The following is a 115,343-nucleotide window of genomic DNA, read 5'->3' as shown; positions in this document are numbered from 1 at the left end:
CCTGCTGAACGGTTCATTCCTTTCAGTATCGCTAATAGGGGTGATGCACAACAGCAGACCATTATTGAGACATTTACCGATTTACTTGGGTTGCCCCAATCCCGGTTTGATGCTGAGACCATTATGCGGCTTTTGGAATGTACGGCCATCCAGCATGAGTTCAGACTGGACCATACAGATCTGGATACCATTCGTGGCTGGTTACGCCAAACCCAGATCCGCTGGGGACTGGATGGCAAGGACAAGCAGGCATTGGGTTTACCTGCGTTGGATGCCAATACCTGGCGAGCTGGATTGGACAGATTATTGCTGGGATATGCCTTACCACCGGCGGAACGCGATCAATGGCAGTTATTTAATGCGCAGTTACCAGTCGGTGGTATATCCGGTGATCGTGCCCAATTAATGGCGCAGCTCAATGCGTTTATTGATCAACTCAGCCAATTACGTAATGAATTAAAGCGGCCGAGAACACCGGCTGACTGGCAAATATTACTTATGGACTGGCTGCGTAAATTGTTTTTGATTAGGGAAGAAAACGAGCAACTGCAACTGGATGCAATTTTGAAAGCCATTGATTCGCTGACTGAAGCGGCAGTGCAAGTTGGTTTTGAACAAAAAATATCGATTGAGCTGTTGCGTGACTGGCTGGACCTGCATATTGAACTGCCCAGTGCCGAGCATCAGTTTATGGGCCGCGGCCTGACTTTCTGCGATATGGTGCCGATGCGTAGCATTCCCTTTGATGTGGTCTGCCTGATAGGCATGAATGACAACAGCTATCCGCGACGCCAGCCCAAACCCGGATTTGATTTGCTTTCCAGCGATTATCGGCGGGGTGACCGCTCACGTCGGGATGATGATCGTTATCTATTTCTGGAAGCAATTCTCTCAGCGAATCGGCATCTTTATATCAGCTATGTGGGGGCCAGTATTCATGATAATTCGCCGATCCCACCGTCGGTGCTGGTCAGTGATTTTGCCGATGTGCTTAACAGGCGCTTTCAGACCGTTGACGGCACTGAGATCTGGGAGCAGTTACTTACGCGACATCCCTTACAGGCATTCAGTCCACGCTATTTTTCGGGGCAGGGTGAAACATTATTCAGCTTTAATGCTGAGGCCTGTCCTCCAGTACAAAAACTGTCTGAAGTGACAAACTGGTTTGCCAGACCACTGCCTGAAGCTGATGAAAGCTGGCGCTTTGTCAGTCTGCATCAACTGATCAGCTTTTTTAGTCATCCAGCACGATTTCTGGCCCAGCAGCGACTGGGTATCAACTTTGAAAATGATGATGCGACGCTGGAAATTCGTGAACCATTTGTATTGAATGGTCTGGAGGCCTGGTCTGTTCGGCAGCAAATGCTGGAGGGCAGATTAAACGCACTGGATAAAGCGCAGATCCAACCAGTGATACAGGCGACAGGGGTATTACCACAAGGACATTTTGCCGATTTGTTATTTGATCAGCAGCTGGAAACGGTCGATGCCTTTACTGATAAATTACAACCGTTAACCAGCTCTCAGCCAATGCAACCATTGGCCTTTGAATTTGATCTTGGTGACTTCACCTTGACCGGCCAGCTTGAGGGACTTTCAACATCCGGGCTGTTGCATTACCGGCTGGCGAAAATGAAAGCCAAGGATCTGCTGGGTTTATGGTGTTCACATCTGCTGCTGAATTGTTTAAAACCACAAGGCGTCGCATTACAGAGCCAGCTGCAATGTGAAGACAACTATCTGCAACTGAATCCGGTGAACGAACCGGAACAATTGCTGGCCGATTTATTAGTGATTTACTGGCAAGGTTTACATCAACCGATTCCACTATTGCCACAAACCAGCATGGCTTATGCATTAGCAGAGCTTAATGCCGGAAAAGCTGATCCGGAGAAAGAAGCGTATAAAGCCTGGCAATCCTCAAGATTTCATCAGGGGGAAGAGTCTGATCCCTATCATCAATTACTGTTCAACGAATTACCGTTGAATGATCAATTCCGGGACCTGGCGCTGCGAGTATATGAGCCTTTATGGGATGCGCTGCAGGGAGACAAACTATGAAACAGTTTGATCTGCTGCAAACACCGCTTCACGATGTCAATCTGATTGAGGCCAGTGCCGGCACCGGCAAAACCTTCACTCTGGCCGGCTTGTATCTGCGTTTGATTCTGGAACATCAGCTCAATGTCGATCAGATTCTGGTGGTCACCTATACCCGAGCTGCAACACAGGAGTTGCGGGATCGTCTGCGTAAAAAACTCAGTGACGAACGCAAACTGATTCTGAATGAACAGCCACACCGCAACGAAGATTTGAAACGACTGGATCTGGCGATTCAGAGTTTTGACGAAGCAGCGATTTACACCATTCACAGTTTCTGTCAGCAGGTGCTCAAGGACTTTGCCTTTGAGTCTGGCAGTCCGTTTGAAATGGATTTGATTGGTGATGACCGTGAGTTATTACTCTCCGTCACCGATGACTTCTGGCGACAAAATGTGGTGCAGGCGGATAGCGATTTCAGTGCCTATTTACTGGCCAGAAAACAAACTCCGGAAAGCCTGCTGCAATCGATCCGTAATCTGGTGGCGAAACCTTATCTGCAGATTCAGTCGTTACCGGAAGTTGACGCAGAGGCTATCACCGAAGCACTTAATAATGCCTTCTCGCATGCCAGCCAATGCTGGCAAAAAGAGTCTGAACAGATTCACGCCTTTCTGCACAGTGGCGGTCTGAGCAAAACCAGTTACAAACCTGAAAAAGTCGAAAGACTGCTGGCTCTACTGCAACTTATTTTTAATGAACAATCCTGTCCGTTAGCCTGGGATGAACTGCTGGAGTTGGCCACGCTGGAAAAAGCCGAGTCCAGTTTGAAAAAAGGTACGACGTTACCAGAGCTGAGATTCTGGTCAGCCATGGATACGTTAAAACAACATTATCAGGATTTGGATACCGTTCGGGCATTGCAATTACAGCATTTACGCCTGCACTTAATGAGTTATATCCGGGAACAACTGCCACAACAGAAAATCCAGCAGCAGGTGCAGTCCTATGATGATCTGTTGATCAACCTTTCTCTGGCACTGCAAGGCCCACAAGGTGAGTGGTTAATTACACGATTGCGTGAACAGTTCAAAGCAGCTTTGATTGATGAGTTTCAGGATACCGATCCGGTTCAGTACGATAACTTCCAGCGGGTTTTTGCTGACAGTGGTCTGCCGGTGTTTTTTGTTGGTGATCCCAAACAGGCGATCTACAGCTTCCGTGGCGCCGATATTTTCACCTACCTCAAAGCGAAACAGGATGCTGATGAAACCTATACCTTAGGAAAAAACTGGCGTTCTCATATTTCATTGGTTGGGGCGGTTAATCGTCTGTTTATGCAAACCGCTACGCCGTTTATTTATGAGCAAATCCCATTTGTCGAAGTGGATGCTTCGCGTGATCAAAAGCCGGCTTTGCAAGTCGATGAAGGCGAGCAGGCGGCCTTACAATTCTGTTATGTGGAGAGCGACAAACCGTTAAACATTGATCCTATGAAAAGCACGGCAGTCGAAGTGACTACTAACGAAATTGCCCGCTTACTGAATCTCGCTGCCGACAATAAAGCTCGATTGCTGGATGAAGACAGTCAACAGACAAGACCGCTAACCGGCGGTGATATTGCCGTATTAGTGCCCAGCCATGCACAGGCCGAATTGATTCAGCAGGCATTACGGCGTAGAGGCATCAACAGCGTGCAGCAGGGTAGGGAAAATGTGTTTGCTTCCCGGCAGGCTGCCGATCTGTCCTGCTTAATGCTGGCATTGGCACAGCCCGATCATCATCAACGACTCAGCACAGTATTGGCAGGTCCATTATTTCAGTACTCTGCGGAAGAGCTGTATGCGATTCAGCAGGATGAATTACGTTGGAATGCATTAATGGATCAGCTGCAACTGTTACAGCAACGCTGGCAGCAATCGGGTTTTATGGCGATGTTCCGGTCATTGCTGCAGCTGGATAATGGTCTGCAAAGATTACTGGAACAGGCGGATGGCGAACGGCAGTTAACCAACTTTCTGCATCTTGCCGAATTAATCCAGGCTGAATCCGCCCGGCAGAATAATCATATTGAAGCAGTGAATCAGTGGTTTGCCAGACAGCAGGAAGCCAGTGCGACAGAAGACGAAACAGCACAGTTGCGACTGGAAAGTGATGCGGCGCTAGTCAAAATCATGACCATTCATTCGAGTAAAGGGCTGGAATATCCGATTGTATTCTGTCCATTTAACTGGACGGCAAAATCCAATAGAACCAAGACGGATATCGTTGAATTTCATGATCCACAAAATCACCATCAGCCCAGTGTTGCATTGGCCGAACCGCTTTTATCCGAAGCGCAGTTAGTGGCAGAACAGGAGCAACAGGCTGAATCATTACGTCTGTTGTATGTAGCGCTAACCCGCGCCAGAGAACGCTGTGTAATTATCTGGGGCAATGTCAGAGATGTGCAGAAATCCGCTCTCTACCAACTTTTGCATGGTGAAAGTTCAGAAGGCATGCGTGAAGATTTACAACGTCTGGCATCCAGCAGTGCTGGCAGTATTGCTGTGATCCAGTATCAGCCTCAGCCAGCCGTGATATATCAGTCTGCTCAATCAGACACGGCCATTTATCAGGCTCGTCGCTTTAAAGGCGAAATCCATAAACCGTGGCGGATTGGCAGTTTTTCGTTGTTAAGTCGCGGCCATGTCTCAGAACAACCCGATTACGACGCTGAACCGGTGACGGTAGAAACCGAGATGGTTTTACAACGGAGCAGCAAAGATCGATTTGGCTTTGAACGGGGGCGTCAGGCCGGTAATTTCCTGCACAAATGTCTGGAAAATATTGAATTTGATTCAGCTGATAACAGCCAAATCAGCCAAACGGTATCGCGTTTACTGCCACAGTTTGGTCTGGATTTAAACTGGACTGAAGTGGTTACTGACTGGTTGCAGGCGGTGTTGCAGACACCATTGAATGCCGACAATGGTGTGCGATTATCTGATTTACCGGCAAGTCAGCGGATTAATGAAATGGCGTTTTATTTTCCGGTGGCCGGTTTGAATGTGGCCGGCTTAAAAAATGCGTTGCAGCAGACGGCCAAAGATTCTATCTGGCAGAAACTAGCAGCCGATCTGCACTTTCACGAACTCACCGGCTTTATGAAAGGCTTTATCGATCTGGTATTTGAATATGAGGGCCGTTTTTATGTGGCTGACTATAAATCCAATCACTTGGGGTCAGAACAGTCACAGTATCAAGGTGAAGCCTTGCAGAATGCGATGCTCAGTCATGGGTATCCGTTGCAATATCTGATTTACAGTCTGGCGTTACATCGACATCTGCAACAACGTTTACCGGATTATGATCCGGAACAGCATTTTGGTGGCGTTTATTACCTGTTTTTACGTGGCATGCAGCCGGAGTGGTCACAAACCGGTGTGTTTTTTGACCGGCTGGACAGGACATTACTGGAAGCAGTGGATCAGCTTATGGCAGGTGTTCAATGAATGCCTTGAAACTGCTGCGAGAAGCGAGGGTTTCCGAGCTGGCTTATCAGTTTGCAGCCTATATTAGTCGTCAACAACAGAATGAAGAGTCAATCGTTACCCTGACGGCTGGACTGCTAAGCGAAACCATTAGTGAAGGGCATGTGTGCCTGAATCTGAATGACTTCCAATCACTTAATCCGGTTATTCAGAGCGCGATTCCTGAAGCGTCACTGTGGTTGGAGCTTCTGCAAAACAGTGAGGTTATCGGTGCTCCTGGCGAATTTAAACCTTTAGTACTGACATCCGATGGCTTGTTATATCTATATCGCTACTGGCAGTCAGAACAACAGGTAGCAATTGCCATACAAAGGCGATTGAAGGACGGGGACACCCTGCCAGCAGCAGAAAATCTGTCGACATTTATGGTGGAGTGGCAAAATAATCTGCCCGATACCGACTGGCAGAAAGTTGCGGTATTAAGTGCGTTACGCCGACAGTTGTGTGTGATTTCAGGTGGTCCAGGCACCGGGAAAACCACGGTGGTGTTAAAAATTCTGCAATGTCTGCAATTAAACGACGATAAACCACGGGTAGCTTTGGCGGCCCCGACAGGAAAAGCTGCGGCTAGACTGCAACAAGCAATCAGTCAGCATACTGGTGAGCAATATGTTGCTAAAACGCTGCATCGCTTACTGGGCATCAGTGCACGTTTTGATCAGGGGCGCTATTCAGCAGAGCGTCCATTGCCGGTTGATGTGCTGATTGTTGATGAAGCGTCGATGATTGATATCAATCTGATGGCAATTACACTGAAAGCCTTACCATTGCACGCAAGGTTGATTTTATTGGGCGACAGTGATCAATTAGCCTCAGTGGAATCCGGCGCAGTACTCGCTAACTTATGTGCCGACACACCGGATTTTTCGGCTGATTTCCGATCCTGGGTGAAACAGATCAGCGAAATAGAGCTACCGGTTTCGAGAGATGACAATCCCTTGCAGGATTCGCTGGTCAAATTAAAGCACAGCTATCGTTTTGCAGCGGGAGGGCAGGTCGGTCAACTGGCTCAGGCAGTCAATAGAGGAGATGCTGAACAGGTAACGGATTTATTGGTAAATCAATCCTTATCCGCCTTAACTGTGCCCTCAACAGAGAATATCCAGGCCCAGTTACTCAACGGATATCAGCATTTTATTGAGACTATCGAAAAACGGGCAGATGCGGTGAGTTGTATTCAGGCATTTGAAGCGTATCGGATGCTTTGTGCGGTGAAAAATGGAGCGCAATCGGTGTATTCGGTGAATCAACTGATGAGCCAGCTTCTGGCAAAACGTGGCTGGAGAACAGCGCAGCCATATTATCCGGGGCGGCCAGTGATGATTACGCAGAATCATTATCGGCAGAATCTGTTTAATGGTGATATTGGTTTGGTTTTGCCGACTGCCGAAGGGGAACTGCAGGCCTGTTTTCTATTCGGTGAGGAGTTACGCTGGTTGCCATTAAGCCGTTTACCGGCCCATGAAACAGTGTTTGCGATGACGGTACATAAAAGCCAGGGATCAGAGTTTGACCACGTCTCACTGTTATTACCCCAGGAAGATTCGGTCGTGTTAAGTCGGGAGCTGGTTTATACCGCGCTTACCAGAGCAAGGCAAAACGTGAATATCCTGTCGACACAGCCTGTTTTGCAGCAGGCAGTATTACGTCGACATCAAAGGGAAAGCGGATTGGCGCGGTTACTCGCCAATATCCGCTAGACGATTTGTTAATAATCCTTTTGTACAGCCGTCGGGTTTACCTTGCTGTAATCGGGGTTAGGTTTTAAATCTTCTGTCAGCTCGGGTGGGATATGTTTATTGGCATCCGGACCATCCAGTAATGCACCGGCACGATCGGGTAATACTTTGCGTTCGGTGAAATTACCAAGCTTGTCATAACCTTCAGTCAGATGATCAAACATTTCTTTGTAAGGTGCTGCAATTGATACAAACAGATTGGCTGTTTTTTCGTGATAGGCATGCACTTCTTCTCGATAGGCATCCAATTCGGCTTGCGTCTGCGCTAATTGACGTTCATGCGCCTGGGTCAGTTGTTTCATCTGTTCCGGGCTGCCAACGGGTTGCCGCCGACCCAACAGAAACCCCAAAATACCTGTAATTACTGCTGCAACAATGCCGATGGCCCATATTTCGATTGATGTCATGACAAATCCCTAATGAAATCTTTACTAAAAAGCTTATTATTTAACGTTACGATGTGGCAGATAGTCTGCTGTGACTGACTACAGCATAGCTTGCATCAGAATAGTCCGCAAACCGATAAGCTGATATACGAGACATTTAAAGTGTTTAATATCCCATCAGGATTTCGCGACCGAATTGGCACAGATAAGGAGAGCATATGGCACAACCCATGTTTGTAGGACAGGCTGAGCTGCCGGTTTTTTTGTTACCCCAAATGGCCAATCGGCACGGTCTGGTGGCTGGGGCTACTGGCACCGGGAAAACCGTGACCCTTCAGGGACTTGCTGAAGCTTTCAGTAATATTGGTGTACCCGTGTTTGCTGCGGATATTAAAGGCGATTTATCTGGTATTAGTCAGCCTGGTAAACCGCATCCTAAAATCAGTGAACGTGTCACCTTAATGCAGCTGGAGGACTTTCAGTTTTCGGGATTTCCAACCACCTTTTGGGATGTGTTCGGTGAACAGGGGCATCCTGTTCGTACCACCATTTCCGATATGGGCCCATTACTGTTATCCCGGTTGATGAATCTCAACGATACGCAGCAAGGTGTGTTAACACTGATATTCCGGGTAGCAGATGATAATGGCTGGCTGGTGCTGGATCTGAAGGATTTACGTGCCATGCTGCAGTTCGTCGCTGAAAATGCAGGCGAATTCAGGACGTTATATGGCAATATTTCTGCGGCCAGTGTGGGGGCAATTCAACGCCGGTTACTGGTATTGGAAGAGCAGGGGGCGGACAAGCTGTTTGCGGAACCGGTATTAAATCTCGATGATTTGCTGCAAACCGATGTGCATGGCAAAGGCGTTATTAATTTGCTGACAGCCGATAAATTGATGCAGTCACCGCAGTTATACAGCACCTTTTTATTATGGCTGCTGGCCGAATTGTTTGATCAGTTGCCGGAAATCGGTGATCCGGAAAAACCCAAATTGGTGTTATTTTTTGATGAAGCGCATCTGATATTTGATGATGCACCCAAAGCACTGCTGGACAAGATTGAACAGGTGGTGCGATTAATTCGATCCAAAGGTGTTGGCGTCTATTTTGTGACGCAGAATCCGACTGATATTCCCGATAGTGTATTAGGACAGCTGGGGAATCGTATTCAACATGCCCTGCGTGCCTATACCGCAAAAGATCAAAAAGCAGTTAAAGCCGCGGCAGAAACCTTTCGTGATAATCCGGCGTTTTCCACCACGGATGTGATAACTGATTTGGGCGTTGGCGAGGCCCTAGTATCAATGCTGGATGAAAAGGGGCGTCCGCAGATTGTGCAACGCACCATGATCAAGCCTCCTCAAAGTCAGATTGGACCCATTACGCCTCAACAACGTCAGCAATTATTGCGAAGCTCTCTGCTAGCCGGAGTGTATGACAAGATTTTGGATCGTGAGTCTGCCCATGAAGTGCTAGCTGAACGCGCTGAAAAAATGCAGCAGGCAGCTTTGGCAGAAAAGAATGAAGCAATGAAGGAAACGGTGAAACCATCGCGTGCGAGTAATCGTCAATCAATATTTGAAGCCTTTGCCAAAAGCGCGATGCGCTCGATTGGAAGTCAGATTGGTCGACGCTTAGTGCGTGGAATATTAGGTTCTCTGTTGAGAGGAAAATGATTTTTTAGTTATGTCGCTGACAATTCAGTAAAAATCATTTTACTTTTTGTGGCATTTTTCATTTGTAACTTTCGCCATAATTTTTTGGAACGGTTTGAAAGTTTTGCTTCCTGCTGATAAGCGCGGAAAAAAACAGACGATCTTTTTCGGACCAGTTACCACCAGAGTGGCGATAAAGCGTAATCAAATCGCGATGAATGGCATTTCTTTTAAAAAGTTGCCATTTGAGCTTTTCCAGATCAATAAACCGGACTCGCCATGCACCATTCACATATTTAACAAAGATATGTTTTGGATACAGACAATTGTGCTGGTAGTGATGCTGATGCATTAATCTCAGGTTTTTGGCAACTTCAGTGAGTAATGCACGTTTTTGCTGGCGATCCAGTTTCAGTGAAGCGATATCCAGCGGTTGATAATCAGTAAGTGCCTTGGTCACCAGGATGGCTTTCATGCCACGCTGCCCAAAGAACAGCGCATTCAGGGTGGGGATATTTTTTTTGGTTAAACGCCTGATATTGCGGTATTCCTTGTAGAAGGTAGCTTGACCTTTAAAAGGATGTAATAGCGTTTTACTGGAGTGATTTTCCTGGCGTTTGATAAAAACCTCGACGGCTCCCGACTCAACCTGAATAGGTTGTTTTATAACGCCACTCCAGCCACCTCGACGTACGTTGGGTTCTTCAAACCAGTTGGTATAAAGGTGCCACAGTGAGTCAAAGTTAAGACTGCTTTTTTGGGAAGCTGAGTCGTCTGTAAGAAGCAATTTAGATACCGTCCTAGCGCCACTAATATAAACCAGTATCTGAGGATATTGCATAACCAAGTGAATATTCAAGTCATTTGTAATAGTTCTGTAATAAATAGTGTTATTTTTATTTAGGATTACCGTTATAAACTCAGATTTTTTTAGCGCTTTACGCTTTCAAGAGCAGATTTTTATTAGTCAAAGCTGTCACCAAAATGTCAGTCTATTCTGCTTTACAGTAGAATAAGCTTGAGTAACCAAACTTAAAGGAAGCCTCATGATAGATCCGAAAAAATTCGATGAAATCGCCGACACTATTACCCGTGCCTTGCCACCAGGCTTACTGCAGATGCGTGAAGACGCTGAAAAGAATATTCGTGCTGCAATGAGCTCTACGTTTAACAAGCTGGATTTAGTGACCAGAGAAGAGTTTGAAGTGCAGTCGCAGGTGTTGCTACGTACTCGTGAAAAGCTGGAAGCACTGGAAAAACGTGTAGAAGAACTGGAACAGCTCAATACAAAATAAACGTTTTACCATCACTAAAAAGGACGTTAGTAGAGAAATGAAAAAATCAGTGACTTTGATCCCATCAGCGCTGCTGGTGTTGATCATGCCAATGCTGGCAGGCGTTCAGGCAGATACGTCTTCACAATCTGCCGCTACGATCAGTCAAAACCATAAGCAAAGCCTTGAAGGACATTGGGTGGATACCTCAGGACGTGGGGTTTTAACCTTTGATAATGGCATCGCATTTTTATCACCAACCGGTGAAGCTGATCCACAGAATACCTATCAGGTTGAATTATCAGCTGATGATCAGTTGACGATGATACCTGCAGAGGGCAGCAAAAAAACCAATAAAACCATTACCACCGAAGTGGACTGGCAGAAACAAAGCTTCAGTTTCAAAAATGGACTTTATAACTTTGTGCGTCCACCGCAGATAAGTGCACAGGAATTGGATGGCTATTGGCATGAAGAAGCTGATATGCAGGCCCAAAGCATATCCGAGCCATGGAATATAAAGATAATGCCACACGCTACGATTACTATTGGTGGCGGGTTACCCAGGCATTGGGCACCTTTCAGAAAGGAGTTGATAGGGACGTACCGTTAAAAATGCAGCATGGTTTTGTGTTTACCGACCCTAAATCAAGCAGTCCCTATGTACATTATGCAATCAAAAAAGAGGGTGACACCATTCATTACGTAGATCGTAATGGTGCTACCTGGTCAGAAACCAAAACCGATACGCTTTACGTCTATGAAGTGCCAAAAGGCTTTAAAGAGATGAAAGACTGGATGACACCTTGATAACTCCGGCGTATATTTCTCCACATTTTTATCATTAGAGAATCCTATGTCTACATTTGAAAATGTCACGGTAACCCGTGAAGCCAATATCTATTTCGATGGCAAAGTCACCAGCCGCAAAGTCACCTTTGAGGATGGCAGCTATAAAACGCTTGGCATTATGATGCCGGGTGAATATAAATTTGGCACCGAGAAAGCCGAGTTAATGGAAATTCTCGCCGGCCAGCTGCGCTACCGTCTCGATGGCGACACCGAGTGGACACCGATTACCTACGGTCAGTCATTCAATGTACCGGCTAATTCATCATTTGATATCGAAATCACCGAATTAGTCGATTATTGCTGCAGTTATCTTGATTAAATTGTATTGAAAATGATTTTGCTAAACCGCCGTATGTTGCAGTACGGCGGTTTTTTTATGTCTTTTACCACACCTTCTGTCATTAAATCGTCATTTAACCTTCATTTATCGGTCATATACAAACCTTAGCATTCGATTGTGAACCGCAATACTGCGGTGCTAAATATTGCGAAAGGTGATGATATGACTACAACCAAGACATCTCAATCGATTCTCTCAATTGATAATCTTGGTATTACCTATCCAGGTGGTATTGAAGCATTACGAACAACTTCAATCGACTTTCAAGCTGGCAAATTCAATGTACTGCTTGGATTATCAGGAGCCGGAAAATCGTCGTTATTAAGGGCACTGAATCATCTAGTCAAACCGACTTCAGGTAAAGTGATTTCAGCCGAATTCGGGGTATTGAACAATCAACGTACCCTGCGCCGACATCGCCGTAAAACCGCTATGGTTTTTCAGCACCATCAATTGATCCTGCGTCACACCGCTTTACAAAATGTGCTGATGGGTCGGCTGGGTTATCACTCATTCTGGCGTAGCCTTATGCCGATGCCTAAAAGCGATTTGGAGCTGGCATTACATTGTCTGGATAGGGTCGGGTTGGCGGATAAAGCCATGACGCGTGTTGATCAGTTATCTGGGGGCAGCAGCAACGAGTCGGTATTGCTAGAGCCTTGGCTCAGCAGCCCACCATCATTCTGGCGGATGAACCCGTTGCCAGTCTGGATCCTGCTACTTCCGAAAAAGTCCTGTCTCAGCTGAAAAAAATCTGTGCTGAAGACGGTATCACCAGCATTGTGTCTTTGCATCAGCTTGAATACGCCAAACGTTTTGCCGATCGCATTATTGGTCTGGCCAATGCACAAGTGGTGTTTGATGCTGCCCCTGAACAGCTTGATGACAAACAACTGGCGTTGATTTACCAGCAACCTGCTGAAAAAAATAAATCCACCCAAGATAGCCAACCCAAATCCTCCCCTGAACGTTTACCTACTAAAACTGCAACACAACTGGAGATTGCCTGATGAAACTGTTTAAACAATTACTGTTAGCGACATCCTTATTGGTCACTGCCGTTGCCCCAAGCATGGCGGCTGATGCTGACCCAGATCCGGATACGTTAAAAGTTGCCTTACTTCCCGATGAAAATGCGTCAGAGCTCATCAAGCGGAATCAACCGTTAAAAGACTATCTCGAATCCACGCTGAATAAAAAAGTAGAGTTGATTGTCACCACCGATTATTCCTCGATGATTGAGGCGATGCGATTTGGCCGTATTGATTTAGCCTATTTTGGACCACTTTCTTATGTGATGGCGAAATCGAAAAGTGAGATTGAACCGTTTGCTGCCATGGTGATAGATGGGGTGCCGACTTATCGTTCTATTCTGATTGCCAACGTCGATTCCGGTGTGGATTCATATGCGGATATCAAAGGTAAAAAAATGGCCTACGGTGACCGGGCTTCTACCTCCAGCCATCTCATCCCTAAAACGGTGCTGTTGGAAGAAGGTGGGATCGAAGCAGAAACTGATTATGAACAGCATTTTGTGGGAAGCCATGATGCCGTTGCAGTGAATGTGGCCAATGGAAATGCCGATGCCGGTGGCTTGTCTGAAGTGATTTTCAAGTATGTCGTAGAACGCGAACTGATTGATCCGGCGAAGGTAAAAGTGCTGGGTTACAGTAAGCCGTTTCCTCAATACCCTTGGGCCATGCGTTCAAACCTGAATGATGAACTGAAAGTACAAATCAAAGACGCCTTTATCAGTCTGGATGATGAAGAAGTGTTGAAGAACTTTAAAGCCGAGGGTTTTGCACCGATTACCGATGCAGACTATGACGTGATTCGTGATATGGGCAAATTACTGAATCTTGATTTTTCCAAGATGTAAGGTTGATTTATGACTACCCATGTCCTTGAACAATCAGAGGCACTGAAACGTTACAGCCAGCGCTGGAAAAAACAAACTCTGCAAGTGATGGCCTTATTGGCCATCATTCTGCTGGCAGCCTGGTATGTTGATGTCCTTAATTTTGAATTACTGGCGAATGGTTTGCCTGCTATTGGCACATTGGCCAGTGAATCATTTCCACCCGACTTTACCCATCTTCGTGACTGGTTTTCACCCTTATTGGATACCCTGGCGATGAGTATTGCCGGAACCGCGATTGCTGTGATGTTTTCGGTACCAATGGCGTTTTTAGCAGCTCGCAACACATCTCCCCATGGTGTGGTTTTTCAACTGTCACGCATCGTTTTGAATGCTTTGCGATCAGTGCCAGAACTGATTATGGGGATTATTTTTGTTGCTGCTGTCGGTTTTGGGGCATTACCCGGTGTATTGGCTTTGGCACTGCATTCGATTGGTATGGTGGGCAAGTTCTTTGCTGAAGCGATAGAACATGTGGATGAAGCGCCCGTTGAAGCAGCCCGAGCAGCCGGCGCTTCGCCAATGCAGGTGTTATATCACGCCATTCTGCCCCAGGTAATGCCTCAGTTTGCCGATGTGGCCATTTATCGCTGGGAATATAACTTCCGTGCTTCCACGGTCATGGGCATGGTCGGAGCCGGCGGCATCGGTTTTGAGCTGATGGGGTCGCTACGCATTATGCAGTATCAGGAAGTATTTGCGATTCTTCTGGTGATTTTGTTGATGGTTACGCTGGTTGACGCATTAAGCGGCGTGTTACGCAAAAAATTCAAGTAAAGGATGACAATGAAACCAAAACTGGTGATTACCCATAAAGTACATGATGAAGTGCTGGAAATGCTCGCACCGCATTGTGATGTGATAACCAATCAGACGACTTGCAGTCTTTCACGGCATGACACCATGCAGCTGGCAGCGGATGCTGATGCGTTAATGGTGTTTATGCCGGATCGGGTTGATGCAGATTTCCTAAAGGCCTGCCCTAAATTGAAAGTAATCGGTGCTGCATTAAAAGGCTATGACAATTTTGATGTGGAAGCCTGCACGGCGAACAATGTCTGGCTGACCTTTGTGCCGGATTTACTGACCGTTCCCACGGCTGAATTGACCATTGGTCTGATGGTCGGGCTGATCCGCCATATTCGGGCATCCGATGAACATGTGCGAAGCGGCTATTTTAAAGGCTGGCGACCACAATTTTATGGGCTTGGCGTTGAAGGCTCTACCATTGCCATTATCGGCATGGGAGCGATTGGTCAGGCGATTGCTCAAAGACTGTCTGGCTGGGATGCAAAATTAATTTATACCGATCAGCAGCCTTTATCTGCTGAAAAACAGGTGGCATTAAACCTGGAGTTTGTGTCACTGGATGAAGCGCTTGCACAGGCTGATATTGTGATTATGGCCTTGCCTTTAAACGCGCAAACGCAGCATTTAGTGAATGAACCGCGTTTAAAGCAGATGCAGTCCGGTGCGTTTTTGGTCAATCCTTGTCGTGGGTCAGTTGTCGATGAAGCAGCCGTTTTACGCATGCTGAGTAAGGGCCATCTGGCTGGGTATGCCAGTGACGTATTTGAAATGGAGGATTGGGCAAGAGCGGATCGACCAGGTGAAATCGATCAGGAGCTGTTGACGCATCCCAAGACGCTATTCACCTCACATATCGGTTCAGCTGTAAGCAAGGTTCGACTGGCCATTGAACAACGTGCCGCTGAAAACATTCTCAGCGTATTACGAGGTGAACGGCCACTTGATCCAGCAAATCAGTTATCTGACAAAAAGGAAATGTCATGCTCAACCTGATCTGGCTGAAAAGCCTGATAACCGTGATCGAGCAGCACAGTTTTCAGGCGGCGGCCAGTCAATTGGGTTTAGCTCAACCTACCATCACACAGCATATTCAAAAGCTGGAAGAAATGCTGAAGGTGTCACTGATTCAGCGAGGACGTAGTGGCTGCCAGCCGACAGAACATGCGTTAAGGTTGTTGCCTTATGCTGAGAGCATGTTACGTCTACAGGACAGAGCGTTACTGGCAATTAAGTCACCCAAGCTTAAAGTGGGTGCCAGTTCCAATATCGGTATTTATCTATTGCAGCCTTATTTACATGATTTTCTTCGCCATCAATCACAGGAGGAAGACAAGCTGGACTTACTGATTGATAACAATCCTACAGTTGCTGACAAACTGGAAAACGCTGAAATCGATATTGCCCTGATGGAATGGTGGTCATCTAAAGCCGGGTTTGAATCGCAAACCTGGAAAATAGAACCTTTGGTGTTGATTACACCCACGGATCATCCGCTGGCAAAGCTGCCATCAATAAGTAAATCAATTTTAGCCGGACTGGATTTGATAGGCGGTGAATCGGGGAGTGGAACAGGTCGATTGCTAAAAACGTATTTACAGGATTTTCAGCAGATGCCCAAAGTCACAATGCAACTAGGAAGCACAGAGGCTGTGAAACAGGCAGTTCGGGCGGGGCTGGGTATCTCACTGGTATTTGCCTCTGCCGTTGCCGATGAGGTAAGGCATGGAAGTTTATGCGCCATTCCGATTGAAGATAATGCTTTAAGAAAGTCCATCCAACTTGTCTGGCGACAACACCCGGCCGCTCAACAGAAACGGCCGGAGTTTGTCGATTATCTGCTACAGGATAATCCCTAGGGTCTGTTGATCTTTCATAGCCGCCTCTGTTGTGACTGAAAATGCACCAATCAAGGCGCGAGGAGAGCAGTTTAGTTATTCTAAATAAACGACGAGTAACGCGGAAAGGTGCATTTTCAGGCACAACCCGCAGGGCTGGGACTATTTTTCCGCCTCACGGCGTTGGAAATAACTTATGTAGAGCAACTACATCGCATCATTTCCGCCTTGTGAGACAAAAAAATAGCCTCCAGCAGTGGTGGCTCTGAAAGATCAACAGACCCTAAGGCGTTTATTCCCAATCGTAAACCAGATTCAGCCGATAATTGGTATCAGTCGTTTCAGCATCGCCGGCTGGTTGACTGTTGTACTGACTTCTCAGGCTGGCGCGTAGCTTCCAGGCTTCATCGTTGGTAATTGGCAATTCAGCGCCAAAATTAGTGACCAGCAGATAATTTTGTCCGGGGCTGCTAAACGAAGGGTAGTAAGTTAAATCGTGAAACAGATTCATTCGGCTATTGAGGTTGTAATTGGTTTCATAACCTAACACGCCCGTTGGATCTTTTTCAGTGGTGCCATCAGAGTAACTTTCAAATCGATAACCGACACCGGCAAAGCCTTTAAAGACTAAATCCGGTTCCTGAATAAAAAATCGACCCAGACTGGCGGTGGCTATTGCCCGTAAATCCAGTTCTTCAAAATCATCAATCTCAAAATCGGCGCTGCCACGGGCAAAATAGTTTTCACTGATATCACGTTCTAATTTGATACCCGCCAGTTTCTCGTTCTCGGTTTGTTCGTCATCTTCCTTGGCATAATTGACTTCCAGGTACATGCCTAAACGTTCATTCACAGTTTCTCGGAAAAGCTCACCCCGACCGGTGACGGACATTCGATCAGTATTACCACTGGCTCCCTGAATACCAAATGCCAGATTACCGCTCCATGGATCCAGTAGTGCTTCGCGTTCCGCTCGGAGCTGTTGCACTTCGGCTGTATACGTTTCTTCCAATGCGGCTTTTTCCTTTGCCTGAGCTGTTTTGATTTGCTCAATTTCCTGCTGATATTGCTGTTCCAGTTGAGCATTCTGGGGTTGCACAGCATCTTTTTCCCACAGCGTATTAATCCGTTTTGGATCGATATCCACTGTACCAAATGCTGTACCAGTTAACTGGTGTTGCCCCTTATCATTAACCGTCAGCTGGCCCAGAACCCGATCACTACTATCAAGTTCAATAAGATGCTTCTGATCTGTACTGATTTGTGTCACTCGATTGAAATCAACGGTAACTTCATCGGCAAAAGCAGTATCCATAACCACTTTGCCTTCAGAAATCTGTTTAATAGAACCTTTAAGAATACTGCCATCATCGAGCAATATCTGATCCGCTGCGAGGCTGGTGGAAGTGAAAAGAAGAACGGTGGATATAGCGGTGCTCAATCGACGTTGAAGCATGATTTCTCCGTGTTTGATTAAGGTCTTCCGTGAATCTACGACGATTATTTGATGGATTACCTTTGGTTCAAAAATGCTTTGCCAAGGATGCGAAACCGAAGCTTTATAAATTGACTGAAACGTTATTTTTAAAACAATTTATTCGCGGTCTGGAAAAACGACTCCCACAGACCCTAAAAAATAAAACGTGAAAATACTGTGAAAAAGAATATTCATTTTCTTCAAATGACGTTTGGCTGTTGTCACTTTTGAGAATTTTCACTTGGGAAAATTTCCTAGGTTTGCTGAAGCTGTGCCGTTATAATCTTTTGTTATATGGCATAACGCTTTAAGCCATCACCGATCCCCTTATCAGGATAAACAATGAAGTTCATAAATAACCTGCCGATTGGCAAGAAAATTTTCACCGTGGTCATTGTTCTTGGGTTGACCCAACTATTGATAGCGGCTTTTGCAATTTTAAAAATGCAAGAAATCTCAGAAGAATTTTCGGTGATGAATGAGATGGTTATTCCACTTGAAAGACGCGTCGCCAAGACCAGCGAACTTCAGTACAAAAAAGCCGCTACCTTGCAGTCACTTTTGCTGAATGCCCGCTCTGGTGCGCCCAGAAGTATCATCAAGACCCATTTCGCAGAAATAGAAAATATAACCACAGAGAGTCAGCTTACCTTGGCTGAAACCGTCGGTATTCTTGAACAAGCCAAAAGCACAAACCTGCAAGCTGAAATGCTGGTGGATGTGACAAGCATGTCGGAAAATATTGAAACAATCGTTCAACAGCAACAGAACTATCAGGCTTATGTAGATGCAGCGATCAATGTCATCAAACGGGGTGGCAGCATGTCCGGCGGTGGTTATTTGTCTGAAGAGGAACAGCGAGAACTAAAAACGATTGAAGCTGAATTATTCGTCACTCTGGCTGCGTTGAAGGCGAGTATTGATAACATTTCACAACGGGCGGTCAGTAACGTTGAACAGAAACAAAAAACCAGCATCCTTAGCCTGATAGCCATCGCTGCAGCATCATTATTACTTGGTGTCTTCATTTCAAAAATTATTATTAATAATATTGTCCGGCCCATCAAAGAGGTTATGAGTACCCTCAGCGCGATGGCACAGGATAACGATCTCACCAGAAGAATGACCTTCACCAGCAAAGATGAAGTCGGAGCGATGGGCAGTGTGTTTAACTCGTTCGTTGAAAAGCTTCAGGAGCTGGTAGTGGGGATTACTTCTGCATCCGAGCAGTTATCGACCGCCGCTGAAGAAACCTCGGCAGTCAGCGAAACAACCAATACCAATATTGCCAAACAGAAAAATGAAACGGCGCAGGTTGCTACTGCTATCAATCAAATGACGGCAACGGTAGAAGAAGTGGCGGCCAATGCTGAGAAAGCATCAAATGCCGCCCGCAAAGGTGAAGCTGACTCTGAAGCAGGCAGAAATGTCGTTGAGCAAATCTTGACATCAATTAATGCATTAGCCTCTGAAATCAATGATTCCTCCGGCGTGATTACCAAAGTGAAGACGGATAGCGAAAACATCGGTCTTATTCTGGATGTCATCAAAAACATCGCCGAACAAACAAACCTGTTGGCACTGAATGCTGCTATTGAAGCCGCCAGGGCAGGGGATCAGGGACGAGGTTTTGCAGTCGTGGCAGATGAAGTTCGTACACTCGCTCAACGCACTCAACAATCTACACAGGAAATCGAATCGCTTATTTCAACATTACAGGCCGGTTCAGATAATGCGGTTCAATCCATGGAGCAAAATCAGTCGAGTATTACACAACTAGTCGCCAAGGGCACTGAAGCCACAAGTTCGTTGCTGGCAATTACACAGTCAGTCCGTGCCATCACCGAGATGAATCTATCGATTACCACAGCAGCAGAAGAACAAAGCCATGTGGTAAACGATATCAACCGAAATATTCATACCATTCAACACGTGTCTGAAAGCACCGCAGAAGGCTCAGAACAAGTCTCCAAAGCCAGCCAGGAAATTGCCAAGTTAAGTGAAAAACTCACGGCGATGGTCAGGCAGTTTAACGTTTCATAAAACAATCGCGTAAACGTTTTCTTTAAATATAACCAGGGATTTGTTGATCTTCATAGTCACATTTGAATGATCAACAGACCCTTGAGGTCACAAACTTTATTTATTTGTAGATAATAATGAATATTATTTAGATTATTATTGACAGTAATTTTTGACTAGCTGATAATTTATCAATTCATCGTTGCTATACATGCGGCGATTCCTCTCCTCGTTAGTAAGTTGAAGATAAATGTCTCGCATTGATAATAAAAAAATCCCGTTAAAAGCTTTAAACACTAAGTCCCAACGTCATACTGCTGCTCTTCTCCTATGTACTCCATTAGTTGCTGTGTCTCTTAACGTGAATGCACAGGAAGAAAGCGATAAAGAAGTCTATCGGTTTGCCCCAATCATCGTTAATACTCAAGCCATGGCTGACGATGATGCAAATTCAATCGTCGCTCAGGAAATTTCGGTGGGTGGAAAAGTAGCGACCAGTATTCTGGATACACCTGCTTCTGTCTCAGTGATTACCGAAAAAGAAATTGAGCAACGCCATGCGAGCACTACAGAAGAAGTGTTGCAATACACGCCTGGCATTATCACGGATTATTACGGTACGGATGATCGTAATGATTATTTCCAGATCCGCGGCTTTTCAGCGACAACATATCGCGATGGTCTGACCTTAGGATCAATGCGAGGTGTGCGTGAAGATGCCTATGCCTTTGAGCGTGTTGAAGTGTTGCGTGGTGCTAACTCAACTTTGTTTGGGGCTGCTGATCCGGGTGGATCGGTCAATTTTGTCAGCAAAACGCCAAAATTTGAGCAGTTTGGCAGCGGTTATGCCCGTTATGGTTCATTTGACCACAAAGAGGTCGGTCTTGATGTCGGTGACACCTTAAACGAAGACAAAACGCTCGCTTACCGCTTTACCGGTAAATTTCAGGACAGTGAACGCGAATACGATTATTCCAAAGACGATAATGAGTTCTTTATGGGCGGCATTACCTGGGAGCCAACTGATTTCACCTCTGCGACATTATTATTGGATTACCTGAATCGCGATAGTACGCCTAACAGTGGTGGTTATCCTAAAGACAGGGAGTATGACCGCGATGAGTTTTATGGAGAACCCGATTTCAATTCTCAGGAAGTAGAACGCACCAGCATAACCGGCATGTTCAGCCATGACTTTGATAACGGTTTTATTGTTCGCGCTAATTTACGCTATAGCGATTTAACTGATGATTTTGGTTATGCTTATTTGACAGGCACTTCAAGCGCCGCAGGTGCAAACAGAGCTTATTTTGGGACAGACAGCCAAGCTCAGGAGCTAATAGGTAACGCAATTGTGCAATATGATGCTCGCTTTGAGCACTTTGATACAAGTACGCTTATTGGTGTTGAGTATCGTGATGCATCTACCGAAGATAGTAGTATTTATGACCCGAATGTAGTCGCACCTATTAATATTGCCAATCCAGTTTATAGCGGTATATCGAGTCTTCCAGCACCATATAGTGCAAATGATCAGGATTACACAACGGAGTCTATTTTCCTACAACAAAACCTGTCATTTGCTGAGCGTTTTATTGTTACGGCTGGAGTTCGTACTGATCACATGGATCTTTCAAGTACGGATATTACCGGATTCGAAAAGTCGGATAATTTAACTGAAACATCATTGCGTGGCGCGCTAACCTATAAAGTTACAGACGAGGTTTCCACTTATATCAGTATGGTTGAATCGGTTGCTCCTCCATCAATTGGTGTAAAACCAGAGCGTGGTAAGCAATATGAAGTGGGTCTGAAATTTGCTCCTGCTGGTTCTAACGCGCTTTACTCAATGGCTATCTATGATCTTACTAAAGACGATGTCACTATCGCTGTTGTTCAAGAAAATGGATCGATTGAACGGGAGACTATTGGTGAATCAAGAGTAAAAGGGCTGGATTTAGAGGCCAAAGTAGAATTAAGCGATAGTTTCAGCTTAACCGGTGCTTATTCTTACATGGAGACAGAAGTAGTAAGCGGCACCTTACGTGATGGCTCTTCTATTAAAGGCAATGAGTTTACATCTGCACCAAAACAAATGGCATCGGTTTGGGGGCATTACACATTTCCTGCTCGGGATATGAGTTTGGGCCTTGGCGTTCGTTATACTGGCTCGTACTACTTCGATGCAGTGAATTCAGCAAAGAGCGATTCAGCTACATTGGTTGATTCTTCATTCAGTTACGAGTTTTACCAAAATACCGATTTAACGGTTTATGTACGTAACTTGTTTGATGAGCAACACGTAGTGGGATCCGGTACGGCCAATTATTACAATCCGGGCCGCGAAGTCCTGGCTACAGTTAACTATAACTGGTAAATCCATCAGCTAATCAAGAGGTCAGACATTTAACAATGTCTGGCCTCTTTTTATTGTTGATATAGGAAACTGATAACCAGGTTTGATTAAGCCGGGATTGGTCTTCATTACATAGCGCTAATCGTCTAGAATCGATTTACACTAATTTTCCAGGGAAGGAATATGAGTATTGCCACGGTTTACAGTCGTGCTTTGACCGGTATTTATGCTCAGGCAGTGACGGTTGAAGTACATCTTTCCAATGGTCTGCCCAGTTTGTCGATTGTGGGTATGGCGGAAACGGCGGTGAAGGAAAGCAAGGATCGCGTTCGATCGGCGTTGATTAACTCTCAGTTCACTTTTCCTCAGCAACGTATAACCATCAATCTGGCTCCAGCTGATTTGCCTAAAGAGGGTGGGCGATTTGATTTGCCGATTGCTTTGGGAATTCTGGCGGCTTCCAATCAAATTCCGGTGCAATCATTAAGTAATATGGAGTTTATCGGTGAACTCGGTCTTACCGGTGAACTGCGTGGTGTTCGCGGTGTATTACCAACTGCATTAGCCACATCTGAGGCTAACCGACAATTAATGGTGCCGTTTGAGAATGCTGAAGAGGCGGCGCTGACTGAACAGGGTGAGAGTTTTGCTGCTAAGAGCTTGTTGGAAGTCTGTGCACATTTGCATGACCAATTGCGTTTATCGACCAATATAAATCAACAGAAACATAGTCAAAATAATTATGCCGATTTAGCAGATGTGCGTGGCCAGGCATCTGCCAGACGGGCATTGGAAATCGCAGCTGCTGGATCACATAGTCTACTTTTTGCTGGTCCGCCCGGAACCGGAAAAACTATGCTGGCTAGTCGGCTTCCAGGAATCCTGCCGCCGATGACTGAGCAGGAAGCGATTGAAACGGCGACTATTCATTCAATATCGTCTGCCGGATTTGAGGTAGAAAACTGGATGCAGCGTCCTTTTCGGGCGCCACATCACACCGCTTCTGCTGTGGCCTTAGTCGGTGGAGGCAGCCAGCCTAAACCGGGCGAGATTTCGCTGGCTCATCAAGGTGTGCTGTTCCTTGACGAGTTACCGGAGTTTGATCGTAAAGTATTAGAAGTTTTACGTGAGCCAATTGAATCTGGGAAAATAACTATTTCCCGCGCCGCTAATCAAGCGGAATTTCCCTCTAAATTTCAATTGGTTGCCGCAATGAACCCCTGTCCTTGTGGTTATCTGGGGCAGGCAAGATGTCATTGCACAGAAGAGCAAGTCAGACGCTACCGTGGTAAGATCTCCGGCCCGTTATTGGATCGCATTGATATGTTGATGGAGGTGCCGGCAGTGGATAAAAAACTGTTGCGACCTCAGCCTGATGATGTCCCGCCGGAATCCAGTGAAGTGGTTCGTCAGCGAGTGATTCAGGCACGACAGATTCAACTGGAGCGTGCCAATAAAGCCAATGCGTCCCTGCAACATAAAGAACTAGAGGTTTTTTGCACCTTGTCAGATCAGGATTTTCAATTAGTAGAAAAAGCCATCAGCCGTTTTGGTCTGTCGGCCCGTGCCTATCATCGTATTTTAAAAGTGGCCCGCACCATTGCTGATTTGGCCGGTTCACCTGACATTCAAACAGTTCATTTAACAGAAGCCATCGGCTATCGACGCCTCGACACAGCGAATTAATATTTAGTGAAAGATCTCAATCCGGAACAGCGGGAAGCTGTGCGTTACATCGATGGACCGTTGTTAGTGTTAGCTGGTGCCGGCAGTGGCAAGACGCGGGTTATTACCCGTAAGATTGCCTATCTGATCGAGCAATGCGGCATCAAAGCCAGCAATATCGCCGCCGTTACCTTTACCAACAAAGCAGCCCGTGAGATGAAGGAGCGGGTTGCGGAGTTGATGTCTACCCGACAAGCCTCAGCGCGGGGTTTGATGGTCTCCACTTTCCATACGCTGGGATTGAACATCCTGCGTCGTGATGGCAAATCATTAGGCTATCGTCCCGGTTTTTCCATTTTTGATGCGCAAGATTCACTGGCAGTTTTTCGCGATCTGATGGGACGCGATTTCGCGGCTGACAGCGATCATGCCCAGGAAGTACAAAATCTGATTTCAAACTGGAAAAACCAGCTGATTCTGCCCGAACAAGCCGCCCAGATTGCTGATGGGGCTCAAGAGGAATTTGCTGCCAGGGTTTACCCACGTTACGTGCAGGCATTGCAGGCCTATAACGCTGTGGATTTTGATGACCTGATTTTAAAGCCAGTGATTCTATTTCGCGAACATCGTGATGTGTTGCAGAAATGGCAGGCGAAAATTCATTATCTGCTGGTGGATGAATATCAGGATACCAACGGCTGCCAATACGAGCTGGTCAAACAATTGGTGGGGATTCGTGAAAAGCTCACCGTGGTAGGGGACGATGATCAATCAGTTTATTCCTGGCGTGGCGCACGCCCTGAAAATCTGGTGCAGTTGCAAACGGACTTTCCCCGATTAAATCTGATTAAACTGGAACAGAATTATCGTTCCATGGGCCGTATCCTGCGAGTTGCCAATAAACTTATCAGCCATAACCCTCACGTGTTTGAAAAGCGATTATGGAGCGCGATGGGTGAGGGCGATGCCATTCGGATCATTGGCTGTCGTGATGACGAGCATGAATCGGAAAAAGTCATTTCCGAGCTGCTATATCACAAGCTCAAACACCAGGCGAGTTTCAAGGATTATGCGATTTTGTATCGCAGTAATCATCAATCCCGCTCGCTGGAAAAAGTGTTACGTGAACATAATGTGCCGTATTTTTTGACTGGTGGCACCTCGTTTTTCTCGCGGGTCGAAGTCAAAGACATCATGGCCTATCTGCGTCTGCTGGCCAATCAGGATGACGATAATGCGTTTTTACGGGTGATTAACACACCACGTCGCGGTATCGGTTCATCCACCTTGCAGGCGCTTGGTGAATACGCCGCCAAACGTAACACCAGTATGTTCGGAGCCTGTTTTGAAATGGGCTTGGCGGAAAGCCTGCCAGCTAAATCAGTGCAGAATCTGGAAGTCTTTACCCGCTGGCTGATTGATATTGCTGATCGCGCTGCTCGTGGCAATCTGCTGGACGCGATCAAAGATATGATCGAGGAAATCAATTACCGCGGCTGGCTGGAAGAAGTCAGCGGCGATCCAAATAAAGCCAATCGTCGTATGGAAAATGTCGATGAACTGGTCAGTTGGATCGAACGGATGATTGATCAGGACACCGAAGAAAAATCAATAGGTGATATTGCTGCACGTTTAACATTGATGGATATCATGGACCGTCAGGCGGATGAAAATCAGTCCGATGCAGTGCATCTGATGACGTTACATGCTGCTAAAGGGCTGGAATTTCCACATGTATTCATTGTCGGTATGGAAGAAGAAATCCTGCCACATCGAACCAGTATTGAAGAGGATTCCATCGAAGAAGAACGGCGTCTGGCGTATGTTGGCATCACCCGGGCACAACGCAGCCTGGTAATGACGCTGGCAAACACCCGCAAACGTTATGGCGAAAAGGTGGATTGTGAAGAGAGTCGTTTTCTTCGCGAATTACCACCAGAAGACTTGATTTGGATGACCGAAAAAACACAGGTCGATCCAGAAGAGCGAAAAGAGCGTGGCAAAGCCCATTTATCCAATATTCGCGATATGCTTAAGTAACACATAGGTTGTATAACCTATTAGCGGATACGACTAAGGCGGTAAATATGAAAACAAAACTTCTGTACCTGGCGATGATGATTCCTGGCCTGGCAAATGCTCAAGTGTTTCTGGAACAGACTCAGGCCGAAAGTGGCAGCTATTACAAAGGTATACTCACCGTAACAGCAGGCTGTGATGGTTCGTCCACTAGCTCCATTACCGTCGATATTCCCGAAGGTCTGCAATTTGTACAACCCATGCCCAAAGCAGGCTGGCAGCTTGAAATTGTTAAAAAACCTGTTGAACGACCCTTCTTTAAGGATGGGATTGAGATAACCGAAGCAGTAAGACAGATCACCTGGTCGGGTAATTCATTACACGATATTCATTTTGATGAGTTTATTTTCCGGGGCCGGGTCGGCGTTGGAGCTACCAGCGTGCTGTATTTCCCAGTTATTCAGAAATGTGAAGCAGGTGAACTGTATTGGGATCAAATTGCTGACGTGGAACCGGTCAAAAAAACCATGCCCGAAACTGGTCCCCAATCCGTGATTGATCTGATGGAAGAAATGGAAGGGCTTGATAAAGAGCATCAAAATGATCAAGCGAAAAAATCAGAAATTTCAAGCGACGATGAGCAGGCAAAAGCCGATCAACATCACCATGGTCATCAGATGGATATGACGGACTCAACCGATAAAATGGATCATTCAGCCCATTCAGGACATGGACAATCCACGTTGCAACACCCCGCACCGTTTGTCAAAGTGGTTGATGGCACTGGTGACCATCATCACCATTAATTCTCTCTGACTGAATAAAAAGGGCCCAGTTTTTAATTTAAAGTGGGCCCTTTTTTTATGCATTATGGAGGAGTAGGCGGCTGCGGCATAGGCGGTGCATCTTCAGCCTCTTTTTGTTTATCCTCATCCGGATCATCAGCCGGCTGATAGGTTCCTTTCGAAGGGTTTGGAACCTGAGGTGATTTTTCATCTTCTTTGTCCTCATATTCAGACTTTTTAGAAGCGGCGATAATAGTGGAGATACTCACTGAGCTTTCTCCATGGTTTTGTTGTAGTGTCATTAGGTTATTTCCTTAAGGTAGTTAAAGAAGATATCTTGCAGCAATTGCAAGACTGGAATGACTAACGCGATAATTTGCAGGGGGTAACCATTCAATGTGGCTAACAGTATCTCAAGGTGAAAAATGAATTCGCCTTACGCATAACCTGCTTAGAGATTTACAGAATTGAAATGCTTTAGTGTTTTCTACAGTAACGTATATAAACAAAAATACAAGAACATGAGTTAAGACGATCCTGAATTATGTTCATTCAAATCTGCCCATGACTATTGCCAACCTTACTTTCAATTAATTCTGACTTTTTGATTTTAAATAAACAGGGCATTTTTGTCCGGTATTTAATAACGCATTAACTTTTAGAAATTAACTACAGAGACTCAAAGGGCGCAGAGAAAATAAGCTTCACTATCGATACATCCCTACTACATTAAAGAGATCTCAATATTCCAGTCTTTACCGAACCTTTTAATTTAGATGGTCAATGTAGGTGGTCTTCCAACTTAAAGGCAGTCCTCTGATAAGTTGCGTCTCTGGTAAGATTGGGAAAGCAGAAGTCACCAAAGATTTGACCCATATCAACTGTTTGAATGTTTAACCCCAGTAAACTTGTTCTCTAGCTAAAACAGCATTTGCCAGACAAGGATCACACGCATATGAAACTTCGCTTTCTCGGTGGTACCAGTACAGTAACCGGCTCCCGCTATCTACTTTCTGATGATAACCACCGTTTACTGGTGGATTGTGGTTTGTATCAAGGAGTGAAAACACTGCGACGGCGTAACTGGGCACCGTTTCCTATAGATCCTTCAACTATCAATGCCGTGGTACTCACACATGCTCATATCGATCATTCCGGCTATCTGCCGGCACTGGTGAAGAACGGCTTCAAAGGTAAAATCTACTGCACTAAGGCCACCCACGAACTGTGCAATGTGTTGTTACCAGATGCTGGTTATCTCCAAGAAGAAGATGCCAAATATGCTGCTCGAAAGAAGTTCTCAAAACACCAGAGCCCTGAACCGTTATTTACTGAAAAAGATGCCAGAGAAGCATTAAAACACTTCGAATCCCTGCATTACCATGAGACATTTGAGCCGGTAAAAGGCTTTGAAGTCAGCTTTACCCCCGCGGGGCATATTCTGGGCTCATCCTGTGTGCATGTTCATCACAAAGCTTCAGACCGAACAGTGGTATTTTCGGGTGATGTAGGGCGACAAAATGACATTATCATGCGTCCACCGGAACCGCTGCAGCACGCAGATGTACTGGTATGCGAATCCACCTACGGTGATCGCCTCCATGGTGAATCAGATCCCGAAGCGGTACTTGCAGAAATCATTACCAAAACCGCAGCCCGTGGTGGTATCACGCTGATGCCTGCTTTTGCTGTTGGTCGAGCACAAATGCTGTTGTATGTGGTGCATAAACTGATGGGAAAAGGCAAAATCCCCGAAATGCCGGTCTACCTGAACAGCCCGATGGCTATCAAGGCCACGGAGACTTTCATCAAGCACCACAAAGAACATAAGCTGGACCAAAGCCAGTGCGCGCTGATTGATGCTCAAACTCAGTACATCCGCACGGTTGAGGAAGCCATCGAACTGGATACCATGCGCTACCCGTGTGTGATTGTTTCCGCAAGCGGTATGGCCTCTGGCGGTCGTGTTTTGCATCACCTTAAAACCTTATTACCTAATCCACGTAACAGTATTGTCTTCGCGGGCTTCCAGGCTCCAGGCACCCGTGGTGATGCGTTGGTGAATGGGGCTCAATCCGTCAAAATCCACGGTGCTTACTGGCCGGTAAAAGCTGAAATCCATAACCTGGATTCCATGTCTGCTCATGGTGACTATAAAGAAATCCTGACATGGTTAGAGCAGGGCAACCTCAAGCCCGATAAAGTTTACGTCACCCACGGTGAAGTCGTCGCCAGCGATACCATGCGTAAACACATCACCGAAAAATTCGGCTGGGATGCTGAAGTGCCAGAACTGTTTGAGGAAGTTGATATTTGATAACTCATCAGCTTTCAAAAATTAATCACAGAGACACAACAAAGGGCACGGAGAAAAATTTTGAATTACCGGTGCACTTTATGGCAGCTAATGAATTCGTCTGAATCAAATTCAAATCTTCGAGTCATCGTTATATTTCAAATAAATCAAAGGTTTGTTTTAATTCACAAAACCATATAAATTGTGAGCTATCTCTCATTTTGAGGCCGATATGGATATCCAGTTCAAACCAACCTCGCTCAAAGCCTATTCGGGCAAAAAATTAATTGTTAATCATTCACGATTGATGAGTTCAGTAAAACTCTACCTGAAAAAAATAAAATATTTCAATATGTTATATGGCATGAATTTGAGTCTTCATATTTATAAGCCATTCACGTTAATAATTATTATGAGGTCGCAGACCTCATTAGCAGACTGTTATGTTTCGAGGGGGAATTTTGGCTAAGAAGATTGACAAGGATTTAATCGATCCGGCCGTAGAGCCAGATGGTGAAAAGGCGCATCGAGCGACAAGAGCTCTTCTTGGTGGCGTGCCGATCATGGGGACAGCGCTGGTTGAAGCCTTTTCTGAAATTATTGAGCCTCCTATGGCTCGAAGAAAGACCAAATGGATGCGGCAAGTTACAGATGCAATAAACGACCTTTATGAAAAAGGTGCGATAACTGAAGGGGCTCTTCAAGAAAATGAAAAATTTTTCACCACACTCGTGCATGCCAGCAATGTCGCCTTAAAGAATCATCAGTCTGAAAAGATTGAGGCCCTTAGAAACGCCGTAATAAACTCTGCTCTGCCTGGAGCACCAGATGATTCTTTACAGCAGATATTTCTGAACTTGGTAGATGTCTGTACTGTTTGGCATCTTGCCTTTCTGAGTCTTTTTCAGGACCCGAATCGGTGGGCGGCTGAGCACCAGCTTCCTTTCCCGGATGGCTGGAATATGGGGGGGCTAACCCAAGTTATCGAGCACGCATTTCCTGAGCTTAGAGGGCGTTCAGGCTTTTATGGTGTTATCTGGAAAGATCTATATCAAAGAGGACTTATTTCTACAGATGGGCTTGGGACAACAATGACTTTACAGGAGATGTTGTCTAAAAGAACAACGGGGCTGGGCGATGCATTTGTTCAGTTCATTAGCGCTCCAAATTTTTAGAAAATAAACATAACAAAGCCAAGCACGTTACAAGCGCGTGTTGGCGGCGTTATGTTTCCACTTAAGGAGAGTCATATGCCATTTTCATATAAGTCTGAATCAAAAGAGTTTGGAAAATCTTTACTTGAGGTGGCTGTAAGAGCTCATAGAGAGAAAATTTCTCAATATGTTTCTAAAGATAATATGCATAGCTTTCAACATGGCAGAAGCTGGCTGACGGTTAGAGAAGATGGGACAGAAGAGTCATCATTCAAAGAGGCTGGTGTCGAACTAAGCATTGGATACGAAGATCTTATTAGAAACGACATTAACCAGTTTTTTCAATTCCTTAATACCTTTATTGAAGGCTTCACCTCTCAAACTATGCAGGGAATGTTTCGTACGATAAGCGAAAGTTGCGACAAAGTTGGGAATACCGTAAATCAAAAAGAACATGCATCCCAGGCCGAGGCGTTTTTAGAAATGCTGAAAAAAGTTGAGTTTAGCGTTAACAAAAATGGTCAAGTAGAACTTCCTCAAATTCACGTTGGTCCTGGTGCTGCGGAACCTCTAATGCAGTCTTTGGAAGCCCAGGATGAAGAGTTTCATGCAGAAGTTGAAAGAATAAAGCAAGAGAAATCCGAGGCTGCGCTTAAAAAAGAGAAAGTTAGACTAAATAGGTACAAAGGTATAGATATATGAAGGCTTATTTAGTCGCTATTGGTTGTGATAAATACCAAAGTAATACATTTGATGATTTGGCCGGTGCTGAAAATGATGCCTCAGCTGTTTATGATGCCTTAGTCAACTCAGAGTACTCGATATACGAAAAAGAAAATTCCTATTTGCTTAAGTCTCCAGTTATAAGCGATGTTAAGAGAACGCTCGAGGAGGTTTTATTCGATAAAGAATGTCCGGATATTTTTACATTATTCTTCGCTGGGCACGGTGGGGTGATTGGTGGCACGTATTACCTGTGCTTAAACGAGACTAGAACCGATCGAATGAGTTTTACTGGACTGTCTCTAACCGATATTTTTAGAATAATTTCCTCTTCAAAAGTTAAACACGTAAATCTAATAATTGACGCTTGCAACACCGCTGGGTTAGTTAATGATTTATTGTCGTTGATAAAACCCGATCTCATGGGGGCTAAAGGCTCTTTTGGTATTTCAATTTTAGCAGCAGCTGCCTCAGATGAGTATGCCGGTGAGATCGCAGGTCAAGGTGTACTAACAGGTAGTCTAATCAATCTAATTACTGGAAGAGAAAAAGTTAATTCAGATGTGGAATTTCTAGATCTCGTAAATTTATGCCGTGTAATCTCGACGAAATTTATAGAAGAAGGAAGAGATCAGACCCCTTCTTCATGGGGTATGAATCTTTACGGACCAAGCATATTTTCTAAGAATCCATATCATAGTCAAGATGACACAATTTCAACCCATGACTTTTCGTTTATTCCTCCAGCGTCAAGGGTCGGAATGGTGCTTCTGAATTTTAAAGATCATCTTTGGAATTTATATGATGGACTAGATGACACTGAAGGTGTTCGTGAATTTTTAGACGTAATTAGATCCGCTGGAGAATCCGTGGATAATATTGACGATCTAATAACCTTGTTAAAAGGTGTTGGTTATCGATTTATAGAAAAATTTAGTCCTGAATGCAATTTCAAGCAGCTTGAGTTGATCAATGCTATTTCCACAGCCCTTATCCCTTACTTATCAGACGAGAAAGCCCAATTAGCCTTTTCTGAATTCATGGATTTATTCAGGATCTATAGCGTTAGATTGCTAGATGATACTTTGTCAAACCTTCAAGAAGATAAATACTACTTAATATATAAGGATGGTGCAGGCTTTGACGTGCTATCAAATTATTACTATTTACCAATCAGACTATCAAAACTAGTTGGGTATTTCTCGCAGTTACTATTGGTTGATGAGGGATCAATCGGAAAAATTACAGAATTCCTTGATGTTGTTCGTAAGGACTATGGTAGCCATCTTATGGTGATATCTGAGGAGCAGGCTCCGTACTTACATTCGTTCTTTGGGATTTATCATGGTTTAGGAAAAGGAGATCAGGTTAAAGACTTTCTTGTCTCCTATGTGTGCGACTACATTGGTTGCTCAGGACAAGTAGCGTCACTTAATTTACCCCCTGAAAATACGTCAAAATTTCTAATTCAAAGATATTCACAGAGTAATGTGCACATAGAGTACAGGTCTAATCCGGATAGTCTGGGCGCTTCATTATTGCTGCAGGCCAATGCCTATGGCATAGGTGAAGATGTGGATTCAGTTTTGCATGTTCTCGATAGACATAATTTCCACCTCTTTATTCCAAATGATATTAGCCAGTTTGGAGAGAAAGTCATAGAAAATGGATTCAATATTGTTCTTCGATGTGGGTCTAATTTTTGGACCTGCAAAGAATTCAACGATATCGTTAAGGAGCATTTTGATAAATACACAGAAGGTGATCTTTCTTCCTTAACCCCTATTGAAAGATTTTCCTGTGTTGCTAGCTCCTTTGTCCAGCCTGACCGTATTCCTCTAATGCTTTAATGCGTAATGAATAAAGGGGTCAGCAAACTTGAAATGAGACCAACGTTATTTTGGGCTGAAAATGGTTAAACATCCTATCTTCACAATTCCATTTGCAAAGCTTTATCCGCTGTATATTCAAAAGGCTGAACGTAAAAACGAACAAAACAGGAAGTTGATCAAATCATTTGCTGGCTGACTGGTTAGGAACAAGCGGAATTAAAACAGCAAATCGAATTGGGAAACTTTTTTCCACAAGCTGCAGCCATTCATCCGAATAGCTCACTAATTAAAGGCGTGGTATGTGGCGTTCGGGTTGAAGAAGTCGACGACCCATTTATGCAGAAAATTCGTTATCTGGACAAGCTGATTGATGAGCTGGCTAAAGGCAAGTCGATGGAGATGATTCTCCGGACATAAAACCAGCTATCAACAGACTAGATACTTGATTAATTATGCGCGTGCTCCGGATGAGGGCGATGATCTTCTACCCATTGATCGTCCATGCGTGGATCCATTTCAGCAAGAACGCTGCCGGATGCTGCCGGAACGGCAACATAGACATTCATATGGTCTTCTGAGACTCGCTCGCTTTGTAATGAGTAATAGCCTAATACCAAGGCAAACAACGCCAGCACGATAAAAAAGGCGATTGCTGAAAATCCCAGTACAAAACCCAAAACTAACGGTGCAATAAATGACCCAAAGCCGTACGAAAACAATAAGGTTCGGCTAATCTCAACCAGGTCGGTGTTTTCATCAAATACATCATTGGCCCGGGCAACACTCAAGGGATAAATGCTGAACAAACTGACACCCAATAAAAATCCTACTGTATAAAGCAACGCCACACTATCACGCCAAATCAAAGGCAAAATCAGCATCAGCAGCAAAACACCAACACTGAAAAATCCAGACCAGGCCAGCATTTTCCGACGGCCTAAACGATCCGATAACATGCCAACAGGCAATTGCGCTATCAGCCCGCCCAGAATGGTAATCGTCATAAACAATGAGACCACCTTAGGCTGATCAAACAGATTTAAGACGTACAGCGGCAGCATGGTGTAAAACGCGCCAACAAACACTCCACCAATAAAGCTCCCCACCAATGCCAATGGGGCTATCGATAATAATTTTGGCATGCTGTAACGTTCAAAGGGCTTTAATACAGGTTGCGTGACACGCGTCACCGCGACCAATACCAGCGACCAGAGCACCAGAATGGAACCCAGAATGAAAATCGTATTGGATGACATCTCCAGTATTAATAGCAATTGACCTAATGCCAATGCCAGGAAGAATACGATGGTGTATATCGCGAGGATTTTGCCGCGGTCTTCAGAGGAGCTTTTTTCATTGAGCCAGCTTTCTAATACGATCAGCATGGCGTAAAAGGCAAAACCGGATACCAAACGCAATGTGGCCCAAAACCAGGGATCAAACCATAAGGCGTGCCCTAAAAAAGCCATGACCATAATCGCAGAAAAAGCCGAAAAACTGCGTGCATGACCTACGGTGACGATGAGTTTTTGACTGAAAATTGCGGCTAACATCGCGCCCAGGAAAAAAGCGGAATTGATTAAGCCGATGGCGCCCTCATTGAGGCCTTCCTGTTTCAGGAATATGCCGATGAAGGTCATCAATAAACCGTAACCCGTTGCTAACAGTGCAATAGAGAAGAACAACGATGAAATCGGTAATAAGGCTCTTTTGAAAAACATGGGGGTTCCTGAACGAAAACAGCTTGCTGCGTTTAAACACAGCAAGCCACTATTTTGATTATTTTCTACACAAATTCAAGGAAGGGTACAGCAAACTTGGTTTATGTGGACTATGTTTATAACTGATCCTTGTGTGTTCATTGGAGTGGATATAAATATCTTCTAAATTGAAGGTACGATATATTCTCCCAATTCCTGAATTACCTCTTTCGCGGGACGTTTTCCATACTTGAGGTTGATCGTTACGTGATTAACACCTGCACCCTTAAGATGTAATAAATAATTCAACAGCGCTTTAATCCCAGTGCGAATGCCTAAATGGATGGGAGTTGGCAGCGTTTTAGGATCTGCAACTAAATCTATGTAGAGAGACTGTGCGAACGGTTTGAAAGGTTGATTATTCTCGTCCAATATTCGATACCACTCTTTGACAATTCGATCATGAATTGCGAGTGGTCTGGGGTAGGTAATCCATCCATCTGCATTTTGTGCAACCCAGTCTAAGCTTTGTTGGCTATGTCCAGTGACAAATAATGGAATCACTTCTTTTGCCTTAGGCAGAGTGTCCGCTCGACCGTCCAAGACGCCATAAGAATTGTTGTACCGTGGTAACGTGTCGTACAGCAATGTTTTCAGTGTCTCGAAATGCTCTCTAAACAATTGCCCCCTTGATTCTAGGTCAACCCCAAATGCTGGAAATTCAATTGGTCGGTCACCTGATGCAACACCTGCTACGATACGACCACTGCTAAGTATATTGAGTGATGCTAATGATTTAGCCAGATGAACAGGGTGTCTTAGTGGCAGTATGAGCGATCCTGTCGCCAGCTTTATTCTCTTAGTATGTGCTGCAATCCAACTCATATAGACTAAGGGATCATAAATTTGTCCTACATCGCCAAACAGGGGATCTCGCAAAGGAACATCTCTAAACCAAAGCGCAGAAAATCCTGCCTCTTCTGCCAAGCAAGCCAATGACTCCTGATTGGCCATAGTTGGAACATCCCCCTGATAGGATTCAAGGGGAAACATAAGGCCTAAACTTAATTTTCCTTCAGTAAATATGCTGTTGGCATTAGTCGGTTCATTTTTCATGTAACCATGCTCCACTAGATTTTTGTCGAAATAATTTTTCGACCTCGTACTTTTCCATACAAGAAGCCGATTGCTTTCCCTTTGACCTAATCTAACGAAATATCCTCAACCATCGCTTCGATTTTTTCGAAATTGAGATAACCTAAGCCAATCTTTTGCTCTTTGTTCTCTGGGCCATTATGCTCTTAATGGCTGCTGTTACACCTCTTAATATCACTGGCGCAACGCTTGCTGGACCTGCGGTCACGCCACAAGCGGTAACAAATCCACCATATTGTGTTGAGATGCAGGCATTTGCCGATACATCTCTGTGATTTGACTCTCAATAATCTAAGTTAGCGTGTGTCCCTGCTTATATAGTATGCAGAAATCCCGGCAGCGAGAACTACCGGGGTTTTTAAATATCAAAAGTCCAGTTGGGCTCCCAGTTTGATGGTTCGTGGTGCGCCCTGGGCAATGCTAGAGCTGCCTGCAGAGGTTAACCAATAGGCTTTATCTGTCAGGTTCTCAACGTTCAGCCGCAGTGTCAGTAGTTGTTTGTTGAGATCAATTTCATAGCGAGCGCCCAAATCAAACAACGTCACTGACCCGACATGCCATTGGTTTGCCGTATCCAGTGGTCGTTGGCTGGTATATTGCGCGCCGCCGGTCAAGGTCAGCTGGGTATTCGGCACCTGATATTCACTGTATAAACGGAACTGTTTGTCGGCGACACCTTGTATTGGTTCTCCTTCGAGGCTTTCATCAGTGGTTTTTCGGTTGGTGGCATCCAGCCACATTGCACTGGCTCCCACTAACCATTGTTCATTGATTTTGGCCCGGGTGGAGAGCTCAAGACCTTCATAACGTGCTTCACCATCCTGGCTGAAGACATCATTCTCATCCTCGTAGGTGAGGCCTTTTTGCAACTGGAAAACTGCCATATTGGCCGACCAGTTATCATGCTCAACTTTGATGCCGATCTCGTACTGTTTGCTGATTAACGGTTCAAAAACCTCGCCAGCATTGGCAGCGGTGTTCGGTGCTGTGGCACCTTGTTCAAAGGCCTCTACATAACTGGCATAAATGGACATCCATTCGAGTGGACGATAAATGGCTGCGAAGGAAGGGGTGATTTCACTCTCTTTATAATCGCCATAGTCATCCTCAAGACTACCGTAGCGTGCCCCAATAATGAAATCCCAGCTGTCGCCGACATTCAGCGTATCGGAAAGAAATACTTCTTTACGGGTGACTCTGGAATACTCATTAAAGCTGGCATCACTTTTATCAAGATGGCCAACTGGACGCTCGAAATCAACAGGGGAAGATACATTACCCGATCCCAGTGGAATAGCCAGTGTACCAATACCGCTGCTATTTGATGAAATAGTGCGGGTATGTGATAAACCAGCCACCACATTATGCGTAACAGGGCCGGTTTCAATGATGCCACTGAGCACATTCTGTGTCTGATAGCTTTTGAACAGATTGTTGTAATTGTAAAGTGTAGCCGAATAGTTACCATCGCCATCCACGTACAAAATGGGCATCAACGGGTTGCGGTAGCTGGTGGAATAACGATAGGAAAGTTTATTGTTCCAGTTATTATTAATCTGCCAAATTAAATCACTGCCCGTGGTAATGTGCTCCGATTCGTAGCGGGTCCACTCTGGAGCCAGGCGTTTATCACCGTCAATTGGACTGACAATATTGCTGACTGTGCGATCAGTGAAAGAACCGTCGGAGTTGGGGGAAATCGAAAAATAACCACCATAGCTTTTACGCTCAGATATCAGTGCATCTGCCTGCCAGGTCAGATCCGGCGTAATACGTAAATCGACGGCAACAGAAGCTGATTTACGGTAGGCCTCACTGTCATCGACATAAGTGTCACCAGCCTCACTGACCACATTAACACGGTAACCAAATATATCATCTGGACCGACACGACCGCCGACATCGCCGTGTGCCATTAGCAATCCGCTATCCATCACTTGTGTGGAAACACTGGCTTTGAATTCTTCTGTTGGCCGTTTAAGCACATAATTGATGATGCCGCCGGGAGCAGCAAAACCATACAGAAAACCGCCCGCACCTTTCAGAATCTCTACGCGTTCAAGGTGTTCCAGAGGGAGGTCTTTGGCACGGCTGCGGAAATTCATTCCATCGAGTTTCTGTCCGGTATCGAAATCCGGATTGATGCCGCGAATCGAAAATGCGTTATTTTCCGTGATCAAATTATTCGATGAGAGGCTGATAGCGGCATCAAATTTGGTTAACTCACCCAGCGAACGTGCCTGCAGATTAGCAATGTAATCTTCAGAGTAAGTTTCAATGGTAAACGGCGTATTTTGCTTTGACAGGTTTCCCAGTGCGCCAGCGAAAACATCACCCACCCGATAGGCATTGGCGGCCGAGCCATTCATACCCAGACCTTGTACCTGCAACGTCGATAAAGTGACGCTTTGATCATCCTGATTGGCTTGATGCAAAGCGTAACTTTTGTCACCTTGAGCCACTGCGACCAGACCACTGCCGTTGAGAATATGGCTTAATGCATTTTCAACGGTATAGTTGCCTTGCAATCCATCACTGCTCTTGCCGCTGGCTAATTCCGAAGCACCCACAAGATAGATTCCGGCCTGAGCAGATAAGCGGGCCAGTACCTGGCTTAGTGATCCGGCGGGGATATTAAATTGTTGCGTGGCTTGAGCCACTGACTGAGTTGTTTCTGCCTGTGCAGCAGGTAGTGTCAGCAACGTCCCCATGCTGGCAGCAGCAATAAGATGGATCGAAAGTGCCAGTGGCTTAAATCGGTTTTTACCCGGTTGTGTGTGGCGTTGTGGTTTCACCATTGTTTTACCTCATCGAGTTTAGTGTTGATACAGATATAAACGGATGAGGCGTGTAGACCCGGAACCATAATTTGAAATAAAACGAAAACAATCTGTAGGTGTTTGATTAAATTGAAATTTAACTCTGTATTGGTTCCAGAATGATCCACCCTGGAAACACCTGACGTGCCTGTATGGGCAAAACGCTGGTGAGCATTGCCAAAACACGGTCAGTATCCGCTAGCGGGAAACTGCCATACACTTTCAGCTGAGCAACCTCATCAGAGATATTGATATAGCCATATTGATAACGGTTAAGCTCGGCAATCAGCTCCTGCAGTGTCATATCTTCTACGACTAACAATCCCTGCCTCCAGGCCTGTCGGGCAGTTACAGCATTTTGTTTTGGCATTATCTGGCTTTCATTAAAACGGCTGGTTTCACCTGCTTGAAGTTCAACATAGTGGTCGTTATTGGTATGAACAGACACTGAACCGTCATAGACGGTAAGCTCGATATCCTGTTGCTGATTCATCACGTTAAACTGTGTTCCGAGCGCCGTTAATCTTCCATGCACCGTATCTACAACGAATGATCTTCTGACATCTTTTGCTGTCTCGATAAAGATCTCACCATGGAGTAACTCAATGCGTCTTTGTTGGGTCGTGTAATCAACATTGATGGCACTCGCTGTGTTTAACCATACCTGCGTGCCATCTGGCAGCGTGATATCAGTTTGTTGTCCGACACCGGTGTGGTAGTCAGCAGCCAATGCCATCACACTGTCAGGCAGCCATTTTCTATTCCAGCTAAAATGACCTGCTAAACCAATCACAGCAATACTGGCCATGCCACTGAGAAGTCGGCGGCGTTGACGTAATCTTTGATTGGCATTGTATAGATTGTCAGCTGTGCTATGCGGGTCGGGTGTTTGCTGTAAGGGCTGGAAACCCTGGCTGATTCTTTCCACGTAAAGCCAGGCGGTTTTATTCTCAGGTTTGGCATCAAGCCATTTACGCCAGCCTGATTTGTGGTCATTGCTGGCTTGACCATCACGAAGGATGGCAAACCATTCGGCGGCTTCTTCCAACGTCTGATGAGAAGGTTCAGCCATTTTATGATTGTGGTTCAGAAATGAGTTCGCGAGTTGTTTGCGAGGCTTGCAATTTCAAGCAGGCCAACATGGCCTGAGCCACATATTTACGCACCATGCGATCCGATACACCCAATTGAACGGCTGTTTCGGCATCGGTCATCTGGCAGACCACAGCTAAGAGAAATGCTTTGGCGGCTTTGGCCGGAAGCTCACTCAACATCAGATTAATTTCTTCCAGGGCTTCCAATACTGCTACCTGTCTTTCTGCTGAAGGCGCGGTTTCTTCCGGATAGCTGGAAAGTGTATCGTGCCAGGCTTTTTCAATTTCCTTTCGACGCCAGAGGTCGATACAGAGGTTTTTGGCGGTAGCTCGTAAATAACTGCGCGCCTGATCGCTGCTGGAAAAGTGGCGCGATGAGGGCAAACCAAGGAGACGGAGAAACGTATCCTGAGTCAGATCAGCGGCTTCAGTACTATTGCCCAATCGCTGGGATAACCAGCCTTTCAGCCAGTTATGATGTTCGCTATACAGCACCTGTACATGATGGTGGATGACAGATTGGGCACTGCTCACGAAAAGCTCCTGAATGCTATTTGGTAATGAGAATCAATATCATTCTATTGATTAAAATAAAACATCGCAAGTGAGCTGTAAGTCAGGAAGCACAATGAATGGTATTGCTACTCAGCATGCTGAGTAAATGATTGATGTAAGGCTAGTGAAAAAGTGTGGAGTGGAGAAAAAATGTTCGATCAGTGCTTACTTATCATGATCGTTGCGTGTCACTAAAAATTCCAGACCGGCACCTACATCTTCTTCGCCACAGGCAGCCATATCATCAGGGCTGGCGGCCTGCGCATCTTCATGATTGAGTATTAAATCGCGTTCGTTTCTCGGTTTATCTTTTTTAGTTTTTGCTTTGTCACTGACTTCAACTGAGCTTTTAGGCGAGGTGGTGCTGTTGTCCACAGCATTTTCCGGGCCGTTAGGACTTTTCGCCTGAGTAGATTTAGATTTATTGCTCATGTTGTTTACCTCTAGTGACATCAAAAGTAAGACTATTTGATAGCAGGGAGAATTCCGACTTAACGCTTTGCCTTTTGTAACCACTTATCCAGTTGATTACCAAACGCTTGTCGATCACGTTGATTAAAAGCCGGTGGGCCGCCCATCTGTTCGCCGCTGCTACGCATGGTTTCCATAAAATTACGCATGGTCAGTCGGGCGCTGATAGTGTCTGTAGTATACAGTTCACCTCTTGGGTTTAAAGCCAATGCGCCTTTTTCAATCGCTTCGGCGGCAAGCGGGATATCGGCGGTGATGACTAAATCACCTTTCATCAGACGTTCGACAATTTCATTGTCCGCGACATCAAAACCGGATTGCACCTGCTGGAATTTGAGAAAAGGTGAGGGCGGTAATCTTAAGCTATGATTGGCAATAAAAGTGGTTTGGGTTTCTGTTCGGGTAGCAGCACGATAGAGGATTTCTTTTATTACCACCGGGCAGGCATCGGCATCAACCCAGATTTGGGGCTTACGTGGTTCAACTTCGGTCAATTTATTTTTCCAACTGGCGGGTACGTTCCACCTGTTTAACTTTGATATGAATGGCGGCTTTTGCCATCAGATGTGCGCTTACCGGTGCAGTAATAAAGAGGAAAAGCGTCACCAGGATTTCATGCAAGCTGACACCATCTGTTTTAAAACTGAAATGAATTGCCGAGGCAATCAGAATAGCTCCCACGCCAAGTGTGCTGGCCTTGGTCGGGCCATGCAAGCGCATATAAAAATCGGATAGTTTGTACAGGCCGATTGAACCCACCAGCGTGAAAAACGCACCTATTAAAATCAAGATAGCTAAGACCCATTCAAGCATAATTGCCTCTATTCCATGATATCGCCGCGCAGCAGATATTTGCTTAGCGCGAGCGTACCCATAAAACCCATTACCGCGATTAATAAAGCCGCTTCAAAATACAGAGCACTTTGCAGGTTTATACCCAGCAGAATCAGCAATGCAATGGAGTTGATGTATAAGGTATCCAAAGCCAGGATTCGGTCTGGTGTATTCGGACCAATAATCAGCCGGATAAAGCTTAGCAAAATCGCTAAACCGACCATGATGAATGCGAGTGATAAGGCCAGATTTAGCATGTGACAAATATCTCCAGCAATGGCTTCTCGAATTTGCGATGAATATCAGCTTTGATCGCTTCAACGTCATCAATATGTAGCGCATGAATCAGTAAATAGCGACGATCTTTTGAGAGATCACAACTGACCGTTCCTGGTGTTAAAGAAATGGTATTGGCTAACAGCCCGATGCCGACAGAACTGGTTAATTTCAGTTCATAATGCAGGAAGCCCGGTTTTAAATTCTTTTGAGGCCCCAGGATCAATTTGGCTACGACGGCGTTGGCTACCAGAATTTCATACAATACTCTAAGCACATAGAGCAATAACATCCATGGGTGCCGAATACTGATTTTTTCAGGCCAGTAACTGGAGGTCAGCCACGGAATTAAAATTGCCAACACTGCGCCCAGCACGATATGACCAGGGCTGATGGTGTTATTCAATAATAACCAGATACCCCACAAAATCAGCGTGAGGAATGGATGGGGAAATAGTCGCTGAAGAATCATTTGCTGTTATCTCCTCCATATGGAACTGTACTTAATACAGCATCAATATATGCCTGACCGTTGAATAACTGTCCAGCAATCTGAGTGGTCATATCAGTTAAAGGTTTAGCAAACATTACCATTAATGGACTGACCAGCATCAGCAGGAAAACAGCCACGAAAGCCGACTTATTTAAAGGACTGGTTTTTTGACCTTCTTCCTTTTGCACACTGTAAAACAATAATGAACCCGAACGGACTACCGCGATGATCATCACTAAACCGGCAGTTAATATCACGCTCAAAATGGCTGCAAACCAAGGATGGTTAAGAGCAGAATGTAAAATCATCACCTTACCGAAAAAACCCGATAACGGTGGCATACCGGTTAAGGCGATACCTAACAGCATAAACACTGAACCGACGATTATTGGCCGATCAATCGGAATGGCTTTGGTAAACGAATCGGAATAAATGCCACGGCCTTTCATAATCACATCGGCTATCAGGAACATTGCTGCACCAAGCATGGTGGAATGGATTAAGTAATACAAAGCGGCAGCAAGGGCGGCTTCATTATTGATACCGATGGCAACCATTAAGGTAGCGACTGACGCTAGTATCAAATAGGCGACCTGACGACGTAATGCACGGGCGGCCAGCACACCCAAAGCGGCCAGAGCCAATGTTATTAAACCGAGTAGCAATACCCATTCAATATGCACAAACGCTAAATCACCGGCTTCTTCGCCGAAGATCGTGCCATGGACCCGGATAATGGCGTAAAGACCAACCTTGGTCATAATCGCAAATAATGCTGCGACTGGAGCAGAGGTATAGGCATAAGCGCCGGGTAACCACAGATATAGCGGAAACATGGCAGCTTTAATACCAAAGACCACCAGTAACAAGACGGCCGCGGTGGCAACGATGCCTTGATCCGCCTCTGATACGTTTCGCACGGCGATGGCCATATCAGCAATATTCAAAGTCCCCAGAATGCCGTAAAGCGTGCCAACAGCGAACAGGAATAAAGTTGAACCTACCAGATTGATCACCACGTAATGCAGACCTGCACGGGTTCTTAAACGCCCCCCGCCATGGAGTAATAAGCCATAAGAGGCGATCAGTAGCACTTCAAAAAATACAAACAGGTTAAATACGTCGCCCGTCATAAATGCACCGTTCAGGCCGAACAGTTGCAACTGGAATAACACATGAAAATGCTGACCCTGTTTATCGGTATCGTTACGAATCGCATACCATAACGCGCCCAACGCCAGAAGGGAGGTCAGCAACAACATCAGTGCCGATAGGCGATCCAGCACAATGACAATGCCAAAAGGCGCTTGCCAGTTGCCAAGCAGCACGACTTGATAAATCTCGCTGTTGGCCAGTTGGAAGCTGACAAGGCTCACACCCACCAACAGAGTAGTTAAAATCAGACTTAAAATACGTTGTGTATCAATGCCTATGGGACGAGCCATCAGCATCAGGATGCCGCCAATTAACGGCAATAAAACCGGCAAAATAGTAAACGGACTCATGATTGGCTCCGTTCAGTTTCTGTCTTTGTAGTGTTATGTTTAGTGGCTTTCAGTTCATCATCTGAGCGATGCAAGCCATCAACATGATCATTACCCAGCTCGCTACGGGCTTTTAGAGCCAGTACGATGAGGAAAGCCGTCATACCAAATGCAATTACGATAGCCGTTAATACCAAAGCTTGAGGCAGGGGATCTGTGTAAGCTGCAGCAGCAGGATCAATAACGGCCGGGATGCCGATTTGCAAACGGCCCATGCTAAACAGAAAGACGTTTACTGCATAGGCAAGCAGAGTCAATCCCAGTACTACCGGAAAGGTTCTTGCTCTAAGTGTGAGATACACTCCGCAACCTGTCATCACGGAAATGACACTGGCAATTAGCCACTCCATTACTTGATATCCTCAACATTGATGAAATGTGCAGCATGACTCAGTTTGCCAAGCTCAACCAGAATCATAACTGTGGCGCCAACCACCACCAGAAATACCCCTAAGTCAAAGGCTATGGCACTGGCCACTTCAAATTTACCCACTACGGGCCAGTTCAGATAGGTAAACGCAGATGTCAGGAATGGATAGCTCAGTAACATGGAAACGATACCTGTACCGGTAGCGATCAATAGACCCAGCCACATTACCTGATGCATATCGGTCCGCAACCGCTCATTGGTCCAGTCGATACCGTTAGCAAGATATTGTGAAATCAATGCAACCGAAGCAATCAGGCCGGCGATAAAGCCACCACCTGGCAGGTTGTGGCCACGAAGGAATATATACACTGCAACCATCAACATTAATGGGAACAGCAGCCGGGTCAGAGTCTGCATGATCGGTGGGTGTGGATCATGACTCCATTCCAGACCTTCAACATCTTTTGCTGGTGCAGCAAGCTTGAGTCCTTCCAGCATGGCAAAGACCCCGAGACCGGCCAATGCAAGCACGACTATTTCACCTAAGGTATCAAAACCACGGAAATCAACCAGAATCACATTGACCACATTGGTACCACCACCACCCGGTTTGGCATTCTCGATAAAGAAGTTGGCAATGGAAGTATATTCACGACTCAATACAGCCATGGTCAACAGGAATACCGCAACAGCAGCAGAGATGGAAATAATTCCATCACGGCTTAAACGGATATAGCTACGTTCCTGAGGGGTGTGCTGTGGCAAAAAGAATAACGCTAACAGCAGCAACACGATGGTCACCACCTCAACAGAAAGTTGGGTCAGAGCCAAATCCGGGGCTGAGAATTTCACAAATCCCAACGCTACCACCAGACCGACCACGCCGATACTGATCAGAGAAGTCAGGCGCTGATGATGCAAAACGACTGTTAACAGGCTGGCCACAATCAACGTCAATGCCATCAGAATGGTGATGACATCGGCTTCCATTAAAGCTCTGTCACCGAATAATGGTGAGTTAAACTGGAAGAACGTCAGGATGCTGAGCACCAATGCACCGCCAATCACCCAGCTCACGGAAGGTTGTAAGGTAGTTTGATCAAAATAATCGGTTACTTTTTTGGCAAACCGGATGGTTTTCCACTGCAGCCAGTCAAACACGGCTTTACCTTCAATCCCGTGTAAACATCTGTCATGCCAGGCAAACAGACGATGTCGTACGGTATAAACCGCCACCCCTAACACCAGGGCAATAAAGCTCATCATCAATGGCAAGTTAAAGCCATGCCAGATGGCCAGACTGAATTCCGGAGCCGGGGCCTGCAGACTAGCGGCAACCGCTACAGACAGAATCGGCCCAATCAGTAACATTGGGGCTACCCCAACAATGAGACATAACACCACCAGAATATCGACGGGTATTTTCATAAAACGCGGTGGTTCATGAGGTGTTTTAGGCAAATCAATTGGTTCACCATTAAAGAACACATCGTGGATAAAGCGCAGTGAATAAGCGACCGAGAAGATAGCGGCCAGGGTGACTAATGCCGGGATGGTCCAGGCTGCCAGTGTGGTATCTGACGCGCTGATCGCCTGTTCAAAAAACATCTCTTTACTCAAAAAACCATTCAGTAATGGGACACCGGCCATTGCGGCGGCGGCGATCATGGCCAGCATTGCCGTATGCGGCATCATTTTGAATAAGCCGTTCAGTTTACGCATATCACGGCTACCGGATTCGTGGTCAATAATACCGGCGACCATAAACAGTGAACCTTTAAAGGTTGCATGATTAATGATATGAAAAATCGCTGCCACCAGTGCCATTTGGCTGCCAAAGCCGAATAACAGGGTAATAAGCCCCAGATGACTTAAGGTTGAATAGGCCAAAAGCCCTTTCAGGTCATGCTTGAATAAAGCGACATAGGCACCGATCAACAAGGTCAGCATACCGGCCGTACCGACCAGCCAGCTCCATTCCGGGGTACCCGATAAAGCCGGGAAAAAACGCGCCAGTAAAAAGATACCGGCTTTCACCATAGTGGCAGAATGCAGATAAGCTGAGACCGGGGTAGGGGCAGCCATCGCATGCGGCAGCCAGAAATGGAATGGAAACTGCGCTGATTTGGTGAATACCCCCAGCAAAATCAGTAGCAATGTCGGCAGATATAAATCATGACCTCTGATTAAATCGCCCGACGCCAGCACTTGAGTCAGTTCATAACTGCCAACAATATGGCCCAGTAATAACACGCCACCCAATAAGGCCAAACCACCTGCGCCGGTGATCGCTAAGGCCATTCTCGCACCTTGACGGGCATCCTGACGATGCTGCCAATAACTGATCAGCAGGAATGACGTTATTGAGGTGAGTTCCCAGAATACGACCAGTTGCAACAGGTTTTCAGATAATACGATGCCCAGCATAGAGCCCATAAACATCAGCATATAGGCGTAAAACCGTCCCATAGAATCTTTGGCTGAAAGATAGTAGCGAGCATAAAAAATAACAAGCAGACCGATCAGCAGAATCAGCAAGGCAAATAACAGCGCTAAGCCATCAAGCCTGAAGGCAATGTTAAAACCAATAGCTGGTAGCCATGACCATTGTTGAATGAGGGTTTCGCCAGCAAATACAGCTTGCATGGACGGGAATAGAATCGCCAACGTTAACAATGTTGTCAGTCCAGCTACCCAGGCAGAAGCCAATCGATTGTATCGGGTAGACCATGCAGCAAGTGGAGCGGCTGCAAATGGGAGGAGTGCGGCTAAGGGAAGATTAAAACTGAGTAAGCTCATGGCGGCTAATGTGATCCCTGTCGATGCTAGACGATAATCGTTTCAGCATGTGGCTTAGAATGATTAAATTTTACTCGCTGAGTTTTCAGTTATCCGTGAGAACCGAATATGTTCGGTGCTCACGGACTAATATTTTTATCGGTTATTCAGCCGAAGAGGTCATGTAGTCGACGGCAGCCTTAACTTCATCATCACTCAGTTTTGGATTGCCACCACGTGCCGGCATCATATTAAAACCGTTGATAGCATGAGTATAGAGAGTATCCATGCCTTTTTCGATACGGGGAGCCCAATCATTTGCATTACCAATTTTGGGCGAATTCATCATACCGGTTGAATGGCAGACCGCACAAACCTGAGTCACAACTTGTTTACCGACGCTAGCATCGGCAGCATCATCTGCAGCCTCAGTTTCCTCAGCTGTGGGAGCCTCTGCAACCTGTTCTTCACCAATGTTTACTTTGGCTACTGGTTTTAATCGCTCTGCAATTGCTTCAGCATCCATGGGCTCAGGTTCGACTACATTGTCGGCAATAGACAGCATATTCGACAAAATTAAATTAGCGATTAAAAACAATACCCCGACAACAATTAAACTGCCGATCAGGTACTTTGGTGTATTAGAAGATTGCATGGTTTACCTCTGACTCCATAATAGTGGCATTAATTATACGGGCATATGTTCAGCCGCGCTATGTATCAGATAGCGCTCCAAGCGTGATTTTTCCGATTGTTTGAACCAGGCTTAATAAATGATGAGCCTGATCAAGTGTTTGTGGCGTTAACTGATCAAAATGCTGCTGCGAAACAGGTTGTAACTGGTTTAAATCAGCCATCTCTGCAATACGTTGCAGAATATAGCCCTGTTGCTGAATATCAGCTGTTTTCATATTAGGACGGGTAAACATAAACTCCCATACCAGACCGGCGCTTTTGTTTTTTAACAGGTTCAAATCCACTGGTTGCTGGAAGCTGACCACGAGGGCGATTAACCCTTGAGGTGCAATCAGTTCAACCATTTGCGGGTAGTAATAATCACTGTCATTCAGACACAGAATATAATCTGCAGCTGGCAAATTTGCTGCCTGATAATTATCTTTCAACTCACCTTTGTGACTAATCACCACATCCGCACCTAATTTTTTACACCATTTTTGTGTTTCTGGCCGTGATGCCGTGGCAACCACCTTGAGGCTGGTGAGTTGTTTTGCCAGCTGAATCGCCATCGATCCGACACCACCGGCAGCGCCAATAATTAATAAGGTTTTATCGCTATCTTTTTCTGCATCAATTTTCAGTCGATCAAACAGCGACTCCCAAGCTGTCAAAGCTGTGAGTGGTAACGCAGCTGCCTGATGGGGCTGCAATGATTTTGGCGCTTTGGCAATAATCCGTGAATCCACCAGTTGATGAGTTGCGTAACAGCCATCACGGCCAATATCACCGGCATAGAAGACTTTATCCCCCACCTGAAAGTTCTGACATTGTTCGCCAACGTCAGTGATGATTCCAGCAGCATCCCAACCGATGGTTTTGCCATTGGAGGCATCCTGAATAGTTGATTTCACTTTCAGATCCACCGGATTAACCGCGACAGCTTCTACTGAGACCACAACATCGTAACCCGTGGCTTTGGGCATTTCTTTTTGAACACGTTGGGCGGGGCCGGTTGCATGGTGAAATTGTAATGCTTGCATAACTATTTCTCCGTTAAGCGTTGAAGTGCATTGAGATAAGCGGTTTCGGATGGCGGTTGTTGGTTTTGCTGGGCCAACCACAACTGTTCTGCCAGACAGTCAACCATCATATGCTGTGCTTTATGCTCATCAGCCGTTTGGGCGATTAGCCGCTGATAGGCCTGTACGATTCCGGCTGGACGATCAGTGGAAAGCTGTTCAAGCACCGCAATATGCAGGCCCATATGCAGATAGGGGTTGGTCTGCCCATTTTCCACAAAATACTCCTGACCGGGTTGAATCGGGGAGGAGAGCAGGTTGTGATATTCCGGATGTAACACAATCACATCGGCAATCATTTGTTCGAGCGCGGTAAGTATTTGTCCGGATTGCATTTTTTGCCATACATCATGGTATTGCTGGCGTAACGCATCACGATCCTGACTGAAAATGGCCATCAGGCTGTTTTCCGCTGGCGTTGAGTACGCCGGTATTCATCACATAAATCGGTAACGATGCATTGATCACAATGCGGTTTTCTGGCGGTACAAACATAGCGGCCATGCAGGATCAGCCAGTGATGGGCATCAAGTTTGAATTCGTCCGGGATCACCTTCATCAATCGATCTTCAACTTCACGGACATTTTTGCCTTTCGCCAGACCGGTTCGGTTCGACAGTCGAAAGATATGCGTATCCACGGCCATGACCGGATGTTTAAAAACGGTGTTGAGAATAACATTGGCGGTTTTACGGCCGACGCCGGGTAGTGCTTCCAGCGCTTCGCGATCATCTGGTACTTCACCACCATGTTTGTCGATTAACTGCTGGCAGGTTTTGATGACGTTTTCCGCTTTGCTGTTAAACAGTCCGATGGTTTTGATATAGCTTTTCAAACCATCCAGACCCAAGTCCAGAATGGCCTGGGGTGTGTTGGCCACCGGGTAGAGTTTATCGGTAGCTTTATTGACGCCGACATCGGTTGCCTGCGCGGACAGGATCACGGCGATCAATAATTCAAACGGCGTCTTGTAGTTCAGCTCGGTAGTGGGCGATGGGTTGTGATCGCGCAGTCTGCTGAAAAATTGTTGCCGCTGCGTTTGATTCATCGTTAGCCTGTGGTGGTTTGCGGAGTCAGTACTTCAGCTTTCACTTTCTCGGTCCGATTCGCCACACGGGCATCAATTGCATTTTTCAATGCCACGATAAGTCCCAGACCAATAAAGGCGCCAGGTGGCAAAATCGCAATAAGAAATCCACGATAATCATCGATGACGGTAATGGTTAAACCACGTGCAGCCTCACCAAACATTAAATGTGCCTGACTGAATAAGGTGCCCTGGCCAAGCAGTTCTCGCATACCACCCAGCAGTACCAGCACGGCGGTAAAACCGATACCCATCATCAAACCGTCAAGTAATGACGGGGTAACAGGATTACGTGCAGCAAAGGCTTCTGCCCGGGCAATAATCGAACAATTGGTGACAATTAACGGAATGAAAATACCCAGGATCAGGTAAAGCTCATGGAACCAGGCGTTCATTGATAATTCAATGGCCGTTACAATTGACGCAATGATTAAGACAAACACCGGTAATCGTGCTTCATCGGGAATCTGGTGGCGCAGCATGGAAATAATACCGTTAGAAGCCACTAATGTCAGGATGGTGGCAAGTCCCAGCCCCAGGCCATTGATGACGGTGTTGGTCACTGCAAGCAATGGACATAAACCCAATAATTGCACTAAAGCCGGATTATTTTTCCACAGACCTTCTTTAATAATCTGATTGTAGATTGTCATGTGTTTTCCTCTGCCGGGATAAACAACTTACCCTTATTTGCTTCAAAAAATTCCAGTGTACGCTTAATGGCATTGACTACGGCACGTGCAGTAATCGTCGCACCGGTAAATTGATCAAACTCACCGCCATCTTTTTTAACTTTCCAACGTGATTCATCCGGTGATTCCAGTGATAGTCCGGCAAATTGCAGGATCCAGTCATCACGTTGCACATCAATTTTATCGCCGAGACCAGGTGTTTCCTTATGGCTGATAACCCGAACTCCCGCCAGCGTGCCATCCGTGTATATGGCAATCAGAATTTTGATACTGCCACTGTAACCATCAGGAGCCACAGCGGTTAATACTGCTGCCACGGGATGACCGTTTTTTCTGGCTCGGTAAACAACGGTTGGCTCCTCGGTACCTAATTGCGGCGTCGGCGGTAACACGAGAGTGTCACTCAGGATATTATTGTCATATTCTTGTTTAGGCACCAGCACATTTATCGCTTCGAGTAGGGCCTGACGTTCATTTTCTCTGATCTGTTCGCGAGTACTTTCTTCAGTAAAAGCAACCAGAGTGGTGGCCACAATAGCAAACACAGCCAGCATCAGCCCAACTCGAAATGCCGGTTGATTCCATAATGCTTTCATCGTGTTGCTCCACCATATACACGTGGTTGAGTGTAATAGTCGATTAACGGTACCAGCATATTCATCAAAATAACGGCAAAGGCAACGCCATCCGGATAGCCGCCCCAGATACGAATCACATAGGTCAGAATGCCAACGCCGGCACCAAATACAATACGACCTTTCAAGGTGGTAGAACCCGAGACCGGATCGGTCGCAATAAAGAATGCCCCCAGCATGGTGCCACCACTGAGTAAATGAAATAATGGTGACCCTGACACAGTGGGGTCAATTAACGTGGTAATACTACTGATGATAAGCAAAGCCAGAATCATGGCGACAGGAACATGCCAGCTAATGACTTTGCGGTAAATTAACCAGATACCACCCAAAGCAAACCAGATATTGATCCATTCCCAGCCCAGCCCACCGGCCATGCCGAACAATTCCTGACTACTGATAAATTCAGGATGTCGATCCAATACAATCTGGGTTTTCATTGCATCAAGTGGTGTTGCACCTGAATAAGCATCAATGCCCAAACCATTAAACTGACCGGTAAAAATTAATTGCAGGGCACTTAACCATCCCATTGGTTGCTCAGCCATCGACTGCACGGGTAACCAGGTGGTCATTTCCAGCGGAAAAGAAATCAAAAGCAAAACATAACCAACCATCGCCGGATTAAACGGGTTATAACCCAGACCACCATAAAGGTGCTTGGCGAAGATAATGGCAAAGGTCACACCAATTACCGTCATCCACCATGGCGAAAGTGGCGGGATAGCTAATGCCAGTAAAATAGCAGTTACCGCAGCGCTGCCGTCACTCAGGAAAGGCTTTAATGGCCGATGACGAAGTTTAAGCATCACCGCTTCGCTGATCAGGGCAACCACCACAGCAAGGGTGACATTAATCAGCACACCGGGACCGAAATAATATGTCATAGCGATTACTGCTGGTACCAGTGCGACAAGCACTTGCAGCATTTGTAAGGTGACGCGGTTAGCTCCAGCTAAAAACGGTGGGCTCAGCCGAAAAATGGGCATCAGGCTTTTTCCTCATTAACCGAATCTGCTGATTCTGCGTTTGTGGTGGATTCTTCTTCTTTGGCTTTGGCTGCTTTGGAAGCCGCCAACGCAGCTTTACGCTGCCGCTGCCGCTCTTCTTTTTCCTGCTTTTCGCGTTCCAGTCTGGCCAAACGGCTTTCATGACGCTCACGAGCCAGATCAGCTTTTTGCTGTTCACGTTGCTGATTCATGATTTCGGTTTTGGAAAACCGGAAGTAGGAGACCAGCGGAATTTTGCTGGGACATACATAATCACAGCAACCGCATTCAATACAATCAAATAAATTGTAATTACGGGTTTGTTCAAAATCTTTGGCGCGTGAATACCAGTAAAGCTGTTGTGGTAACAAACTGGCAGGGCAGACGTCTGCACAATCACCACAACGAATACACGGTAACGGCTGAGCAGGTGGGGCAACATCATCCACCCCGACCAGAATACAGTTGGCGGTTTTGGTGATAGGTAAATCATCACCAGCCAAGCTGTAACCCATCATCGGCCCACCCTGAATAAAGGGCTCATCGGGTTGACGTTTGGTTTCACAAAAATCCAGTAAATCTTTGATCGGAGTACCAAATAATGTTTCAAAATTACCGGCGTGAGGGACATCAGTACCGGTAACCGTCACGACTCTTGAAATCAGCGGTTCACCATGCAGAATCGCACGACCCACAGCATAGGCCGTCCCCGGGTTATGACAGACGATCCCAATATCAATCGGTAATTTATTGGTAGGAACCTGTTTGCCGGTGACCACCTGAATCAACTGCTTTTCGCCACCGGTTGGATAACGGGTCGGCACAATGACAATTTCGGTTTGCGATAAATGCGGTCTGCCGGTCAGGGCATAGCGTATTGCCGCAATCGCCTCAGGTTTATTATCTTCAATCGCCAGAATACAGCGGGAAGCTCGCAGCGCAAATAACATGATCTCGACACCATCAAGAATGCCATCGGCACGTTCACGCATCAGCATGTCATCACAGGTGATGTAGGGTTCGCACTCAGCACCATTTATCAATAAGGTTTCGACAGTATGGTGTACACCCGGATTGAGTTTTATAAAGCTGGGGAAACCGGCTCCACCTAAACCGACAATGCCTGCATCACGAATAATCTGCCGTAACTCATGTGCGGAGTGTTGACGGAAATCGGCTATTTGCTGGCGTTCAATCCACCGATCTTCACCATCGGTTTCGATGGTAATACAAGGTGCTGAAAGCCCGGAAGGATGCGGAATAGCATGTTCTCCAATGGCGCTGACCACACCAGAGGTGGGAGCATGCAGACATACTGAAACATGTCCTTCCGCTCTGGCGATACGCTGGCCTTTTAATACGTTATCGCCAACTTCGACAATGGGCACGGCCGCTGCACCGATATGCTGTTGCAGGGGCAATACCAATTGTTTGCTCAATGGTGTTTTGCGAATCGGTTGCTGCGTAGAACGTTTTTTATGTCCTGGCAGTTTCAGTCCACCGGGGAAATTGCTTAACGGTGCACTCATGAGCCGGTCCTCCGTTGCAAATCAACATGGGAAGGATCCGGCCAGCGCCAGGTATGTGGATTTGGTTGGGTTTCGACCATATCAATACAATCTACCGGACAAGGTTCAACACATAATTCACAGCCGGTGCATTCATCAGCGATAACGGTATGCATATGTTTGGCTGCACCCAGAATGGCATCTACCGGGCAGGCCTGGATACACAGCGTACAACCAATGCAACGATCTTCATCTATTACGGCCAGTGTCTTGGGTTTTTCCACACCACATTCTTCATCCAGTGGTTTGGGTTCTACATCCAGCAGATCGGCCAGCGCCTGAATAGTGGTTTCACCGCCCGGGGGACAACGATTGATATCAACTTCACCGGCAGCAATCGCTTCAGCATACGGGCGACACCCGGCAAAACTGCATTGTCCGCATTGTGTCTGTGGCAGGATTTTATCGATTTGATCAACAATTGGATCACCCTCGACTTTGAAGCGGATTGAAGCAAATCCGAGTACAAGTCCAAGGACCAACGCGAGCAGCGTGATGGCAATGATGGCTGTCAGCATACGTTAGACCTTCACCAATCCGGCAAAGCCCATAAAGGCCATCGACATCAGTCCGGCTGTGATCAGCCCGATTGCGGCACCCTGAAAAGGGACAGGCACATCAGCGGCGGCCAAACGTTCACGCATTGCTGCGAAAATGATTAAGACCATTGAAAAGCCGACAGCAGCTCCGAAGCCATACAAAGCAGACTCAAGGAAGCCATGTTTTTCCTGAACATTAAGCAGTGCAACACCTAATACGGCACAGTTAGTGGTAATCAACGGGAGAAAAATACCCAGCACCTGATACAGCAGAGGGCTGGTTTTATGCACCACCATTTCAGTGAACTGTACGACGACTGCAATGACAAAAATAAAGCTGATGGTGCGCAGGAATTCAAGGCCCAGCGGAGACAAAAGATATTCATTTATCAAATAGCTGCTGATAGAAGATAAGGTCAACACAAAGGTGGTTGCCAGTGCCATGCCCATTGCTGTTTCCAGCTTACGGGAAACACCCATGAACGGACACAGGCCAAGGAATTTCACCAGCACAATGTTGTTCACCAGAATGGTGCTTATCAAAATTAGGGCATAGTCAGCCATTTAATAACCTACTGATTTTCTCAGGAATTCACTTGGATTCACGCTTAATCCTGATTCAAATATAAATTACGAACCGAATAGTATAGCTTAATAACGCTTTTTATGTAGCGTTGCGATAGAGGTTAAGGCTTGATGTTGAAGGACTTAGGACCGTTGCAACGAGTTTGCAATCTGACCATGAAACGCAGCAAAGATTCCATTGTTTGATCTTTCATCTCCGCCTTGCCGGTCACAAAAATAGCCGCCAGCAGTGGTGGATATGAAAGATCAACAAGCCCTAAGCAGCAGCGGAATTCTTGCGACGCTGTCTGACTGCAGCTGCTAATTCACGTAACAGTGGCTCACTGTTCTCCCAAGCCATACAAGCATCCGTAATACTTTGGCCGTAAACCAGTTCTTTATCCGCTTCGACATTCTGTCTACCTGCCACCAGATTGCTTTCCAGCATCAAACCGATAATACGATTATCACCAGAGGCAATTTGTTCAGCCAGCAATCGACCAACAACTTCCTGCTGCAGGTGATCCTTACCACTATTGGCATGACTGCAATCAACCATCATGCGAACCGGCTGACCGCTACGGCCAATGACTTCGGCTGCCTCATCAATACTGGTTTGATCATAATTAGGTTTTTTCCCGCCGCGGAGAATGACATGGCAGTCGGGGTTTCCCGTGGTAGAGAATATAGCGGAATGTCCGTCTTTGGTCAGAGACATAAAGTGATGGGGTTTTGATGCTGATAGACAGGCATCTACTGCGATTTGCAATCCACCGTCAGTAGCATTTTTAAATCCGACCGGGCAGGATAAACCCGATGCAAGTTCTCGATGAGCCTGACTTTCAGTAGTGCGTGCGCCGATAGCACCCCATGAAACCAAATCTGCAATGTATTGTGGACTGATCAGATCCAGATATTCGGTTGCCGCCGGCACTCCCATTTCTGCCAAATCCAGTAATAGTTTTCGCGCGATGTGCAGACCATCATTGATTTGGAAACTGCCATCAAGGTAGGGATCGTTAATCAGACCCTTCCAACCGACAACGGAACGTGGCTTTTCAAAATAAACGCGCATGATGATATGCAGATCATCAGCCAGTTCATGAATCAACGGCTGTAAACGGCTGGCATAGTCACGTGCCGCATTGGGATCGTGAATAGAGCAGGGACCAATAATAACTATCAGACGATCATCACGGTGATGCAGAATGTTCTGACAGGCTGTGCGTGCGTTAAACACAGTTTCAGATGCCGCATCCGAGATCGGTAATTGTTCATGCAATTGCGCTGGCGGTAATACTTCCTGTATTCCAACGATGCGTAAGTCATCTGTGTTGTAACGCATTTTCAACCTGATTTGTGTTCAAAAAAATAATCGGCAATTGTAATACTTCGGGGCCTTTTTCGCTATTTCAAGTTGTTACGGTCGCTTGATTTTTCTCAATAGCGGACCTTATGGCAATACCACCGTAAATAAATCTGCATTCAACCAAAGATGAACCCAGATGCTGGCGATGTAGCCCAGTGCGATTGCCCAAATCCATTTCAGGTGAGACATAAAAGTATAAATACCGCGGGCTTGACCCATCACAGCAACCCCTGCTGCAGAACCAATGGATAGCAATGAACCACCGACACCAGCGGTTAACGTTGCCAATAACCACTGACCTTGACTCATCTCCGGCATCATCGATAACACAGCAAACATCACTGGAATATTGTCGACAACTGCGGAAATCAGACCCACCATAATGTTGGCGGTGGTGGCGCCTAGCTGACCATATAAAAACTCAGAGCCCACGCTCAGGTAGCCGATTGTTCCCAAACCTCCGACGCATAAAATAATGCCATAGAAAAACATCAGCGTGTCCCATTCGGCGCGTTGCAATTGTTCGAAAATATTAAAAGGTGCTTTTTGCTGTGTTTCATCCTGAATATTAAATGCAGCTTGCCCGTCAATCTCTTTCTTATTTAAAAGACGTTTATCATTCATTTTAAGGACATAACCATGCAACTTGAGAAACCCGAGTCCTGTCATCATGCCCAGTACGGGGGGCAGGTGAAGAAAGTGATGACTGCTGGCGGCCATGGCAATGGTGAGAATAAATAATCCAACCACGATCATCGCACCAGATTTAAGCGGTGCATATTCATGTACAGCGATAGCGGCAACATTTTTAATCGCCAGAGACAATAAGGCTGCCGGGATTAACCAATTGACTAATGATGGGACAAATAAAGCAAAGAATTCATGGAAAGCCAAAACACCTTTCTGCCACACCATCAGGGTGGTAATGTCACCAAAAGGACTGAAGGCACCACCGGCATTGGCTGCCACAACGATATTGATACAAGCGACCGCAATAAATTTGTGATTATTGCCAGCAACCGCCATCACCACCGTTGCCATCAATAGAGCCGTGGTTAAGTTATCAGCGACTGGCGAGATGAAAAACGCCATTAAACCCGTCAACCAGAAAATAGTTCTTAATGAAAATCCCTTATTCACCAGCCAGGCACGAATAGCATCAAATACACCACGTTCGCCCATGGTGTTGATATAGGTCATTGCTGCCAGCAGGAATAAAAATAACTCAGCATATTCAAGCAGATTATGCCGAATCATAATGCCAGCTGTTTCATGAAAAACCGGATCAGTCTGCTGTGAATAAATCAGGGCAATCAATCCCCAAATCAGACCGGCCGCCACAATGACCGGTTTGGATTTACGCATATGGATATGCTCTTCAGCGATTACCAACGCATAAGCAATGAAAAATATCGCTAAGGCGGCAAATCCGACCCAGTGTCCGGTTAAATCAAGTAATGCGACATTTTCTACTGCCCATGTTGAGGGGGAGAAAAGCATGGCCAATAAAAATAATGACCAACCGGTAAAAGACTTGAAAAGGCCTGAGACGGGCATAATGACTTCCTGAAAATGGGGGAGCAAAAGCGCTAAATGATACCCCTCATCACTGGAATGACAACTGTTATTTTAGAACTGTGCGATAGAAACCTTCTGCCGCATCTGTGACCAAATCAAATACATGGTTGAACCCATTCTGACCACCATAATACGGGTCGGGAACATCGGTCTCATCACGTCCTTCAGCGAAATCGAGAAACAGCTTGACCTTATGCTGGTGTTCGCTCGGACAGGCTTGCTGAAGAATCTCCAGATTGTCCTTATCTATTGCCAGAATATAATCAAAATGCTCAAAGTCCTCATAGCGAAACTTGCGGGCTCTGATAAAAGACAAATCAATACCACGCTGTTTGGCCGTTTGTTGGGCCCGGGCATCAGGTGGTTCGCCCACATGGTAGGCATGGGTACCGGCCGAGTCGATTAGAAATTTGTCACTGGTACCTTTAGCTTTCAGCAAACTGATAAAAACGCCTTCGGCGGTGGGAGAACGACAGATATTGCCCATGCAGACAAATAACACTTTGATTTGACTCATTCGTAACTAACTCCGTAGCTCGGCCAGTAATTGTGAAATCATGGCGTCGGCCTGACCGAGGTAGCCGCCACCAAACAGGTTGAGATGATTAATAATATGATAAAGGTTGTAAAGCGTTTTGCGTGTGCGATAGCCTGAGTCGACAGCACGAACATTGCGATAAGCCGCATGAAAATCGCCGCCAAACCCCCCAAATAATTCGGTCATCGCCAAATCGGTTTCGGCATCACCGTAGTAACAGGCCGGATCAAATATCACCGGATTACCCTGTTCATCACCGGCAGCATTTCCCCCACAGATCACCGTGCAACAGGGAGGCTTGTGGCTGATAATCGGTAAAAAAGGCGGGCAACTCATCAATAAGCCGTTCGCCATTTTTTTGCAGACTGCCTCTGAAACCATTGCTTGCAGCAAATTCCAGTTGTTTGCCCAAACGCTGCTGTTGCCAGAACTCCACCCAATTATTTGAGCGATCATTTAATTGTGGCGTGCTGCCAATGGTATTATCCATGTGCCAACCAAAATAGGGTTGGGGCTGTTGGTGGAGCAGGGCCAGTTGTTCACCGAGTTTGGCATTCGCGCCACCGCGCATGCCGCCTAAAGCAATATATTCCAGCACCAGATAACTATGTCCATCAGCGGTGCCGAAACAGATTACTTCCGGGACTCGCACAGCATTCAATGCGGCCATCTCCTGCAGGCCCTGCGCTTCTGCGACAAACATATCCGCCAGGTTTGGGCTATTTACCTTGATAAAGAATTGCTTGTCGGGCGTTTTCAATTGATACGCTGTATTAATGCAACCTCCTCCGATGGAAGACAGTTGATGCGGATGGCAACTTAGTCCGGTGACGCTTTCAATTTGCTGAATAATTTCATTGAGTTGAGCCATAAATTTCTCCATCAAAGATGAGCAGGCGGTTTAACCATGCTAAGCTGAAACGGTAATTTTGCCAAAACATTCAAGGAGTTTGTCAATGTCTACTGATACCGAGGCCACGCCACAAAGCCCCAAACAGCAAGTGGCAATCAAAGCCGCTGAAATTGTCGACAATGGCATGATTGTGGGGCTGGGAACAGGATCAACAGCGAATCTTTTTATTGATGAATTGGCTCGCCGTCAACGAGAAAATCAACTGGATATTCAAGTGGTCGCCAGCTCTGTGATCAGTCGGGTTAAGGCCGAACAGGCCGGGCTTAGAGTTATTGCCATAGAGCATCTGTCGCATCTGGATATGTATGTCGATGGAGCAGATGAAGTCACCAACGATATGACTTTACTGAAGGGCAGAGGGCAGGATCTGGTTTGTGAAAAGTTGCTTGCCAGTCATGCCACAGCCTTTTATGTGATGGTCGATGAAAGCAAAATGGTGAACAAAATAGGTGAAAAAAATGCCATTCCAATTGAGGTAATCCCGCAGGCAGCACAGCTGGTATTGAATCGCTTGTCCAAATTACAGGCCAAAGGCAGTTTGAGATTAAATGCCGCGGGAGACAATGTTGCTTACAGTGCGGCAGGGAATTTGATTCTGGATATGCAGTTTACGACGTTTGAAACCGCACAGATCAATGCTTTACTGACAGTGATGCCGGGAGTAGTTGAGCATGGGATTTTTGCTGATGTTGCCAAAGCCGTGTTTGTTGGCTCATCTGACGGCGTCAAGTTATTGCAGGCCTGAATAAAAAAAGGGCAGTGATCAACACTGCCCTTTCAGCAAACAGATAACGTAATTGGTTTATTTTTTTAATTCTTCAAGAATGGTTTCGGCTTTGGATTTACCAAACTCACCCGAACCTTCAACACCAATGTATTTCACTTCGCCATCGGTAATGATCATCGCTGCACGGAATGAACGTACACCCATTCCACCACCGGTTAAATCACGATCCAGACCTAATGCTTTAATATATTCCGCACTACCGTCTGCCATCATGCGTACTTTGCCATTGGCCTTTTGTTCACGACCCCATGCCGCCATAACAAATGCATCGTTCACCGCTAAACACCAGATTTCATCAGCGCCAGCGGCTTTTAATTCTTCAGCATGTTCAATAAAACCGGGCAGATGTTGAGAAGAGCATAAAGGGGTAAAAGCGCCGGGAACCGTGAATAAAACAATGGTTTTGCCTTTTGCCATTTCACGTACATCCATCGGAGATGGATTCATCGGGCAGCCATTCTGAGGATCAAACTCCACACACTCTGTGAGTTTGCCATCGGGTATTTGTTGTCCAACTTCGATTGTCATAATCTCTCCTTATGGATAAATAAGCTGACTGGTTAGCATAAGCCATATGTCAGGAGATATAAACACTGATTATTGCAGGGACTTTCAAGTTTGGTGCAATCAACTTAAATCGTTATGATGGATAGCACAAATGATTGATGGAGAAAAAAATGACGGCAGATAAAAACATTCTGAACTGGGGCATTCTCGGTGCAGCGCGTGTCACTGAAAAACTCATACCAGCCATTACGCAAGCCAGCAATGCGCGGTTAATCGCTGTGGCTAGCCGTCGTAAAGGGGCTGCAGCGGAAGTAATTGAAAAACTGGCCCCGGCAGATAACGATATTCAGGCCTGGGATGACCCTGAAGCTTTATTAACGCATCCTGATATTGATGTGATCCATTTACCAATGGCCAATGAAGAACATGCTGAATGGGCATTAAAAGCGATTGCTCATGGCAAGCATGTGTTGATTGAAAAACCGATGGCTCTCACGGTTAAAGATATTGATGCCATTACCCAGGCTGCTAAAGAAAAGAGCGTGACGGTGATGGAAGGGTTTATGTATCGTTTTCATCCTCAGCATGATGCAGTTCGGGAGATTATCGAATCTGGTGTTATTGGCGAAGTCAGAACCGTCAGTAGCCGTTTTGCCTTTCCAATGAAACCGGCCCGTTTATACCGGGTTAATCGACCCATTGCCAATGGTGGTGGAGCAATGTGGGATATTGGCCCCTATGCCATTCATACTGCTCGATTATGGTTTGAAGAGGAGCCCAAAGCCGTTACTGCGGTGGCTAATCTTAATGAGCACGGTGCTGACTTAAGTCTGACCGGTATTTTTGATTATGGTGAAGGAAAATTCGCCCAGTTTGAGATGAGTTTTCAACATGCCCGCCGCAGTGTCTACGAAATTATTGGCACTTTAGGCGGAGTCACCTGTCATGCCACCTGGCAACCGGCTGACGAACCCGCCAAGATTTCGTGGTGGACCGAGGCGGGCCAACATGAAACGGTTGAAGTGCCCGCTGCCGATCAGTTTGTTAACGAAATCGAACATTTTTCCAATTGCGTGTTGAATAATAGTGCTCCATTACTCAGCCTGGAGGATGCACGGGCTAACTGCAAAGCGATTGTGGCTACATTGCAGTCGGTTAAAGAGGGCAAAACGATAAAACTGGATTAACAAAAAAGGCTGCACATTGATGCAGCCTTTCTATTTAATCAAACCTGGAATTTATCGACAGTAGTTTTGAGCCGTCCGGAGAGCAAGGCAAGTTGCTCAGCAGTTTGTGATATTTGCTCACTGATTTCGGCTCGGTCTTTTGCCATTTGTGAGATTTTGTCTATCTGGCTGTTAATTTGCTGACTGTCCTCACTTCCCTGAGCTGCTGCCGAGGCAATATTTTCAATGACATTATTTGTCTGCTGAGCACCGGCGTTAATTTGCAGCAGGGATTGACCGGCTTTTTCGACAAGTTCCACGCCGTGTTTTACCAGTACTTCACCTTGATCTGCATGTTTAACAGCATTCTGCGTTTCCGATTGGACTGCGGCGATAACTTCTCCAATCTCTAATGTGGCCTGGGAGGTACGCTCGGCTAATTTGCGTACTTCGTCAGCTACAACGGCAAAACCTCGTCCCTGTTCACCAGCCCTTGCGGCTTCAATCGCGGCATTTAATGCCAATAAATTGGTTTGAGCTGCAATATCCTGAATCACTTGAAGAATGCCACTTATTTCGTCAGAACGTTCGCCGAGATTGGTAACCGTAGACGCCATATGTCGAACGGCTTCAGCAATTTGATTAATACTGTTAGCAGCTTCAGCCACAACCGCCCGACCGTTTTCTGCAGAATGTTGTGCGGTTTTGGAAATTTCCTGAGCTTCAGAAGCATTATTGGCAACTGACTGGATAGTGGAATTGATATGGCTAATTTTCTGAACGATATCATCTACCACTTGTTTCTGTTTGACTGAACCGGTGGCGACGCGATCGGATATATCCGTTAGCTGATTGGCAGATTCTGAAGTTTTTTGGGTATGTTCCAGTAAATCACGAATAATATTCTGTAAGTTATTCATAAACTTATTAAAGGCACTGGCCACCACGCCTATTTCATCATCGGCATTCACTATTGGTAACCGTTTGGTTAAATCGGCCTCACCCATAGCCAGATTGCTCATCGACGTTTCCAGTCCGTTAAGCGGCAGCAGTAAACGGCGGGTTAACAGACGAATGGCAATGGCAGAAATAATTACCAGGATAATGGCAAATATCATGCTTTTAGTCACCAGCTCGCCAATAATATCGAAAAACCGTGCTTTTTCGACACCGACATACAAAATGCCGATTACTTCACCCTCATTATTCAGAATAGGCTCATAGGCAGTAAAGTATCGTACTCCCAGAATATCTGCTTCACCATGAAATGGCTGCGCCTGTTTTAAAACCGTGTCGTAAACTTCTCCTGGTGCGAGCTTTGTACCAATGGCGCGTGTGCCATCGTCTTTAATCACATTGGTCGATATGCGCGTGTCATATTGAAAGATAGTGGCCGTACCGCCCACTAACTGTTTGATTTTATCGACGACAGCATAATCCTGATCAATGGGTTGGCCATCTATCAGTAATTGGTTGTTTTCCAGACTGAATTGCTGGCCTTGTTGCTCTAACACTGACCAGGCCACCCGCATATTGCTCTCCTGGTTTTCCTGAGCTTGCATGTATAAACCCTGACTCAGGATATAGGTAGTGGCGCTGACAATAATTAAGGTTAGCAACAGGCTGCTCACCACATTGGAGACAATGAGTTTCTGGTATAGCTTCATATTCTCTCATCCTAGTGTACTGATTTTTATAGAATAACTATGGTCCTTGATAGTTATCGTCCGCAGTAACTTTTTAATGAGTTTTATATTCTATTAAGTAACTATTTGGAGTGAGCTATATGTCCAGAAGTGAGGAGTAAAGTGATTAAACGGTGTTGTTAAATAAAAATGCCACTTAATTAAAAGTGGCATTTTCTATGGTCTTGAAGTGAATGATTTAACTTGCAGTTTTAAATTTACTGATGGATTGTTGCAGTGCATCAGCCAGTTGATTCAGTTCAGTACTGAGTGAAGAAATAGACTGTGATCCCGCTTCCGCCTTATCAGATACATCGGTAATCCTGCGAAAGTTATTGTTAATTTCTTCAGCGACGGCTGACTGTTGTTCGGCGACACTGGCTATCTGAGCATTCATATCATTAATGGCGGTAACTGAACGGCTGATGACCTCCAAAGATTCACCGGCATGTTCTGCCTGGGTGACACATTGATGGGCTTTGTTTTTACCTTCTTCCATGACTTTCACTGCGATTACCGTTCTACTTTGAGTCTTTTCAATTAATTTCTGAATATTGAGCGTCGACTCTTTGGTACGGCTGGCGAGACCACGAACTTCGTCAGCAACCACGGCAAAGCCTCTGCCATGTTCACCAGCACGGGCGGCTTCAATAGCAGCATTCAATGCCAATAGGTTGGTTTGTTCGGTAATGTCTGCAATAACTTCAACAACGGTGCCAATTTGTTTGCTGTCTTCGGAAAGTTCATCAATAACTCTGGCAGCTTCTTCTACTTTTGCCGCCAACTCTGCAATGCTGGTAAGTGTTTTGGCTACTTCCTGATTACCATTAATTGTCTCTTTATCGGCTGTTTGAGCTTGCATCGCAGCCTCACTGGTCAGACGGGCAATCTCTTGTACCGAAGTAGAAATTTCACTGATGGCATTGGCCCCATCCAGCGTTTGCTGTTTCTGGTCAATGACTAAACTCTGATTATCTGCCGAAGTTTGATTCATTACTTTTGCCGCATCTGATACTTGTCCTGCGGATGAGCTAATGCCTTTCATAATATGCGAGAGTTCGCTCGACATAGTGCTTAGTGCACCGACAATACTTTTAGGAAACTTTGTTTGAGCTTGTTGAGTTAAGTCACCTGAAGCAAATACTCTGATTAATTGAGCTGCTGAATCAGGCTCACCACCAATGGTTGAATACAATCGGCCAATCAATCGATAGCTGACAAAGATGGCAATGACGAAGGCGATCAGCGTCACCGTAATCATTAATGCCATAAATCCCCCGGTTTGCTGACGAATATAGTCAACCTGATCGCTGATGGTGGCTTCCTGAAAATCAATAAATTGATTTACTGCTTTCAACCATTGTGTGTAAGCAGGGGAGGTATTCAGTAACAGATAATCCCGTGCTTCATTATCCCGACCCTGATTAATTAGCTGTATGGTTTCTGCGGTGTGGGAAAGCGTTTGTTGTTCAATGGTTTTAATATTATCCAGCAGCGTTTTTTCCTGGGCGGTAAATTGCTGAGGATTATTGGCCATTGCTTCCAGGCTTATCGCTGATTCTGCATAGAACTGTTCTAAACGTTCGATATCCTGAAGATGCTTCTGGCGCTCGGCACTGCTGTCACTTAACACCACATCCCGAATCGAAATGGCCCGGTCGTGAACACTGCCTCGAAAATTAATAGCAGCCCGTTGTTTTACGCTATCAACCTCATTGATTTTACTCATAGTACGGTCAATTTTACTGACTTCATTAATCCCGATAATGGCGATTAACACCATTAAACTTAAAACGATGCCAAAGCCGAGTTGAAGCCTGTTTTTAATAGTCACTGAATATTCCTGATATGCGTAAACGTACACGACATTGCGTAGTTAGCTGATGAAGCCGGCGATTATCTTTCAACACATGTGAGATTTATGTCAAAGCGGTATTACCGATGCCGTTTTAAATTATTGCTTCAGGAAATTTCTCTTTGGTCTTGGCAATTGTGGATTAAAGGAGAACGCAATAACTGCTTAGAAAGACAATATCGAAACAACTTCGCACTTTTTTCGGAGTTGGAATGGATCTTATGTATTTTAGTTTTAATTAATGAAGTTCATAGAATGTCGTTAACATGGATTTTTTTGAATGCTGTCGTCATTTACAGCACGCCAGTAATACATCTAATAAAACAAAACATTTATTTCACAAAGACTTATGGTTTGGTACCGTAGAGTTAAAACGTTATGATAGTCAGAATAAATTGATGTAGTTGAAGTAAGTAATCCACCCATCCTTACCTAAAATCAGCACCGTTACGCTATTTAAACAGAAACAATTAACAAACTTCTTAAGGCGCAATAAAGCCATCGATGAATTCGAAATTGTAAGGTCTACATGTCCCTATTCTCAAAATTTTTCCCTCAGTTAGCCAGTATCCGTAGTCGTTTAGTTTTGTTGGTTTTGTTAAGTTTGGTTCCAGTTGCATTGGTATTAATCTATTCAGCTTTGGAAAATCGACGACTCACAGGTGAACAGGCAATTAATAAATTGTCCACGATTGTTGAATTGATTCACAACGATTCTCGAAGATGCTATTTATGCCTCTTCTCAGTTATTAACCTCATTGTCATTAACACCTGAGAAATGGCTTAAAGCTTCTCCACAATGTAATCAGCAGTTGGCCAATCTGAGTAAACAATTTGCCAGTTACAGCAATATTTATTCGGTGGATCTCAATGGGGAAGTCATTTGTACTGCAACAAATAATGAGACAACGATAAATCTGCTGGATAGGGATTACATTCAGAATTCCTTGTCTGGTGGAGCAATTATTGTTGGTCAACCCGTAGAAGGAAAAATCTCCAAGCAAATGGTCATGCCAATAGCGCTGCCTTTATATTCATCAACGGGTGAAATTATGGGTGTCGTTGGCGTTAGCATCAATCTTTCCCTTTTTCTCAATCATAATCTTCGGTCGCATTCTCTCAACAGCAAAAGTCTAAATAATGTCACGGCGACTTTATGGCAACCAGATGGAACAGTACTGGTCAGAGCACCGGACCCGTTCTCTATGACTGGGCTGCAAGCTCGTGAAAGTGAATTGTTTCAAACGCTCATTGGTAACACGACTAATCGACAGACAATGGAAGTACGCGGGCTGGATAATACACCGCGCTGGTATGCATTTGACCAAATTGGTCTTGGTGAATCCAATATTTTATTGAGCGTAGGTCTGCCAACGGAGGAGTTATTTGCGGAAGTCGATGCTATTTTTTGGCGAACATTAAGTGTACTGGCGGTGGTTAGCCTTTTAGTTATTCTCGCTGCATGGTTTATCGCTGAGCTCGCAGTGCGTCGGCCGGTGAGCAAGCTGGCAAGCCTGGTTGAACAAGTGTCAAGCGGTCAGCGTGGTATTCGTATTGGACAAATGGTCGGGGCCAGTGAATTAAAAACACTAGCCCACAACTTTGACTTAATGGTTAGTTATCTGGAAAGTTACGAAAACAAACAGGCTGCCAATCAGCAAGCTTTGACACAAGCCAAAGAAAGTCTTGAACTTAAAGTGCAGGAACGGACTCTGGCACTGGAGTCGGCCAGTCGTGAAGCTATTGATAGAGCTAAGCTGCTGGAAAAACAACGACTTGAAATTACTGTTATGAATGAGCTGACTGACATGCTGCAGTCCTGTCATACATTGGATGAAAGTTGGCCAATTATTGGGCGGTCTCTTACCCAATTGTTTGAGGATTTAGAGGGGACGATTTATACCTATCGGGATAGCGGTAATGCTTTAATGCATGGTGTCAGCTGGGGGAAAAAAGCGATCGAAAAACATGATGGCTTTGCCCCTGACGATTGCTGGTCTTTAAGATTGGGCCGTAGCTGGCAATTTGAACCCGAAGGACTTCATACCCGTTGTAATCATATTGCTGAGACAGAGCAAGGTGCTTATATTTGCATTCCTATGCTGGCTGATGGCAAAACACTTGGAGTATTACATCTTCAACTACCCAATAACGACGGAAAGCAGGTTTTTGTTGAGCTTGCTCAATCGGCTGCTGCACGATTGGCCCTTGCCTTATCCAATATCAAACTAAGACAGACGTTACGTAACCTGTCTATAAAAGACGTGTTGACCGGATTGTATAATCGTCGTTTTGTTGAAGAAATATTTGAGCATGAAGTCGCGCGCTGTCGTCGTAATGATAAATCTTTGTCAGTACTGATGATCGATGTTGATCATTTCAAACGTTTTAATGACAGTTTCGGTCATGATGCTGGTGACGTGGTTCTTCGAGCCGTGGGCTCCCTGTTGAAAGAAAGTTTCCGTAAAACTGATTTTCCATGTCGTTTAGGTGGGGAAGAGTTTTTGGTCATTCTTCCTGAGTGTGATGGCAATGCGGCTTTCAAGGTTGCAGAACAATTAAGACTAAAAATCAGTGAGCTTGTATTGTTTCATCAGGGTAAAGCTTTGGATGGGGTGACAGCATCAATTGGTGTAGCCACTTGGCCAGAACCGTTGAAAGACGAGCATATATTGATTGCTGCTGCTGATGCCGCTCTTTACTCAGCAAAACATGCTGGCCGTAATCAGGTGCACACTGCCGAAAAGAATGATGCATTAAAAAAGGGATAGCTGTTGACCGGGAGCCTGGAATAAATCCTGCCTTAAAGGCGCTAATTTAGAGTCGATCTGAAGTTTTTTAGTGATATTTCGAAAGCGTTGGGCTAACAGATCAGCAAATATCCCTTCACCGCGCAGGCGGTGACCAAAGCGCGGATCGTTGTTTTTACCTCCACGTAAGTCATGGATTCGGTTCAGAATGTGCTGGGCCTGATCTGGTCGGTGAGTTTGCAGCCAGTTTTCAAATAATGGGCTTACCTCAAGGGGTAATCTGAGCAGAATGTAATTAACATCCAATGCGCCTGCATCGGTAACAGCTTTCACAATATTTTCCAGTTCGGCATCGGTTAATACGGGTATAACCGGGGCAATCAATACCGTCACCTCGATGCCTGCAGCACGTAAGGTTTCAATGGTTTGTAGTCGTCGTTTCGGCGCGCTGGCTCTGGGCTCCAATACACGCGATAGCGCTGGATCCAATGTGGTTACTGAAAGATGTACCCGAACCAGATTTTGTCGGGCCATTTGCTGCAGAATATCGATATCCCGTTCAACCATAGATGACTTGGTGACGATATGACAGGGATGGCAGGTTTCATTCAACACTTGCAGGATCTGTCGGGTGATTTGATATTCGCGTTCAATGGGCTGATAGGGATCGGTGTTGGCTCCCAATGATATTGGTGAACATTGATAGTTTTTTGCAGCTAACTCTTTTTTGAGCAAAATGGCAGCATTGGGTTTGGCCGTAAGTCTGGTTTCGAAATCAAGGCCAGGCGATAACCCTAAATAGGCATGTGATGGCCTTGCATAACAATAAATACAGCCATGTTCACAGCCCCGGTAGGGATTAATAGATTGGCTAAAAGGCAGATCCGGGGATTGATTACGGGTGATGATGGTTTTGGGGTGTTCAATCTCCACCGTTGTTTTGGGTGGATTATCTGGTTCCTGAAACCAACCATCTTCAACCCGTTCACGCTGATGGGTGTTGAAACGTCCATCAATTTTGTCTGCAGTTCCTCGTCCTTTGATAGAAGGTTGTGTAGGAGGCATCAATCAGACAAATAATATTCCACTGTAGAAACCACCCTAACCTTTTTGATATGCGGATTATTATTATCGCGGGCGCTGATACTGAATTGACCTTGAGATGCTTTGCGGATTTTGCCTAGATTGCTGTCAGAATCCTCGGCAAATTTTTCGGCAACTTCACGGGCATTTTCGGTGGCTTCTTCAATCATTTCCGGTTTGATTTCGTTCAGTCGTGTAAACAGATATTCGGTCTGTGCCATATAGTTATTACCCGCTAATACCAGCCCTTTTTTGCCCAGATCGGCCAAATCTGTCATTGCCATGCGAACCGCTTCAATATTTTCTGAATAAACGGTTATTGTCTGGTTTGCGGTGTAACGAAATTCTGCCCTTGGGCCACCACCGTATTGCTGGGCTGATTTATCGGTAATCGAAGGAGCGTTAAAAGTGATTTCAGCTTCATCAATGCCACGTTGGAGCAGAAAATCACGAACTTTACTGCTGTTATCTTCGACAGTCCGATAAAGCTCCGGCAAATCATTGTTGGCTTCAATAAACTGAATAGGCCAAATCACCACATCAGCAGGGTAGTCACGTTCAGATAAGCCTTTTACCGTGACGCTGCGTTCGAACTGTTTAAAATCGATCAACGCCTTGCCAAGTTGAAATCCCAGCAGGGTCAAGCCCAGAAATAATGCGCCACCTAAAATCAATGCGGTCGATTTGGTTTGATTGGCCATATCCTGAACTCCCATAGAATCAGCGATGATCGGTAAAGTGTTCTCTTGCATAGGCGACGCGGTCAGCGACACTCATTCTTCTCTTATGACTAAGACTTTCTATCTGGCGTAGTCGTGGCAGCAAGCCTTTGCCATTGGCAATCTGGATGGTCAGTCCAGGCCGGGCATTTAATTCAAGTAGCATTGGCCCTTTAAAACGATCCAAAACAATATCAGTGCCTAAGTATCCCAGCCCTGACATTTCATAGCAAGATACTGCCAGTGTTAATACTTCTTCCCAATGCGGGACCTTCAACGTCATCATATTCAATCCGGTATCCGGATGTAATAGAATCGGCTTGTCAAATTGTACGGCCCGCAGAGCATGACCATCACCTATATCCAGTCCAACCCCGACCGCACCTTGATGCAGATTGGCTTTACCATTGGAATCTGCGGTGGATAAGCGCATCATCGCCATGACTGGAAAGCCCCGGAAAACAATAACTCGGGTATCCGGTACGCCTTCATAGCTGAAGCCGCTGAAGCAATCATCAAAGTGAATCAAATCTTCAATAATGGCCACATCGGCTCGGCCGCCCAGTGAGAATAGACCCGCCAGAATATTGCTGACATGGCGTTCCAGATCACTAATAGTGGCAAATTGACCGTTAGACTTTCGGTAACCTTCTTCACTCTGACGAGTAATTACCATGATGCCCTTACCGCCTGATCCGTGGGCTGGTTTGATGCAGAATCCGCTACTACAGCGCTGCAGAATCTGACTTAATTCTTTAACCGCATGCTGTTCACTGATAACGCCAATTAAATCAGGCACTTTTACCCCGGCCTCTAGGGCTAGTTCCTTGGTCTGAAGCTTATCGTCTACTAATGGAAAAAGATGCCGGGGATTGTAACGGCTAATATAGGAAACATTACGACGGTTCATCCCCAATACACCGATTTTACTAAGTGCACCGGGATGCGCGTAACGTTCACGCATAGTTTGGAACCAGTTCATTTTTACTTCTGGTTCACTCATGATTTGTCCAGTTTGGTTAACGGTTTAAAGCGTTTTAACTCCAGTAAACGATAGCCGGTGTAACTTCCTGCCACCAGGGTCAATCCCATCAGGATGAATTGAATGCCCATGAAGTTGAAGGTCAAGTGACGCACCCAGTCCAGATTCATTGCCATATAAGCCAAAATGGCCACCAACAGAGAACCGCCACCCTGAATCATGACTTGTTTGGCACCTTCTTCTTCCCAAAGAATCGACATACGCTCAATTGTCCACGCCAGAATGATCATCGGGAAGAAGGTGATTTTCATACCTTCAGTCAGGCCAAATTTATAGGCGATGATGGAGAAAATGGCGATCATGCCAATAACCATGATGATTACCGCGGATATTCGGGCTACCAGTAATAGATTCAGGTAGGACAAATAGGAGCGAATCATCAGTCCCACACCGACAATCAATAAAAAGCCAATCAGACCGGTCAGCAGACTGGTTTGAATAAACGCCATGGCAATCAATACCGGCATAAAGGTACCGGAGGTTTTGATACCGACCAGAATGCGCATTAATACAACGATTAAAACACCAACCGGGATCAATAAAATGCCTTTGAAAATGGCCTGCTCTTCCAGCGGGAGTGTATATAACGAGAAATTCAGCCATTCATTATCGGCAAACTTTTGATTTAACGCGATATTAAAAGGTTGTTCCTGAGAGATCATTGAAAAGGAAACCTGAGCATTTGTCGCCCCAATGACTTCGAGTACCGGTCCGGAGTGATATTGCCACAACAACATATTTTCCGCTTGACCCTGCTCACCTGTTTCAGGATTGAAGATGTCATATTCTTCCCCCTCAAACACCTGAATATATTCAATTAGCGACTGTCGGCGACGGCCATCTTCAAGTTCTAATGCATGGATACGCCTCGCTGGTACACCTGCCTCCTGTAGCAATTGTGAAATCCAGGCTGTTCTGGGTTTGACCTGTGCCAGCAGTTCAGCGGTTTGTTGTTGATTATTAAACTCATGTATTAACTCCCGAGCCAGCGTGTAATTGGACGATGAACGTTCTATTGCACGATCGAGAATCATTTGTGCTGCAGTAGCATAGGGCTCTTTTTCGACATTCGGTTTAGCGCTTGGAATGACAACCTGTTCGTCTGGAATGGCAAAAGGATCAACCAGCATATCTACTTTGTAATACAGAGACTGGTTACCAGTTGCTTCACGAATTGACCATTCAGCATAGGTACCACTTTCACGTTCAACAAAAGAAAGCCCATAACCCGGGCTGGCCGTCTGTTGGTTCAGCTGTGTAAAACCGGGTTGGGTATTTGGAATGGCTAAACGCGCCGTTACCGGATTTCCATCAGCTTCAAAATCTACCTTGGCTTCAATTGACCAGGTCTGTCTTTGCTCACCGGGAAACCAGGGAATATCAAAAGCAATATGCCGGTGCAGAGTTAACGCAGTACCGGCAAGAAACAGCAGACTTACCAGAATATAAAAAGGCGTACGTGATGCCATGATGAATCCTTATTCTTCGTCTGATGCTTTAGGGTTAGCCTGCTTGGCTTTTTTCGGTATCGCCGATGCACGATCTTTGAGGATTTCGGGTTTTGGCTGAACATTTTTCTTAGCCACATCCACCACCGCGATATCTTTTAAAAATTCACGACCTAACAGAATCGGATAACTCATATGCGAGCGATCGGTCAGAGTGAACTCTGCGGTGTCCGTCATGTTACCAATACGAATGGTTAGTCTTACCACGGGGCGTTTATCAAGTTCGTTGGTCGAGGACTGGCGAATATTCGCTATCCGGGCAATGGGGGCTTCCACTTCGTAACTATTGTCGCTGCCTTCTTCCGGAACAATGGTGAAACGCGCCCATTTTTGTCCATCACGCTCCAGAGTAATAATATCCTGAGCTGTCAAAGATGATGTTGTAGCGCCTGTATCGACTCGCGCAGGAAACACCCGATTTACGGCTTCAATCCACAACCATTCTGTTTGGCCCAATACCAGTTTGTCATTTAACGTCATGGGTGCCGCTGGTGGACAACTGCTGGTTTCCATTGGCTGAATAGCTTGTACTGACTGAACAACGGCACGTTTAGCCAGTGTTTCATTCAGTTCTGCAACTTGATCATTAAGCTGATCAAGCTGTTTACGGGTAATTTGTTGTTCTTTGGAAAATGACTGTAGCCCAGACTGGTGTTTGTTCTGGTTATCAATGATTTTCTGGCACTGTTGGCGAACCTGAGTTTCCATTCGTGATTCAGTGTCGCTAAGTGCGGATTTTAATTGTTCATTGGAAACAGTCGGGCGTGACTGGTTTTGAATACAAGCAGTGGTCAACAGACTTGATACCAGGATGATGAATGGAAGTTTTAGTTTGAGCATGTCTTTCCTAAATCTTAAAACGGATTATAAAGTCAAAACGCGTTTATCAAGTTCGGCTTGATTGGGCTGCATATTATGAAGTATTCCCGGTTAACCCGGCGACTTTTTCTCGGCCAGTAAATGCACGTAACGTCCCATATCACGATAGGTTGGCATTCGGCAATATTGCTGCTCTAAAGCCAGCAATTCCTGTTCATTTGTCTGGCGACGAGTCTCAGAGTTCAAATAATCACTAAACACGCGGATTCCACTGTGTTGTTTAATGTCAAAACCCTTATTTTGTAAAAACTGAATCAATTCAAATGGGTATTGAGGATTGGGTGGGCTGAGCTTGTTACCAACACCAATATAGCGATCATTAAGAATTGGTTCCAGTCTCCAGCCACCACGAATGATATTTTTGTAAACCATAGCGTTACGATTATAGAACATCAATGAGAGATAACCACCGGGTTTAACGCGATCCATGACCTGTTTCAGCGTTTCCAGGGGAGTTGCCAGCCATTCCACAACGGCGTGACAAATTACCAAATCAAACGCTGCCAGTTGCGGCGCCAATTGTTGAATAGAGGCATGGTGAAAACTGGCTTCCAGTCTTGCCTGAGCAAATTCCTGTCGCGCCTGACTTAACAGTTTTTCAGAGATATCACACAACGTCAGCTGATGACCAAAACCGGCTAACCATAAACTCATCTGCCCGGCACCACAGCCAGCATCCCAGATGCTTAATGGTTTAGCCTCGGTAAACTGCTGTAGATCCTGTTTAAGGATCTCTAATCGTAACTGGCCTTTAGCTGTGTCATAAATTCGCGCATTAAATCGCTCAGCCAAATCGTCGAAATTTCGATCCTGTTGCATCAGGCGGCCGGTTTAAGCAGGTTATCCAGCAGTGTATCTATAACCATGATCCGACTTTCCGCATCCGGCATGTTATCGGTAAAGCGTAATTTATCCTGACCATCCAGTTTGAAGCGAGAGGGTTGTTTTTGAATCAACTGGATGATGGTCATCGGTTCAACCTGAGGTTCTTTATCAAACAGCAAACGACCCCCTTGATCATAAACATCAATCTTGCGAATACCGATGGTTTTGGCTTTAAGGCGCAACTCATGTACAGCAAATAAGGTTTGTACTGGTTCCGGTAACAAACCAAACCGATCAATCATTTCCACCTGCAGTTCGCGTAAAGCTTCTTTATCTGCCGCCGCTGCAATGCGTTTATATAACACCAGTCGGGTATGCACATCAGGCAGATAGTCCGATGGAATCAATGCGGGCACATGCAGATCGATTTCCACTGTGTGGCGCGCCATATTATCCAGATCCGGGGTTTTACCGGATTTCAATGCATTGACTGCACGTTCCAGCAGTTCGTTATATAAGGTAAAGCCAATTTCCTGCATCTGGCCGCTTTGTTCATCGCCCAATAATTCACCGGCACCACGAATTTCCATATCGTGGGTCGCGAGGGTAAAGCCTGCCCCCAAATCTTCAATTGATTCAATCGCTTCAAGACGTTTAATTGCATCCGCTGTCATGGCCTGTTGCGGTGGGGTAATCAGATAAGCATAAGCACGGTGATGTGAACGACCGACACGACCACGGATTTGATAAAGCTGCGCCAAGCCTAATTTATCGGCTCTGTCGATAAAGATAGTATTGGCAGTCGGTACGTCGATACCAGTTTCAATAATGGTGGTGCAGACCAGCACATTAAAACGCTGATGGTAAAAGTCGAGCATTACCTGTTCCAGCTCACGTTCACGCATCTGACCATGTGCCACGGCAATACGCGCTTCCGGCATTAAGGTTTCCAGTTCGCGTGCCACCCGATCAATGTCTTCGACCTTGTTATGCAAGAAGTAAACTTGTCCGCCACGTTTGATTTCACGCAGCATACCTTCGCGGATTTTGTCGGCATTCCATTGTAATACAAAGGTTTTTATTGCTAACCGGCGTGCCGGTGCTGTGGCAATAATCGATAAATCGCGAATACCGGAAATCGACATATTCAAGGTGCGGGGAATGGGGGTCGCGGTTAAAGTGAGGACATCGATCTGGGCGCGATATTTCTTCAGTTGTTCTTTCTGTGTGACCCCGAAACGATGTTCTTCATCAAGAATAAACAAGCCCAGTCGTTTGGGATCAATATCCTGCTGTAATAATTTATGGGTACCAATGACAATATCGGCAGTCCCTTCGCTGATCGCTGATTTAACATCATCAAGCTGTTTTTTACTGCGGAAACGGGACAAAACTTCAACGCGCATGGGCCAATCAGCAAAACGATCTTTGAAGTTTTCATAATGCTGCTGAGCGAGCAGGGTGGTGGGCACCAGGACCAAGACCTGTTTGCCTGATTGAACTGCTAAAAATGCGGCGCGCATGGCGACTTCGGTTTTACCAAAGCCCACATCACCACATACCAGCCTGTCCATCGGTGTTTCTGATTGCATATCGGCAATCACCGCATCAATCGCATCCTGTTGATCGGGCGTAGTTTCAAACGGGAATGCCGCGGAGAAGGCTTCATATTGTTCATCGGGTGATTGCATCGGCGGTTTTTTGTTGGCAGCGCGTTTGGCATAAATATCGAGTAATTCTGCTGCCACATCACGTACTTTTTCAGCTGCACGGCGGCGCGCTTTTTCCCATTGCGTAGTACCAAGTTGATGTAACGGAGCAAGTTCAGGTGCAGAGCCGGAATAGCGGCTGATTAAATCCAATGAGGCCACGGGCACATAGAGCTTGTCGCCCTTGGCATATTCCAATGTGACATATTCAGTGGCGACATCACCAACATCCAGTGTTTGCAGACCCAGATAGCGGCCAACACCATGATCTTCATGCACCACGGCATCACCAATGGTCAGTTCAGCAAGGTTACGGATGATGGCATCGGAGTCACGTTTTTTACGGCTACGACGACGGCGTTGCATAACCTGTTGGCCGAACAGCTGGGTTTCAGCCACCACCGCAATGTTTTCAACTTGCAGTAGCAAACCCTGTTCGAGTGGAGCCACGGTAATGCATAGCGGAGCATTTTCGTTAATAAACGCATCCCAGTTGTCGACGACTTTGGGCTGCAGCTGGTTTTTACGCAATAGGTCCAGCAGGGTTTCACGACGTCCTGCCGATTCGGCAGCGATTAAGATTCGGCCGGAAAATTTATCGATAAACTGATGCAACGCTTCACAGGGGCGATCCTGCTTGGAGTTCAGCGGTAAAGATGGTGGCATTACCGTGGCATAGTTGCTGTTACCTGCCGAGCCATCCAATTCAAAGTTCTGGCATTGCAGTCTTTGCCATTGTTTGAACTGACTGAATAATTCTTCTACCGGCACAAACACATTGATCGGGGGTAACAAGGGTCTTTCCGGATCAACACTATGCTGACGGTAACGGATCTGGATTTCCTGCCAGAAAAGTTCAGCAGCATTAAAGGTGTCATTGAGCTGTACTAACAGCGTGTTATCCGGCAGATAATCGGTGAGTCGGGCAGTTTGCTCGAAAAATAGTGGCAGATAAAACTCGATACCGCCCGGCATATTGCCGGCACTGACTTCCCGGTAAATCAAACTGCGTTGCGGATCCCCATCGAAATACTGACGGAATTGTTTACGGAATAACGCAATACTGTCGTCATTAACTGGAAACTCTCGCGCCGGTAACAACTGAATCTGATCAATGGAGTCGATGGATCGCTGGGTTTCCGGATCAAAGGTTCGAAGCGTATCAATTTCATCATCAAATAAATCAATACGGTAAGGATGACGACTGCCCATTGGAAACAAATCGATAATCGCACCGCGAACCGCAAACTCACCGTGCTCAATCACCTGGGCAACATTCCGGTAACCGGATTTTTCCAGTTTCAATCGCCATTGTTCAATATCAAACTGATCGCCAATCTTCAGTTCCAGGTGGTTGCCATCGAGAAATGCTCGCGGTGCAATGCGCTGCATCAGGGTGGCAATCGGCACCAGTAAAATGCCGCGTTTAAAGTCGGGTAGTTGATGTAATGTCTGCAGCCGTTCTGAAACAATATCCTGATGCGGCGAAAAGCTGTCGTAAGGCAAGGTTTCCCAATCCGGGAAATGTAAAATCGGCAGCTCGGTATCGCCCAGATAAAAACGAATTTCCAGTTCAAGCCGATGGGCGCTGGCAACATCATCAGTGACCACTAATAATGGACCATTATGTTGCTGAGCCGCTTTAGCTAACAGCAAACCCTGTGCACTACCGTATAATTGTCCGGCACGAAGTTGATCTTTGGCTGATGCTGGTAAGACAGGCTGAAGCAAATTAGCTGGCAAGAGTGATACCCTGATAGTGAAATGATAAAGCGCGTTATTTTCCCACAATTGCCCGATCACAGCACTCGTGATTTCGGAGGAAGATAATGTCCTTACAAACAATAAGTGTTAATGCTATAGTCAAAATTTTTGCAACGAAGCGGAGATGGAACATGGGGAAACGTACGGAAAATGTTGTGTTATTAAAAGTTATTGGCACTGCTGAGTTATTAGCTGCCTTGGCCATGTTTTATTTTTATCACGAAAATGTACCTGCAGTAATCGGTGGATTAATTTTACTAGGCTTGTCTGCTAACAGTTTTTATCAGGCCCATAAATGTTATCAGCGCCAATATTCTCCACGAAAAGACGATAATTCTTAATTACGAAATTTAATGAGTCAGGCTGAAAACCCCACTATAGAATCCCATTTCGATCCGGTCAGTTTTGTAAAATCACTAACCAGTCGTCCTGGTGTCTACCGTATGCTCGATGCTGAAGGCACGGTCATTTATGTCGGCAAGGCAAAAAATCTCAAAAAACGTGTTGGCAGTTATTTTCGCAGCAGCGGTTTAACCAGTAAAACCCAGGTGATGGTGGCGCAGATCGCGGCGATTGAAACCACTGTCACGCATACTGAAAACGAAGCCTTGATCCTGGAAAATAATCTGATCAAGGAGTTGATGCCTCGCTATAACGTGTTATTGCGGGATGATAAAAGTTACCCATACTTATTGATATCCGGTGATAAATTTCCTCGCTTAAGCGTTCATCGCGGTGCCAAGCGTAAAAAAGGCAAATACTTTGGTCCTTATCCCAGTGCCGGGGCGGTTCGGGAAAGTCTGAATCTATTACAAAAACTGTTTCCGGTGCGTCAGTGCGAAGACAGTTATTATCAAAATCGCAGCCGGCCCTGTCTGCAATATCAAATTAAACGCTGTACTGCGCCCTGTGTAGATTTAGTCTCTGAAAGCGATTATCAAAAAGATGTGCAACACACCATTATGTTCCTGGAAGGTAAAAACCAGCAGGTAATGGATGAGTTGAGCCAGCAGATGGACACGGCGTCACAGAATCTGCAGTTCGAACAGGCGGCTTTTATCCGTGACAAAATCATCAGTTTACGCCGGGTGCAGGAACGCCAGTATGTCAGCTCAATGCAAGGTGATTCCGATGTGCTGGCGGCGATAGTCAGAGATGGTATAGCAGTAGTTGAAGTGAGTTTTGTACGAGGTGGACGTAATTTAGGTAGCAAATCCTATTTCCCTAAAGGGTCGTCGGATTTGACCGAGTCAGAATTACTGGCGGCCTTTATACCGCAGTATTATCTTGGTAAAGACGTGCCGGCGGAAATCCTGCTGAGTCATGAAGTTGAAGAATCACAGCTGTTGCAGGAAGTATTGCAAACCGAATCGGGACATAAAGTCAGCCTGCGTAAGCCGCAACGTGGCCATGCGACACGTTGGTTGCAGATGGCGATGACCAATGCCGATATCAGTCTTACCCAGCGTATCAGCAGTCGCTCCAATTTATTGCAGCGTTTTGAAATTCTGCAGGATGTATTAGAGCTGGATGAAATGCCCAAACGTATTGAGTGTTTCGATATCAGTCACACCAGTGGCGAGCGCACGGTAGCTTCCTGCGTGGTATTTGGCCTGGAAGGCGCAATTAAAAGTGATTACCGTAAATTCAATATCGAAGGCATTACCGGTGGCGATGATTATGCCGCCATGCATCAGGCATTGAGTCGTCGATTTACCCGATTGAATAACGGTGAAGGAAAACGACCGGATTTACTGTTGATTGATGGTGGTAAGGGACAGATTAAAGAAGCGCAGGAAGTGCTGGCTGAGCTGAATTTAAGTGATCTTCCTATCTTAGGTATCGCTAAAGGTCCTGCACGTAAACCTGGTGAAGAAACGTTATTTCTGGTCGGTCGGGCTGGCGAAGTGACCTTATCTGCAGATTCACCCGCATTACATTTACTTCAGCAAGTTCGGGATGAAGCACACCGTTTTGCCATTACCGGTCATCGTCAACGCCGTGCCAAAGCCCGTAAAAGCTCAACCTTGGAAGATATTGCCGGATTAGGACCCAAGCGTAGACAAAAATTATTGCAGCAATTTGGCGGCCTTCAGGAAGTAAAACGGGCAGGGGTTGAAGATCTGCAGAGGGTGGATGGAATCAGTGCTGCTTTGGCACAAAAAATTTACGATATGTTCCATCCGGACAATTAAACACGTCATAGTGCTAACATAAGCGTTATCTATAGCTTATAACGAAACGATTTATGCTGAATATACCTAACTTACTCAGTCTGCTCAGGGTGCTTTTAATACCTGTTCTGGTGGTACTGTATTTTCTTCCCAGTACCTATGCTCCTTTGTGGGCCACCATTGTCTTTGTGCTGGCGGGTATCACGGATTGGCTGGATGGCTATTTGGCTCGAAGGATGAACCTCACCTCGCCCTTTGGAGCGTTTATTGATCCTGTCGCAGATAAATTAATTGTGGTGGTGGCGTTATTGCTGATTCTTTTCAAATCACCAGTATGGTTTATTCTGCTTCCGGTGATTGTCATCGTATTTCGTGAAATCACAATTTCCGCATTACGCGAATGGATGGCTGAAATTGGTGCCCGCCATGTAGTTCAGGTTTCTTCTATCGGCAAATGGAAAACCACATTTCAAATGATCGCTATCGGTTGCCTGATATTCTATAAACCGCTGTTTGGATTACCTGTTTTTGAAATCGGTGTAGGCTTGTTATACATAGCCGCATTACTCACTTTGACCTCAATGATCAGCTACTTGAAAGCAGCCTTGCCAGTGTTGGTAGATAAGGGTTGACAGAAAATATTAAGTGCCTATAATGCACGTCTTCCTAAGCGGGAATAGCTCAGTGGTAGAGCACAACCTTGCCAAGGTTGGGGTCGCGAGTTCGAATCTCGTTTCCCGCTCCAAGAATAAAAAAAGCCGCGGTCAGTCCAAGTTACTACTGCGGCTTTTTAGTCTTGAAACGTAAGAAAAAAGACATACCATGGCTGGGTGGCAGAGTGGTCATGCAGCGGACTGCAACTCCGTTAACGCCGGTTCGATTCCGACCCCAGCCTCCATTTACACATCTCACAACATCCCAAAGCGTCCCTAAAGCCCTGTATTTACTTACGGTTTGGCTTTATCTATGCCTCACAACATCCCAAAAAGAATCTTGACATGTACCACTTAGTGGTGCCAACAATAGTGCCAACTGATGTACCACAAGTGGAGTTGGCACCATGTTGTCCGATATTAAGATCAAATCACTTAAGCCCCAAGAAAAGCTTTATGCCGTAGCTGATGAAAAAGGCTTATCTTTAGAGATATCGCCTAAAGGCGGGAAGTGGTGGCGTTTTAAATATCGTTTTGACGGAAAACAAAAAAGGTTATCCCTAGGCACCTATCCTGATGTCGGTCTCAAAGAAGCCAGAAATGCCCGTGACGATCTCAGAAAGCGTATTGCTGAGGGAGTTGACCCTGCTAATGTCAGGAAGGCTGAAAAGCAGTCTAAAGGCGATCAGAATAGCTTTGAAGTTATTGCTCGTGAATGGCACCACAAATTTAAACCTAACTGGTCTAATGATCATGCCGAGCGAACAATTACACGCTTTGAAAAGAATGTTTTTCCATGGCTTGGTACTCACAATATTAATGGCATTAAAGCTGCTGAACTGCTGGCGGTTGTCCGACGCATTGAGAGCAGAGGCGCATTAGATACAGCTCACAGAACATTACAGCAATGCGGTCAGGTTTTTAGATATGCCGTTGCCACAGGCAGAGCCGAAAGAGATCCATCTTTTGACTTGAAAGGTGCACTACCACCAGCTAGAACTAAACATCACGCATCATTAACAGAACCTAAACAAATAGGCGGGCTTTTAAGAGCAATTAATGAATATGCAGGTTCATTTGTCACAGGCTGTGCGTTAAAGCTTGCCCCTTTGGTATTTGTTCGTCCTAAAGAGCTTAGAAGTGCTGAATGGTCAGAGTTTGATTTAGATAAAGCTGAGTGGCGTATACCTGCCGAAAAAATGAAAATGGGCGTGCTTCATATAATCCCACTATCCCAGCAAGCAATCAGCATCATTCAAGAATTAAAGCCTCTCACAGGCTCAGGACAATATCTTTTCCCATCTAATCGTACCAAGACAAGACCGATGAGCAATAACACTGTAAATGGTGCTTTGCGTCGCTTGGGATATACCAAAGAAGAAATGACCGGACACGGCTTTAGAAGCATGGCCTCAACCATTCTTAATGAGCAAGGCTGGAACCGTGACGCTATCGAAAGACAACTAGCTCACAGTGAGCGTGATGGAGTAAGAGCAGCTTACAACTATGCTGAGTACATGCCAGAGCGTAAAAAGATGATGCAATCATGGGCTGATTATTTGGATGGGCTGGCAACTGGTGCTGATGTCATATCCATAAAAATCCAAAAACAATAATAAACAAAAAATGTTTAAGATGTTGATAATTAATAGTTTATTATTTTACAGGGTGGTGTTCTAAGAATAGATAAAATCCTGCGGAAATAAGCTATATCCTAATTATTGTTCTTTTAGAGCACCACCATTATCCTGACAAAACTGACCAAAACTAACAAAATCGACACTTTTGATTGCTTTTACTTCACAAAATCAACGTACTTTTGGCAAAAATTTAAATATGTGAATAATTAGATGTCATGTTTCACAACGCCCTAAAGGAGGGTACAACATGGCAGAACAAATCTTAAAACTATCAGAGGTAAAGCAAATCACAAAGCTAAGTGGATCGTCACTATACCGGATGATTTCAAGGGCTGAATTTCCTAAACAAATAAAATTATCTCAGCGAAGCTCAGGGTTTTTGAGATCAGAAGTGGAACAGTGGTTACAGGAAAGAATTGAAGCCTCTCGAAGTGATAGTGAGGTGGCCTAATGGATAATTCAAGAGAAGGCCAACGCTTAGCTATTCTGAACTATCTTCATGAGCATGGCTCACTTACTACACTGCAAGCCCGTGATGAGTTGGGGATTATGTCCCCAGCTTCCAGGGTATTGGAGCTAAGAGAGCAAGGCCACAGGATCATTACTCACTGGACAACCTCGGAAGATAGAACGGGAACAAAGCACAGAGAAGGTAAATATGTGCTGTTTAATAGAGACAAGAAAGCCCCAACCACCAGCGACCAAACTAACGGAAAGGGCTTTGCTATTAGCATCAATGATAATAATCGTGCTGGCGGAATAAGACAATCTTCATCTGAAATATAAGGTGAAAATATGTCTGAAACTGCCGAAAAACTTTTACACGGTTTTAACACAGCGGTTTTAACACATAAAAGCAAAGCCAAACCCAGTACGGGCGAGGCTTTGCCTTTTTCCGAAACGGGCCATAAAGGCGGGTTATTTCTAATATCTAAAGATGTTGAAGAAATAAACCAACTAAATAACAAAGGGAAAAAGCAAGCGGCTCGCAAAAAAACGCGAAATCGAAAAACGGTAATGCGTAAGGATATTTTTGAATATCGAGGAAAAAACTACCGTGTTAATTCAGCAAAGTCAGGACTATATGTTGAAACCCTAAAATCAATGATTAACCAGTTTGAATTAGCAGCTCAAAAATGGAGCCGTGTTTTTGTGTTGAGGTTTGATCTTCATACGCACTATTACACTGGAGATAATAAGCGGCTGAGTAAATTTAATAATCGGTTATTCATGCGATTGAGGCGTGATTATGGTTTTAACGAAATTGGTTTTTGTTGGGCAAGAGAGAAGGAGCGAGCAAAATCACAGCATTATCATTTTGTACTCTTCCTTGATGGGCGATTAATCAGGCACTCAAAAAGGATTAATGAGCTAATCAGAAACGCCTGGGATGATGGAACGGGGGCTTATCACGTACCCGTTATCAATCGGCCTTACTACTTTGGCCTAGGTGAGCAAATAACCGATGATGTTATCTATCGGCTATCTTACCTAGCTAAAGCCAGAGGAAAAGGCTACAGAGACAAACAGGCTAAAGATTTTCAATGCTCTCGCATGAAACCCATATCAACCTGATGGCCCGTAAATGATATTGGTCTAGTAAAAGCATGGTTTACAGACTGATTTTAGTTTACCCAGCATTTACGAATAGAGTTAGCTACTTAAACAAGCCACTACCTCAGAAAGGGTAAATGAAGGTTTTTCTGACATCACTACGCGAGAAGAATATTAAAGACTTTCCCTAAACTGTGCTTTGATCCTTTGTACCCATCATTATTCTGTCTAGGCTGGTCTAGGTAGCATCAAACAAAGGGTAAGATTAAGGGAAGGGTCTACACTGGCAATAGGTCGATTAATATTAACTTGCGTATATGAAAAAAGTGAACGCGCCAGAGCTTTTAAAACAAAGGGTTAGGTGCAAAAGTGAACGGCCTTTTGAACGCTTAAAAGCCCAAGATTAACCCCATGCAAAGGTCAAGATTAAGGCAAGGGTATGGTAAAGAAATTATTGGAAATACTTAGACCGTAAAACCAGACAAAACCTGATGTCAGTCATTATGCATTGATAATAAAATGGGCATTTATCGACCAAAATCACACATTAGGAATTGACCCTGTTTTAAACTAATAGCCACCGTTTAATTACCGAGAAATACGTTTAGGTGACAGATACGCGCGCGCGAGGCGATAGGCAAAAATATTCATAAAGATGAACAAAACTAAAACCAAAGCTGAGATTATTGAACAGCTGAAAGAATGGATGAATAACAGAAAGCTGACTGTTACTCATGATCCGCTAGTACCTGAGTGGCTTGCTGTTGAGATGTTGCGGTTAAAGCCCGATGTTTTTGCTGAGATTGTCTTACTCGATGATTGTCCTCTCAAACCCATTTATAAAGCTGGTGGCAGGTTCTATAGGCTTGAGGATATTGCAGAGTTTTATGAAACCTTCTAATAGTCCTTTTATAGTGTCAGAAAACTAGAAAATCTTAATGGGTTTTAGGAGCAATACGCGCGTAGAAGATAAACAGATTTACCTTAGATATAGAGGGTTGAATTTTTGCGCTACAAGCCTATCCCAAAAGAGATTAGCTGTTGATTAGGTTTTCAATAGCTGGGAGATAAAGCAAGCCAGTAAAAAGAAGCGTGTTAGAAAAGTTAAGCATGATGTATTTGGTGCCAACTATAGTGCCAACTGAAAAATATTAATTATGTAAAGCCAATAAAAATGCGCATATACGATGACAATTAGATTGAGACCCCACCTCCATTTTCAGAACAGCATAGAAAAAAATATCTAAGCGCTTATAGCGCTTTTTTTATGCCTGCTGTTTTTAACACACTTCTCAAAGCTATAAGGCTCCTCATATATTTATGAGAAGCCAGTCGAGTTAAAATTCTATTTTGTAACATTTAAGACTTCTCTGTTTCTGAGTTATGTGTGCTTACTAAATAAAGCCAGTCAATAACGGTTTTTTTCTGTCTTATCATTCATCTGACCAAAACGTATTTACCTAAGATGCAAAGTGCCAAACAAGGTCAAACTAAACTGGTTCGTTATTAGTCATACAGGCATACTGCGGTTCTGTTTTTTTATTATTTTGTTGGAGACAACAGTGTTCAGAAAAAAAATCATTTATGTGCCTCTGCTGATAATCGCTATTGCATTGGGTGGAGCCCATGCAGTTGCTAATAATGAGGCAAATCAGGCAGCTCAGGCGTTAGTTGATGAGTTAGTCGCTAAAATTAACCAGAATGGCGTTCAGGTCGAAGTTGGGGAGGTTGTTGCCAACCCCTATACCAAAGATATTACAGTGAATGATGTTCTCATCACTGATGATGCTGATCGTAAACATCAAATAGGGTTACTGACGATAAGCGATATTGAGTTGAACCAGGCGCAGGATTTTATTTATGCGATGGATATTTCAACTGAGGATGCGTTGTTTACCGTTACCGGTGGTGATGGCACGAAACAACAGGAACAATCTTTAGTTGAAGCATTGCGAAACCTGGGTATTAAAGAAGACAAAATTGGTCACAATCAGCATCTGGCTTACCGCTATCATCCTGTTGAGCGCCAACTGACGCTGAATTTGCAGAATCAGTTTTATAATCCCGAGTTAACAGAAAAAGATGCGGCACAGCTGTTTTCGATGAATCTACATACCAACTTTAGTCAGATCCCGGATCTGGAAAGTCAGATGAGACGGTTAAGAAATAATGAGGATATGTCGGCTGTTACAGCAGAATGGATGCAGACTGGTTTGATAACAGCTGCCATAGAGTTTGAAGATGCTGGTGCGTGGCAGCCTTTAATAGAGCAAGGTGCTGAAAGTGCAGGGATGACTACAGAAGAATATAAAGCTGGCTTGAAACTGCAGATTCAGCAACAGTTTTCAGCTTTACAGGCACTTTCACCCGGATTAAGAACACAGTTGATTGAAGCCAGCAGCCAGTTTATTGATAGCGATACACCACAAGTCGAGCTGGATATAAATTCTAAAAGTCCCGAAGGTGCTGGAATATTTCTGGTCTTTATGGCGACGTTGATGTCGCCAAACGCACTTGAAAATTATTTTGATATTCAGGTAGCAGCCGAATAGGTCATGCTTATTATATCCATTTGGCTGAAAGCTTCCCAATAGCTTGTTTTAGCTAGTGTTTCACGGATAGCTACAGGAATTATTCCTCAATCTTTCCTGACCTATTGTTATCATCAAAACAGGCTCTTTATAATGAGAATGGTTGTTATTAAAGCTCAGTATCAAGTTTTGTCCCTGCAACATTAGCAGTTAGCTATCCATGAAGCTTAAGGACTACTTGTTTGTTATGGTTTGCTTGTAACTTTATCCCAGTAACGTTGAAAGGATGAGCATTAATAATGAATCATGTTTAACGCATATTAAACCAACTTAATTTTTCAGCTGATAAAGTTGATGCTCGTTGAGAAGGCAATGTTGCCGGAATTATTGGGAGATCGAAATGAAAAAAAATCGTTTGTTAATTGCTGTGGGATTGTTTGCTTTATTACCATTCACAGCATTTGCCGATGAATGTGATTTAGTGATTGAAGCGACAGATCAAATGACCTACAACACTAAGAAAATGTCAGTTCCTGCCAGTTGTGAAACAGTCAAAGTCACCCTTAAACATATAGGTTCATTGGCTAAAGATATGATGGGCCATAACTGGGTTTTGACCAAGGCAGATGATATGCAGGCAATCGTGAAAGAAGGCGCTGCTGCGGGGCTGGATAATAATTATCTGCCGGAAGGTGATGATCGTATTATTGCCGCGACGGAAGTAATTGGTGGTGGCGAATCGGCTGAAGTTGAGTTTTCTACTGAAGGACTTGCTGATGAAAAACTGACTTTCTTCTGTTCATTCCCTGGGCATAGTGGAATGATGAACGGTCGTTTCAATATCAAATAAGTTCACCTGAAATCCTCCCTCCAGCCAGTGTCTGTTGTTCTTTCAGAGCCACCACTGCCGGAGGGAGGATTTTTTTATTTATATCATTCGTACAAAGCCGGGTCGACTTCTGGCAAAGCTTCGAATTGAGGCCTGGCAAAATAATAACCCTGAAATAAAGCTACGCCTTGATCGCGGATAAATTGAAACTCTTCTATCGTTTCGACACCCTCAGCAATGACTCTTATCTCCAAATCCTTACAGGTCATAATGATTGAGCGGACAATCGATTGTCTGACTTTATCTTTATTAATACCCCGAATCAGTGCCATATCGAGTTTTATAATGTCTGGCTGCCAGTCGGCGAGCAAATTTAAGCCGGCATAACCGGAGCCAAAATCATCAATTGCTGTAGTGAAATTATGCCGTTTGTATTCATCAAAAATATTTTTCAGATGATTATTATCAGTAACCTTTTCCACCTCGGTGACTTCAAACATTAAATTTTTGGTGGGAAAATCCATTAAATCAGCCGCTTCCAAGGTAGCTCGAATGCAGGTTTCCGGACGATAAACGGCATTAGGAAAGAAATTAATGCTGAGCATGCCTTGTAAATCAAGTTGTTTGGCCAGCTGAATGGCTTTCACCCGAATTGTCTGATCAAAGGAATAACGATTGGTGTCATTCAATTTATCCAGAATGGTATAAGCCGGCTCATTATTTATGCCACGAACCAGTGCCTCGTAACCAAAAATCTGTTTTTCCTGAATATTAACAATTGGCTGAAAAGCCATTGAAAAATTGAAGTCCAATCCACCACCTTCTAAACATTTATTACAACCTAAAGGTTTGAAATCGGGTAGTTGATTTGTCATTTGATACTCTTTCTTTGTGTTGGTTATCGTTGGATAGTCATCTGTCATCAGATAAAAATCGTCTGATCAGTTTTCTTTATCGGGTTATTTAAATAATGTTTCAGCTGATAGGCAAATTTGTCAGCATTATCATTCGATAACTTTTCTGGTAGCTCTTGCCTCAGCCGGCGCATATCGCCCTGACTGATATCAATGTATCCCATTGCCCAATTATTAAAAATGTATTTATTGCTAAGGCATATATTAATGAGTTTACAGTCATGATGACGTTCATCATCAAGGATTCTTTTATAGAGAGAGATAACAGCTGTTTCTGGACCTTCGAGCACCTGAATAAAATCGGAATGGTTATAACATAGGATGCCATGAATCTGGATGCGCTGATTATTTTCACGACTCTGATGTAACAATTTCGTTAAATCGACATCGGATAAGCGATTATGGGTTTTACTGGTATACAAAATTCTCAATAAGCTTTTCGTCAAAATACCGCATCCTGTTATCCAATACGAACAAGCTGGTACAACTAGCCTCGTCTTGTTTCAGATTAGTCTATGTCAGAGAATGCATGACGACAAGCTTAAACATGCATCTAACAGACCTGTATCACCTTTCTTGATAACCGTCCTTGAGCTGCTGTATTTTGTCAGGTTAATCAATCTGGACAGTTAATCTTGGGGCAACTGTTATGGGTCAGAGGTTCCAGCAGTAACATCTCCTGAAATGTGGACTGAATATTTTTGTCATCAGGTGCCAATCGTGTCGCACAAGATGCAGAAGCTAACGCAGTTTGATGGCAACCAATGTCTTTCAGGCTATAGGCCCGGTTATTCCACAGAGAAGCGTCGTATGGGAATTGTTCGGTTAATTGACCATAGACAGTATCAGACTTATCAAAACGCTCCTGCTGATAATACAAATTGGCAAGTGCGATTCCTGCCTGCTGATGTTCGCTCCAATGCTCCATCGCAGCGATATAGGCTTGTTCTGCTGTTTTATGCTGTCCGGTCTTTTCAGCATCATAGGCAGTTTGTAACCAGGCCGGCATGTTCGCGGTGGCAGGGATTTGTTCAGGCCTGACAATGACCAGTGCCCAATGATCGGTGCGGGCCCAGGTACGTTCAAAGGTTTTTAATGTTGTTTGCCATCGTTTGGTTTCACCAGAACGCAGAATGAGTTCCTGTGAGTTGATATCAAAACCAATCACCACGGCATAATGCCAGAAGGGTTTCCAGTTATAGCCAAGGTTTTGCATCACTAAAACGGGATTGCCATTCGCCACTTCAGTCAATAAATCGTTCATCTTTGGCGCCAAAGGGTAGGGCATCAAACCTTGTTTTCGAGTTGCCGCAACCATTTCTATCTGCAGGCTGCCTTGTTTCTGTGGAATATAGACCTGGTCAGTTAACTGATCGGGCGTGATATCGACGCCACGATATTGCATCAAGGTTGCTAAGGCAGCCGGACCACACTGATATTGGGTCTGGGGAAAAAGGGCACATCATCGAGCTCGGCCTGAACTGGCTCGAATGGCTGTTGATTCAGAAGATTTGTCTGAGGTGTATGACTGCAAGCGGTCAACAATAAGCTCAGTAATATTAAAACACCCAGCCGAAGCTGGGTGTAGAGAGAGCGATTATCTGTTTGCATAAGCTTAAATCAGATTAACGGACCGGTCTGACAAAAGGGAAAATGTCGGTTGCACCGATAGCGTCAGTAATAACAAACACAACAAAGATAAGTACTATTGCACCGAGTATCCCGCCAGCTGGCATGTCATTAATTTGCTCATTTAACTGGGCAATTTCAAAATCAGTCATGCTGTTGACACGATCCTGAACGGTTTCGGGGGCAACTCCCATTGACAATAGTTGTTGCTGAACATCGTCACGTTCCAGCATTGAAGACAATTGCTCGCGGTCATATGCAGATTGTTGTGATTGAATAACATCAGGCGTGCTGATCATTGCTGCCTGCACCGGTAAGGTGATGCTTCCGAAAAAGCCAAGCAAAGCAATCCACGCAAATACTTTTTGTTTCATACATCCCTCCGTTGATTTAAAAGGCCAAGAACTAGCCTGAATTTCAGCTTACCATGACTACGGTGACAAGAACTATATAAAACCAATTCTATTAACTTCAAGCATCAAAAAAAGCCCTAGTGTGATGAATTACCTTCGATTTTGATTATTTATTAGGTAGAGTTTCTTTATATTTTGCTTGATGGCAAACTTAAGCAAATAAGTTCAACATCAATTTTTTGCTGATGATTGGCTCAATTTGATATTGATTCCCTGAAAAATGAATTCGTTCATTCAACGTATGCGCTATTAATGGAGCTGGTTATTCGCACTAATCAAAGCTTATTGCTTAAACCTTTTACCTTTGTAACGTCTTTTGTGGCGTTTTTGTTTGGTTTGGTTTTAACCTATTTCGTTGCAGGGAAAATGGCTGAGATGGAGTCTGTTCGTTTAGAGGCTGCTTATAACGTCACTTTTAATCAGGCCGTCGATGCCGTGGTCGGAAAAATAAATGCCTATGAGGAAATGCTACGAGCTACCCAGGGCTTGTTTTATGTCTCTCCTGATTTGTCTCGTGAGGATTTTGCCAATTTTTATCAAAGCTTGAAACTGGAAGAAAATTATCCAGGCATTCAGGGACTGGGCTATGTAGTTGCTCTCTCTCCAGAACAAAAACAGATGCATATTAATGCAGTCAGACAATCCGGGATGTTGAGCTATGATATTTATCCTCAGGGAGTGCGTGATAAATATACCTCAAACCTTTATATCGAACCTGTGACCAAGAAAAATATGCGGGCTTTGGGCTTTGATATGTATGCCGATATCACTCGAAGAGACGCCATGGATCGAGCGGTCAAAACCGGCAAGGCAAGCATTACCGAAAAGGTTTTTTTAAAACAGGATGGTTCAGACTCGACCATCAATGGTTTGTTGATGTATCTGCCTGTGTACATCGACGCGAGCGAATCAGACGTTGCCATTGGTAAGCGAACTATTCATTCAGGCTGGGTCTATGCAGTGTTTCGTATTGATGATGTTTTGCAGGATGTGTTGATGACACATAACAATGTCGGCTTGCTGAACATATATGATGATGAAGCCGAAAAATCCGAAAGCCTGTTATTTTCTCAGCCTGGAGTAGCATCTGAAGAGTCATTTAGTTTGCAAAAAAGCTACGAGGTGGGTGGCCGTACCTGGTCATTTGTAGGCCAACCTGATCGGGAATTTGCTGATTCGATCCTGCGTAACAATACAGTGATAACCTGGATAATCGGAATCGTGATTTCCCTGTTATTTGCCCTGGTGATTGCGGCCATTGCGAAAAGCCGGGCAAACGCCATCCGTATTGCTTCCCAAATGACCAAATCCTATCGACAGAATGCACGGAGACTGGCGCTGGCAACAGAGGCGGCTGAAATTGCTATTTGGGAATGGGATGTGGAAACCAATATTATTATGTTCGACAGTATGGCGAGCAAGGTATTTGGTCTACCCAACTCAACTGAGCAAATGGATTACGCGGAATTTGAAAAATTGATTCACGAAGCGGATCTGTTGCCTTTCCGAGTGGCTGTAGAACAGTCCATTCAACAGCATAAATCTTTTGACGTTCGCTCCAGAATACATCATGGTGCTGAGATTCGAATGATTCATACTTCAGCAGAACTCTATTTCAACGATGCTGGACAGCTGCTTTCTCTGGTCGGTGTCAGCTACGACATCACCGAAGACTGGCAGCACCAGAAAAGGATTCTGGAGACTGAGCAACGTTGGAAACACGCTCTCGAGGGCAGTGGAGCCGGGGTCTGGGACTGGGATGTGGCCAATAATGTTGTGGTGTTCTCTGATAAATTACTGGCCATGCTCGGCTATGCTCCGGGTGAAATTATCGGTCAGATGGAACATTGGCTGAAATTAATACATCCTCAGGATATCGAAAGGGTAACGGCCGATATCAACCGGATGTTTAGTGGGGAAAAACCGGAATATCGAAATGAGCATCGTATTCTCAGCAAGGATGGCAGCTGGAAATGGATGCTGGGCAGCGCCACGGTAGCCGAACGTGATGCCGATGGGAATCCGATTCGCGTTATTGGCACCAAAACCGATATTTCATGGCGTAAACAGGCTGAGTTGGCATTGCAACAAAGTGAAGAACGTTTCCGCAATGCGTTTGATACCGCCGCAATTGGCATGGCGATTGTTGGTCTGGATGGTCGTTGGTTGGAAGTAAATGGTGCACTCTGTCGAATGTTGGGATACAGCGAAGAAGAGTTGATGGATAAAACCTTTGTTGATGTCACACATCCAGACGATCTGGATTTGGATCTTGAGTATGTACGGAAATTACTCAATGGGGATCTCGAACACTATCAGATGGAAAAGCGCTATTTTCATAAAACCGGTGATGTCATTTTTGTATTGCTGAGTGTGTCGTTAGTTCGTAATGAAAAGGGCGAGGTCATCCATTTTATTTCACAAATTGAAGATGTAACCGCTCGCAAATCCGAATCGGATCGTATTCGTCAGATGGCATATCACGATACCTTAACGGGGCTACCAAATCGGCGTTTGTTTGATGAACGAATTGGTCATACTCTGGCACATGCGAAACGGGTGGGCTATCCCATTGCGTTGATGTTTGTCGATGTCGACCACTTTAAACAAATTAACGATACCCATGGTCATGATGTTGGGGATGAGATTCTTAAATCTGTTGCTGACAGAATGTCACACTGCTTACGACAGACAGACACCTTAAGCCGTGTCGGTGGTGATGAATTTGTTATTTTACTCACCGAACTCAAAAAGCCAGATGATGCCAAATTAGTGGCAGAGCATATTCTGGAAACGGTATCGAAGCCTTTAAATGTAAATACGCATGACTTTCGTATTACCCTGAGTATCGGGGTAGCAATCTTCCCAGGCGATGCTGAAAACGAAACGGTCAGCGAGCTTACCAAAAAGGCGGACCTGGCCTTATACGAGGTGAAATCTGCTGGACGTAATGGGGTGCATATATTCGGTTCAAATCACCTGATCGCTCAACTCTGACAGCCAGAATAGTCAGGTTAATCTGAGTCCTGTTCTGCCGTCAGCTTGGTTAATTTACGGCGTAACAGGTTGGCAAACATATTCAGTTTGGGTCTTTCGTCATTGGTGAAGGCGACTGGCCGAATATGTTGCATTGCATGGATACCGATTCTGGCCTGATACAAACCCACACCAAATCCCTGGGCCACGCTGCCCAGAATTTTGCCCCCCAAACCAATACCGACCTGTTCAGAAAAGAAACTAATGCCCGCCTGGCTGGCGTAACTGCCAAGTGCAATTTTGCATACCCGTAGATTTAATCGCCATTGAGCTAAGCGATTTAATCTGACGCCATAAATAATATTGATCTGGTTAATCATTTTCAGTGTTTTCCAGACCACTAACAAAGAATCAACAACGGCCAGCTGGCTGACCGCAATCATTGCAGCACTGCTGATACTGGTACGTTCAATAATATGGATTGCCTGGCGGTCCAGCTGCCGGTAGAAATCTTCACTGATACGATAGACAACTTCACTGTCATTTAGATAGTCAGGTAGCTTATCAACACAAGGTTTTAATAAATCAGCCTGTGGCTGACCATCGTAGAAAGTCTCTAGCGAATTCAGCCATTTTTTTGCATTGCCGATATGTTGTTCATGGACCAGTTGAGCAGCCTGTTCGCGGATCTGATCGGCCCGTTTAAGCTGTTTCTGGTTGCGGCGATACACCAGTAATTGCTGTACTACCAGACCTGCTAAGAAAGCTGCGAAGGCACTGAAGGCTAACCCCATCGCTTTGCTTTGTTGCCAGAGCATTTGTGCAAAATCAACTACATCCCAGGCCAACATACCGATTAACAGAATGAACAATGTGACGATCAACCATTTCAAACCACGATTACGGCGCGGCGGTATCAGTAATGTGTCGTCAAAATCGAGCAATGGATCAGTTTCCACCGAATCAGGCAGGTTGACCTCGTTGTTTTCGGAGAGAACTTTGAAAAAGTTTTCAGTTTCCTCGGGGGATATATCCGCTTTTTGCTTAGCTTCCTGTTGTGGTTTAGGTTTAAAAAAATCTTCTGTGGAAGCCATCAGAATTTATCTCCTATCAGATCCCGTAATACTTTATCCATCCGAATATGAGCCAGACGTCCGCCCATTATCAAGTCAGGGTTGAGCGGAGCTCGAAGTACGGGCGGATTCCAGCGTGATAATTGATGCCACTGATCGGGATCAGGCAGTTTGTCGGGAATAGCAGGGTGGCGTAGTTCGCCATATTGTCCATCCAGTAGTCTGGCAGTCAGATGATCATTATGATCATGTGTCGTTCGTACAGCGGCCGCTATCTCCGTTTCGATTTCAATACGATTTCTAACCGATTGTGGGCAGATATGGCTGATTATATCGTCGCACAGACGACGCAAAGATTCGTGCTGATTCATTAAAATTCGATCCGGTTTGGATGCCAGAAACAGAATTTTTTCGACCTGAGGGCTAAATAAACGGTTCAGAAACGCATTATGCCCCACGCGATAGCAATCAATAATCCGGCTGAAAGCAATCACCATATCGTCAAATTTTTCCTTGCCTCCGCTCAAAGCTTTCAGCACATCGATCAATACCACCTGACGATCAATGCCACGGAAAAAAGTTTTATAAAATGGCTGAACAAAGTTTTTCAGATAGGTTTTATAGCGTTGCTGCATGACTTTGTATAAGGAGTCATCATCGGCATTGTCTAATTCTTGCGGGCTGAGCGATTGCAGATTGAACAATGGAATAAACACTGGAAAGTCACTGCTGTCAGGCAATAAAGCCCTCCCAGGTTGAATAAATGTCAAACCTGCTGTTTTACATGTCATCAGAAAACTTCGATAACGAACAAATAATGCTTCAATTTGTTGTTCATCAATTGGGGCGAGCGGATCCAAATCATTAAACTCTTTTTGCATCTCTTCCGCGAGTTGATGACGGATGCCTTTGGAACAAAGTGCAGCAGTATCCATACTCCATTGCCGATAATCTTGCTGCAACATGGCAATGTCGAGCAACCATTCACCTGGATAATCACGTAATTCCAGCGTGAATCGACGGGTTTCTCCTGTAAAGGTCGGCAACATGGATTTCTTTTTGAATTCAATGATTAACCGGCAACCGCTGATATGAGTAGTTGATGGTGGCCAGGCAGGTGGATCACCTGCCAGGGCCTGAATTCCCTGTTGATAATCGAATAGTGGTAAATCATCCAGTGGCTGTAATTCGACATTTAACAGGCGTTCATCTCTGGCTGGCAGGAAGCCTCCCAGATTTGCATTACTGGAATATTTGAGTTGATGAATAAGGCTGGTAATAAAAGTCGACTTGCCACTACCGCTAAAACCGGTAATGCCAATACTCAGATGTTTATCGAGACTGCGCGCCACCCATTTGCTGGCTTGTTGATCAATTCCATCAAGTGTTTTATTGAGGCGCAGACCTAGTTTTTCAATCTTTGAATTCATAGGCATCAGCTTACATCAGACGCTTGCTGTCTGTCTGAATTAAGAAGCAGTTGAACGTTTGTCATGATACATACTGTTATCAGCATGCAGAATCAGCTCATCGGCATCCTTACCATCATGAGGATAACAAGCAATACCAATGCTGGCACTGATATTCAGCATCACGCCATCATTTAATTCATAACCAACCGATAACTGTTCCCGTAGCTTTTCCGAGACTTGCATGGCTTCTTCCAGATTACTGTGGTTAACAATAATGGCGAATTCATCTCCCGCCAGTCTGGCAGCCGTGTCTGACTGACGAATTGATTCACGAATACGTTGTGCCACCAGGATCAACAACATATCGCCATTCAGATGCCCATAGTTATCGTTGACTAGTTTGAAATCATTGAGGTCGATATAAAGCAGGCAAAAGGGCTGTTTATATCGGGCTGATTCGGTAATGGCCTGATTCAGTCGATCATAAAATAAAACCCGATTGGGTAACTGCGTCAGACTGTCATGTGTTGCCTGCCACTGTAGGGCGTTTTCAGATTTTTTACGCTCGGTAATATCAATGACAACAACCAGCATTCTGTCCTCGTTGATTGGCGAAGAGCGGGCCATGAAAAAATGCTGTTTGCCTGACAGATTCAGTTCGTATTCGTAATAATCACTTTCTCCACTACCCAGCGTTTTTTGTAACGCCAGTAACGTCCGCTGCGCCAGAAAGTCAGGTAATGTTTCAGTTATATGTTTATTAATAAAGTCCTGTTCAGACATCAGCAATGGCACACCATCGCCGTGTTCAAAATCAATGATTTTGCCATTTTTATCAATGGTAAACAGCAGATCCGGAATGGCTTTGATAATCGCCTGATTACGCTGATAGCTTTGCTGCAGAGCCGCTTTGCTTTCAATCAGTTGTTTGTTTATATCCAAACGCCGGCCAATTAACCAGGCGGTGGCCAGAATCAGTAACATTAAGGATTGTGCGGTCAAAAAGCTGTTACGGAGATGGGCAAAACGGTAGTTGGAAATTAATTCATCGACTACGGCTCGATTTTCACCGACAAAAACGTGTAACTTCCATTTGGGCAATGTCTGATAGGCAAATTGATAATCACCACTAAAATGCTGATAAATCCCTTCACCGGTTAAGGGTAGTTTGTCTTTATCGCTACGATCTTTTACGTAATCCAGAGTTTGCCCAACTTCGAAGTTTCTATAGGGGACTCGAAATACAACTTCACCTTCTTGATGAACAATCGATGAAAATAGCTGGGCATTGACACTGATACCACTGAGAGCCCATGAAAAGGTTTCGATATCGATAACGGCGGCGATGACCCCTTGAAAATTATCGTTCGAATCATAAAGACCCCGACTGATCACCATAACCGGATCTGAATGCCCCCGGCCAGGAAGCATGGGTTTTGAAGTGAAAACGCCATCCGTTTTTGAGTTCTGATGCACTTTAAAATAGTCTCGCCCGGATAAATCCAGCTGACTACGCTGATGCATGGGATAGCGTAACAGCCCATCCGCATTGATATGCAATAGAGCCTGCATTTCAGGATTATTTTGAGAATATTTCTCAAGGAGATAAGTATGAGGTGCAGAATTTTTAATAAAATCGGGATATGAACTGATCAGTTTCAACGTTTGATCAATGGCTTCCAGTTTAGATTCCAGTAACTGGGTCTGCATCAATGCCAGCAACTGGTTACGTTGCTCGATCTGTTGGTTAATTTGTGAGGAGTAGGCTGATAACTGCGATTGATAATTTTGATAAATGACCAGCAACGTCAACCCAATCAGCACGAAGGTATAAAGCAGTAGTTTGCTATGAATTGGGTAACGTAATCGTAAAACAGGTTTAGCAGACACCGGACAAACCTAATTAGAAACGGCAGTGGCGATCGACGGAAAATGAACTCCGTTCGCTGGATCGAAATAAGAAAAAAGTTGAGTCAATACAAAACAATGGTGTTATCTCAGCAAACAGGACTGTTACATTCTGATTCAAATATATCATTAATTACTAACTGAATTGGATTTGACATGATTAGGTGGCTAACTATAAGCTAGCTATCATGTTACAAGTTAAAGATATTCCTAACGCTGAAATATTACAGAAGTTTGCCGATCGTTACCCGCAAACCGACATTAAAAATGTCATGACATTTTTGAATCTGCTGCGCGTCGGTTCTGATTTGTCTTTGGGATTAAACAGCTATCTTGCGGAATATGACTTGTTACAGGGACGATGGTGGGTTTTGCTATTGCTGATGCGAGAGGATAACCTGAGTTCAACACCCTCAGCGCTGGCTGAAAAAGCGGGGGTTTCGCGAGCCACCATGACCGGTTTATTAGATGGGTTGTTACGCGATAAATTAATCAGTCGCGTGCATGGTAAGCGGGATAGACGGCAGATACTGATTCGAATGACCGTTCTGGGACAGGCAAAACTTGATGAGGTAATGCCTGGTTATTATCAACGTGTAAATCAATTAATGCAGGCGCTGAGCGAAACTGAAACAACCCAACTTATGTCGTTATTGAAAAAAATCTATCAACAACGACATGTTTTTGAAGATGAATCTCATCTTAAATAATGTTCAAAAAAAAGGAATCTCTATGAAATTTTTAAATCGTTTATTACCCTTAAGTCTGCTTATTCTGGCAGTGAGTGCATGCAGTAACCCCGGTGCTGACTATGATGCACAGGAAGTCATTAATTCTGCCAATGAGCAGTGGAATGCTGCTTTCAACGATAAGGATCTCGATGCGTTAACCGAACTTTATGCATCACAAGCCACTTTGTCGCCCGGTGATGGCAATGTGTTGAATAGCCAGCAGGAGATTGCGGCACTGTTTCAGGGCTTTTTCGATAATGGGCTGCACAATCATAATATAACCACTATCGCCACTTATTCATCTGCAGGACAAGTCAGTCAATTGGCTAACTGGTCAGCAGATGTTGAAGGTGAAAATGGTGAAACGATGACATTTAATGGTGTGTTGATGACAGTTCTGCAACAGAACGACCAGGATGAATGGGAAGTCGTTTCACATATCTGGAATATGGCTGAATAAATCCAACAGTCTTTGCAGCAAAAAAGCCGATCTCAATGATCGGCTTTTTTTATGCTTGAGAGTTATTGCAAGGAAAACTTGCCTAGGTCATAAAGGCTATGCTAAAAACCCTATTGATTTTATGGTTTTTATAAGGATATTTCCGGTGAGCGCCTTACTGAAGCAACAAAGACACTCTCTTTTGGAAATGCTGTTTGATCGAGTACATGAAGGCATCATTATTACCAATGCCGATAATATCATTGTTGATGTAAACGATACATTATGTTCCATCACCGGTTATAGCAGAGACGAATTAATCGGCCAACAACCCAATATTCTAAGCTCCGGCAAACAAAGTAAAGCCTTTTACAGCACAATGTGGCAAAGCCTGTCAGATAACGGTTATTGGTCGGGTGAGGTGTGGAACCGTAAAAAAGACGGGTCATTTTATGCTGAAGTGCTGACGATTCATCGCACCACTGATCCGCAGACGGGTGAGATGTTTCATTTGGGACTGGTTTCTGATATCACCATGTTAAAGCAGCATCAGGCCGAACTGGAGCGACTGGCGCATTATGATGCGTTAACCGCTTTACCTAATCGAAATCTGCTGGTGGATCGCTTTGAACAGGCCATCGCCCATAGTAATCGTACGCAAACATTATTAGCGGTATGTTTTCTGGATCTGGATAACTTTAAACCCGTTAACGATGAGTTGGGACATAACGCCGGTGATGAATTACTGATTGAAGTCGCGCAGCGTATCAAGAGCATGTTGCGACAGGATGATACCGTTTCCCGTTATGGTGGCGATGAGTTTGTCATGTTGCTTGGTGAAATCAAAAACCGTCAGGATTGCGAACTGTTGCTGCACCGATTAACTGAAGAGCTAAGCCGACCCTATCTGATTGAGCACAATACCATCCGCATCAGTGCCTCGATTGGTTATACCGTTTATCCATTTGATCAGGGTTCGATGCAAACCCTGATCGAGCACGCTGATCAAACGCTGTATAAAGCAAAACTGGACGGTAAGAAAACCTTTCGCATGTATGAAACAGGGAACGAAGCCTGGCGTGATGAAAAAACCGAGCAGCTTTATGCTATTCGCCGGGCTTTGAGTGAAAACCAGTTTCAGTTACACATGCAGCCAAAAATCAATATGTGCAGTGGGGAAGTGGTCGGATACGAAGCACTGATTCGCTGGTTGCATCCTGAAAACGGACTGGTGTTTCCGCAACAGTTTTTGCCTTTAATTAACGGCACATCGTTGGAAATTCAGTTAGGTGAGTGGGTCATTCGTCAGGCGTTGAGTTATTTACAACAATGGCAGGCCGACTCTAAACAATGGAATATCAGCATCAACCTGTCGGCCTATCATCTTGGAAGTAATGGTTTTTTAAAGAGACTTGGCGAGATCGTTAATGAGTTTCCAGCAGTGGATTTACAGTATTTCCAATTTGAGATTCTGGAAAGTCACGCTCTGGATGATCTCAGTCTGATCGTTGATGTGGTCCGTCGTTGCAGGGATGAATTCTCTATTGCAACAGTGCTGGATGATTTTGGTACAGGATATTCATCACTGAGCCATATCAGGACTTTGCCAGTATCTGCGGTAAAAATTGATCAGACATTTGTGCGGAACATGTTAAATGATGTGGATGACTGCAAAATTGTAGAAGGTGTTATTGCACTGGCCAGATCATTTGATTTGGAGGTTATTGCAGAAGGCGTAGAGTCACTGCGCCACGGTCAGATTTTGCTCTCAATGGGCTGTGAACTGGCTCAGGGCTATGTGATTGCCAAACCGATGCCAGTGACGGAATTAACGCATTGGAAGCAACAATTTGAATTGCCTGAAGAATGGTTCAGTTATCGCTATCATCGCCAGCATTTGAAATGGACACAGTTAAACCTGTTTTATTTGTATCTGGAATTAAGCCTGGAAAGCCTTGAACAGCGTTTTGATGTGGACCCCGAAGAACTTGAACTGTGGCCAATTCTCTCAATTAAACAATCGCATTGTGGTGTCTGGTTGGAGCGAACAGAAAATCTCCAACTTATTGATAAAGAATGTCTGCAAATTCTAAAAGAAAAATATCGAAGTTTTCATCATCTGTTAACCATGACGATTAAACTCTATCAAGCCGGTAAAAAACAAACGGCCATGCAGAATTTCCAATCGCTCAGAACACGTTATCAGGATATGCATCAATTTGTTCATGCCAAACTAATGCAAATGCAGCCCGCTGAGTTGAATGCGGACAATTTGCAGGCCTTAACAAAAAATTAGGGCCATTGTCGCTTTGGTCAGCCTCTGAAAGAACAACAAGCCTTGGGCTGATTGCAATAGAAATGGGGATGAAAGAGCAATAGCCACTAGGATCCTTACTCCAAATTCACTATGATTAAAAACTTTGTTTAATAACAGGCTGGCCGGAATGCAAAATCGGAAGAGAATTTTCACGCTGACAATCAGCGCGCTGGTTTTGCTGGGATTTATGGCCACCAGTCTGATTGGCTACTTTGTGGCGCGGGATTCCACCAGTGACCAGCTGCAAAAACAAATGCTGCCGCTGACCAGTGATAACATCTATTCCGAAATTCAGCGTGACCTGTTGCAGCCATTGTTAATCTCATCATTGATGGCGAATGATACTTTTATGATTAACTGGGCTGAGAATGGTGAACAGGATCCCCAGCGTTTAGCCGAATATCTGGCGCAGATACAACGAAAATACAATACGATTACCGCTTTTTTTGTCTCTGAAAAAACGCGCAATTATTATCATCCCAAGGGCATTATCAAACAGGTTGATGAGTCAGATCCGGCGGATAGCTGGTATTTCACCACGCGAAAAATCACTACCGATTACGATATCAATATAGATTGGGATACCGCCGAACCCAATCGTATGAGCATTTTTGTTAATTATCGCGTTCTGAATCAACAAGGTGAGTTAGTCGGGGTTACCGGTGTTGGCCTGTCGATGGAGTCAGTGGCTCAACTGATTGAAAACTATCAACGACGCTATGGACGGGAAATCTATTTTGTTGATCGTCAGGGTGAAATTACGCTGCGAAGCAGTCAGTTTCAAGATGATATCTACCTGCAAAACAAAACCGGTTTAGATCAATTATTTATACAGATCCTCAGTAATCCGAGTGCGTCGGTGAGTTATGCGGCGAAAAACGGTAACACTATCTACTTAAACAGTCGTTTGGTTCCCGAATTTGACTGGTTTTTGATCGTCGAGCAAATCAACGATCCCGCCGCTGACCGGATTGAAACGGCGTTATGGATCAATATTGCGGTTTCTCTGGCTATCAGTATCTGTGTATTAATGCTTGCCCATTTCACTATCCGGGGCTACCAGCGTCGTCTTGAATTGATGGCGACTAAAGATAAACTCACCGGGGCGACCAGCAGACAGGTATTCGACTGGGTCTTTAATAAAGCGCAAAAAACTGCGTTACGTAAGGATTGGTCTTTATCAATGATCGTGCTGGATATTGATCATTTTAAATTGGTCAACGATAAATACGGTCACCAGTTTGGTGATCAGGTTCTCAAATCGGTGTCTCGGCTTATAAAACAAAAAGTGAGAGATGTAGACGTTTTGTGTCGCTGGGGTGGTGAAGAGTTTTTATTATTGTTAGAAAACTGTGATCAACAACATGCAGCACGGGTGGCAGAAACGATTCGCGAAGCTGTCAGCGAGCATAAGATCCGGGTTAAAGATGACAGTATCAGCGTAACCATCAGTGCCGGTGTGACAGAGTTTCAACTGGGAGAAAGCATGGATGATCTGATTGAACGTTGTGATCACGCCCTGTATGAGTCCAAAAATAAAGGCCGTAATCGTATTACGGTTTATTAGGGCTTGTTGAGCTTTCTATGACAACAGAGGTGTTTCTGAAAGAGATACTGGCCCTAATTCACCATCTTTGTGCGTAGTGCACCGTTTTGCACCACAAAGTCGCATGTTACTTACCTGTTTAAAATTAATGTGTAATTAAATTAATAAGTTATCTGTTGGCACAGTGCTTGCTCAAGCATAGTTAATCGAAATGCAGGAGCGATCCATGAAAGAAAAATTAGTGCTGATAGGTAATGGTATGGCCGGTGTGCGAACACTGGAAGAATTACTCAAGTTAGCACCTGAAAAATACGACATTACCGTTTTTGGTGATGAGCCTTACGGTAACTACAACCGTATTATGCTGTCTCCAGTGCTGGCAGGCGATAAAACCATCGATCAGATCATGATCAACGATCGGCAATGGTATATCGACAATGGTATTACCTTACATGCCGGTAAAAAAATCACCCATATCAATCGTGTAAAACGCCAACTGGAAACCGCAGAAGGCGAAGTCTTTGAATATGATCGTTTATTGCTGGCCACCGGTTCTCGCCCATTCATGTTGCCTTTACCCGGTCGTGATTTGCCTGGCGTTATCAGTTTCCGGGATATTGCTGATGTCGATACCATGCTGGAAACTGCCAAATCCCATAAAAAAGCCGTTGTTATCGGTGGTGGCTTACTTGGTTTGGAAGCAGCCAATGGTTTGATGATCCAGGGGATGGAAGTCACCGTGGTGCATATTGCTGATGTGTTAATGAATCAGCAATTGGATAAACCTGCTTCGGATTTGATGTTGCATGAGTTGGAAGCCAAAGGGCTTAATTTCCTGATGTCGCATGAAACGGCTGCGATTGAAGGCAAAAAACGGGTTGAAAAAGTCGTCTTTAAAAATGGCACAGAAATCGATACTGACTTAGTGGTGATGGCGGTCGGTATTCGCCCTAATATTGAACTGGCACAATCTGCCGGAATTCATTGTGAACGCGGTATTGTGGTGGATGACACCATGCAGACCTTTGATCCTAAAGTTTATGCAGTGGGTGAATGTGTACAGCATCGTGGTTCAACCTTTGGTCTGGTGGCCCCGTTATTTGAACAGGCTAAAGTCTGTGCCAACCATCTGGCTCAAATGGGTATTGCACGTTATGTCAGCTCCATTACCTCGACCAAACTGAAAGTTACCGGCATTGATTTATTTTCTGCAGGTAACTTTATTGGCGATGAAAGTACTGAAGATCTGGTGTTCAAAGATGCTGCCCGTCATATCTATAAAAAGCTGGTCATTCAGGATGACAAGCTGATAGGTGCGGTTTTATACGGTGATACCGTGGATGGAGCATGGTACTTCCAGTTGATGCGTGATGGCACTGATGTGTCCAGTATTCGTGAGAATATGCTGTTTGGTCAGCACCATATTGGTGACTCTGGCCATGGTGCGACCAATTCTGTCGATGGATTGCCTGATGATGCCGAAATTTGTGGCTGTAACGGTGTTTGCAAAGGCGATATCGTTAAAGCCATCAGTAAACACAGTCTGTTTACCCTTGATGAAGTCAAATCTCATACCAAAGCTTCTGCCTCGTGCGGTTCCTGTACCGGTCTGGTTGAGCAATTACTGGCATCGACGCTGGGCAGTGACTTTAACGACACGCCAAGTAAAAAACCCATGTGTGGTTGCACCAGCATGAGTCATGGCGAAGTGAAAAACGCCATTAAAGAACAAGGTTTGAAAACCATCTCTGATCTGATGGTCGCCCTGGAATGGAAAAATGCTGATGGCTGCCACTCATGCCGCCCAGCATTAAACTATTATCTGCTCAGCACTTGGCCTGACTATCAGGATGACCCGCAGTCACGTTTTATCAACGAGCGGGTTCATGCCAATATCCAGAAAGATGGTACCTATTCAGTGGTGCCACGGATTTGGGGTGGGGTAACCAACGCCAATGAATTACGGGCTATTGCCGATATCTCCGATAAATATAAAGTACCCACCGTGAAAATCACTGGCGGTCAGCGTATCGATTTGCTTGGTGTGAAAAAAGACGATCTGCCGAAAATGTGGGCCGATCTCAGTGAAGCGGGCTTTGTTTCAGGTCATGCTTACGGTAAATCATTACGTACCGTGAAAACCTGTGTGGGTTCAGAATGGTGTCGTTTCGGTACTCAGGACTCCACCGGCTTGGGCATCAAGGTTGAAAAAATGACCTGGGGTTCATGGACACCGCATAAATTCAAAATTGCTGTATCAGGTTGTCCGCGTAACTGTGCTGAGGCCACCATCAAGGATTTCGGTATTGTCTGTGTTGATTCAGGTTACGAACTGCATGTCGGTGGTAACGGGGGTATCAAGGTTCGTGCGACCGATTTCCTGTGCAAAGTCGCTACTGAAGAAGAAGCGATGGAATACTGTGCAGCCTTTATGCAGCTTTATCGTGAAGATGCCCATTATCTGGAACGTACCGCACCGTGGATTGAACGGGTGGGACTGAAAAGCGTTCAGGCCAAAGTGGTTGATGATCATGACAACCGCAAAGTCCTGGCACAGCGGTTTTACGAGTCACAGGAAAAATCGCAGGACGATCCCTGGGCGGAACATGCTGCCAAACAGCGCGAAAACTATATTCCCATCAAGCAAGTAGGTTAACAACAGATGCAAAATTGGACTGAAGTAGGACCGGTAGAAAGCGTACCGCAAAAAGGCTCACGAGTGATGACAACGCCGGATGGGGATGTGGCGATTTTTCGGACCAGTGGTGATGAGGTCTTTGCCTTATTTGATCAATGCCCGCATAAAAAAGGTCCGTTATCCCAGGGGATTGTTTACGATAAACGTGTAGCCTGCCCATTACATAACTGGGTGATTGATTTAAGCAGCGGTGAGGCCACTGGTCCAGACGAAGGTTGCACCCGTTCATTTGATACCAAAGTCGAAGACGGCCTGATTTACATTGCACTCTGAGGATTGACTGTTGGCACAACACGCAACACAAACAACTTGTCCCTATTGTGGCGTCGGCTGCGGCGTTTTAGCTGCTCCGCAAACCGATGGTACGGTCGCCATAAAAGGTGATCCGTCCCATCCCGCTAATTTAGGACGCTTGTGTTCAAAAGGTTCTGCTTTAGGGGAAACCGTCGGTCTGGATAATCGTTTGTTGTATCCACAGGTAAATGGCAAACGGGTTGACTGGGATAACGCACTGAACCATGTCAGTGACCGGTTTAAACAGATCATTGATGAACATGGTCCGGAGGCCGTGGCGTTTTATGTGTCAGGTCAAATTCTGACCGAAGATTACTATATGGCCAATAAACTGATGAAAGGTTTTATTGGCAGTGGCAATATCGAGACGAATTCACGCTTATGCATGTCTTCTGCAGTGGCGGCTCATAAACGTGCATTTGGCAGTGATACGGTGCCGTGCAGCTATGAGGATCTCGAACAAACTGATCTATTGGTGATTGTCGGTTCCAATACTGCATGGTGTCATCCGGTACTGTTTCAGCGTATTACTCAGGCCAAGCAAAACCGGCCGAATATGAAAGTGGTAGTGATTGACCCCCGAAAAACGGCCACCTGCGATATCGCCGATTTGCATCTGCCATTAAGGCCCGGTGCGGATGCGTTTTTATTTAATGGTTTGCTGAGCTATCTCAAACAGCATGACTGTATCGACTGGCATTATCTTGAGCAATATGTGGAAGGCTTTGCATCATCACTGGATTCGGCGGGAAAAACTGCGGCCAATATTCCACAAGTGGCACGTCAGACGGAAATATCTGAAGCCGATATAGCAAAATTTTATCAATTGTTTGCCTCGACTGAAAAAACGATCAGCCTGTTCTCTCAAGGCGTTAATCAATCGACCAGCGGCACGGATAAATGTAATGCCATTATCAACTGTCACCTGGCCACTGGTCGGATTGGCAAAGTCGGTATGGGGCCGTTTTCCATTACTGGTCAACCCAATGCGATGGGCGGGCGTGAAGTCGGTGGCTTGAGTAATCAGCTGGCGGCTCATATGGAAATAGACAAACCAGAACATCATGATCGGTTGTCACGTTTCTGGAATACCGATCGCTTAACCAATACTGCCGGTCATAAAACCATTGAGATGTTTCAGGCGATAGAGCGTGGCGACATCAAAGCTGTCTGGATTATTGCCACCAACCCGGTGGTGAGCATCCCGGATGCTGATCAGGTCAAGAGAGCGTTGGAAAGCTGTGAATTGGTCATTGTTTCTGAAATTGAAAAGCAAACGGACTGCACCGAATTTGCCGATGTACTGCTGCCGGCGCTTGGTTGGGGCGAAAAAGACGGCACTGTCACCAACTCTGAAAGACGTATCAGTCATCAACGGGCTTTTTTACCAGCACCCGGTGAAGCTAAAGCCGATTGGTGGATGCTCAAGGAAGTCGGCAAACGTATGGGCTTTGCTGAGCAGTTTCAGTTTGAAACGGCCGTAGATGTCTTTCGTGAACATGCCAGATTGTCTGCCTTTGAAAATCAGGGACAGCGTGATTTTGATATTAGCGCTCTGGCCAATATCACTGAGCAGGAATATGAATCGTTGCAACCCATTCAGTGGCCAGTGACCGAAAATGCGCCTCAGGGCACAGCGAGAATGTTTACCGATAATCATTTTTATACCGCTTCCGGTAAAGCCAGAATGATTGCGGTTGACCCGCATTATCCGCAAAACGAAGTCGATGATACCTATCCTTTAGTGTTAAACACCGGCCGTATCCGTGATCAATGGCATACCATGACCCGCACCGGACGGGCACCCAGATTAAATGCGCATATCAGTGAACCAATGATTGATATGCACCCGGTCGATGCCGGCCACTGGCAGATTCAGAACAAGGCTCTGGCCCAGGTTGAAAGCAAATGGGGACGACTCACCGGAAGGGTGAATTTAACTCAGGATCAACGCCCGGGCAGCATCTTTGTGCCTATTCACTGGAATGGACAGTTTGCCTCACAGGCACGTGTCGACACATTGGTCGCACCCCTAACCGATCCCATTTCCGGTCAACCCGAGTCCAAACATACCCCGGTGAATGTACGTCCATTTTTACCGCGCTGGCATGGTTTTATTTTATCCCGCCAGCCATTGAGCCTCACTGAAACAGCCTATTGGGTCAAAGTCAAAGGTCAGCAGTTCTGGCGCTATGAACTGGCTGGTGAAAACTGGGTAGAGCAACCACTTGAGTGGATTCAGAATATTACAGAACAGCAAGGTGAATGGATCGAATTCAGTGACCAGCGAGCTGGCCGCTATCGTGCTGCCAATATTGTTGATAATCAGTTACAGACTGTGATGTTTCTGGCTGCCGACCATTATCTGCCAGAACGTGGCTGGCTATCTCAATTATTTTCAGAAGAAACACTGGATGGAGCTGCCCGGCAGAGTCTGCTTGCAGGCCGTCCAGGGCCGGGACAGCAGGATAAAGGCAAAATGGTTTGTGCCTGTTTCGGTGTTGGCGAAACCACCATTAAAGACGCTATCCGTAAAGGTGAAGCCAAATCGGTTGATGATATTGGCCGATGTTTAAAAGCAGGGACCAACTGTGGATCCTGCATTCCCGAATTAAAACAGTTGTTGGCTAATTCCTGACAGCTGTCAGGGCAGAGCTTGTTTCTGCCTGAACAAATTGACGAGTGTTGTGTATTTACGATGATGCATTGCCCTCTGAACCGCCCAGCGCGTATGCAGCCATAACGACGTGGCAAATCAATCTCTATTTTTTTGATATTTCGGTCGCCGAAGGTATTTTCGCGGCCCGTAAATTAAGGAAGGATCATGTCAAAATTACCTACATATACTGCAACGACGTTGATGGCGAGCTTCATTGGCACATTTTCAATGACAGCGGCTGCAGCCGAACAAGACAGCTTTATCGAAGCCCTGACTGGCGGAAAGGTCAGTTTTTCTGCCCGTGCCCGTTATGAATCTGTTGAACAGGATAACGACCTGAAAGATGCCGATGCATTTACCGTGCGTTCTACCTTGGGGTATGAAACCGGCCGTTTAAACGGTTTTGGTGCATTTCTTGAGTTTGAGAATGTTACTGATCTGGGCGGTGATAATTACAATAGCACCACTAATGGTGAGACTAAATATTCAGTAGTGGCAGATCCGGATGGTACTGAAGTCAATCAGGCTTATCTGAGTTATCAGGGCTTTGATACCCTTGCGAAATTTGGTCGTCAGCAAATTACCTACCGAAATGCACCATTCCATCGTTATATTGGTAATGTGTTATGGCGGCAGAATCATCAAACTTTTGATGCTTTTTCGATTCAGAATACTTCTTTACCTGATACCAGGCTGAGTTACGCTTTTGTCAATAAAATAAACACTATTTTTGGTGATGATCGTGATGCTGGCATTATAAATAATGGTGAAATTGACGTTGAAGCTCATTTGCTTAATGCCCAATACAGCGGTTTACCATTTGGCAAACTGGAAGGCTATGGGTATTTATTGGAATATGAAGATGCCGAAGCGACCTCTTCTAAAACATTGGGTGTGCGACTCAGTGGTGCTCCTGCGATCAATGATGCCTGGAATCTGGTTTATACAGCCGAATATGCCCGTCAAAGTGATTATAAAAGCGGCACCATGGATGCTCAGGATTATTATCTGGCAGAGCTGGGTGCCAAGCATAAAGGCTGGATGGCCAAACTCTCTTATGAAGTGCAGGAAGGCGATGGAACGGACAGTTTTAAAACACCCCTGGGCACTAATCATGCGTTTCAGGGCTGGGCCGATCAATTCCTGAACACTCCGTCACAAGGACTGAAAGATGCTTATTTAACAGTCGTTGGCAATGTGATTTTCGGAGCCAAACTGATTGTTTCCTACCATGACTTTGAGACGGATCAGGACAGTCTTGATGCCGGTAATGAGCTGGATATTCTGTTGGAAAAAACCTTTAACCAGCATTACACCGTGGGTGTGAAATACGCTGATTATCAAGCGGATGATGAATTTCCATCGTTAGTGGATACCGAAAAGTTCTGGGTCTATGGACAAGTTAAGTTCTAATATCTCCTCGGTATTAGAGGCTGTTGATTTTTTATAGCTGCCTTTGTTGTACCAAGCCAGCCCTTTAGGGCTGGCTTTTTTTTATCTGTAATTCTGCTTCGGCGCACCAAAAATAAGCGATGGTCCGTTTACTACAGCCCATTTTAATGCATGACGTGCCAAGATGAATTTTTAAGTTGTTGATAAATAATAGTTTTATCTCTGGCACAGCTTATGCAGTATCGTTGTCGTTGCCATACAAAGAAGGATGCCACAACAATGGGATACTTAGTTGATTTTTTCTATTTGATGAAAGAGTTATTCAAGCTGCTTTTGTTGGTGTTGATTTCTCCCTTAGGATTAATGGCTGGTTATCTTTTCAGCTGGGAATAATCGGAACGACTAATTGAGAGTCAGACTATGATAGTCAATCCCACCATTGCAGGTGCATTATCGGTAGCAGCATGTTTTGCTGCTACCAGACAATTCACTCTGAATTTCCGTGATAAACGACGTACAGAATTTGCCATTTCCCAACTGGTTCATTTAAAACAGTTAATTGATTTATCTCAGCAACATCGGGGCACCAGCAGTGCTGTCTGTGCTGGAAATGCTTCCCTGGTCGGCAAGCTGACCTTTCTGCAGCAACAAATCGATCAATTTATTCTCGGTGCACAAAACACCGAAATGCAAACGTTACCGCAATGGCAATCGTTTGTAGATCACTGGCCGCGACTGAAAAAGCAGGTACTGGATCGCAATCTGACTCCTCATCAGGTTATTCGGCAGCACAGTGCGATGATCGAAGGCCAATTATCTTTGTTTGATGATCTCAGCCGTTTGTACAACCTTCACCATTTTATGCTGGATAACATCACCCGCTTATCCGAAATCTGTCTGGACACTCTCAGAGCTGCTGAAATTCTCGGCCAAATGCGTGCCGTTGGATCGACCCTGTGTGCCCGAGGTCAGGCAGGGGGCACCGAAACGATGATGTTGTCTTTCCAACGTTTAACAGCAAACAGCAGGATCGGTGAATTACTCAGGGAAATTGCCGGAATTCGTAATAAAGACCTGGTGGGAATTCTGGCTGGTCAAAACGGCAAAATCGAACGCGATACAGATTTATTGTTACAGACCATTGATCAACAAGTGCTGATTGAAGGTTCGATTACCCTATCAGCCGATGAATATTTTAAAACGGCCACCCGTGCCATCGATACGGTACTCAATGTGTTTTCTCTTATCATTAACTATGCTGCGGATAATCATGCGAAACTCAACTGACATCATGACACAAAATTTTAATTCCACATTGGTGTGCGATCGTTCTGATATAGCACAGCAATTAGTCGAACAATTGAGTGGCACCATGTTTGAGGTGACCAATCAATCGGCTTCCCTTCCTAAACTGGCCATGAAACAACTCGAATTTACCGGCATGTTCATTCTGGCCGTTCGTAATTGTGATAGTGACATGATGGCGCTTGTTGATATGTTACTCAGACAACAACCGATGCCAGTGATTATTTTCACCGATGTGTATGACGCGCAGGTTGAAAAACAGGCTATTGAGCTTGGCGTCAGTGCGTATGTGGTTGATGGTTTACAACCGCACCGGGTCTTGCCGTTACTGAGCACTGCACGAAATCGTTTCCAGCAACAACAGACGATGCGTGAACAGGTGCAATCACTGGAAACCAAACTGGCGGAACGCAAGATTATTGATCGTGCCAAAGGCGTATTGATGCAACAGCGTCAGTGCAGTGAGGACGAAGCTTATCGTTTGTTACGCACCACAGCGATGAACCAGAACATGCGGCTGGCGATGTTGGCGAAACAGGTGCTGGCTACGGCTAACCTGCTGGAAACACATCCTCATACCTGAATGAAATAAAGCTGTCTGCTGCTGCACCATCTGGGTGCCAGACTTATTGTTAAGCCCCAAAGCGACGCAAGTTGAAACTGAGTATTAGTAAAGTGATTTAATAAGTGACTGAAATTTATAAATTTTTAAATAGGTATGTAATTGGCATATTAACTGCAAATGGGACAGTGGGATCTGTTGTTTCATAGCCACCTTTGTTCTTGGCTAAGGTCCTGGAACAATCCAACGCAGGATTGAAAACCGTGTCTGGAAATGATTTCCCCGGTATCGGGCAACGTCGCCGTTTTCTGTCCTCTGGCCTTGTTTTTATGATCTCCAGTAATGGAGTCATCAGACTGAACTGGCCATAAAAGTTGGAGCTTTTTATGTCTTTACCCAAAGTAAATTCCCATTCCATACGCCGCTGGTTATCTGCCTTTGGCGTCATCGGTGTTATCAGTTTTTCCACAAATTCACTGTCAGCTCCGGGCGAGCTGGAAAAAGAAGATCTTCGTCTTGGTTTTATCAAGCTCACCGATATGGCGCCATTAGCAATCGCCTATGAAAAAGGTTTTTTTAAGATGAAGGCTTGTACGTCACGCTGGAAGCCCAGGCAAACTGGAAAGTGCTGCTGGATGGAGTAATTAATGGTGCACTTGATGGTGCCCATATGCTTGCCGGACAACCGCTTGGTGCGACAATTGGTTATGGAACTCAGGCCGATATCATTACTGCCTTCAGTATGGATCTCAATGGTAATGCGATCACTGTTTCCAATAATGTATGGGAACAGATGAAACCGCATATCCCCATGGCAGAGGATGGCAAGCCCCAGCATCCGATCAGTGCTGAAGCTTTAAAACCGGTTATTGATAGTTACAAACAGCAAGGTAAGTCGTTCAATATGGGCATGGTTTTTCCTGTCTCCACCCATAACTATGAATTACGTTACTGGCTGGCAGCTGGCGGCATTCATCCAGGCTATTACGCACCGCACAAAGGTGACAGTAGTGGTCAGCTTAAGGCAGAAGCCTTGTTATCGGTCACACCTCCACCTCAAATGCCATCGACGATGGAAGCTGGAACCATTGAAGGTTATTGCGTGGGCGAGCCATGGAATCAGCAGGCAGTATTTATGGAGATCGGGGTACCGGTGATTACCGACTACGAAATCTGGAAAAATAACCCAGAGAAGGTGTTCGGTGTCAGCCAGCAATGGGCTGATGAAAACCCCAACACCCATATTGCATTAGTTAAGGCCCTTATCCGTGCTGCACATTGGCTGGATGCTGAGAATAATGCCAATCGTCCTGAGGCCGTTGAAATACTTTCACAAAGTTATTATGTCGGTGCTGATTATGATGTGATTGCCAACAGCATGACGGGCACCTTTGAATACGAAAAAGGTGATAAACGTGAAATCCCCGATTTCAATGTGTTTTTCCGTTATAACGCGACCTATCCATATTACAGTGACGCCATCTGGTATCTGACCCAAATGCGTCGTTGGGGCCAGATCCCGGAAGCCAAATCGGATAGCTGGTATACCGATATGGCAAAGAAAGTTTATCGTCCTGATATTTATCAAATTGCAGCAAAAGAATTGATTGAAGAGGGCAAGTTAGCTGTTGCAGATTTCCCGGATTTCTCCTCTGAAACGGGTTTCAAACCGGCTCAAAATGAGTTTATCGATGGCATCGAATTTGACGGGACAGCACCTAATGCTTACCTGGAAAAATTTGCCATTGGCCTGAAAGGAGAGGAGCAGGTGGATTAATTCCCCTGCTTTTCATAAAACGGACAAAGATGGACTCTTATGAACGATAAACTCATATATTTTCTGGAAATAACGGGGCTCAACTGGTTCGTCCCACTGGCGAAAATCGCTGGTGGGGAACCCGCCGGGTTTCAATTTCAACAGCTAGTCAAAATGATTGGTTTGCCATTGATAGCAATGCTTGCCTTTCTATGTTTCTGGCATTTTGGGGCTGCCAAAGTTGATACCAGTCTTGGCCAATTGCCCGGACCGGTTCAGGTATGGGAGCAGGTTAAGGTGCTGAATGAAGAACATCAGGCTGAACGTCAGCGTGAGACAGATTTTTATCAGCGCCAGGAACAGCGGAATGCGAACAAACTGGCGAAAAATCCCGATGCCGAAATTAAAGTTCGGGACTTCAATGGAAGACCCACTTTTATTGATCAGATATGGACCAGTCTGTTTACCGTATTTGTCGGTTTTCTGCTGGCCAGTTTGATTGCGATTCCGATCGGTATCGTCAGTGGTTTAAGTCAAAATCTGTATAACGCAATAAATCCTCTGATCCAGATTTTCAAACCAGTGTCGCCACTGGCCTGGCTGCCCATTGTGACCATGGTGGTCAGTGCAGTGTACGTGTCGGCCGATCCGATGTTCTCAAAATCATTTATTACCTCGGCCATCACCGTTATGTTGTGTTCTTTGTGGCCGACCTTGATTAATACTGCGGTTGGCGTGTCTTCCATTGATCGTGACTTGCTTAATGTGGGAAAGGTGTTGCGATTGGGATATTTCACGACGGTGTGGAAAATTGTGGTCCCTTCTTCCATTCCGATGATTTTTACCGGATTGAGAATTTCGCTGGGGATCGGCTGGATGGTATTAATTGCAGCAGAAATGCTCGCACAAAACCCGGGTCTGGGTAAGTTTGTCTGGGATGAGTTTCAAAATGGCAGTTCCAATTCGCTCAGCCGCATTATGGTCGCGGTATTGGCGATTGGTCTGATTGGCTTTGCATTGGATCGCATTATGCTCACATTGCAGAAATTTTTCTCATACGACAAAACCGCAAATATTCGCTAGGAGCAGACAATGGAAAGTTATTTAAATATCGATCATGTCAGTATTGATTTTCCAACCGCCAATGGCCCATTTAGGGCGTTGGACAATGTGAACCTCCAAATCAACAAAGGTGAAGTTGTCAGTATTATTGGTCACTCCGGCTGTGGTAAATCGACTGTTATGAATATTGTTGGTGGTTTATATCAGGCCACTGAAGGTGGGGTGATTCTCCAGGGCAAAGAGGTAAATGAACCGGGTCCGGATCGGGCCATCGTGTTCCAGAATCATGCCTTGTTTCCCTGGCTCACTTGCTATCAAAATGTCGAATTGGCAGTGAAATCGGTGTTTGGTAAAACTCGTAATCGGCAACAGATTCGTGACTGGACATTACACAATCTGGAATTGGTGCATATGACTCATGCCAAAGACAAACTACCCGCGGAAATTTCAGGTGGCATGAAACAGCGGATCGGTATCGCAAGGGCATTAGCGATGGAGCCAAAAGTATTGTTAATGGATGAACCTTTCGGCGCATTAGATGCCTTAACCCGGGCGCATTTGCAGGACTCGCTGATGGATATTCAGTCTGATCTGAATAACACGGTCATTATGATTACCCATGATGTGGATGAAGCCGTGTTGCTGTCTGACAAAATCGTTATGATGACCAATGGTCCGGCAGCCAGTATTGGTGAAATTCTGCAGGTCGATCTTCCCCGACCAAGACAAAGACTGGACTTGGCAGATAATGCCGATTACAACCATTACCGTTCTGAAGTGATTAAATTTTTACATCAAAGGCATGCCAGGAAGGCTGCCTGATGCGTTGAAATGAGCTAAATAAGACGTGTTGGCATGGATGCAAGTGTGAATCAAACCTGCTCACGTTGGGCAGGTTTGATAATTAACAAAACTTCTCGGTGAATTGGCCGCTATATTATGTTGAACACAGTTGCTTTCCAATCAGAATTTAAAGGTATGCCAATGCAGCAGATGCATGATGCTGAACAAACCAGTCTATATGTGACGGCTGATTATCATCATTTAACGTTGAGCAGTCATTTTCAGCCCATTTTCAGCATCTCGCATCGTCGTCCTGTTGGCTACGAAGGACTGATTCGCGCGGTCGATACCGAAAAACAACCCCATTCACCAATAGAGCTCTTGGCAATACCGCAAACCGGTGTTGAAAATCTGTCTCTGGATCGATTATGTCGACGGTTGCATATGCATAATTTTGCCCGTCAGCCGAATGGTGAAGCCTGGTTATTTCTGAACCTTAATTCACAATGTCTGGTAGCTGAGCGCCCTGATGCCGGCTTTATGAATGCGTTATTTGAGCAGACCGGTATTTCCCCACATAGGGTGGTTATTGAAATTCTCGAAAGTGAAATTGATGACCGGCAATATTTACGCAGTTTGATTCGCCATTTTCGGGATTTGGGTTGCCTGATAGCGATTGATGATTTTGGTGCCGGGCATTCCAATTTTGATCGTATCTGGGAATTGGAACCGGATATTGTAAAAATTGATCGCAGTATGATCCATGGTGCGGGCACCTCGAG

At 45.1% G+C, this 115,343-nt stretch carries 99 protein-coding genes, 2 tRNA genes and 2 pseudogenes (2 of these 103 only partly in view); 54 read left to right on the top strand and 49 right to left on the bottom strand.

The genetic code is table 11. From position 1 onward, the window contains the following. The 3 genes in view from recC to recD are tightly spaced (each overlapping or abutting the next) and all read left to right on the top strand, a layout consistent with a single transcriptional unit that may run on beyond the window. A protein-coding gene (recC, locus tag AC08OG_RS11000; protein ID WP_482929513.1) for an exodeoxyribonuclease V subunit gamma crosses the window boundary here: on the top strand, positions 1 to 2,061 show its 3' portion. It extends 1,143 nt beyond the left edge of the window; 2,061 of the gene's 3,204 nt are visible here — the last part of the coding sequence; its start codon lies beyond the left edge, outside the window; its stop codon occupies positions 2,059 to 2,061. Further along, positions 2,058 to 5,534: an exodeoxyribonuclease V subunit beta gene (gene recB, locus AC08OG_RS10995; RefSeq protein WP_482929512.1), complete on the top strand. Its 3,477-nt coding sequence runs from the start codon at positions 2,058 to 2,060 to the stop codon at positions 5,532 to 5,534. The genes recC and recB overlap by 4 nt, the downstream gene beginning before the upstream one ends. After that, complete coding sequence (gene recD, locus AC08OG_RS10990; protein ID WP_482929511.1) at positions 5,531 to 7,273, top strand: exodeoxyribonuclease V subunit alpha; 1,743 nt, start codon at positions 5,531 to 5,533, stop codon at positions 7,271 to 7,273. The genes recB and recD overlap by 4 nt, the downstream gene beginning before the upstream one ends. A gap of 8 nt (positions 7,274 to 7,281) precedes the next feature. Here the strand turns inward: recD and AC08OG_RS10985 are convergent, their stop codons facing one another. Next, positions 7,282 to 7,719, bottom strand: coding sequence for a Z-ring associated ZapG family protein (locus AC08OG_RS10985; RefSeq protein WP_292353974.1), 438 nt, complete (start codon positions 7,717 to 7,719; stop codon positions 7,282 to 7,284). Positions 7,720 to 7,916: 197 nt separating this feature from the next. On the opposite strand from AC08OG_RS10985, the gene AC08OG_RS10980 reads away from it, so the two are divergent. Beyond that, on the top strand, positions 7,917 to 9,377 hold the full coding sequence (locus AC08OG_RS10980) for a helicase HerA-like C-terminal domain-containing protein (RefSeq protein WP_292399703.1): 1,461 nt from the start codon (positions 7,917 to 7,919) through the stop codon (positions 9,375 to 9,377). A gap of 58 nt (positions 9,378 to 9,435) precedes the next feature. Here the strand turns inward: AC08OG_RS10980 and AC08OG_RS10975 are convergent, their stop codons facing one another. Continuing rightward, complete coding sequence (locus tag AC08OG_RS10975; RefSeq protein WP_482929510.1) at positions 9,436 to 10,143, bottom strand: lipopolysaccharide kinase InaA family protein; 708 nt, start codon at positions 10,141 to 10,143, stop codon at positions 9,436 to 9,438. 259 nt (positions 10,144 to 10,402) lie between these two features. Here AC08OG_RS10975 and ubiK point away from each other — a divergent pair, with 259 nt between their 5' ends. The 10 genes from ubiK to AC08OG_RS10925 all read left to right on the top strand — a co-directional run bounded on the left by ubiK (position 10,403) and on the right by AC08OG_RS10925 (position 16,406). Continuing rightward, positions 10,403 to 10,651 (top strand): ubiquinone biosynthesis accessory factor UbiK, encoded by a 249-nt coding sequence (gene ubiK / locus AC08OG_RS10970; RefSeq protein ID WP_292353981.1) that lies wholly within the window; start codon positions 10,403 to 10,405, stop codon positions 10,649 to 10,651. Between the two features lie 37 nt (positions 10,652 to 10,688). Further along, positions 10,689 to 11,243, top strand: coding sequence for a hypothetical protein (locus AC08OG_RS10965; RefSeq protein WP_482929509.1), 555 nt, complete (start codon positions 10,689 to 10,691; stop codon positions 11,241 to 11,243). 2 nt (positions 11,244 to 11,245) lie between these two features. Beyond that, a complete protein-coding gene (locus tag AC08OG_RS10960) occupies positions 11,246 to 11,440 on the top strand; it encodes a hypothetical protein (RefSeq protein WP_292399694.1) in 195 nt (64 codons plus the stop codon). 46 nt (positions 11,441 to 11,486) lie between these two features. Beyond that, a complete protein-coding gene (gene ppnP, locus AC08OG_RS10955) occupies positions 11,487 to 11,801 on the top strand; it encodes a pyrimidine/purine nucleoside phosphorylase (RefSeq protein WP_136552894.1) in 315 nt (104 codons plus the stop codon). A 183-nt stretch (positions 11,802 to 11,984) separates the two neighbouring features. Next, positions 11,985 to 12,569 (top strand): ATP-binding cassette domain-containing protein, encoded by a 585-nt coding sequence (locus AC08OG_RS10950; RefSeq protein ID WP_482929508.1) that lies wholly within the window; start codon positions 11,985 to 11,987, stop codon positions 12,567 to 12,569. After that, a complete protein-coding gene (locus AC08OG_RS10945) occupies positions 12,482 to 12,832 on the top strand; it encodes an ATP-binding cassette domain-containing protein (protein WP_482929507.1) in 351 nt (116 codons plus the stop codon). The genes AC08OG_RS10950 and AC08OG_RS10945 overlap by 88 nt, the downstream gene beginning before the upstream one ends. Next, entirely contained in the window at positions 12,832 to 13,701 is an 870-nt protein-coding gene (gene phnD, locus AC08OG_RS10940) for a phosphate/phosphite/phosphonate ABC transporter substrate-binding protein (protein WP_292353989.1), read from the top strand. The genes AC08OG_RS10945 and phnD overlap by 1 nt, the downstream gene beginning before the upstream one ends. Before the next feature lie 9 nt (positions 13,702 to 13,710). Beyond that, entirely contained in the window at positions 13,711 to 14,517 is an 807-nt protein-coding gene (gene phnE / locus AC08OG_RS10935) for a phosphonate ABC transporter, permease protein PhnE (protein WP_292399688.1), read from the top strand. A gap of 9 nt (positions 14,518 to 14,526) precedes the next feature. Next, positions 14,527 to 15,543, top strand: coding sequence for a phosphonate dehydrogenase (locus AC08OG_RS10930; RefSeq protein ID WP_292399685.1), 1,017 nt, complete (start codon positions 14,527 to 14,529; stop codon positions 15,541 to 15,543). Next, positions 15,531 to 16,406: a LysR family transcriptional regulator gene (locus tag AC08OG_RS10925; protein ID WP_292353994.1), complete on the top strand. Its 876-nt coding sequence runs from the start codon at positions 15,531 to 15,533 to the stop codon at positions 16,404 to 16,406. Before AC08OG_RS10930 ends, AC08OG_RS10925 begins: the two co-directional genes overlap by 13 nt. A gap of 271 nt (positions 16,407 to 16,677) precedes the next feature. Here AC08OG_RS10925 and AC08OG_RS10920 read toward each other — a convergent pair whose 3' ends face one another. Further along, positions 16,678 to 17,841, bottom strand: coding sequence for a DUF481 domain-containing protein (locus AC08OG_RS10920; protein ID WP_292399682.1), 1,164 nt, complete (start codon positions 17,839 to 17,841; stop codon positions 16,678 to 16,680). 363 nt (positions 17,842 to 18,204) lie between these two features. On the opposite strand from AC08OG_RS10920, the gene AC08OG_RS10915 reads away from it, so the two are divergent. The 5 genes from AC08OG_RS10915 (at position 18,205) to AC08OG_RS10895 (ending at position 26,730) form a co-directional block, all read left to right on the top strand. Beyond that, the gene (locus tag AC08OG_RS10915) at positions 18,205 to 19,905 is read left to right on the top strand and encodes a methyl-accepting chemotaxis protein (protein ID WP_482929506.1); all 1,701 of its coding nucleotides are present in this window, start codon (positions 18,205 to 18,207) and stop codon (positions 19,903 to 19,905) included. Between the two features lie 229 nt (positions 19,906 to 20,134). Next, the gene (locus tag AC08OG_RS10910) at positions 20,135 to 22,261 is read left to right on the top strand and encodes a TonB-dependent siderophore receptor (protein ID WP_292353999.1); all 2,127 of its coding nucleotides are present in this window, start codon (positions 20,135 to 20,137) and stop codon (positions 22,259 to 22,261) included. Between the two features lie 162 nt (positions 22,262 to 22,423). Further along, a complete protein-coding gene (locus AC08OG_RS10905) occupies positions 22,424 to 23,926 on the top strand; it encodes a YifB family Mg chelatase-like AAA ATPase (RefSeq protein WP_482929505.1) in 1,503 nt (500 codons plus the stop codon). Between the two features lie 6 nt (positions 23,927 to 23,932). Further along, positions 23,933 to 25,945, top strand: a complete 2,013-nt coding sequence (gene rep / locus AC08OG_RS10900) for a DNA helicase Rep (RefSeq protein ID WP_292354003.1) — start codon at positions 23,933 to 23,935, stop codon at positions 25,943 to 25,945. Positions 25,946 to 25,992: 47 nt separating this feature from the next. Continuing rightward, complete coding sequence (locus tag AC08OG_RS10895; RefSeq protein ID WP_482929504.1) at positions 25,993 to 26,730, top strand: YcnI family copper-binding membrane protein; 738 nt, start codon at positions 25,993 to 25,995, stop codon at positions 26,728 to 26,730. Positions 26,731 to 26,792: 62 nt separating this feature from the next. On the opposite strand, the gene AC08OG_RS10890 is transcribed toward AC08OG_RS10895, so the two are convergent. Beyond that, positions 26,793 to 27,011, bottom strand: coding sequence for a hypothetical protein (locus AC08OG_RS10890; RefSeq protein WP_292354007.1), 219 nt, complete (start codon positions 27,009 to 27,011; stop codon positions 26,793 to 26,795). A gap of 653 nt (positions 27,012 to 27,664) precedes the next feature. Between AC08OG_RS10890 and AC08OG_RS10885 the strand changes: the two genes are divergently transcribed. The 5 genes from AC08OG_RS10885 to AC08OG_RS10865 all read left to right on the top strand — a co-directional run bounded on the left by AC08OG_RS10885 (position 27,665) and on the right by AC08OG_RS10865 (position 33,131). Further along, complete coding sequence (locus AC08OG_RS10885; protein WP_482929503.1) at positions 27,665 to 29,026, top strand: MBL fold metallo-hydrolase; 1,362 nt, start codon at positions 27,665 to 27,667, stop codon at positions 29,024 to 29,026. Between the two features lie 440 nt (positions 29,027 to 29,466). Beyond that, positions 29,467 to 30,180, top strand: coding sequence for a hypothetical protein (locus AC08OG_RS10880; RefSeq protein ID WP_482929502.1), 714 nt, complete (start codon positions 29,467 to 29,469; stop codon positions 30,178 to 30,180). A gap of 75 nt (positions 30,181 to 30,255) precedes the next feature. Then, positions 30,256 to 30,861, top strand: a complete 606-nt coding sequence (locus tag AC08OG_RS10875) for a hypothetical protein (RefSeq protein ID WP_482929501.1) — start codon at positions 30,256 to 30,258, stop codon at positions 30,859 to 30,861. Further along, the gene (locus tag AC08OG_RS10870) at positions 30,858 to 32,732 is read left to right on the top strand and encodes a caspase family protein (RefSeq protein WP_482929500.1); all 1,875 of its coding nucleotides are present in this window, start codon (positions 30,858 to 30,860) and stop codon (positions 32,730 to 32,732) included. The genes AC08OG_RS10875 and AC08OG_RS10870 overlap by 4 nt, the downstream gene beginning before the upstream one ends. A 216-nt stretch (positions 32,733 to 32,948) precedes the next feature. Continuing rightward, entirely contained in the window at positions 32,949 to 33,131 is a 183-nt protein-coding gene (locus AC08OG_RS10865; RefSeq protein ID WP_482929499.1) for a DUF2200 family protein, read from the top strand. A 29-nt stretch (positions 33,132 to 33,160) separates the two neighbouring features. Here the strand turns inward: AC08OG_RS10865 and AC08OG_RS10860 are convergent, their stop codons facing one another. The 27 genes and pseudogenes from AC08OG_RS10860 to AC08OG_RS10730 all read right to left on the bottom strand — a co-directional run bounded on the left by AC08OG_RS10860 (position 33,161) and on the right by AC08OG_RS10730 (position 58,990). Continuing rightward, positions 33,161 to 34,435: an MFS transporter gene (locus AC08OG_RS10860; RefSeq protein WP_482929498.1), complete on the bottom strand. Its 1,275-nt coding sequence runs from the start codon at positions 34,433 to 34,435 to the stop codon at positions 33,161 to 33,163. A 162-nt stretch (positions 34,436 to 34,597) separates the two neighbouring features. Continuing rightward, positions 34,598 to 35,530: an LLM class oxidoreductase gene (locus AC08OG_RS10855; RefSeq protein ID WP_482929497.1), complete on the bottom strand. Its 933-nt coding sequence runs from the start codon at positions 35,528 to 35,530 to the stop codon at positions 34,598 to 34,600. Positions 35,531 to 35,934: 404 nt separating this feature from the next. Next, the gene (locus tag AC08OG_RS10850; RefSeq protein WP_482929496.1) at positions 35,935 to 38,367 is read right to left on the bottom strand and encodes a TonB-dependent siderophore receptor; all 2,433 of its coding nucleotides are present in this window, start codon (positions 38,365 to 38,367) and stop codon (positions 35,935 to 35,937) included. Between the two features lie 118 nt (positions 38,368 to 38,485). After that, entirely contained in the window at positions 38,486 to 39,460 is a 975-nt protein-coding gene (locus AC08OG_RS10845) for a FecR family protein (protein WP_482929495.1), read from the bottom strand. Position 39,461: 1 nt separating this feature from the next. Then, the gene (locus tag AC08OG_RS10840) at positions 39,462 to 40,016 is read right to left on the bottom strand and encodes a sigma-70 family RNA polymerase sigma factor (RefSeq protein ID WP_482929494.1); all 555 of its coding nucleotides are present in this window, start codon (positions 40,014 to 40,016) and stop codon (positions 39,462 to 39,464) included. A 186-nt stretch (positions 40,017 to 40,202) separates the two neighbouring features. After that, positions 40,203 to 40,469 carry a hypothetical protein gene (locus AC08OG_RS10835; protein ID WP_482929493.1) on the bottom strand — a complete coding sequence of 89 codons (267 nt, stop codon included), beginning with the start codon at positions 40,467 to 40,469 and terminating at the stop codon, positions 40,203 to 40,205. 59 nt (positions 40,470 to 40,528) lie between these two features. Beyond that, positions 40,529 to 41,002: a YaiI/YqxD family protein gene (locus AC08OG_RS10830; protein WP_318988046.1), complete on the bottom strand. Its 474-nt coding sequence runs from the start codon at positions 41,000 to 41,002 to the stop codon at positions 40,529 to 40,531. Between the two features lies 1 nt (position 41,003). After that, a complete protein-coding gene (locus AC08OG_RS10825; RefSeq protein ID WP_292354027.1) occupies positions 41,004 to 41,321 on the bottom strand; it encodes a Na+/H+ antiporter subunit G in 318 nt (105 codons plus the stop codon). An 8-nt stretch (positions 41,322 to 41,329) separates the two neighbouring features. Continuing rightward, a complete protein-coding gene (locus tag AC08OG_RS10820) occupies positions 41,330 to 41,599 on the bottom strand; it encodes a K+/H+ antiporter subunit F (RefSeq protein WP_292354030.1) in 270 nt (89 codons plus the stop codon). Next, on the bottom strand, positions 41,593 to 42,090 hold the full coding sequence (locus AC08OG_RS10815; RefSeq protein WP_292399638.1) for a Na+/H+ antiporter subunit E: 498 nt from the start codon (positions 42,088 to 42,090) through the stop codon (positions 41,593 to 41,595). Before AC08OG_RS10815 ends, AC08OG_RS10820 begins: the two co-directional genes overlap by 7 nt. Beyond that, entirely contained in the window at positions 42,087 to 43,616 is a 1,530-nt protein-coding gene (locus AC08OG_RS10810) for a monovalent cation/H+ antiporter subunit D (protein ID WP_292354034.1), read from the bottom strand. Before AC08OG_RS10810 ends, AC08OG_RS10815 begins: the two co-directional genes overlap by 4 nt. Continuing rightward, positions 43,613 to 44,005, bottom strand: a complete 393-nt coding sequence (locus AC08OG_RS10805) for a Na+/H+ antiporter subunit C (RefSeq protein ID WP_292354036.1) — start codon at positions 44,003 to 44,005, stop codon at positions 43,613 to 43,615. The genes AC08OG_RS10810 and AC08OG_RS10805 overlap by 4 nt, the downstream gene beginning before the upstream one ends. Continuing rightward, the gene (locus tag AC08OG_RS10800) at positions 44,005 to 46,824 is read right to left on the bottom strand and encodes a monovalent cation/H+ antiporter subunit A (RefSeq protein ID WP_482929492.1); all 2,820 of its coding nucleotides are present in this window, start codon (positions 46,822 to 46,824) and stop codon (positions 44,005 to 44,007) included. Before AC08OG_RS10800 ends, AC08OG_RS10805 begins: the two co-directional genes overlap by 1 nt. Positions 46,825 to 46,966: 142 nt before the next feature. Further along, entirely contained in the window at positions 46,967 to 47,458 is a 492-nt protein-coding gene (locus tag AC08OG_RS10795) for a c-type cytochrome (protein ID WP_292354040.1), read from the bottom strand. Between the two features lie 58 nt (positions 47,459 to 47,516). Next, positions 47,517 to 48,521 (bottom strand): zinc-binding alcohol dehydrogenase family protein, encoded by a 1,005-nt coding sequence (locus AC08OG_RS10790; RefSeq protein ID WP_482929491.1) that lies wholly within the window; start codon positions 48,519 to 48,521, stop codon positions 47,517 to 47,519. Between the two features lie 2 nt (positions 48,522 to 48,523). Continuing rightward, positions 48,524 to 48,958 carry a DUF1841 family protein gene (locus tag AC08OG_RS10785; protein ID WP_292354044.1) on the bottom strand — a complete coding sequence of 145 codons (435 nt, stop codon included), beginning with the start codon at positions 48,956 to 48,958 and terminating at the stop codon, positions 48,524 to 48,526. Beyond that, on the bottom strand, positions 48,958 to 49,608 hold the full coding sequence (nth, locus tag AC08OG_RS10780) for an endonuclease III (protein ID WP_292354045.1): 651 nt from the start codon (positions 49,606 to 49,608) through the stop codon (positions 48,958 to 48,960). Before nth ends, AC08OG_RS10785 begins: the two co-directional genes overlap by 1 nt. Before the next feature lie 2 nt (positions 49,609 to 49,610). Then, positions 49,611 to 50,300, bottom strand: coding sequence for an electron transport complex subunit E (locus tag AC08OG_RS10775; RefSeq protein ID WP_292354047.1), 690 nt, complete (start codon positions 50,298 to 50,300; stop codon positions 49,611 to 49,613). After that, entirely contained in the window at positions 50,297 to 50,935 is a 639-nt protein-coding gene (gene rsxG / locus AC08OG_RS10770) for an electron transport complex subunit RsxG (protein WP_292399623.1), read from the bottom strand. Before rsxG ends, AC08OG_RS10775 begins: the two co-directional genes overlap by 4 nt. Then, positions 50,932 to 51,963, bottom strand: a complete 1,032-nt coding sequence (gene rsxD, locus AC08OG_RS10765; RefSeq protein ID WP_482929490.1) for an electron transport complex subunit RsxD — start codon at positions 51,961 to 51,963, stop codon at positions 50,932 to 50,934. The genes rsxG and rsxD overlap by 4 nt, the downstream gene beginning before the upstream one ends. Continuing rightward, the gene (rsxC, locus tag AC08OG_RS10760) at positions 51,963 to 53,492 is read right to left on the bottom strand and encodes an electron transport complex subunit RsxC (protein WP_482929489.1); all 1,530 of its coding nucleotides are present in this window, start codon (positions 53,490 to 53,492) and stop codon (positions 51,963 to 51,965) included. The genes rsxD and rsxC overlap by 1 nt, the downstream gene beginning before the upstream one ends. Then, positions 53,489 to 54,049: an electron transport complex subunit RsxB gene (gene rsxB / locus AC08OG_RS10755; protein ID WP_292354055.1), complete on the bottom strand. Its 561-nt coding sequence runs from the start codon at positions 54,047 to 54,049 to the stop codon at positions 53,489 to 53,491. Before rsxB ends, rsxC begins: the two co-directional genes overlap by 4 nt. A gap of 3 nt (positions 54,050 to 54,052) precedes the next feature. Then, entirely contained in the window at positions 54,053 to 54,634 is a 582-nt protein-coding gene (gene rsxA / locus AC08OG_RS10750) for an electron transport complex subunit RsxA (RefSeq protein WP_226072788.1), read from the bottom strand. Between the two features lie 277 nt (positions 54,635 to 54,911). Then, complete coding sequence (locus AC08OG_RS10745; protein ID WP_292354059.1) at positions 54,912 to 55,979, bottom strand: 3-deoxy-7-phosphoheptulonate synthase; 1,068 nt, start codon at positions 55,977 to 55,979, stop codon at positions 54,912 to 54,914. Positions 55,980 to 56,087: 108 nt separating this feature from the next. Then, on the bottom strand, positions 56,088 to 57,560 hold the full coding sequence (gene nhaD / locus AC08OG_RS10740; protein ID WP_292354061.1) for a sodium:proton antiporter NhaD: 1,473 nt from the start codon (positions 57,558 to 57,560) through the stop codon (positions 56,088 to 56,090). 67 nt (positions 57,561 to 57,627) lie between these two features. Beyond that, on the bottom strand, positions 57,628 to 58,098 hold the full coding sequence (locus tag AC08OG_RS10735; RefSeq protein ID WP_482929488.1) for a low molecular weight protein-tyrosine-phosphatase: 471 nt from the start codon (positions 58,096 to 58,098) through the stop codon (positions 57,628 to 57,630). A gap of 6 nt (positions 58,099 to 58,104) precedes the next feature. Further along, positions 58,105 to 58,990 (bottom strand): annotated as a pseudogene (locus tag AC08OG_RS10730) (fructosamine kinase family protein). A gap of 85 nt (positions 58,991 to 59,075) precedes the next feature. On the opposite strand from AC08OG_RS10730, the gene rpiA reads away from it, so the two are divergent. Next, on the top strand, positions 59,076 to 59,777 hold the full coding sequence (rpiA, locus tag AC08OG_RS10725) for a ribose-5-phosphate isomerase RpiA (protein ID WP_482929487.1): 702 nt from the start codon (positions 59,076 to 59,078) through the stop codon (positions 59,775 to 59,777). A 57-nt stretch (positions 59,778 to 59,834) separates the two neighbouring features. On the opposite strand, the gene AC08OG_RS10720 is transcribed toward rpiA, so the two are convergent. Beyond that, the gene (locus AC08OG_RS10720) at positions 59,835 to 60,347 is read right to left on the bottom strand and encodes a peroxiredoxin (RefSeq protein ID WP_292355804.1); all 513 of its coding nucleotides are present in this window, start codon (positions 60,345 to 60,347) and stop codon (positions 59,835 to 59,837) included. A gap of 149 nt (positions 60,348 to 60,496) precedes the next feature. Here AC08OG_RS10720 and AC08OG_RS10715 point away from each other — a divergent pair, with 149 nt between their 5' ends. Continuing rightward, the gene (locus AC08OG_RS10715; RefSeq protein WP_482929486.1) at positions 60,497 to 61,513 is read left to right on the top strand and encodes a Gfo/Idh/MocA family protein; all 1,017 of its coding nucleotides are present in this window, start codon (positions 60,497 to 60,499) and stop codon (positions 61,511 to 61,513) included. Between the two features lie 38 nt (positions 61,514 to 61,551). On the opposite strand, the gene AC08OG_RS10710 is transcribed toward AC08OG_RS10715, so the two are convergent. Together AC08OG_RS10710 and AC08OG_RS10705 are read right to left on the bottom strand one after the other, a co-directional pair. Next, a complete protein-coding gene (locus tag AC08OG_RS10710; protein WP_292355800.1) occupies positions 61,552 to 63,159 on the bottom strand; it encodes a methyl-accepting chemotaxis protein in 1,608 nt (535 codons plus the stop codon). 217 nt (positions 63,160 to 63,376) lie between these two features. Continuing rightward, a complete protein-coding gene (locus AC08OG_RS10705; RefSeq protein ID WP_482929485.1) occupies positions 63,377 to 65,011 on the bottom strand; it encodes a methyl-accepting chemotaxis protein in 1,635 nt (544 codons plus the stop codon). 779 nt (positions 65,012 to 65,790) lie between these two features. Between AC08OG_RS10705 and AC08OG_RS10700 the strand changes: the two genes are divergently transcribed. Further along, the gene (locus AC08OG_RS10700) at positions 65,791 to 67,803 is read left to right on the top strand and encodes a diguanylate cyclase (RefSeq protein ID WP_482929484.1); all 2,013 of its coding nucleotides are present in this window, start codon (positions 65,791 to 65,793) and stop codon (positions 67,801 to 67,803) included. Here AC08OG_RS10700 and AC08OG_RS10695 read toward each other — a convergent pair. The 7 genes from AC08OG_RS10695 to mfd form a co-directional block, all read right to left on the bottom strand. After that, positions 67,789 to 68,847 (bottom strand): PA0069 family radical SAM protein, encoded by a 1,059-nt coding sequence (locus tag AC08OG_RS10695; protein ID WP_482929483.1) that lies wholly within the window; start codon positions 68,845 to 68,847, stop codon positions 67,789 to 67,791. The two genes, AC08OG_RS10700 and AC08OG_RS10695, sit on opposite strands and share 15 nt — an antisense overlap. After that, positions 68,847 to 69,617 carry an SIMPL domain-containing protein gene (locus tag AC08OG_RS10690; protein ID WP_482929482.1) on the bottom strand — a complete coding sequence of 257 codons (771 nt, stop codon included), beginning with the start codon at positions 69,615 to 69,617 and terminating at the stop codon, positions 68,847 to 68,849. The genes AC08OG_RS10695 and AC08OG_RS10690 overlap by 1 nt, the downstream gene beginning before the upstream one ends. Then, on the bottom strand, positions 69,586 to 70,587 hold the full coding sequence (locus AC08OG_RS10685; RefSeq protein ID WP_318988025.1) for an alpha-L-glutamate ligase-like protein: 1,002 nt from the start codon (positions 70,585 to 70,587) through the stop codon (positions 69,586 to 69,588). Before AC08OG_RS10685 ends, AC08OG_RS10690 begins: the two co-directional genes overlap by 32 nt. Further along, positions 70,584 to 72,095, bottom strand: a complete 1,512-nt coding sequence (locus AC08OG_RS10680) for an inactive transglutaminase family protein (protein ID WP_292355790.1) — start codon at positions 72,093 to 72,095, stop codon at positions 70,584 to 70,586. Before AC08OG_RS10680 ends, AC08OG_RS10685 begins: the two co-directional genes overlap by 4 nt. Positions 72,096 to 72,104: 9 nt before the next feature. Next, positions 72,105 to 72,974: an ATP-dependent zinc protease family protein gene (locus AC08OG_RS10675; protein ID WP_292355788.1), complete on the bottom strand. Its 870-nt coding sequence runs from the start codon at positions 72,972 to 72,974 to the stop codon at positions 72,105 to 72,107. 90 nt (positions 72,975 to 73,064) lie between these two features. Then, positions 73,065 to 73,832 (bottom strand): methyltransferase domain-containing protein, encoded by a 768-nt coding sequence (locus AC08OG_RS10670; RefSeq protein WP_482929481.1) that lies wholly within the window; start codon positions 73,830 to 73,832, stop codon positions 73,065 to 73,067. Next, entirely contained in the window at positions 73,832 to 77,290 is a 3,459-nt protein-coding gene (gene mfd / locus AC08OG_RS10665; protein WP_482929480.1) for a transcription-repair coupling factor, read from the bottom strand. Before mfd ends, AC08OG_RS10670 begins: the two co-directional genes overlap by 1 nt. Before the next feature lie 152 nt (positions 77,291 to 77,442). Between mfd and AC08OG_RS10660 the strand changes: the two genes are divergently transcribed. The 12 genes from AC08OG_RS10660 (at position 77,443) to azu (ending at position 86,713) form a co-directional block, all read left to right on the top strand. Next, on the top strand, positions 77,443 to 77,652 hold the full coding sequence (locus AC08OG_RS10660) for a hypothetical protein (protein WP_292355782.1): 210 nt from the start codon (positions 77,443 to 77,445) through the stop codon (positions 77,650 to 77,652). 12 nt (positions 77,653 to 77,664) lie between these two features. Further along, positions 77,665 to 79,506, top strand: a complete 1,842-nt coding sequence (uvrC, locus tag AC08OG_RS10655; RefSeq protein WP_292411545.1) for an excinuclease ABC subunit UvrC — start codon at positions 77,665 to 77,667, stop codon at positions 79,504 to 79,506. A gap of 53 nt (positions 79,507 to 79,559) precedes the next feature. Then, positions 79,560 to 80,117, top strand: coding sequence for a CDP-diacylglycerol--glycerol-3-phosphate 3-phosphatidyltransferase (gene pgsA / locus AC08OG_RS10650; RefSeq protein WP_318988020.1), 558 nt, complete (start codon positions 79,560 to 79,562; stop codon positions 80,115 to 80,117). Between the two features lie 38 nt (positions 80,118 to 80,155). Then, positions 80,156 to 80,230, top strand: a tRNA-Gly gene (locus tag AC08OG_RS10645). Between the two features lie 79 nt (positions 80,231 to 80,309). Continuing rightward, positions 80,310 to 80,383 (top strand) — tRNA-Cys (locus AC08OG_RS10640). A gap of 162 nt (positions 80,384 to 80,545) precedes the next feature. Beyond that, the gene (locus AC08OG_RS10635) at positions 80,546 to 81,754 is read left to right on the top strand and encodes a tyrosine-type recombinase/integrase (RefSeq protein WP_482929479.1); all 1,209 of its coding nucleotides are present in this window, start codon (positions 80,546 to 80,548) and stop codon (positions 81,752 to 81,754) included. A 271-nt stretch (positions 81,755 to 82,025) separates the two neighbouring features. Next, positions 82,026 to 82,229: a helix-turn-helix transcriptional regulator gene (locus tag AC08OG_RS10630; protein WP_482929478.1), complete on the top strand. Its 204-nt coding sequence runs from the start codon at positions 82,026 to 82,028 to the stop codon at positions 82,227 to 82,229. Further along, positions 82,229 to 82,564, top strand: coding sequence for a helix-turn-helix domain-containing protein (locus AC08OG_RS10625; protein WP_482929477.1), 336 nt, complete (start codon positions 82,229 to 82,231; stop codon positions 82,562 to 82,564). The genes AC08OG_RS10630 and AC08OG_RS10625 overlap by 1 nt, the downstream gene beginning before the upstream one ends. Before the next feature lie 9 nt (positions 82,565 to 82,573). After that, on the top strand, positions 82,574 to 83,353 hold the full coding sequence (locus tag AC08OG_RS10620) for a YagK/YfjJ domain-containing protein (RefSeq protein ID WP_482929384.1): 780 nt from the start codon (positions 82,574 to 82,576) through the stop codon (positions 83,351 to 83,353). A 634-nt stretch (positions 83,354 to 83,987) separates the two neighbouring features. Next, entirely contained in the window at positions 83,988 to 84,233 is a 246-nt protein-coding gene (locus AC08OG_RS10615) for a hypothetical protein (RefSeq protein WP_482929476.1), read from the top strand. Between the two features lie 661 nt (positions 84,234 to 84,894). Next, on the top strand, positions 84,895 to 85,884 hold the full coding sequence (locus AC08OG_RS10610) for a hypothetical protein (protein WP_439503849.1): 990 nt from the start codon (positions 84,895 to 84,897) through the stop codon (positions 85,882 to 85,884). A 379-nt stretch (positions 85,885 to 86,263) separates the two neighbouring features. Next, positions 86,264 to 86,713 (top strand): azurin, encoded by a 450-nt coding sequence (gene azu / locus AC08OG_RS10605; RefSeq protein WP_292399568.1) that lies wholly within the window; start codon positions 86,264 to 86,266, stop codon positions 86,711 to 86,713. A gap of 83 nt (positions 86,714 to 86,796) precedes the next feature. Here the strand turns inward: azu and AC08OG_RS10600 are convergent, their stop codons facing one another. The 5 genes from AC08OG_RS10600 to AC08OG_RS10580 all read right to left on the bottom strand — a co-directional run bounded on the left by AC08OG_RS10600 (position 86,797) and on the right by AC08OG_RS10580 (position 89,609). Continuing rightward, a complete protein-coding gene (locus AC08OG_RS10600) occupies positions 86,797 to 87,567 on the bottom strand; it encodes an EAL domain-containing protein (RefSeq protein ID WP_292412863.1) in 771 nt (256 codons plus the stop codon). A gap of 47 nt (positions 87,568 to 87,614) precedes the next feature. Next, on the bottom strand, positions 87,615 to 88,052 hold the full coding sequence (locus tag AC08OG_RS10595) for a BLUF domain-containing protein (RefSeq protein ID WP_482929475.1): 438 nt from the start codon (positions 88,050 to 88,052) through the stop codon (positions 87,615 to 87,617). 170 nt (positions 88,053 to 88,222) lie between these two features. Then, a complete protein-coding gene (locus AC08OG_RS10590) occupies positions 88,223 to 89,011 on the bottom strand; it encodes a PA2778 family cysteine peptidase (protein ID WP_482929474.1) in 789 nt (262 codons plus the stop codon). An 8-nt stretch (positions 89,012 to 89,019) separates the two neighbouring features. After that, the gene (locus AC08OG_RS10585) at positions 89,020 to 89,217 is read right to left on the bottom strand and encodes a hypothetical protein (RefSeq protein WP_482929473.1); all 198 of its coding nucleotides are present in this window, start codon (positions 89,215 to 89,217) and stop codon (positions 89,020 to 89,022) included. A gap of 14 nt (positions 89,218 to 89,231) precedes the next feature. Continuing rightward, on the bottom strand, positions 89,232 to 89,609 hold the full coding sequence (locus AC08OG_RS10580) for a DUF6627 family protein (RefSeq protein WP_292355742.1): 378 nt from the start codon (positions 89,607 to 89,609) through the stop codon (positions 89,232 to 89,234). 291 nt (positions 89,610 to 89,900) lie between these two features. Between AC08OG_RS10580 and AC08OG_RS10575 the strand changes: the two genes are divergently transcribed. Further along, on the top strand, positions 89,901 to 92,645 hold the full coding sequence (locus tag AC08OG_RS10575; RefSeq protein ID WP_482929472.1) for a sensor domain-containing diguanylate cyclase: 2,745 nt from the start codon (positions 89,901 to 89,903) through the stop codon (positions 92,643 to 92,645). A 17-nt stretch (positions 92,646 to 92,662) separates the two neighbouring features. Here AC08OG_RS10575 and AC08OG_RS10570 read toward each other — a convergent pair whose 3' ends face one another. The 3 genes from AC08OG_RS10570 to AC08OG_RS10560 are packed head-to-tail and all read right to left on the bottom strand — an operon-like array spanning position 92,663 to position 96,999. Continuing rightward, entirely contained in the window at positions 92,663 to 93,718 is a 1,056-nt protein-coding gene (locus AC08OG_RS10570; protein ID WP_292399555.1) for a TIGR01620 family protein, read from the bottom strand. Beyond that, on the bottom strand, positions 93,718 to 95,127 hold the full coding sequence (locus AC08OG_RS10565; protein WP_292399553.1) for a YcjX family GTP-binding protein: 1,410 nt from the start codon (positions 95,125 to 95,127) through the stop codon (positions 93,718 to 93,720). The genes AC08OG_RS10570 and AC08OG_RS10565 overlap by 1 nt, the downstream gene beginning before the upstream one ends. Positions 95,128 to 95,166: 39 nt before the next feature. Continuing rightward, positions 95,167 to 96,999: a sensor domain-containing diguanylate cyclase gene (locus AC08OG_RS10560; RefSeq protein WP_482929471.1), complete on the bottom strand. Its 1,833-nt coding sequence runs from the start codon at positions 96,997 to 96,999 to the stop codon at positions 95,167 to 95,169. A gap of 206 nt (positions 97,000 to 97,205) precedes the next feature. On the opposite strand from AC08OG_RS10560, the gene AC08OG_RS10555 reads away from it, so the two are divergent. The 14 genes and pseudogenes from AC08OG_RS10555 to AC08OG_RS10490 form a co-directional block, all read left to right on the top strand. Continuing rightward, positions 97,206 to 97,727: a MarR family winged helix-turn-helix transcriptional regulator gene (locus AC08OG_RS10555; RefSeq protein ID WP_292399548.1), complete on the top strand. Its 522-nt coding sequence runs from the start codon at positions 97,206 to 97,208 to the stop codon at positions 97,725 to 97,727. Positions 97,728 to 97,749: 22 nt separating this feature from the next. Continuing rightward, positions 97,750 to 98,208 carry a YybH family protein gene (locus tag AC08OG_RS10550; RefSeq protein WP_482929470.1) on the top strand — a complete coding sequence of 153 codons (459 nt, stop codon included), beginning with the start codon at positions 97,750 to 97,752 and terminating at the stop codon, positions 98,206 to 98,208. Positions 98,209 to 98,353: 145 nt separating this feature from the next. Next, on the top strand, positions 98,354 to 100,483 hold the full coding sequence (locus AC08OG_RS10545) for a putative bifunctional diguanylate cyclase/phosphodiesterase (protein ID WP_292399545.1): 2,130 nt from the start codon (positions 98,354 to 98,356) through the stop codon (positions 100,481 to 100,483). 148 nt (positions 100,484 to 100,631) lie between these two features. Continuing rightward, complete coding sequence (locus AC08OG_RS10540) at positions 100,632 to 102,071, top strand: sensor domain-containing diguanylate cyclase (RefSeq protein ID WP_292354117.1); 1,440 nt, start codon at positions 100,632 to 100,634, stop codon at positions 102,069 to 102,071. 205 nt (positions 102,072 to 102,276) lie between these two features. Beyond that, positions 102,277 to 104,706 carry a nitrite reductase large subunit NirB gene (gene nirB / locus AC08OG_RS10535; RefSeq protein WP_439503841.1) on the top strand — a complete coding sequence of 810 codons (2,430 nt, stop codon included), beginning with the start codon at positions 102,277 to 102,279 and terminating at the stop codon, positions 104,704 to 104,706. A gap of 6 nt (positions 104,707 to 104,712) precedes the next feature. Further along, positions 104,713 to 105,021 carry a nitrite reductase small subunit NirD gene (gene nirD, locus AC08OG_RS10530; RefSeq protein WP_292354121.1) on the top strand — a complete coding sequence of 103 codons (309 nt, stop codon included), beginning with the start codon at positions 104,713 to 104,715 and terminating at the stop codon, positions 105,019 to 105,021. A 10-nt stretch (positions 105,022 to 105,031) separates the two neighbouring features. Next, the gene (locus AC08OG_RS10525; protein ID WP_482929469.1) at positions 105,032 to 107,680 is read left to right on the top strand and encodes a molybdopterin-dependent oxidoreductase; all 2,649 of its coding nucleotides are present in this window, start codon (positions 105,032 to 105,034) and stop codon (positions 107,678 to 107,680) included. Between the two features lie 186 nt (positions 107,681 to 107,866). Then, on the top strand, positions 107,867 to 109,114 hold the full coding sequence (locus AC08OG_RS10520; protein WP_482929468.1) for a hypothetical protein: 1,248 nt from the start codon (positions 107,867 to 107,869) through the stop codon (positions 109,112 to 109,114). Positions 109,115 to 109,513: 399 nt separating this feature from the next. Then, a complete protein-coding gene (locus AC08OG_RS10515) occupies positions 109,514 to 110,380 on the top strand; it encodes a nitrate- and nitrite sensing domain-containing protein (RefSeq protein WP_482929467.1) in 867 nt (288 codons plus the stop codon). Then, entirely contained in the window at positions 110,364 to 110,981 is a 618-nt protein-coding gene (locus AC08OG_RS10510) for an ANTAR domain-containing response regulator (protein ID WP_292479504.1), read from the top strand. The genes AC08OG_RS10515 and AC08OG_RS10510 overlap by 17 nt, the downstream gene beginning before the upstream one ends. A 365-nt stretch (positions 110,982 to 111,346) precedes the next feature. Continuing rightward, positions 111,347 to 112,737 (top strand): annotated as a pseudogene (locus AC08OG_RS10505) (CmpA/NrtA family ABC transporter substrate-binding protein). Between the two features lie 39 nt (positions 112,738 to 112,776). Next, complete coding sequence (locus tag AC08OG_RS10500) at positions 112,777 to 113,799, top strand: ABC transporter permease (RefSeq protein ID WP_482929466.1); 1,023 nt, start codon at positions 112,777 to 112,779, stop codon at positions 113,797 to 113,799. A gap of 9 nt (positions 113,800 to 113,808) precedes the next feature. Beyond that, positions 113,809 to 114,600 carry an ABC transporter ATP-binding protein gene (locus AC08OG_RS10495; protein ID WP_482929465.1) on the top strand — a complete coding sequence of 264 codons (792 nt, stop codon included), beginning with the start codon at positions 113,809 to 113,811 and terminating at the stop codon, positions 114,598 to 114,600. Between the two features lie 117 nt (positions 114,601 to 114,717). After that, positions 114,718 to 115,343, top strand: partial view of an EAL domain-containing protein gene (locus AC08OG_RS10490; protein ID WP_482929464.1) — the 5' end (the start) only. The gene runs 652 nt beyond the window's last position; only the first 626 of its 1,278 coding nucleotides appear in the window; it begins with the start codon at positions 114,718 to 114,720; the stop codon falls past the right edge of the window.

The organism is Methylophaga sp. F7, from assembly GCF_056863975.1.
The sequence above is the reverse complement of the archived record's forward strand: the minus strand, read 5'-3'. Positions and strand labels throughout refer to the sequence as shown.

Coding starts and splice junctions, on each gene's coding strand:
- recB (WP_482929512.1), top strand. CDS start 2,058: ATGAAACAGTTTGATCTGCTGCAAACACCGCTTCACGATGTCAATCTG.
- recD (WP_482929511.1), top strand. CDS start 5,531: ATGAATGCCTTGAAACTGCTGCGAGAAGCGAGGGTTTCCGAGCTGGCT.
- AC08OG_RS10985 (WP_292353974.1), bottom strand. CDS start 7,719: ATGACATCAATCGAAATATGGGCCATCGGCATTGTTGCAGCAGTAATT.
- AC08OG_RS10980 (WP_292399703.1), top strand. CDS start 7,917: ATGGCACAACCCATGTTTGTAGGACAGGCTGAGCTGCCGGTTTTTTTG.
- ubiK (WP_292353981.1), top strand. CDS start 10,403: ATGATAGATCCGAAAAAATTCGATGAAATCGCCGACACTATTACCCGT.
- AC08OG_RS10965 (WP_482929509.1), top strand. CDS start 10,689: ATGAAAAAATCAGTGACTTTGATCCCATCAGCGCTGCTGGTGTTGATC.
- AC08OG_RS10960 (WP_292399694.1), top strand. CDS start 11,246: ATGCAGCATGGTTTTGTGTTTACCGACCCTAAATCAAGCAGTCCCTAT.
- ppnP (WP_136552894.1), top strand. CDS start 11,487: ATGTCTACATTTGAAAATGTCACGGTAACCCGTGAAGCCAATATCTAT.
- AC08OG_RS10950 (WP_482929508.1), top strand. CDS start 11,985: ATGACTACAACCAAGACATCTCAATCGATTCTCTCAATTGATAATCTT.
- phnD (WP_292353989.1), top strand. CDS start 12,832: ATGAAACTGTTTAAACAATTACTGTTAGCGACATCCTTATTGGTCACT.
- phnE (WP_292399688.1), top strand. CDS start 13,711: ATGACTACCCATGTCCTTGAACAATCAGAGGCACTGAAACGTTACAGC.
- AC08OG_RS10930 (WP_292399685.1), top strand. CDS start 14,527: ATGAAACCAAAACTGGTGATTACCCATAAAGTACATGATGAAGTGCTG.
- AC08OG_RS10925 (WP_292353994.1), top strand. CDS start 15,531: ATGCTCAACCTGATCTGGCTGAAAAGCCTGATAACCGTGATCGAGCAG.
- AC08OG_RS10920 (WP_292399682.1), bottom strand. CDS start 17,841: ATGCTTCAACGTCGATTGAGCACCGCTATATCCACCGTTCTTCTTTTC.
- AC08OG_RS10915 (WP_482929506.1), top strand. CDS start 18,205: ATGAAGTTCATAAATAACCTGCCGATTGGCAAGAAAATTTTCACCGTG.
- AC08OG_RS10910 (WP_292353999.1), top strand. CDS start 20,135: ATGTCTCGCATTGATAATAAAAAAATCCCGTTAAAAGCTTTAAACACT.
- AC08OG_RS10905 (WP_482929505.1), top strand. CDS start 22,424: ATGAGTATTGCCACGGTTTACAGTCGTGCTTTGACCGGTATTTATGCT.
- AC08OG_RS10895 (WP_482929504.1), top strand. CDS start 25,993: ATGAAAACAAAACTTCTGTACCTGGCGATGATGATTCCTGGCCTGGCA.
- AC08OG_RS10890 (WP_292354007.1), bottom strand. CDS start 27,011: ATGACACTACAACAAAACCATGGAGAAAGCTCAGTGAGTATCTCCACT.
- AC08OG_RS10885 (WP_482929503.1), top strand. CDS start 27,665: ATGAAACTTCGCTTTCTCGGTGGTACCAGTACAGTAACCGGCTCCCGC.
- AC08OG_RS10875 (WP_482929501.1), top strand. CDS start 30,256: ATGCCATTTTCATATAAGTCTGAATCAAAAGAGTTTGGAAAATCTTTA.
- AC08OG_RS10870 (WP_482929500.1), top strand. CDS start 30,858: ATGAAGGCTTATTTAGTCGCTATTGGTTGTGATAAATACCAAAGTAAT.
- AC08OG_RS10860 (WP_482929498.1), bottom strand. CDS start 34,435: ATGTTTTTCAAAAGAGCCTTATTACCGATTTCATCGTTGTTCTTCTCT.
- AC08OG_RS10855 (WP_482929497.1), bottom strand. CDS start 35,530: ATGAAAAATGAACCGACTAATGCCAACAGCATATTTACTGAAGGAAAA.
- AC08OG_RS10850 (WP_482929496.1), bottom strand. CDS start 38,367: ATGGTGAAACCACAACGCCACACACAACCGGGTAAAAACCGATTTAAG.
- AC08OG_RS10845 (WP_482929495.1), bottom strand. CDS start 39,460: ATGGCTGAACCTTCTCATCAGACGTTGGAAGAAGCCGCCGAATGGTTT.
- AC08OG_RS10835 (WP_482929493.1), bottom strand. CDS start 40,469: ATGAGCAATAAATCTAAATCTACTCAGGCGAAAAGTCCTAACGGCCCG.
- AC08OG_RS10825 (WP_292354027.1), bottom strand. CDS start 41,321: ATGCTTGAATGGGTCTTAGCTATCTTGATTTTAATAGGTGCGTTTTTC.
- AC08OG_RS10820 (WP_292354030.1), bottom strand. CDS start 41,599: ATGCTAAATCTGGCCTTATCACTCGCATTCATCATGGTCGGTTTAGCG.
- AC08OG_RS10815 (WP_292399638.1), bottom strand. CDS start 42,090: ATGATTCTTCAGCGACTATTTCCCCATCCATTCCTCACGCTGATTTTG.
- AC08OG_RS10810 (WP_292354034.1), bottom strand. CDS start 43,616: ATGAGTCCGTTTACTATTTTGCCGGTTTTATTGCCGTTAATTGGCGGC.
- AC08OG_RS10805 (WP_292354036.1), bottom strand. CDS start 44,005: ATGGAGTGGCTAATTGCCAGTGTCATTTCCGTGATGACAGGTTGCGGA.
- AC08OG_RS10800 (WP_482929492.1), bottom strand. CDS start 46,824: ATGAGCTTACTCAGTTTTAATCTTCCCTTAGCCGCACTCCTCCCATTT.
- AC08OG_RS10795 (WP_292354040.1), bottom strand. CDS start 47,458: ATGCAATCTTCTAATACACCAAAGTACCTGATCGGCAGTTTAATTGTT.
- AC08OG_RS10790 (WP_482929491.1), bottom strand. CDS start 48,521: ATGCAAGCATTACAATTTCACCATGCAACCGGCCCCGCCCAACGTGTT.
- AC08OG_RS10785 (WP_292354044.1), bottom strand. CDS start 48,958: ATGGCCATTTTCAGTCAGGATCGTGATGCGTTACGCCAGCAATACCAT.
- nth (WP_292354045.1), bottom strand. CDS start 49,608: ATGAATCAAACGCAGCGGCAACAATTTTTCAGCAGACTGCGCGATCAC.
- AC08OG_RS10775 (WP_292354047.1), bottom strand. CDS start 50,300: ATGACAATCTACAATCAGATTATTAAAGAAGGTCTGTGGAAAAATAAT.
- rsxG (WP_292399623.1), bottom strand. CDS start 50,935: ATGAAAGCATTATGGAATCAACCGGCATTTCGAGTTGGGCTGATGCTG.
- rsxD (WP_482929490.1), bottom strand. CDS start 51,963: ATGCCCATTTTTCGGCTGAGCCCACCGTTTTTAGCTGGAGCTAACCGC.
- rsxC (WP_482929489.1), bottom strand. CDS start 53,492: ATGAGTGCACCGTTAAGCAATTTCCCCGGTGGACTGAAACTGCCAGGA.
- rsxB (WP_292354055.1), bottom strand. CDS start 54,049: ATGCTGACAGCCATCATTGCCATCACGCTGCTCGCGTTGGTCCTTGGA.
- rsxA (WP_226072788.1), bottom strand. CDS start 54,634: ATGGCTGACTATGCCCTAATTTTGATAAGCACCATTCTGGTGAACAAC.
- AC08OG_RS10745 (WP_292354059.1), bottom strand. CDS start 55,979: ATGCGTTACAACACAGATGACTTACGCATCGTTGGAATACAGGAAGTA.
- nhaD (WP_292354061.1), bottom strand. CDS start 57,560: ATGCCCGTCTCAGGCCTTTTCAAGTCTTTTACCGGTTGGTCATTATTT.
- AC08OG_RS10735 (WP_482929488.1), bottom strand. CDS start 58,098: ATGAGTCAAATCAAAGTGTTATTTGTCTGCATGGGCAATATCTGTCGT.
- rpiA (WP_482929487.1), top strand. CDS start 59,076: ATGTCTACTGATACCGAGGCCACGCCACAAAGCCCCAAACAGCAAGTG.
- AC08OG_RS10720 (WP_292355804.1), bottom strand. CDS start 60,347: ATGACAATCGAAGTTGGACAACAAATACCCGATGGCAAACTCACAGAG.
- AC08OG_RS10715 (WP_482929486.1), top strand. CDS start 60,497: ATGACGGCAGATAAAAACATTCTGAACTGGGGCATTCTCGGTGCAGCG.
- AC08OG_RS10710 (WP_292355800.1), bottom strand. CDS start 63,159: ATGAAGCTATACCAGAAACTCATTGTCTCCAATGTGGTGAGCAGCCTG.
- AC08OG_RS10695 (WP_482929483.1), bottom strand. CDS start 68,847: ATGCCTCCTACACAACCTTCTATCAAAGGACGAGGAACTGCAGACAAA.
- AC08OG_RS10690 (WP_482929482.1), bottom strand. CDS start 69,617: ATGCAAGAGAACACTTTACCGATCATCGCTGATTCTATGGGAGTTCAG.
- AC08OG_RS10685 (WP_318988025.1), bottom strand. CDS start 70,587: ATGAGTGAACCAGAAGTAAAAATGAACTGGTTCCAAACTATGCGTGAA.
- AC08OG_RS10680 (WP_292355790.1), bottom strand. CDS start 72,095: ATGGCATCACGTACGCCTTTTTATATTCTGGTAAGTCTGCTGTTTCTT.
- AC08OG_RS10675 (WP_292355788.1), bottom strand. CDS start 72,974: ATGCTCAAACTAAAACTTCCATTCATCATCCTGGTATCAAGTCTGTTG.
- AC08OG_RS10670 (WP_482929481.1), bottom strand. CDS start 73,832: ATGCAACAGGATCGAAATTTCGACGATTTGGCTGAGCGATTTAATGCG.
- AC08OG_RS10660 (WP_292355782.1), top strand. CDS start 77,443: ATGGGGAAACGTACGGAAAATGTTGTGTTATTAAAAGTTATTGGCACT.
- uvrC (WP_292411545.1), top strand. CDS start 77,665: ATGAGTCAGGCTGAAAACCCCACTATAGAATCCCATTTCGATCCGGTC.
- pgsA (WP_318988020.1), top strand. CDS start 79,560: ATGCTGAATATACCTAACTTACTCAGTCTGCTCAGGGTGCTTTTAATA.
- AC08OG_RS10635 (WP_482929479.1), top strand. CDS start 80,546: ATGTTGTCCGATATTAAGATCAAATCACTTAAGCCCCAAGAAAAGCTT.
- AC08OG_RS10630 (WP_482929478.1), top strand. CDS start 82,026: ATGGCAGAACAAATCTTAAAACTATCAGAGGTAAAGCAAATCACAAAG.
- AC08OG_RS10625 (WP_482929477.1), top strand. CDS start 82,229: ATGGATAATTCAAGAGAAGGCCAACGCTTAGCTATTCTGAACTATCTT.
- AC08OG_RS10620 (WP_482929384.1), top strand. CDS start 82,574: ATGTCTGAAACTGCCGAAAAACTTTTACACGGTTTTAACACAGCGGTT.
- AC08OG_RS10615 (WP_482929476.1), top strand. CDS start 83,988: ATGAACAAAACTAAAACCAAAGCTGAGATTATTGAACAGCTGAAAGAA.
- azu (WP_292399568.1), top strand. CDS start 86,264: ATGAAAAAAAATCGTTTGTTAATTGCTGTGGGATTGTTTGCTTTATTA.
- AC08OG_RS10600 (WP_292412863.1), bottom strand. CDS start 87,567: ATGACAAATCAACTACCCGATTTCAAACCTTTAGGTTGTAATAAATGT.
- AC08OG_RS10590 (WP_482929474.1), bottom strand. CDS start 89,011: ATGCAATATCGTGGCGTCGATATCACGCCCGATCAGTTAACTGACCAG.
- AC08OG_RS10585 (WP_482929473.1), bottom strand. CDS start 89,217: ATGCAAACAGATAATCGCTCTCTCTACACCCAGCTTCGGCTGGGTGTT.
- AC08OG_RS10580 (WP_292355742.1), bottom strand. CDS start 89,609: ATGAAACAAAAAGTATTTGCGTGGATTGCTTTGCTTGGCTTTTTCGGA.
- AC08OG_RS10575 (WP_482929472.1), top strand. CDS start 89,901: ATGGAGCTGGTTATTCGCACTAATCAAAGCTTATTGCTTAAACCTTTT.
- AC08OG_RS10570 (WP_292399555.1), bottom strand. CDS start 93,718: ATGGCTTCCACAGAAGATTTTTTTAAACCTAAACCACAACAGGAAGCT.
- AC08OG_RS10565 (WP_292399553.1), bottom strand. CDS start 95,127: ATGAATTCAAAGATTGAAAAACTAGGTCTGCGCCTCAATAAAACACTT.
- AC08OG_RS10555 (WP_292399548.1), top strand. CDS start 97,206: ATGTTACAAGTTAAAGATATTCCTAACGCTGAAATATTACAGAAGTTT.
- AC08OG_RS10550 (WP_482929470.1), top strand. CDS start 97,750: ATGAAATTTTTAAATCGTTTATTACCCTTAAGTCTGCTTATTCTGGCA.
- AC08OG_RS10540 (WP_292354117.1), top strand. CDS start 100,632: ATGCAAAATCGGAAGAGAATTTTCACGCTGACAATCAGCGCGCTGGTT.
- nirB (WP_439503841.1), top strand. CDS start 102,277: ATGAAAGAAAAATTAGTGCTGATAGGTAATGGTATGGCCGGTGTGCGA.
- nirD (WP_292354121.1), top strand. CDS start 104,713: ATGCAAAATTGGACTGAAGTAGGACCGGTAGAAAGCGTACCGCAAAAA.
- AC08OG_RS10520 (WP_482929468.1), top strand. CDS start 107,867: ATGTCAAAATTACCTACATATACTGCAACGACGTTGATGGCGAGCTTC.
- AC08OG_RS10515 (WP_482929467.1), top strand. CDS start 109,514: ATGATAGTCAATCCCACCATTGCAGGTGCATTATCGGTAGCAGCATGT.
- AC08OG_RS10510 (WP_292479504.1), top strand. CDS start 110,364: ATGCGAAACTCAACTGACATCATGACACAAAATTTTAATTCCACATTG.
- AC08OG_RS10500 (WP_482929466.1), top strand. CDS start 112,777: ATGAACGATAAACTCATATATTTTCTGGAAATAACGGGGCTCAACTGG.
- AC08OG_RS10495 (WP_482929465.1), top strand. CDS start 113,809: ATGGAAAGTTATTTAAATATCGATCATGTCAGTATTGATTTTCCAACC.